Annotated in this window: 108 protein-coding genes and 4 pseudogenes (1 of these 112 running past the window's edge); 44 read left to right on the forward strand and 68 right to left on the reverse strand. The window is 68.1% G+C overall.

The genetic code is table 11. From position 1 onward, the window contains the following. A pseudogene (locus tag ACIQPR_RS45555) lies at positions 1-87 on the forward strand (IS5/IS1182 family transposase); the annotation flags it as partial. 510 nt (positions 88-597) lie between these two features. Here the strand turns inward: ACIQPR_RS45555 and ACIQPR_RS45560 are convergent. From ACIQPR_RS45560 to ACIQPR_RS45570, 3 genes are all read right to left on the reverse strand, one after another. Continuing rightward, positions 598-1,707, reverse strand: a complete 1,110-nt coding sequence (locus tag ACIQPR_RS45560) for a sensor histidine kinase (protein WP_403662445.1) — start codon at positions 1,705-1,707, stop codon at positions 598-600. Between the two features lie 162 nt (positions 1,708-1,869). Then, positions 1,870-2,538 (reverse strand): two-component system response regulator CseB, encoded by a 669-nt coding sequence (gene cseB, locus ACIQPR_RS45565; RefSeq protein WP_403662448.1) that lies wholly within the window; start codon positions 2,536-2,538, stop codon positions 1,870-1,872. A gap of 96 nt (positions 2,539-2,634) precedes the next feature. Beyond that, positions 2,635-3,162 (reverse strand): hypothetical protein, encoded by a 528-nt coding sequence (locus ACIQPR_RS45570; protein WP_403662451.1) that lies wholly within the window; start codon positions 3,160-3,162, stop codon positions 2,635-2,637. A gap of 278 nt (positions 3,163-3,440) precedes the next feature. Here ACIQPR_RS45570 and ACIQPR_RS45575 point away from each other — a divergent pair, with 278 nt between their 5' ends. From ACIQPR_RS45575 to ACIQPR_RS45595, 5 genes are all read left to right on the forward strand, one after another. Beyond that, positions 3,441-3,992, forward strand: a complete 552-nt coding sequence (locus tag ACIQPR_RS45575; RefSeq protein WP_403662454.1) for a ribonuclease domain-containing protein — start codon at positions 3,441-3,443, stop codon at positions 3,990-3,992. A 93-nt stretch (positions 3,993-4,085) separates the two neighbouring features. Further along, complete coding sequence (locus ACIQPR_RS45580; RefSeq protein ID WP_403662457.1) at positions 4,086-4,478, forward strand: barstar family protein; 393 nt, start codon at positions 4,086-4,088, stop codon at positions 4,476-4,478. 638 nt (positions 4,479-5,116) lie between these two features. Beyond that, on the forward strand, positions 5,117-6,115 hold the full coding sequence (locus ACIQPR_RS45585; protein WP_403662461.1) for an ABC transporter substrate-binding protein: 999 nt from the start codon (positions 5,117-5,119) through the stop codon (positions 6,113-6,115). A 431-nt stretch (positions 6,116-6,546) separates the two neighbouring features. Beyond that, positions 6,547-6,771 (forward strand): hypothetical protein, encoded by a 225-nt coding sequence (locus ACIQPR_RS45590; RefSeq protein ID WP_403662464.1) that lies wholly within the window; start codon positions 6,547-6,549, stop codon positions 6,769-6,771. A gap of 204 nt (positions 6,772-6,975) precedes the next feature. Beyond that, positions 6,976-7,815 carry an SDR family NAD(P)-dependent oxidoreductase gene (locus tag ACIQPR_RS45595; protein WP_403662467.1) on the forward strand — a complete coding sequence of 280 codons (840 nt, stop codon included), beginning with the start codon at positions 6,976-6,978 and terminating at the stop codon, positions 7,813-7,815. Positions 7,816-7,859: 44 nt separating this feature from the next. Here ACIQPR_RS45595 and ACIQPR_RS45600 read toward each other — a convergent pair. From ACIQPR_RS45600 to ACIQPR_RS45620, 5 genes and pseudogenes are all read right to left on the reverse strand, one after another. Beyond that, a pseudogene (locus ACIQPR_RS45600) lies at positions 7,860-8,804 on the reverse strand (RNA-guided endonuclease InsQ/TnpB family protein); the annotation flags it as partial. Between the two features lie 409 nt (positions 8,805-9,213). Beyond that, positions 9,214-10,314 carry an NAD(P)-dependent alcohol dehydrogenase gene (locus ACIQPR_RS45605; RefSeq protein ID WP_403662470.1) on the reverse strand — a complete coding sequence of 367 codons (1,101 nt, stop codon included), beginning with the start codon at positions 10,312-10,314 and terminating at the stop codon, positions 9,214-9,216. Between the two features lie 30 nt (positions 10,315-10,344). Then, complete coding sequence (locus ACIQPR_RS45610) at positions 10,345-10,785, reverse strand: PPOX class F420-dependent oxidoreductase (RefSeq protein ID WP_403662473.1); 441 nt, start codon at positions 10,783-10,785, stop codon at positions 10,345-10,347. A gap of 9 nt (positions 10,786-10,794) precedes the next feature. Next, positions 10,795-11,616, reverse strand: a complete 822-nt coding sequence (locus ACIQPR_RS45615; RefSeq protein ID WP_403662476.1) for a hypothetical protein — start codon at positions 11,614-11,616, stop codon at positions 10,795-10,797. A 260-nt stretch (positions 11,617-11,876) separates the two neighbouring features. Then, on the reverse strand, positions 11,877-12,038 hold the full coding sequence (locus ACIQPR_RS45620; protein WP_403662479.1) for a hypothetical protein: 162 nt from the start codon (positions 12,036-12,038) through the stop codon (positions 11,877-11,879). 602 nt (positions 12,039-12,640) lie between these two features. On the opposite strand from ACIQPR_RS45620, the gene ACIQPR_RS45625 reads away from it, so the two are divergent. The 3 genes from ACIQPR_RS45625 to ACIQPR_RS45635 are packed head-to-tail and all read left to right on the forward strand — an operon-like array spanning position 12,641 to position 15,410. Further along, complete coding sequence (locus ACIQPR_RS45625; protein ID WP_403662482.1) at positions 12,641-13,474, forward strand: isopentenyl transferase family protein; 834 nt, start codon at positions 12,641-12,643, stop codon at positions 13,472-13,474. Next, the gene (locus tag ACIQPR_RS45630; RefSeq protein WP_403662485.1) at positions 13,471-14,826 is read left to right on the forward strand and encodes an FAD-binding protein; all 1,356 of its coding nucleotides are present in this window, start codon (positions 13,471-13,473) and stop codon (positions 14,824-14,826) included. Before ACIQPR_RS45625 ends, ACIQPR_RS45630 begins: the two co-directional genes overlap by 4 nt. Further along, a complete protein-coding gene (locus ACIQPR_RS45635) occupies positions 14,823-15,410 on the forward strand; it encodes a TIGR00730 family Rossman fold protein (protein ID WP_403662488.1) in 588 nt (195 codons plus the stop codon). The genes ACIQPR_RS45630 and ACIQPR_RS45635 overlap by 4 nt, the downstream gene beginning before the upstream one ends. A gap of 4 nt (positions 15,411-15,414) precedes the next feature. Here ACIQPR_RS45635 and ACIQPR_RS45640 read toward each other — a convergent pair whose 3' ends face one another. The 12 genes from ACIQPR_RS45640 to ACIQPR_RS45695 form a co-directional block, all read right to left on the reverse strand. Next, positions 15,415-16,575: a response regulator transcription factor gene (locus tag ACIQPR_RS45640; protein WP_403662491.1), complete on the reverse strand. Its 1,161-nt coding sequence runs from the start codon at positions 16,573-16,575 to the stop codon at positions 15,415-15,417. Positions 16,576-16,989: 414 nt separating this feature from the next. After that, positions 16,990-18,024: an ABC transporter permease gene (locus ACIQPR_RS45645; protein ID WP_403662494.1), complete on the reverse strand. Its 1,035-nt coding sequence runs from the start codon at positions 18,022-18,024 to the stop codon at positions 16,990-16,992. Then, positions 18,021-19,604 carry a sugar ABC transporter ATP-binding protein gene (locus ACIQPR_RS45650; protein WP_403662497.1) on the reverse strand — a complete coding sequence of 528 codons (1,584 nt, stop codon included), beginning with the start codon at positions 19,602-19,604 and terminating at the stop codon, positions 18,021-18,023. Before ACIQPR_RS45650 ends, ACIQPR_RS45645 begins: the two co-directional genes overlap by 4 nt. After that, positions 19,601-20,740, reverse strand: a complete 1,140-nt coding sequence (locus ACIQPR_RS45655; RefSeq protein WP_403662499.1) for a sugar ABC transporter substrate-binding protein — start codon at positions 20,738-20,740, stop codon at positions 19,601-19,603. Before ACIQPR_RS45655 ends, ACIQPR_RS45650 begins: the two co-directional genes overlap by 4 nt. Before the next feature lie 3 nt (positions 20,741-20,743). Further along, a complete protein-coding gene (locus ACIQPR_RS45660; RefSeq protein WP_403662502.1) occupies positions 20,744-21,895 on the reverse strand; it encodes an LLM class flavin-dependent oxidoreductase in 1,152 nt (383 codons plus the stop codon). A 60-nt stretch (positions 21,896-21,955) separates the two neighbouring features. Continuing rightward, positions 21,956-23,032 carry an LLM class flavin-dependent oxidoreductase gene (locus ACIQPR_RS45665; RefSeq protein WP_403662505.1) on the reverse strand — a complete coding sequence of 359 codons (1,077 nt, stop codon included), beginning with the start codon at positions 23,030-23,032 and terminating at the stop codon, positions 21,956-21,958. Positions 23,033-23,046: 14 nt separating this feature from the next. Further along, entirely contained in the window at positions 23,047-23,910 is an 864-nt protein-coding gene (locus ACIQPR_RS45670) for an ABC transporter substrate-binding protein (protein ID WP_403662508.1), read from the reverse strand. Continuing rightward, positions 23,911-24,687, reverse strand: a complete 777-nt coding sequence (locus ACIQPR_RS45675) for an ABC transporter ATP-binding protein (protein ID WP_403662511.1) — start codon at positions 24,685-24,687, stop codon at positions 23,911-23,913. Next, positions 24,684-25,526, reverse strand: a complete 843-nt coding sequence (locus ACIQPR_RS45680) for an ABC transporter permease (RefSeq protein WP_403662513.1) — start codon at positions 25,524-25,526, stop codon at positions 24,684-24,686. Before ACIQPR_RS45680 ends, ACIQPR_RS45675 begins: the two co-directional genes overlap by 4 nt. After that, positions 25,523-26,524 (reverse strand): NrtA/SsuA/CpmA family ABC transporter substrate-binding protein, encoded by a 1,002-nt coding sequence (locus ACIQPR_RS45685; RefSeq protein ID WP_403662516.1) that lies wholly within the window; start codon positions 26,522-26,524, stop codon positions 25,523-25,525. Before ACIQPR_RS45685 ends, ACIQPR_RS45680 begins: the two co-directional genes overlap by 4 nt. Before the next feature lie 7 nt (positions 26,525-26,531). Further along, entirely contained in the window at positions 26,532-27,563 is a 1,032-nt protein-coding gene (locus ACIQPR_RS45690) for an ABC transporter substrate-binding protein (RefSeq protein ID WP_403662519.1), read from the reverse strand. A gap of 301 nt (positions 27,564-27,864) precedes the next feature. Beyond that, on the reverse strand, positions 27,865-27,945 hold the full coding sequence (locus ACIQPR_RS45695) for a putative leader peptide (protein WP_403662827.1): 81 nt from the start codon (positions 27,943-27,945) through the stop codon (positions 27,865-27,867). 259 nt (positions 27,946-28,204) lie between these two features. Between ACIQPR_RS45695 and ACIQPR_RS45700 the strand changes: the two genes are divergently transcribed. Next, positions 28,205-28,984, forward strand: a complete 780-nt coding sequence (locus tag ACIQPR_RS45700; RefSeq protein ID WP_403662522.1) for an IclR family transcriptional regulator — start codon at positions 28,205-28,207, stop codon at positions 28,982-28,984. Positions 28,985-29,199: 215 nt separating this feature from the next. Here ACIQPR_RS45700 and ACIQPR_RS45705 read toward each other — a convergent pair. From ACIQPR_RS45705 to ACIQPR_RS45715, 3 genes and pseudogenes are all read right to left on the reverse strand, one after another. Then, positions 29,200-29,526, reverse strand: a pseudogene (locus ACIQPR_RS45705) (transposase); the annotation flags it as partial. 820 nt (positions 29,527-30,346) lie between these two features. Then, the gene (locus ACIQPR_RS45710) at positions 30,347-31,291 is read right to left on the reverse strand and encodes a nuclear transport factor 2 family protein (RefSeq protein WP_403662525.1); all 945 of its coding nucleotides are present in this window, start codon (positions 31,289-31,291) and stop codon (positions 30,347-30,349) included. A gap of 668 nt (positions 31,292-31,959) precedes the next feature. Continuing rightward, a complete protein-coding gene (locus ACIQPR_RS45715) occupies positions 31,960-32,397 on the reverse strand; it encodes a MarR family winged helix-turn-helix transcriptional regulator (protein WP_403662528.1) in 438 nt (145 codons plus the stop codon). 123 nt (positions 32,398-32,520) lie between these two features. On the opposite strand from ACIQPR_RS45715, the gene ACIQPR_RS45720 reads away from it, so the two are divergent. From ACIQPR_RS45720 to ACIQPR_RS45730, 3 genes are read left to right on the forward strand one after another with little or no spacing between them, the layout of a single operon-like run. Next, a complete protein-coding gene (locus ACIQPR_RS45720; protein WP_403662531.1) occupies positions 32,521-33,015 on the forward strand; it encodes a hypothetical protein in 495 nt (164 codons plus the stop codon). 58 nt (positions 33,016-33,073) lie between these two features. Then, positions 33,074-33,724: an NAD(P)-dependent oxidoreductase gene (locus ACIQPR_RS45725; RefSeq protein ID WP_403662534.1), complete on the forward strand. Its 651-nt coding sequence runs from the start codon at positions 33,074-33,076 to the stop codon at positions 33,722-33,724. 59 nt (positions 33,725-33,783) lie between these two features. Beyond that, the gene (locus tag ACIQPR_RS45730; protein WP_403662537.1) at positions 33,784-34,290 is read left to right on the forward strand and encodes an ester cyclase; all 507 of its coding nucleotides are present in this window, start codon (positions 33,784-33,786) and stop codon (positions 34,288-34,290) included. A gap of 356 nt (positions 34,291-34,646) precedes the next feature. Here ACIQPR_RS45730 and ACIQPR_RS45735 read toward each other — a convergent pair whose 3' ends face one another. The 7 genes from ACIQPR_RS45735 to ACIQPR_RS45765 are packed head-to-tail and all read right to left on the reverse strand — an operon-like array spanning position 34,647 to position 41,968. Then, positions 34,647-35,363: an SDR family NAD(P)-dependent oxidoreductase gene (locus tag ACIQPR_RS45735; protein ID WP_403662540.1), complete on the reverse strand. Its 717-nt coding sequence runs from the start codon at positions 35,361-35,363 to the stop codon at positions 34,647-34,649. A 4-nt stretch (positions 35,364-35,367) separates the two neighbouring features. Continuing rightward, positions 35,368-36,165 (reverse strand): MoaF C-terminal domain-containing protein, encoded by a 798-nt coding sequence (locus ACIQPR_RS45740; protein WP_403662543.1) that lies wholly within the window; start codon positions 36,163-36,165, stop codon positions 35,368-35,370. A gap of 45 nt (positions 36,166-36,210) precedes the next feature. After that, a complete protein-coding gene (hpaD, locus tag ACIQPR_RS45745; protein WP_403662546.1) occupies positions 36,211-37,218 on the reverse strand; it encodes a 3,4-dihydroxyphenylacetate 2,3-dioxygenase in 1,008 nt (335 codons plus the stop codon). 6 nt (positions 37,219-37,224) lie between these two features. Continuing rightward, a complete protein-coding gene (gene hpaE / locus ACIQPR_RS45750) occupies positions 37,225-38,730 on the reverse strand; it encodes a 5-carboxymethyl-2-hydroxymuconate semialdehyde dehydrogenase (RefSeq protein ID WP_403662548.1) in 1,506 nt (501 codons plus the stop codon). Positions 38,731-38,748: 18 nt separating this feature from the next. Then, positions 38,749-39,672, reverse strand: a complete 924-nt coding sequence (dapA, locus tag ACIQPR_RS45755) for a 4-hydroxy-tetrahydrodipicolinate synthase (RefSeq protein WP_403662551.1) — start codon at positions 39,670-39,672, stop codon at positions 38,749-38,751. Next, positions 39,669-41,141, reverse strand: coding sequence for a fumarylacetoacetate hydrolase family protein (locus ACIQPR_RS45760; RefSeq protein WP_403662553.1), 1,473 nt, complete (start codon positions 41,139-41,141; stop codon positions 39,669-39,671). Before ACIQPR_RS45760 ends, dapA begins: the two co-directional genes overlap by 4 nt. Positions 41,142-41,173: 32 nt before the next feature. Then, positions 41,174-41,968, reverse strand: coding sequence for an SDR family NAD(P)-dependent oxidoreductase (locus ACIQPR_RS45765; RefSeq protein ID WP_403662556.1), 795 nt, complete (start codon positions 41,966-41,968; stop codon positions 41,174-41,176). A 183-nt stretch (positions 41,969-42,151) separates the two neighbouring features. Between ACIQPR_RS45765 and ACIQPR_RS45770 the strand changes: the two genes are divergently transcribed. The 11 genes from ACIQPR_RS45770 (at position 42,152) to ACIQPR_RS45820 (ending at position 55,084) form a co-directional block, all read left to right on the forward strand. Next, positions 42,152-43,666, forward strand: coding sequence for an APC family permease (locus tag ACIQPR_RS45770; RefSeq protein ID WP_403662559.1), 1,515 nt, complete (start codon positions 42,152-42,154; stop codon positions 43,664-43,666). A 131-nt stretch (positions 43,667-43,797) separates the two neighbouring features. After that, positions 43,798-44,796: a helix-turn-helix domain-containing protein gene (locus ACIQPR_RS45775; protein ID WP_403662562.1), complete on the forward strand. Its 999-nt coding sequence runs from the start codon at positions 43,798-43,800 to the stop codon at positions 44,794-44,796. Between the two features lie 141 nt (positions 44,797-44,937). Continuing rightward, positions 44,938-46,389 (forward strand): aldehyde dehydrogenase family protein, encoded by a 1,452-nt coding sequence (locus tag ACIQPR_RS45780; protein WP_403662565.1) that lies wholly within the window; start codon positions 44,938-44,940, stop codon positions 46,387-46,389. Between the two features lie 46 nt (positions 46,390-46,435). Next, complete coding sequence (locus ACIQPR_RS45785; RefSeq protein ID WP_403662568.1) at positions 46,436-46,939, forward strand: DoxX family protein; 504 nt, start codon at positions 46,436-46,438, stop codon at positions 46,937-46,939. A 34-nt stretch (positions 46,940-46,973) separates the two neighbouring features. Beyond that, entirely contained in the window at positions 46,974-48,902 is a 1,929-nt protein-coding gene (locus ACIQPR_RS45790; RefSeq protein ID WP_403662571.1) for a primary-amine oxidase, read from the forward strand. Between the two features lie 105 nt (positions 48,903-49,007). Next, positions 49,008-49,841 carry a MoaF C-terminal domain-containing protein gene (locus tag ACIQPR_RS45795; protein ID WP_403662574.1) on the forward strand — a complete coding sequence of 278 codons (834 nt, stop codon included), beginning with the start codon at positions 49,008-49,010 and terminating at the stop codon, positions 49,839-49,841. A 40-nt stretch (positions 49,842-49,881) separates the two neighbouring features. After that, positions 49,882-50,670 (forward strand): SDR family NAD(P)-dependent oxidoreductase, encoded by a 789-nt coding sequence (locus tag ACIQPR_RS45800; protein WP_403662578.1) that lies wholly within the window; start codon positions 49,882-49,884, stop codon positions 50,668-50,670. Positions 50,671-50,707: 37 nt separating this feature from the next. Continuing rightward, positions 50,708-51,313: a cysteine hydrolase family protein gene (locus ACIQPR_RS45805; RefSeq protein ID WP_403662581.1), complete on the forward strand. Its 606-nt coding sequence runs from the start codon at positions 50,708-50,710 to the stop codon at positions 51,311-51,313. 59 nt (positions 51,314-51,372) lie between these two features. Next, positions 51,373-52,401 carry an ABC transporter permease gene (locus ACIQPR_RS45810; protein ID WP_403662584.1) on the forward strand — a complete coding sequence of 343 codons (1,029 nt, stop codon included), beginning with the start codon at positions 51,373-51,375 and terminating at the stop codon, positions 52,399-52,401. Then, positions 52,398-53,270, forward strand: a complete 873-nt coding sequence (locus tag ACIQPR_RS45815) for an ABC transporter permease (RefSeq protein WP_403662587.1) — start codon at positions 52,398-52,400, stop codon at positions 53,268-53,270. The genes ACIQPR_RS45810 and ACIQPR_RS45815 overlap by 4 nt, the downstream gene beginning before the upstream one ends. Next, complete coding sequence (locus ACIQPR_RS45820; RefSeq protein ID WP_403662590.1) at positions 53,267-55,084, forward strand: ABC transporter ATP-binding protein; 1,818 nt, start codon at positions 53,267-53,269, stop codon at positions 55,082-55,084. The genes ACIQPR_RS45815 and ACIQPR_RS45820 overlap by 4 nt, the downstream gene beginning before the upstream one ends. Before the next feature lie 44 nt (positions 55,085-55,128). Here ACIQPR_RS45820 and ACIQPR_RS45825 read toward each other — a convergent pair whose 3' ends face one another. Further along, on the reverse strand, positions 55,129-55,542 hold the full coding sequence (locus tag ACIQPR_RS45825) for a nuclear transport factor 2 family protein (RefSeq protein ID WP_403662593.1): 414 nt from the start codon (positions 55,540-55,542) through the stop codon (positions 55,129-55,131). Between the two features lie 181 nt (positions 55,543-55,723). On the opposite strand from ACIQPR_RS45825, the gene ACIQPR_RS45830 reads away from it, so the two are divergent. The 11 genes from ACIQPR_RS45830 (at position 55,724) to ACIQPR_RS45880 (ending at position 69,564) form a co-directional block, all read left to right on the forward strand. Then, positions 55,724-57,286: an ABC transporter substrate-binding protein gene (locus ACIQPR_RS45830; RefSeq protein ID WP_403662596.1), complete on the forward strand. Its 1,563-nt coding sequence runs from the start codon at positions 55,724-55,726 to the stop codon at positions 57,284-57,286. Then, entirely contained in the window at positions 57,286-58,134 is an 849-nt protein-coding gene (locus ACIQPR_RS45835) for an SMP-30/gluconolactonase/LRE family protein (RefSeq protein ID WP_403662599.1), read from the forward strand. Before ACIQPR_RS45830 ends, ACIQPR_RS45835 begins: the two co-directional genes overlap by 1 nt. Beyond that, on the forward strand, positions 58,131-59,048 hold the full coding sequence (locus tag ACIQPR_RS45840; protein WP_403662602.1) for an SMP-30/gluconolactonase/LRE family protein: 918 nt from the start codon (positions 58,131-58,133) through the stop codon (positions 59,046-59,048). Before ACIQPR_RS45835 ends, ACIQPR_RS45840 begins: the two co-directional genes overlap by 4 nt. A gap of 30 nt (positions 59,049-59,078) precedes the next feature. After that, positions 59,079-60,035 (forward strand): SMP-30/gluconolactonase/LRE family protein, encoded by a 957-nt coding sequence (locus ACIQPR_RS45845; RefSeq protein WP_403662605.1) that lies wholly within the window; start codon positions 59,079-59,081, stop codon positions 60,033-60,035. Between the two features lie 885 nt (positions 60,036-60,920). Beyond that, positions 60,921-62,216: an aspartate aminotransferase family protein gene (locus tag ACIQPR_RS45850; RefSeq protein ID WP_403662608.1), complete on the forward strand. Its 1,296-nt coding sequence runs from the start codon at positions 60,921-60,923 to the stop codon at positions 62,214-62,216. Continuing rightward, positions 62,213-63,559: an aspartate aminotransferase family protein gene (locus tag ACIQPR_RS45855; protein ID WP_403662611.1), complete on the forward strand. Its 1,347-nt coding sequence runs from the start codon at positions 62,213-62,215 to the stop codon at positions 63,557-63,559. The genes ACIQPR_RS45850 and ACIQPR_RS45855 overlap by 4 nt, the downstream gene beginning before the upstream one ends. Next, positions 63,559-64,584 (forward strand): ABC transporter permease, encoded by a 1,026-nt coding sequence (locus ACIQPR_RS45860; RefSeq protein ID WP_403662614.1) that lies wholly within the window; start codon positions 63,559-63,561, stop codon positions 64,582-64,584. Before ACIQPR_RS45855 ends, ACIQPR_RS45860 begins: the two co-directional genes overlap by 1 nt. Then, positions 64,581-65,465 (forward strand): ABC transporter permease, encoded by an 885-nt coding sequence (locus tag ACIQPR_RS45865; RefSeq protein ID WP_403662617.1) that lies wholly within the window; start codon positions 64,581-64,583, stop codon positions 65,463-65,465. The genes ACIQPR_RS45860 and ACIQPR_RS45865 overlap by 4 nt, the downstream gene beginning before the upstream one ends. Next, positions 65,462-67,312, forward strand: coding sequence for an ABC transporter ATP-binding protein (locus ACIQPR_RS45870; RefSeq protein ID WP_403662620.1), 1,851 nt, complete (start codon positions 65,462-65,464; stop codon positions 67,310-67,312). The genes ACIQPR_RS45865 and ACIQPR_RS45870 overlap by 4 nt, the downstream gene beginning before the upstream one ends. Next, positions 67,309-68,907, forward strand: coding sequence for an ABC transporter substrate-binding protein (locus tag ACIQPR_RS45875; protein ID WP_403662623.1), 1,599 nt, complete (start codon positions 67,309-67,311; stop codon positions 68,905-68,907). The genes ACIQPR_RS45870 and ACIQPR_RS45875 overlap by 4 nt, the downstream gene beginning before the upstream one ends. 378 nt (positions 68,908-69,285) lie before the next feature. Then, positions 69,286-69,564: a hypothetical protein gene (locus tag ACIQPR_RS45880; RefSeq protein ID WP_403662626.1), complete on the forward strand. Its 279-nt coding sequence runs from the start codon at positions 69,286-69,288 to the stop codon at positions 69,562-69,564. A gap of 316 nt (positions 69,565-69,880) precedes the next feature. Here the strand turns inward: ACIQPR_RS45880 and ACIQPR_RS45885 are convergent, their stop codons facing one another. Next, positions 69,881-70,588 (reverse strand): FadR/GntR family transcriptional regulator, encoded by a 708-nt coding sequence (locus ACIQPR_RS45885; RefSeq protein WP_403662629.1) that lies wholly within the window; start codon positions 70,586-70,588, stop codon positions 69,881-69,883. Between the two features lie 158 nt (positions 70,589-70,746). On the opposite strand from ACIQPR_RS45885, the gene ACIQPR_RS45890 reads away from it, so the two are divergent. From ACIQPR_RS45890 to ACIQPR_RS45915, 6 genes and pseudogenes are all read left to right on the forward strand, one after another. Beyond that, positions 70,747-71,973, forward strand: a complete 1,227-nt coding sequence (locus ACIQPR_RS45890; RefSeq protein ID WP_403662632.1) for a CaiB/BaiF CoA transferase family protein — start codon at positions 70,747-70,749, stop codon at positions 71,971-71,973. Beyond that, positions 71,970-72,740 carry an enoyl-CoA hydratase/isomerase family protein gene (locus tag ACIQPR_RS45895; RefSeq protein ID WP_403662635.1) on the forward strand — a complete coding sequence of 257 codons (771 nt, stop codon included), beginning with the start codon at positions 71,970-71,972 and terminating at the stop codon, positions 72,738-72,740. Before ACIQPR_RS45890 ends, ACIQPR_RS45895 begins: the two co-directional genes overlap by 4 nt. Positions 72,741-72,825: 85 nt before the next feature. Continuing rightward, the gene (locus ACIQPR_RS45900; RefSeq protein ID WP_403662638.1) at positions 72,826-74,133 is read left to right on the forward strand and encodes an MFS transporter; all 1,308 of its coding nucleotides are present in this window, start codon (positions 72,826-72,828) and stop codon (positions 74,131-74,133) included. 466 nt (positions 74,134-74,599) lie between these two features. Then, a pseudogene (locus tag ACIQPR_RS45905) lies at positions 74,600-74,923 on the forward strand (acyl-CoA dehydrogenase family protein); the annotation flags it as partial. 386 nt (positions 74,924-75,309) lie between these two features. After that, on the forward strand, positions 75,310-76,194 hold the full coding sequence (locus ACIQPR_RS45910) for a DUF5655 domain-containing protein (RefSeq protein WP_403662640.1): 885 nt from the start codon (positions 75,310-75,312) through the stop codon (positions 76,192-76,194). 328 nt (positions 76,195-76,522) lie between these two features. Continuing rightward, positions 76,523-77,065, forward strand: a complete 543-nt coding sequence (locus tag ACIQPR_RS45915) for a hypothetical protein (RefSeq protein ID WP_403662643.1) — start codon at positions 76,523-76,525, stop codon at positions 77,063-77,065. A 376-nt stretch (positions 77,066-77,441) separates the two neighbouring features. Here the strand turns inward: ACIQPR_RS45915 and ACIQPR_RS45920 are convergent, their stop codons facing one another. Then, positions 77,442-78,542, reverse strand: a complete 1,101-nt coding sequence (locus tag ACIQPR_RS45920) for a hypothetical protein (protein ID WP_403662646.1) — start codon at positions 78,540-78,542, stop codon at positions 77,442-77,444. Next, complete coding sequence (locus tag ACIQPR_RS45925) at positions 78,539-78,835, reverse strand: hypothetical protein (protein ID WP_403662649.1); 297 nt, start codon at positions 78,833-78,835, stop codon at positions 78,539-78,541. The genes ACIQPR_RS45920 and ACIQPR_RS45925 overlap by 4 nt, the downstream gene beginning before the upstream one ends. A gap of 204 nt (positions 78,836-79,039) precedes the next feature. Here ACIQPR_RS45925 and ACIQPR_RS45930 point away from each other — a divergent pair, with 204 nt between their 5' ends. The 3 genes from ACIQPR_RS45930 (at position 79,040) to ACIQPR_RS45940 (ending at position 80,986) form a co-directional block, all read left to right on the forward strand. Further along, positions 79,040-79,318 carry a multiubiquitin domain-containing protein gene (locus ACIQPR_RS45930; protein WP_403662652.1) on the forward strand — a complete coding sequence of 93 codons (279 nt, stop codon included), beginning with the start codon at positions 79,040-79,042 and terminating at the stop codon, positions 79,316-79,318. After that, positions 79,293-80,564: a ThiF family adenylyltransferase gene (locus tag ACIQPR_RS45935; protein WP_403662656.1), complete on the forward strand. Its 1,272-nt coding sequence runs from the start codon at positions 79,293-79,295 to the stop codon at positions 80,562-80,564. The genes ACIQPR_RS45930 and ACIQPR_RS45935 overlap by 26 nt, the downstream gene beginning before the upstream one ends. A gap of 74 nt (positions 80,565-80,638) precedes the next feature. Further along, on the forward strand, positions 80,639-80,986 hold the full coding sequence (locus tag ACIQPR_RS45940; protein ID WP_403662830.1) for a DUF6527 family protein: 348 nt from the start codon (positions 80,639-80,641) through the stop codon (positions 80,984-80,986). Between the two features lie 693 nt (positions 80,987-81,679). Here the strand turns inward: ACIQPR_RS45940 and ACIQPR_RS45945 are convergent. From ACIQPR_RS45945 to ACIQPR_RS46110, 34 genes are all read right to left on the reverse strand, one after another. Beyond that, complete coding sequence (locus ACIQPR_RS45945) at positions 81,680-83,068, reverse strand: DUF317 domain-containing protein (RefSeq protein ID WP_403662659.1); 1,389 nt, start codon at positions 83,066-83,068, stop codon at positions 81,680-81,682. Positions 83,069-83,131: 63 nt separating this feature from the next. Then, complete coding sequence (locus tag ACIQPR_RS45950; protein WP_403662662.1) at positions 83,132-84,265, reverse strand: DnaB-like helicase N-terminal domain-containing protein; 1,134 nt, start codon at positions 84,263-84,265, stop codon at positions 83,132-83,134. Continuing rightward, positions 84,265-85,530 carry a DNA cytosine methyltransferase gene (locus ACIQPR_RS45955; protein ID WP_403662833.1) on the reverse strand — a complete coding sequence of 422 codons (1,266 nt, stop codon included), beginning with the start codon at positions 85,528-85,530 and terminating at the stop codon, positions 84,265-84,267. The genes ACIQPR_RS45950 and ACIQPR_RS45955 overlap by 1 nt, the downstream gene beginning before the upstream one ends. A gap of 5 nt (positions 85,531-85,535) precedes the next feature. Beyond that, positions 85,536-86,411: a hypothetical protein gene (locus tag ACIQPR_RS45960; RefSeq protein WP_403662836.1), complete on the reverse strand. Its 876-nt coding sequence runs from the start codon at positions 86,409-86,411 to the stop codon at positions 85,536-85,538. 590 nt (positions 86,412-87,001) lie between these two features. Then, a complete protein-coding gene (locus ACIQPR_RS45965) occupies positions 87,002-87,715 on the reverse strand; it encodes a DUF317 domain-containing protein (protein WP_403662665.1) in 714 nt (237 codons plus the stop codon). Beyond that, complete coding sequence (locus ACIQPR_RS45970) at positions 87,712-87,951, reverse strand: hypothetical protein (protein WP_403662668.1); 240 nt, start codon at positions 87,949-87,951, stop codon at positions 87,712-87,714. The genes ACIQPR_RS45965 and ACIQPR_RS45970 overlap by 4 nt, the downstream gene beginning before the upstream one ends. Positions 87,952-88,594: 643 nt before the next feature. After that, the gene (locus ACIQPR_RS45975) at positions 88,595-89,359 is read right to left on the reverse strand and encodes a hypothetical protein (RefSeq protein ID WP_403662671.1); all 765 of its coding nucleotides are present in this window, start codon (positions 89,357-89,359) and stop codon (positions 88,595-88,597) included. Further along, positions 89,356-89,859 carry a hypothetical protein gene (locus ACIQPR_RS45980; RefSeq protein ID WP_403662674.1) on the reverse strand — a complete coding sequence of 168 codons (504 nt, stop codon included), beginning with the start codon at positions 89,857-89,859 and terminating at the stop codon, positions 89,356-89,358. The genes ACIQPR_RS45975 and ACIQPR_RS45980 overlap by 4 nt, the downstream gene beginning before the upstream one ends. A gap of 291 nt (positions 89,860-90,150) precedes the next feature. Further along, a complete protein-coding gene (locus tag ACIQPR_RS45985; RefSeq protein ID WP_403662677.1) occupies positions 90,151-90,666 on the reverse strand; it encodes a hypothetical protein in 516 nt (171 codons plus the stop codon). After that, positions 90,663-92,447 carry a type IV secretory system conjugative DNA transfer family protein gene (locus ACIQPR_RS45990; protein ID WP_403662680.1) on the reverse strand — a complete coding sequence of 595 codons (1,785 nt, stop codon included), beginning with the start codon at positions 92,445-92,447 and terminating at the stop codon, positions 90,663-90,665. Before ACIQPR_RS45990 ends, ACIQPR_RS45985 begins: the two co-directional genes overlap by 4 nt. Positions 92,448-92,481: 34 nt before the next feature. Next, positions 92,482-93,255, reverse strand: coding sequence for a DUF317 domain-containing protein (locus ACIQPR_RS45995; protein WP_403662683.1), 774 nt, complete (start codon positions 93,253-93,255; stop codon positions 92,482-92,484). Continuing rightward, positions 93,252-93,563: a hypothetical protein gene (locus ACIQPR_RS46000; protein ID WP_403662686.1), complete on the reverse strand. Its 312-nt coding sequence runs from the start codon at positions 93,561-93,563 to the stop codon at positions 93,252-93,254. The genes ACIQPR_RS45995 and ACIQPR_RS46000 overlap by 4 nt, the downstream gene beginning before the upstream one ends. 286 nt (positions 93,564-93,849) lie before the next feature. Beyond that, complete coding sequence (locus ACIQPR_RS46005; protein WP_403662689.1) at positions 93,850-94,674, reverse strand: DUF317 domain-containing protein; 825 nt, start codon at positions 94,672-94,674, stop codon at positions 93,850-93,852. Between the two features lie 157 nt (positions 94,675-94,831). Then, positions 94,832-95,632 carry a DUF317 domain-containing protein gene (locus tag ACIQPR_RS46010; protein WP_403662692.1) on the reverse strand — a complete coding sequence of 267 codons (801 nt, stop codon included), beginning with the start codon at positions 95,630-95,632 and terminating at the stop codon, positions 94,832-94,834. Beyond that, positions 95,629-96,009 carry a hypothetical protein gene (locus ACIQPR_RS46015; protein ID WP_403662695.1) on the reverse strand — a complete coding sequence of 127 codons (381 nt, stop codon included), beginning with the start codon at positions 96,007-96,009 and terminating at the stop codon, positions 95,629-95,631. The genes ACIQPR_RS46010 and ACIQPR_RS46015 overlap by 4 nt, the downstream gene beginning before the upstream one ends. A 731-nt stretch (positions 96,010-96,740) precedes the next feature. Beyond that, positions 96,741-97,499 carry a hypothetical protein gene (locus tag ACIQPR_RS46020; RefSeq protein WP_403662698.1) on the reverse strand — a complete coding sequence of 253 codons (759 nt, stop codon included), beginning with the start codon at positions 97,497-97,499 and terminating at the stop codon, positions 96,741-96,743. A 24-nt stretch (positions 97,500-97,523) separates the two neighbouring features. Next, complete coding sequence (locus ACIQPR_RS46025; RefSeq protein WP_403662704.1) at positions 97,524-97,715, reverse strand: hypothetical protein; 192 nt, start codon at positions 97,713-97,715, stop codon at positions 97,524-97,526. A 99-nt stretch (positions 97,716-97,814) separates the two neighbouring features. Beyond that, positions 97,815-98,219: a hypothetical protein gene (locus ACIQPR_RS46030; RefSeq protein ID WP_403662707.1), complete on the reverse strand. Its 405-nt coding sequence runs from the start codon at positions 98,217-98,219 to the stop codon at positions 97,815-97,817. Between the two features lie 12 nt (positions 98,220-98,231). Then, positions 98,232-99,020 (reverse strand): relaxase/mobilization nuclease, encoded by a 789-nt coding sequence (locus ACIQPR_RS46035; protein WP_403662710.1) that lies wholly within the window; start codon positions 99,018-99,020, stop codon positions 98,232-98,234. 302 nt (positions 99,021-99,322) lie between these two features. Beyond that, positions 99,323-99,760, reverse strand: a complete 438-nt coding sequence (locus ACIQPR_RS46040; RefSeq protein ID WP_403662713.1) for a hypothetical protein — start codon at positions 99,758-99,760, stop codon at positions 99,323-99,325. Positions 99,761-100,143: 383 nt separating this feature from the next. Then, entirely contained in the window at positions 100,144-101,172 is a 1,029-nt protein-coding gene (locus ACIQPR_RS46045; RefSeq protein WP_403662716.1) for a GntR family transcriptional regulator, read from the reverse strand. Positions 101,173-102,953: 1,781 nt separating this feature from the next. Then, positions 102,954-103,451, reverse strand: coding sequence for a hypothetical protein (locus ACIQPR_RS46050; protein WP_403662719.1), 498 nt, complete (start codon positions 103,449-103,451; stop codon positions 102,954-102,956). A 41-nt stretch (positions 103,452-103,492) separates the two neighbouring features. Continuing rightward, positions 103,493-105,292: a hypothetical protein gene (locus ACIQPR_RS46055; RefSeq protein WP_403662722.1), complete on the reverse strand. Its 1,800-nt coding sequence runs from the start codon at positions 105,290-105,292 to the stop codon at positions 103,493-103,495. Continuing rightward, a complete protein-coding gene (locus tag ACIQPR_RS46060; RefSeq protein WP_403662838.1) occupies positions 105,289-106,431 on the reverse strand; it encodes an AAA family ATPase in 1,143 nt (380 codons plus the stop codon). Before ACIQPR_RS46060 ends, ACIQPR_RS46055 begins: the two co-directional genes overlap by 4 nt. A gap of 193 nt (positions 106,432-106,624) precedes the next feature. Continuing rightward, positions 106,625-106,846 (reverse strand): hypothetical protein, encoded by a 222-nt coding sequence (locus ACIQPR_RS46065; RefSeq protein WP_403662841.1) that lies wholly within the window; start codon positions 106,844-106,846, stop codon positions 106,625-106,627. A gap of 525 nt (positions 106,847-107,371) precedes the next feature. After that, positions 107,372-107,911 (reverse strand): hypothetical protein, encoded by a 540-nt coding sequence (locus ACIQPR_RS46070; protein ID WP_403662724.1) that lies wholly within the window; start codon positions 107,909-107,911, stop codon positions 107,372-107,374. Beyond that, positions 107,908-108,603: a hypothetical protein gene (locus ACIQPR_RS46075; RefSeq protein WP_403662726.1), complete on the reverse strand. Its 696-nt coding sequence runs from the start codon at positions 108,601-108,603 to the stop codon at positions 107,908-107,910. The genes ACIQPR_RS46070 and ACIQPR_RS46075 overlap by 4 nt, the downstream gene beginning before the upstream one ends. 123 nt (positions 108,604-108,726) lie before the next feature. Then, positions 108,727-109,272 (reverse strand): hypothetical protein, encoded by a 546-nt coding sequence (locus ACIQPR_RS46080; protein WP_403662728.1) that lies wholly within the window; start codon positions 109,270-109,272, stop codon positions 108,727-108,729. A 7-nt stretch (positions 109,273-109,279) separates the two neighbouring features. Further along, complete coding sequence (locus tag ACIQPR_RS46085; RefSeq protein ID WP_403662731.1) at positions 109,280-110,062, reverse strand: hypothetical protein; 783 nt, start codon at positions 110,060-110,062, stop codon at positions 109,280-109,282. 41 nt (positions 110,063-110,103) lie between these two features. Next, a complete protein-coding gene (locus ACIQPR_RS46090) occupies positions 110,104-110,253 on the reverse strand; it encodes a hypothetical protein (protein ID WP_403662734.1) in 150 nt (49 codons plus the stop codon). A gap of 449 nt (positions 110,254-110,702) precedes the next feature. Continuing rightward, positions 110,703-111,416, reverse strand: a complete 714-nt coding sequence (locus ACIQPR_RS46095) for a hypothetical protein (protein ID WP_403662737.1) — start codon at positions 111,414-111,416, stop codon at positions 110,703-110,705. Positions 111,417-111,696: 280 nt separating this feature from the next. Then, positions 111,697-112,353, reverse strand: a complete 657-nt coding sequence (locus tag ACIQPR_RS46100; RefSeq protein ID WP_403662740.1) for a hypothetical protein — start codon at positions 112,351-112,353, stop codon at positions 111,697-111,699. A gap of 366 nt (positions 112,354-112,719) precedes the next feature. Next, complete coding sequence (locus ACIQPR_RS46105) at positions 112,720-113,217, reverse strand: hypothetical protein (protein WP_403662743.1); 498 nt, start codon at positions 113,215-113,217, stop codon at positions 112,720-112,722. Beyond that, positions 113,217-113,471, reverse strand: the 3' portion of a protein-coding gene (locus ACIQPR_RS46110; protein ID WP_403662844.1) for a hypothetical protein. Its footprint extends 186 nt past the window's final position; the window shows 255 of its 441 coding nt (coding positions 187-441); its start codon lies off the right edge, out of view; the stop codon is at positions 113,217-113,219. Before ACIQPR_RS46110 ends, ACIQPR_RS46105 begins: the two co-directional genes overlap by 1 nt.

Below are 113,471 nucleotides of genomic sequence, written 5' to 3' on the forward strand. Positions count from 1 at the left end.
TGACGAATCTTCCGCAGGTCCCGGTGCAGCCCGAATCGAATGACATCAATCGCCAAGGCCATCCTCACACTGGAGCAGCAACGCTGAAGAAGCTCCCTACGTTGTTCTGCGGGAGGTGGTGAGCCCTTCGTATGGTTCACCCACCCAGGGGTGCCGGGTGTGGTTGAAAAAGCTCTGCCGCTTGTGGCTCTCAGTGATTGGCCGCCCGGCGCCCCACGACGACTCGGCTGCCAATTAGGAATTGCGAATGATCGCCCCGTAGGGAATCGACAGCGAGGTCGTCCTCGCCCTCGCCCGCCGCCGCGTCAACGTCCTCTGGGCACTCCTGCGCGACGGACGGACCTACGAGCTCATCCCGCCCAGTGCCCTCACGGCTTGACAGACCGCATTAGGAATCACTGACCAGCTGCATCCCGGTCATCGAACCCGAGTCAGCACCGTAGTCGCTGTGACCTGTGCGGTCAGGCTCTGCCCCCAGCGCACGCTCTAGCCGCACAGTACGGCATTTCGCCCACAGCGACCTGCGCAAGTGCCTGAACCGGCGAGCCTGCGGAGCCAGTTGATCCTGGACATCGAAGGTGAAGCCGATAGTTCGCCTCACTCTGTGTCGCTGTTGGTGGGTTCGCGTCCGGGCAGGTGTAAGGCGGCCTCGGCGCCCCCGTCGGGATGGTTACGGAAGGTGAGACGGGCGCCGAGCAGCCGGGCTTGTCCGGCGGCGATAGGCAGACCCAGGCCCGTTCCGGTGGATGCGGTACCGTGACGAAATCGCTGAGGACCAGAGGCGGTGGCGACGGCCAGCAGGTCGGAGGCGAAGCCTGGACCATGGTCGCGCACCCATACAACCGAACCGTCGGCGTTGCTGCCTTCATTGGTCTCCACGTCCACGATGACTGTCACTGGCGGGGCACCGTGCCGCAGGGCATTGGTGACCAAATTGGTGAGGATCCGTTCCACGCGTCGCGGATCGGTCTCCGCGAGGGTGTCGGTGACGATCTTGACCTGCACCCCGTCGAGCCCGGCGACCGAGCGGTAGACCATCGCGCTGACCTGACGGAGCTCGTTCTCCACCGATACCGCGTGGGCGTCGAGGCGGGCGACCTCCAGGACGTCCTCGACCAGTCCGCACAGCTTGCGCACCCCGCCTGTTACCAGGTCGGTGGCTGGCCCGGCAGGCAGCAGGCCAGTTGCGGTCACCATGGCCGCGACGGGTGTGCGCAGTTCATGCGCGATGTCGGCTGTCACCCGTCGTTCTGCCTCCAAGCGAGCGCCGAGCGCGTCGGCCATGGCATTTACCGAGGCCGCGAGCCGTGCGATCTCGTCCCGCCCCTGCGGGCCGGCACGGGCGTTCAGGTCGCCGCGAGCGATGCGTTCCGCAGTATCAGCGGCGGCCGTAGCCCGGCGGCCCATCCGTACTCCGAGAGCCAGCCCAACAAGGGACACCACGGCAGTGGCCGTCGCGCCCGTTGTGACCAGTGTCTGGTCCAACGTGGCCAGTTCGTGGGTCTCATGGGCGTAGGAACGTGACACCGTAAGCACGGTGCGGTCGGAGACGCGGGTCGCCGCCCACAGCACCGGATGTGGTCCGTCCTGTAGGTAGGTTACGCGGACGCTGCGGCGCACCGCCTTCGACACAGCCGGAGGCAGGTCCGGCGGGTCGAGCCGGGCCGCGGATTTGCGGCCGGCCGCGTGGTCGTAGACGGAGCTCATCAGCTGCCGGTCGAGGTCGGAGCGGGCGGTGGCCAGCTGGTCAGTGGCGGTGATGCGGTGGACGAGCAGTCCGACCGAACTCGCGACACACGTAGCCGCTGCGGCTACGGCCAGGGCCAACTTTGTGCCGATGTTCACGGGAACCGTACCGATGTCCAGGCCCTACGGGCGCAGTTTGTAGCCGAAGCCCCGCACCGTCTGGATGCGTTCATGGCCGATCTTGGCGCGCAGTCGGCGGATATGAACGTCCACCACCCGAGTGTCCCCGGACCAGGCGTAGTCCCACACCTTCTCCAGCAGTACGTCCCGAGTCAGCACCATGCCGGGCACGGCGGCGAACTCTTGCAGCAACTTCAGCTCCGTGGTGGTGAGGGAGAGCGGCTTTCCCCCGAGGCGCACGTCCAGGGTTTCCGGGTCGAGGGCGAGGTCGCCGAAGGTGAGCGGGGTGCTGCCTGGCCGATGTTCGGCGGGCGCGGCGCGGCGCAGTAGGGCGCGGATCCGGGCTGTAAGTACCATCCCGTCGAATGGCTTTGTGACGTAGTCGTCGGCGCCGGCCTCCAAGCCCATCACCACATCCACGGGATCGTTGCGCGCCGAGATCAGCAGGACCGGAACCCGCGACTCCTCGCGGATACGGCTGGCGAGGCTCACCCCGTTCAGGCCGGGCAGCATGATGTCCAGCACAGCCACATCTGGTGCCTGTTCTCGAAACAGGGCGAGACCGCTCGTCCCGTCTGAGGCGGTGCGGACCGTGTAACCGCTTCCCTGCAAGGTGAGCCGGGTCGCCTCCCGGATCATCTCGTCGTCCTCGACTAGCAGGACCTCGTGCATATGCGTCTCCTGAGGCTTGGTTTTCCGGCTCCAAGGGGATCAACGGTATGTGTCGGTGACCCGACAGCCTCATCACGACCGCGCGGCAGAAAGCCATCATGCCGCGGGAACCTGCAGGCTCAAATCCCCGGTTTCCAAAACCCAGTTGGGCGTGGGCGGATGGGCGGGGGTGAGTACCGCGTGGTCGTAGTACGCAGCGTACTCGCGCTTGACCAGGCCGCTGAGGACGAGGCGGACCGGGTGGGTAGGGGGGTCGGCGTCGCCTTGGGGACAGCCCGACGCACAAGCGACATCCACCACCACCCCGGTCGCCACGGCTCGTGACGTACCCCAACCGCGCCACTTGAGGCCGTAGAGGGTGGTGTGCTCGGTGAGATCTACGATGTCGGGCCGTCGTCGAGGGATCGAGCGTGCGTCGTCGACATAGACCGGACCGGTCCAGGGGACCGCGGTGGGCGCCGGGCCTTCGACCCGTGTGCCGCCGTCCACCATGCCGCACCCTGCCAGGCTCATGGTGAACAGGAGCCACAGCGCTGGGCAGCGGTATCGCATGCTGCTCCTTTCTTCCGGCACTTCCGGTACCCGAAGGAGGACCACTTTGGCCGCTTCCGATGAACGAGACATGTCCTGACATTAAGGAGCCGGCAAACCGGGACCGTACCGCATAACTCTGTAACAACCGCACGTCATTTCCGACCGGCGCTTGTGATCAGGCCGCCGTGTCACTGTCATGTGCGGCTGGTTCCTTGTGCGGCATCGAGGCGGATTGCCTCGGAGAAGCATAGAAACGAGTCGAGGAGTACCAGTTGTCCCCCTCCCTTGCTGAGACGTCCGCGCCGGACGCGGAGCCCCGTAAGAAGCCCCGACTGCGGGGCCGCCGTCGGGTCCTGGCCGTTGCGGGCATGCTGCTCGCCCTTGTGGGCGGCGCGGTGGCCGAGCCCAGCGGTGCATTCGCCCAGGCGCCGCCTGGACAGACCAACCATGGTTTCCAGAACCCTCCGGCGGGATCTGGTATCTCGCAGGCGGATTGGAACGAGATTCTTCGCGCGGCGGGATTCTGGTCCAACGTGAACATCGACGCCTACCCCAACTGGGGTGTCGGTCACCTCGAAGTCGAGCCTGGCCGGGGGTGGCCCGGCCAGGCGGGTGGCAACCGCTGGTTCGACTTCTGGGACTCCAATGCGCACGCCAACCGGTACATCTACTACGGCGGCAGGTTCAACGACTACCAGGGCCTCGTGAGCAACATCGAGCGCGCCAACGGAGCCTCGTCGTCCCAGGCCCACTCGACGCAGGGCAGCAATGTCTCCCCCTACGTGGAGTACGACATCGATGAGTACACCTCTACGGGCGTCCGGCGAAATGCGCGGCGGATCGTGCGTAACCCCAATACCGGCAACGTTTACGCCACGACCGATCACTACAACTCGTTCAACCTCGTCGGCAAGTTCTAGGCGCCGGGGCGACTGAAAGGGCCGGGGTGGTGCGGTGGGCAGAGGGTTTCCGTTCCGCCGTACCACCCCGCATCCGTGAAGGAGACAATCACCTTGATTGGTACGACCGCCTGGATCCGCCCCCTGACCGAGGCGCCGGCCGATGTCCCTGCGCCTAGGGAGCTACGCGGCTCGCGCTGCCGCACCCTGGAGGACTTCTTCACCGAATGGGCCACCGGGCTTGGCTTCCCCGACTACTTCAGCCGCAACTGGGACGCCTTCGTCGACTGTCTCCGCGACGTCGGGCCGGTGTCGGTCGTCGTCCGGGAGGCTGCGGACCTCCTCGTCGACGGGCCCCCGCACGAGTTGGCTGTCCTCCTGTCCGTCCTGAGCGAGGCTGCCGGTGACGAACGCGCTACGCTGCGCCTGCTCCTCCTCGATGACGCCCCCGCCCGCCTGTCCGACCTAGATCGGCGCATGACGGAGGCCGGGTGCGTGAGCCATTGAGGCTGTTGTGACCGAAGCATCGAACATTCCCCCGCAGGCCCGATGATCGCCAGCGGCCCGTCGGTTCCGATCTACGGGGATCCGGTGCCGCACCGCAGAACTGGTGCCGCCCATCCGAGAGTGCGCCCAGTAGACGTCGCATACGCGTCGGATCGTTCCAGATGTCGTCAAGGCGCTTGGGGGCACGGCGTTGTTCGAGCGAGATACGTGTCGGGTCATGCTCGCAATCGGCTTCTCTTGGTCCATCGAGTGCTTGGTGGTGAAACCCGAGTCCCTTCAGGCCCGGTAGAGCGGCTGGCGGTGGGATCACACGCTTGGTGTCACGGTGGACCAGGTCGCCGTGTTGGTCGCGACCCGCATCTCCTCACCGTGCGGCCCGCGGGTATACCGACCTTCTAGTTGTTCAAATTTGGATGAGTGGTTACAGTGGTCCCGGATGACTTGAAACTTCAAGTTGTTTCCCTGTGAAACCCATGTACCACCGAGAGGTGTCGACGATGGAGCTCAGCAGAAGGACCCTAGGGAGGGCCGCAGCGGCCGGAGCCGTGGCGGTCGGTCTTCAGCCCCTTGCATCCAAAGCAGCGGTAGCCGAACCGTCCAGCAGGCGAACGACGGACGAGCAGCAACAACTCCGGGTCTTGTACAAGAAGGCCCGGGCCGAAGGCGGACGAGCCACCGTCTATATGGGTGGTGACACCTCCGGATTCTGGGACTTCATTCCCCATGCCTTCCTCGCGCAGTTCCCAGGTATCCAGCTGCACATGGTCACCGACCTGAGCAAGTACCACTACGCGAGGATCTACAATCAGCTCGCCACCGGCGACGTCGTCGCTGACGTCGCGATAGTGCAGACCACGCAGGACTTCGAGCAGTGGAAGGCCGACGGCGAGCTGCTGAAGTACCGGCCCATCGGTTGGGAACGGGTCTTCGACAACGCCAAGGACCTCGACGGTTACTGGACGGGCGCCTTCTATGCGGCGTTTTCCCCCGTGGTCAACACCAAGTTTCTCCCTGCCGACCCCAGCGACTTCCGAGCCACTGACCTGCTGAATCCCGCCTTCGCGAACAAGATCGCCAGCGTCTGGCCCAACGACGACGACGCCATACTTTTCCAGTACAAGCTCTTCATCGATCAGTACGGCTGGAGCTGGCTGGACAAGCTCGTCGCGCAGAATCCCAAATTCCTTCGCGGTGGGCCGAATGTGACGGCCGGTCTCGCTGACGGCACCTACCTGGCCACCCCGGCCATGGCCGGAGTCCCCAGCATCACCACTGTGCAGGTGCTGCCGCGTCGCGACCAGTTCGTGTCCTGGGCGCAGCGCGCCGCCATACTCCGGCGGTCCAGGCATCCGGCCACCGCCAAACTGTTCGTGAGCTGGCTGCTTTCCGCACAGACCCAGAAGAGCGTGATCGGAAGCTTTACTTGGCCGGTGCGCGGCGATGTCCCCCAACCGGCATGGCTGAAGCCTCTTGCCGACTACCGCACCACCGACCCTCTTGCCTTCCCGAGATTCATGCGCGACCGTGGCGCCGTCGAGCGGTTCAGGTCCCAGGTCGAGCTGTACGTCGGTTTGGTGCAAGGCCCCGATCCCGCCGATCCGGCCGGAACGCTGGGCCGTACCCCGGGGCGTTTCTGACCGACGCTCGACCACCAGGGAGGAGTAGATGCCGGTGGTCGTGGCGCAAGTGGCTGGCGAGGCTGGCTGGCCCTCTCTTGCCGCGGATAGTGTGACGTGACTGCGGGCGGCTGAGCGATGACAATCCGTACTGCCGTGACGGAGCTGCGGTCTCCAGCTCCCTCGCGCGGGACGACGCGTGCCAGGGCTTGGCCGTCAGCGGTCTAGAGTGTCCGCTGCTCCGCAGCGGACACTGATTCAGTGCGTTTGTAAGGGACTGAGGAGTCCGGGGTCCATGGAAGAGCTCTGAGCTGAAGGCGATCGGCGACGGGCCCGCGCGCTCGTTGCGATCAACCGGTGGCATCCCGGAGCCCGCGGAGGATGCGCTCCAATGTCTTGCATCCTGGGCTGTCAGCTGCTCGCTGACGTGACTGTGGAGATGTGCGACGTGGGTGATCATGGCGCAGTCCAGTGCCTTGCCTTCCATGCTCGACGTGGTGGCAGCCGACGGCGCTTACGTGCGGTCGCTGCCTCCTGGCCAGGGCGACCGGCCGATGAACCTGGCCGTCGACGGGATGGCCCTCTCGGTAGTCGAGTTCCTGGAGGGTGAGGCAGGCGACTCGACCGGCTGCCCGCTCCGGGGCACGACCGATGTCGAGGGCGCGCCCGCGCTCTGAGGGGAGATCTCAGCCAGCTGGCGCCCTGGCGCCGATGCAGGCTGCACGTCGTCGGCCTCATTGTCTGCCGCCGACCTTCAGGGGCTCCACGTCGATCAGAATCGCGTTGGTAGGGGGCACCGCCACTACCCAGCCGAGGGATACGCACCTGACGGAGGCATGCCTAGCGTTAAACGGGATGCGAGCGGACGACAAGGAGCTGCCATGTCCACATGGTTCGTCACTGGAGCCGGCCGAGGCCTGGGCCTGGAGATCGCGCGTGCCGTGCTGGCCGGAGGTGACACCGTCGTGGCCGCAGTCCGGAACCCACACCAGCTGCCGGACGACGTGAAGCAGTCCGAACGTGCGCTCGCGGTCCCCCTTGATGTCACCCGCGCCGACCAGATCGCGCAGGCGGTCGGGGCGGCCGTACGTCGGTTCGGCGGTATGGACGTCCTCGTCAACAACGCGGGCCGCGGGCTGCTCGGCGCACTGGAGGAGACCACAGACGCCGAGGCGCGTTCGCTGTTCGATCTCAATGTCTTCGGGCTGATCGGTGTCACCCGCGCGGTGCTGCCGGGAATGCGGGCCGCCGGGAAAGGTAAAATCGTCAATATCGGTTCCCGGTCCGGCTTCGAGGGCGCGCCGGGCCTCAGCGTGTACTGCGCGTCCAAATTCGCCGTCGCAGGCATCAGCGAGGCACTGGCGGCAGAACTGGAGCCGTTCGGAATCCAGAGCATGGTGGTGGAACCCGGGGTCCTCCGCACCGACTTCCTCGCCCCCAGCTCCCTGTCCACAGCAGTCCGACGCATCCCCTCCTATGACGGAACCCCGGCTCACGCGTTGCTGGACATGATCGGCGTCGTGAACCACACCCAGGCTGGGGACCCCGTCAAGGGAGCCGCTCTGATCTACGAAGTGGCCTGCCAGGACAAGCTGCCCCGACATCTGGCCCTGGGCCGGGACGCGGTCGAGCACCGGTGGGCCACGCTGGCTCGGCTTCTGGACGACCTTGCCGTGTGGCAGGAGCGGTCCGTCGCCACCGTCTGCGACGACATCCTTTGACATTTTCCCCTGCTGAAGCCGGGGGATTCCTGGCTTAGGCCGCCTGTGGGAGCGGCGCTCCCGGAACAGTCCATCGTGGTGTGGGCCGGATGCACGAGGTGCACGATCCGTCCGTGCTTGCGGGCCATCTCGGTCAGTGCGCTCTTCGTCACGCCGATCGCCGCGTCGGCGGCCGTGCGGGTCATCGTCGACTTCGGGGGGGGAACTTCGGCCTGAAGTCCTCGGCGGCGAGCTGGCCGAAGTCCGGCACGACTGCCTTGGCCCACTTGAATGCGGTGTCCGGGCGCTGCCGAGCGACCTTCTTGTGGACCTTGGCCGCCGCGCGGGAAGCCGTCCGGTAGTCCTTCGGCGCGGCCTTGCCACGCGCGGGTTTCCGCCTCACCATCTGCTTCTGGTATCGGGCAAGTTTCTGCGCGGCCGTCTTCCCGCGCTGGCCGTGTGGCAGGTTGCGGGCGTTGGAGGTGGTGGCGGCGGTCTCCTTGACGTTCCAATCGATTCCGATCGCCCGGCCCCTCGACGGAAGCGGCTCGACAGCCCTCGCCACGACGAATGAGTCGTACCAGTGGCCAAGGCTGTCGCTGTACACCCGCACCGATGCGTGGGGTCGGCGGGCAGGTCACGGGACCACACCACGGTCAGGGGGATGCCGCCCGCGAGGTGAAGGCGGCCCTCCTTGAGTCGGAATCCGCACCGCGTGTAGTTCAACGACCCCAGGGCGTCGCGCTTGCGTTTGATCCTGGGCATCCCGGTGCGCTGGGTCATCGGCAGCTTCGCCTCGATGTCTTTCAGTACTTTGGTGCGGGACTTCCCGAAGCCGCGGATGATCTGCTTCCGCGGTGCCGAAGCGACTTCGCGCAGCCACCCCATGGCGGTGTACGGGCATCGGTCAGCATCCTGTCGAGCTGCGCCGGACCGCACGTCGCTTTCTCGGTAGCGGCCTTGTTGATGCCGTGGATCTTGCGTGACATGGCCACGCATTCGTTCCGCACCCCCCGGCACCGTGCTCACTCGGCATCGAGGCCTGCGCGTGCGGTCGACGAGGCGCGGAGCCGGTAGGTGTACCGGACATGCCCGGCCCTTTCGGCTATCGCCAGTGTCGTCATGACGCCGTAGTAGCGCCGTGGACAATGAAGTGCGGATCACGCGCCGCCTCCCCGAAGAACTCCGTGACTGGCCACGCTCAGCGCGAGTGTCGGTTTCTCAACTCCGAGATCGTCCACCTGCTTGAGGTCACCCCACAGCCGTGAGCGCAGACGACCCATCACCCTGACGGAGATCGCTCCTTCCTTGCCTTGCTCCGCAGGAGTCCGATTCCGCCCTGGCCTGAAGGCCGGGGCATCCTCGGAAGTGACCGGTGATCGGGCTGCGCTGCGCGGTGGGCAGGAGCGGGCATGCCGATCAGGCGAACGTGAGAACGGACTTGAGGGTCGTGCCCTTCTCGAAGTCCTCGACAGCCTGGTTGATGTTCGCGAAGTCGTAGGTTCTGATCAGCCGGTCGAAGGGGAGACGCCCCCGCTGGTAGAGCGTGATCAGTTCGGGGATGAACACACGGGGCACGCTGTCGCCCTCGGAGATTCCGCGGACGGTACGGCCGAACAGTATGCGGGACATGTCGATCGACGCGTCGACGCCGTCACCGGGGGCGCCGATCACACCACATGTCCCCCCGTGGTTGAGCGCGTCGACGGCCTGCCGCAGCACGGTCGGCACGGCTGTCGTCTCCAGGCAGTAGTCGGTCCCGAGTCCGCCTGCCAGGTCTCTCAGACACGAGACCGTTCTGCCTTCCCCGGCACGCACCACGTGAGTCGCACCCAACTCCATTGCCAGAGCCAGGCGTTGTTCGTTGAGGTCCACTGCGACGATCGGATCGCAGCCTGTGATCGCGGCTGCCATGACCGCGCTCATGCCCACGGGACCCACGCCGAGGACCGCGATACTGCTGCCTGCTTCGGGCCTGAGAGAGTTGAGCACGGCGCCGACTCCCGTCTGGACGCTGCATCCCAGCGGCCCCAGAAGTTCCAGGGGCACTGACCGGTCCACTTTGACCACGTTGCGTTCGGTGGCGAGAGCGTGAGTGGCGAAGGCGGATTGGCCGAAGAACAGCCCGTGCACGGTGCCCGAGTCCCGTCGCAGCGGAGCTCCGTCCGAGTCGCGGGCTCCGCCGAAGTTGCATGCGGCGAAGCGGTCGCAGCACGACGGCCGGCCTCGCAGGCACATACGGCAGCCACCGCAGGAGTTGAAGGTGAGCACGACGTGGTCGCCGGGTGCGACGTATGAGACGCCCCTTCCCACGGCGTCCACTACGCCGGAACCCTCGTGGCCGAGCACGGCGGGCAGGGGCACCGGGTATCGCTGGTCCCGGACGACGAGGTCGGTGTGGCACAGCCCTGAGCCGACCATCCGCACGATCACCTCGCCCGGCCCTGGATCGTCCAGCTCCAGGGGTGTGAGGACGAAGGGTGCGTTCTTGTTCTCGGTCACTGCGGCGGTGATGCGCATGGTGCGGTTCCTCCAGGTCCGAGATGGCTGTCAGGATCGGGTATCGAGTGCGGGGGTGGCGTGCTGGCTGTCGCGGAAGGCACCCCAGCCGTGCCAGCGCTCGACCTCGATCCAGGCACTGACGCGGTTGCGGTCTCGGGTCGGGTAAGGGCGCCCGAGGTAGTGCTGGGAGAGTCGGTCGAGGTCGAGCAGTCCCGTGTCGTCGCGCAGTTCGACGACGTGTCCTACGAGCGTGACATGGGTGCCCCAGTCATCCCTGTCGAGGACGGTCAGCGTGACCCGTGGGTCGTTGCGTAGGTGGTCGAGGCGTTTGCGGTCCTCGTCCATGTTGACCAGGACCCGTCCCTCCTCCCAGAGGTACCAGGTGGCCGTGGACACCGGCTGACCGTCCGCCCGTAGGGTGGCGATGACGGCGTGGTTGGGTTTTCTGAGCAGAGTTGTCGCGCCCTCGGGTAGCGGGGGTCTGGACATAGGCCCTCCCTAGACTGACGTCATGCCGTGCCGCGCGAGCTGCGTGAGCATGCGGGAACGGTGGTCGGCGGCCTCGTTCGGAAGTTCGGCGCTCGCCATGCCGAGACGGTCCACGAGCTTCTCGATCGTGGCGTTCTCGGTGGTGGAACGCCTGGGCAGCAGCGGCAGTTCGTAGTCGTGCTGCCAGGTCCGCTGCATGGCATGGTCGTTCTTCCAGCGGACCTTGCGGAGGGCCTCCAGTTGGAGGCGCCGGCTGGTGGTGCTGTCCATGCCGTTGTGCGACCAGTGTTCAGCTTCGCCGCCCGCGTCGAACACTCGGAGACCTAAGCGCTCGGCGTCCTGCCACACTGACATTGTCTCGTCGTTGAGCATGAAGACGTACAGCGCGAGGTTGCCCTGGTACTCGTTCACCAGGAAGCTCTTTGTATCCTCCAACAGCTCGGGACTCTCCCCGGGGTTGCTGACGATGAACGAGATCCAGTAGTGCACGGAACTGTCCGCGAGCAGTTCGAACGCCGTGCAGTTGATCTGGGCCTTCACCTGATTGTTCGCGAACTTCAATGTGGTGTCGTTCATCGACTCGAAGCCGATCGCCAGCGCCCGGCAGTGCGCTTCGGCCAGGGCGTCGACGATGCCCTGGCCCTGTATCAAGTAGGCGCGCGTGTACGCCTTACAGGCGACCTCGGTCTTGGTGAGCAGTGGCAGCAGGGCCCGAAGACGGGTGGGTGGCACGGTGAAGGTGGAGTCCAGAGCCTTGATGTACTGCGCCCCATGTACGTCGGGGTAGCGGACGAAGTCGCCGGCGATCTCTCTGCGGACTTGTAGTGCCATTTCGGAAGGGCTGGGGAGAAGGAGATGTACTTGCACCTGAACGGGCAGCCGCGCATCGACTCGTAGGAGATAACAGGGAATCGTCCCGAGGGCGCGGGCGAGGGGAGCGCCTCCAGATCGGCGTTCTGGACGCTGGATACGCGGATGCGGCCGGTGTCCTGGTCCCGCCGCACCCGGTTGGCTATGGCACTCACTGGCTCGCTCTTGCGCAGGGCGTTCAGGAGCGGCGCCAAGGCAGGTTCCGGGTCGCCGCGGACCACCTACCGGACGAACGGGTGCGCGTCGAGGATCTGCTGGAACTTCAGATTGCTGTAGTGGCGGCCGAGGACGAGGGCCGCCGCCAGGAACCGTTCCTGTACCCAGGTGATGGCCTGCGCCATCGTGCCGCGGTCCCAGATGAACGTGGTCGACAGCAGAACCACGTCGAAGGGCCCAGCCTGATCTGGAAGGCAGCCGTCCCAGATGCCTTCGATGGGGAAGCGGTCGTGGTCGATCCCGGCGGCTTCCAGGACGGCCCGGAGGGTGAAAGTGGTGAGGTGCGATTGCTGACTCGTCGTCGCGTTCGGTGCGCTGGAGCCGCACCGAGGAGACCGCCCGTATTCGGTTCGCCGCCTCGCGTTGCCTGAGCAGGAGGAGGGACGTGCCACCGGTCTCCGCACGGAGGGAGGACAAGGCGGCTGTCTCATGAGCCCGGCTGGGGAACCGACCAGGGTCTTCCAGTGCCTCGAAGGCCGAGCCGACCAGGAGCGCGTTGGCCGGGAACTCGGGGCCGTGGCCTGAGACAAGCAGAACGTTCATGAAATCCACCTTGCTGCACCAGGAAGTGAAGAGGCGTCGGCAGGGAATGAGGGATCAGCGCTTTGCGTATTCCTCCGACAGGCAGGGAGAATTATTCCCTCGGCTGTCATTCTGTGCCTCGCGTACGATCGGGCGACATCACACAGGTTGACAGCCCGTGCCGGTCCCATCGTCCGGAAGAAGCCGATTATCCCGGAGAACTTGAGTACCCAACCGAGTGATATACATGGGGCAGCCTGTGCGGCTTTCCTTTTGGTACCACTGCTCGGCGCAATTGCTCGGCTGGTTCCGAAAGGCGACACACATGAGCCAGGAAAAGACGGAGAACGATACGGGCGTTTATCTAGTCGTGGGCGCCACGGGAGTTGGGAAGAGCGACGTGGCAACCGCTCTGGCGAGGGCCGGCGGAGCCCCGGTCGTCGTCGCCGATCGCATCCAGTGCTTCACAGATCTGGCGACGACCAGTGCCCGAGCCGGAGCCGAGGAGCCCGGCGTGAACCGGTTCTGGCTGGGCGACAGGACCGTCCTCGACGGTGACTACCCCGCGGCGGAGGCCGCTCAGGACCTGATCGACACGGTCGCCGGGCTGAGTCGCGAGCACCCTCGCGTGATCATCGAAGGGGGTTCGGTATCCCTGCTGCAACACCTTGCTGGACAACTACCCTCCCTGCCCTGGCGGTTGACCGTACGCCTGCTCCCGATACCCGACCGGGCCGCCTATCTGGCAGCGCTGACCGCCCGGGCCCACGCGATGCTGATGCCCGTCTCACCCCACAAGAGTCTGCTGGCCGAGCTGGCAGCCGTGTGGCGTTTTCCCTCGGCGCGGGCATTCGTCGCCTCCGTGAACGGTCTTGAGGCCGCCCTGGAGTGGTGCACCCGGAACTCCATCGACCCGGCGAGGGCCGACGCCTTGGATCTTCCGGCGGAACTCAGGGAAAGCCTGGCACGCTTGATCGCCGTACGGCACCTGGAGCACGGCGAAATCCAGCACCGTGTGTTCACCGAACTGTTCCAGAGCTCGCCGGCCGGCATCGGGCGCCACCGGGAGTCTGCCGCATGACCGCGGAAGGTTTCCTCCTGCCGGGGCATGACGCGAGTGCGGACATGAGTGAAGAGACCCTCAGCCAGGCCGCGGACGACTTCGGCCACATCGTCACCGCCCTGCCGCTGGGAGTCCTCCGGCCGCGTTCGGCGCGGCAGATCCAGGAGCTGATCGCGTTCGCGGGTTCGCGCGGTCTGCCGGTAGCAGTGCGCGGCGGCGGTCACTCGGTGTACGGGCAGGGCCAGGCCGCGGGCGGATGCGTGCTCGACATGAGCAGGATGGATTCGGTGCTGAGCGTGTCCGACGACCGGGTTGTCGTCGAAGCCGGGGCACGTTGGACAGATGTCGTACGGGCGACACTCCACCGGGGTCTCACACCACTCGTGCTCACGGGCCACCTGGGCAGCAGTGTCGGCGGCGTCCTCACCACCGGAGGTCTGGGCGCGGCGAGCCACCGGCACGGCGCGGTCGCCGACTGTGTGCTCGCCCTGGACGTGGTGACCGGCAACGGAGAACTGGTCACCTGCACGCCGGATCACGAGTCCGGGCTCTACCACGCCGTTCTCGCGGGACTCGGCCAGTGTGCGGTGATCGTACGCGCCACCCTCCGGCTGGCGCCCGCGCCGGAACGGGTACGTGCATACCGCCTATACCATGCGAATCTGGAAAGCTATCTCGCCGATCAGCGCATGCTCGCGCGCGACGGCCGGTTCGACCAGCTGCAGGGCCGTGCCCGACCTACTGTGGGACACGGCTGGGAGTTCGTGGTGGAAGCAGCTGCTCACCACACGGGAAGTCGGCCTCCCGACGACAGCGGCCTGCTGGACGATCTGCGGCACGAACGCGACACGGAGGAGATCGGGAACGTCTCCTACACCGAGTTCCTGCACCGTGCCGTTGCTGAGGAACGGATCCTGCGCGTCACTGGGGAATGGCTGCGCCCCCACCCGTGGCTGACCCTCCTGCTGCCGGACGACTGCGTGTCGGCCTTCGTCCCCGCCGTGCTGCGCGACGAGGCCCAGCGAGACCTGTGGACGAGGGGGCTCGTACTGCTCTGTCCGCTGCGCGCCGAGGCTCTGCGTAGCCCGCTGCTGCGCAAGCCGGCCACTGGCGTCATCCATCTGTTCGCCCTGTGGCGCACGGCGCCGCCGAACGATCTCGCGGCTGTCCAGCAGATGGTGAGGGCGAACCGGGAAGTCTATGAGCGGGCCCGTACGTTCGGCGCGACGGTATACCCCGTCAGCGCGCTGCCGATGTCGGCCGATGACTGGCGCAGCCACTACGGATCGGCCTGGGGGGAGCTGGCGAGTGCAAAAGAACTCCACGACCCGCGTCGTGTCCTGGCGCCCGGACCTGGGGTGTGGCGGTGAGCCGTACCAGGGCGGTCAACAGCGTCACCGTCTTCTGCGGGGCCTCGGCGGGCCTGCACTCCGTCCACACCAAGGTCGCGGCTCGGCTCGGCAGCCGCCTGGCGCGTGCTGGCTTCGGTGTGGTCTACGGCGGCGCTTCGATCGGGCTGATGGGTGTTCTCGCGGACGCCGCTCTTGCCGAAGGGGGCCAGGTCACCGGTGTCATTCCACGAGACCTGGTGAAACACGAGATAGCCCACACCGGGCTAACCCGACTCCACATTGCGGCCAGCATGCACGAACGCAAGTTCCTCATGGCGGGCCTGGGTGACGCGTTCGTGGCGTTGCCCGGCGGCCTTGGCACCACTGAGGAGTTCCTGGAGGCGCTCACCTGGGCCCAGCTGGGTCTCCACCAGAAGCCCTGTTTCCTCTTGGACGCATGCGGCTACTATCGTCATCTGCTCGCTTTCTTCTCTCACGCGGCTGCCGAGGGGTTTCTCTCCGGCGCAGACGTCGAGCGGGTGCAGATCTGTGACGAGCCGGACGATGTCGTGGAACGCCTCCTGTCCTTCGAGAGGTCGATGTGCGATGGGGCGGAGATGTGAGGGTTCACAGAGGTCGCTGCGTCTCATTCTCGCGGAGTTCCGTCCAGATGCGGGCGAGTTCGACCCGGGACGTCAATCGAAGTTTCTTGAAGACACTGCGCAAGTGATACGCGACGGTATGCCTGGAAATGAACAAGCGGCTCGCGGCCTGGGTGTTGGACATGCCTTCGGCGACGAGTTCAGCCACCGCGATCTCGGTCTTGGTCAGGTCGAGGATGCCTACGTCCGGTTCCTCGGACCACCGTGCGTGGTGGTAGACCCGGCCGAGCCGATGAAGTCGGCGCTTCAGTCGGGCTGTGTCCCTCGCCGACTGCACAGCGACATACGCGGCCAAAGCGTGCTCCAGTGCAGAGATGGCCTGGTCCATGGAGCCATTCCTGGCAAGCGTCACCCCGATGTCCTCCTGCGCTGAGGCGGCTGCCCAAGGGTCGGCGTAGTGATCGGCGGCGACTTGTAGCTCGGTGACATTGCTCCGCAGAAGCCCCTCAGTGTGTCGGGTAGCCGCTTCGAGTAGAGGCTGGTCCCCGCCCAAGATCCACACCTTCCTGGTGGCTGCCACGAGAGTTTCTGCCGTCCTTCCGTCGCGCGGCAGCATGAAGCGCACCAGCCAGGCCGCGGCTCCCGGTTCCGTTGCCAGGAGGTCCTGGAGAATCCAACTCCCGTCCGAGATGAGCCGGTCCACCATGTAGACGACCGCGTCAGGGCCGTGCGTGGCCTCCTCGATCTGTATCAGTGCCCAGGCGGTCATGCCATGTGGAAAGCAACCGTTGCCGAGGACGCTCTCCGCTGACATTCGCCGCGCGTACCCGTCCGCCGCACGGAGATCTCCCCTGCGTAACGCCTCCAGGGCGAGCATGACCCAGGCGAACGACCTGCAGCCTTCCACGGCGTCGCCGGGGGCGTGCGCTATGGCCTGCGCCTGCTCCGCGATCCCGGGGAATCCGGCGCGTACTCCTTGAGAGAACGCCTGGAGCAGTTGCAGCTTGACTACTTGGTCGGGATTCTCACCGTAGACGACCGCGCGCTTGATGGTTGCGAGCTTCTCATCGAATTCGTCGTGACGGCGGAGCTTGATGAGCATTAACGCGAGCCATAATTCGGCCTCTAGCGTGTTGAAAGATCCGGGATTTCCGTCGTAGCCGCAGGATGCGGCAAACGCGGCCATGCGTAAAGCGGTCCCAAGTTCACCTTCTATCCATCTTTCGTATGATGACTTCAGGCGCCAGTCCAGTTGGGAGTAGGTACTCCGGTCGCAGAAGACGAGACGTTCTGGACGCATTCCGCAACTCCTGATGCGCAGGGGGTCCGGTTGTGTGCACGCCACGCTATCATGTTGAAGTTTAAAGCAATAAGAAAGGTGCTTAAAGGATTCACAAGATTGTCCGTGAGCCAAGACGGGTCGTGGTCGTCATCCCGGACGGTAGGGCAAAATGAACCCTCAACGGAGATCCTCACGTACAAACTGCCTTGGCCGGCTGTACGTACCGACGGGCTCCGTTGAGTTTTCGTCTCGAACACCCAACGCGCTTGCAGAGCGTGCAAGAACGCTGACTTCCCGGCCTTGGGGCAGATCCCTCACTCAATCACGACCGCTCCGGCCTGCCCGCGAGATCAGCAGGGCCGCGATCAGAGCCAGGCCGTTGAAGATGTCCGGCACCCAGGCTGGCGCTCCCATCATGGTCAGCCCCGAGATGCCGATGCCCAGGGTCAGTACCGCCAATACCGTGCCCAGGACATTGAGATGACCGCGTCGGGTGACCACCGCACCCAGGAACACCGCGGCGATGGAACCCAGCATGACGACATCCCCGCCGTCCGGGCTCGCGGACTGAAGCCTGGCTGTGTTGAGCACACCGCCCAGGGCGGCGATCAGTGAACCCAGCAGCAGACCGGCACCGACATAGCGCGAGGTGCGCACACCGACCAGCTCCGCCGCCGCCCGGCCCGATCCGCTGGCCCGCATCCGCCTGCCCAACGGTGTGCGGGAGGTGACATAGCCGACGGCGGCGGCCACCGCAGCCGCGTAGAGCACCAGCAGCGGCACCCCGGCTACGGTCGAGGCCGCCAGGTCGTTGAAACTGTTCGGAATCCCCTGATAGAGCGTCAGCCCGCCGCTGACGAGCTGGGCGAACCCGGTGAGCAGCGTCGTGACGGCGAGAGTGGCGATGAAGGACTGGACGCGGGCGCGCACGATCAGCAGCGTGTTGAGCACACCCACGGCCAGGCCGAAACCGAGCCCCAGAGCGATGGCTGCAGGCGTTGCCCAGCCGTGACCGAAGGCCCAGGCGGTGAGCACACCGGTGCTGGTCATCACGGCGCCGATCGAGATGTCGATCTCTCCCACCGTCGCGGAGACCAGCGCCGATATCCCGATGATGACGGTGACGGACTGCGCGTACAGGATGGTCCTGGCATTGGTCGCGGTGTCGAACTGACCCTCACGGGCGATCGAGAAGAAGACCACGAATGCCAGCAGCAGCCCGACCAGCGACCACTGGGCGGCGAACCGCAGGACCGGTGTCCGGCCGCGGGTGCCGGCGCTCCCGTCCGCGCCCCGCTCGGCGGTCTCGTCGAGGGTGTCCACGGCGGGCGAGGGAGAACTGGTGGTGCTCATTGGATGGCCGCCTCGCGGTCGTGGTGGATGGCGGTCGCGGCGGCCGTTGCCGCCCCGGAGCTGCTGATCGCGCGAAACAGAGTGTCCCGGCTCGTGCGGGACAGGTCGTGGACACCCGCGGCAAGGCCCCGGTCCAGGACCAGCACCCGGTCCGCCAGGTCCATGAGTTCGTCGAGGTCGGAGGTGGCCAGCAGTACTCCGACGCCGTCCTGGCGCAGTCGCCGGACGGTGGCGGCGATGCTCTCCCGGGCGCCGACGTCGATGCCCTGGCTGGGCTCGTCGAGCAGCAGCACCCTGGGGCGCAGCCGGACCGCGCGGGCCAGCGCCACCTTCTGCTGGTTGCCGCCGCTGAGTGAGCCGACGACGGCCTCGGGATCGGGCGGCCGGATGTCGAATTCGCCGATGAGGCGTGCGGCTTCGGCACGTTCGTGCCGGCGGTCGATGGCTCCCCGGCGGGAGACCGCCCGCAGGTCTCCCAGCGTCAGGTTCTCGCGTACCGTCATCCGCAGCAGCACACCGTGCTCGTGCCGGTTCTGCGGGACGCCGACCACCCCGGCGGCGACGGCGTCGGCTACGGCCCGGAAGCGCTGCACCTGTCCCGCGACCTCGATGCTCCCGGCGGTGGGGCGCTGCACTCCGCCGACGATGCGGCACAGTTCACTGCGCCCGCAGCCGACCAGTCCGGTGACGCCCAGCACCTCACCGGGCATGATGTCAAGATCGACACCGCGCAGCCGTGCCCCGGTGAGCCCGCGTACCCGAAGGGCCGGCTCGGCGAGGTCCGTCCCGGCCGGGACGGGAGCGGCGCCGCCGCGGTCCACGGGACGGCCGGTCATCTGCTCGACGAGTCCATCGACGGTGAGGCCCTCGTTGGGCTGGTCGGCCACCAGACTGCCGTCGCGCAGCACGAGGATCTGGTCGGCGACCGCCAGCACCTCCTCAAGCCGGTGGGAGATCAGCACCACCGATACGCCCCGCGCGGTGACCGTGCGGACAGCCGTGTACAGCCGCTCGACGTCGGCGGCGGACAGCGCGGCGGTCGGCTCGTCCAGCACCACCACCGGCTGCCGGCCCGCCGGGACGTCGCCGAAGACCCGCGCGATGGCGAGCATGCCGCGCTCAGAGGCCGCGAGGTCGGCGACGAAGGCGTCGGCCGCGATGTCGAGACCGAAGGCGCCGAGCAGTGCCGCCGCCCTGGCGGTCTCGGCCCGCCGGTCCACCGGCGCGAGCGCACGACGCCCGTCGCTCAGGGCGAGTGCCAGGTTGTCGGCCACTGTCAACTCGCCCACCAGGCCCAGGTCCTGGTGCAGGAAACGCAGTCCGGCGGCACGCGCGCGGGCCGGGTCGAGCGGCAGCCGCACCGGCTCGCCGCCGATCCACAGCCCGGCCCCGGTGCCGGGATCAGGGGCATGCACCCCGGCCAGGATCTTGACCAGCGTGGACTTGCCCGAGCCGTTCTCGCCGAGCAGCGCGGTGACCGCCCCCGGGCGCAGGGCGAAGCCCACATCGCTGAGCACCCGGTGACCGCCGAAGGACTTGCTCAGCCCGCGCACCTCCAACGCGGGTGCCCTAGTCGTCATTTGACGTCCCACAATGCGCGGTACTTCGCCGCGTAGTCGAAGCCGCCCTCGTAACGCTGCCCAGCGGGAGGCAGGTTGTCCTTGGTCAGCAGACGCAGCGGCACACCGTCGTCCTTTGGGAGCGCGGTCTTGTTGAAGATCCGGTTGAGGTCGTCGAAGGCCGCCCAGGTGGCCCAGCCGTAGGAGGGAGCGATGTCGGCGATCTGGCCGGTGCCGTTGCGGATGAAGTTCAGGTTCGGCGCGTCGCCCTCGTGGGAGATCTGCGGGACCTTCGCGGCCAGCCCGGCGGCCCGGACGGCGGGCACGGCACCGACTGCGATGCCGTCGAACTCGTCCCAGACGATGTTGACCTCGGGATGGCCCTGGATGAACGCCACTGCCGCCTGGCCGAGTTGAGGGGTGCCGAGTATCCCGTCGGAGACCTGCTGATCGGCCGCGACACTGCCGCCGCCGTACTTGGCGAAGTAGTCCTTGATCCCCTGGATCTCCTGCCGGTTGGAGGAGTTGGGTGCGGCGTGGAGCAGCCCGAGCCGGGCCTTGCCGCCGGTGGCGAGCACGGCTTCGGCGGCCACCAACTGGCCCTGAAGATAGTAGTGGTAGTCGACGATATGGGTGATTCCAGGGTTTTTGAGGTTGTAGTTGGTGGTGCCGATGGTGAAGTCGATGTGCGGCACCTTGGCGGCGGCGATCTGGGCGAGTGCCTTGCTGTCGGAGTCGCCCTCGGTCACGATCGAGATGACCGCGTCGGGTTTGAGTTCGAGCGCCTGGGCGACCCCGGCGTCGAAGTCCTTGCTCACATCGACCGCGATGAACTTCCAGCCGAGCGCCGCGGCGGCTTTCCTGGCGGTGGCCAGCACATAGCTGTTGGTCTCGGAGAAAGCCCAGCGGTTGAGGTACACGACCGTCTTGCCGGTGGCCGCCTTCGGCGAGCTGGTCGGACCCTGCCAGGTCGCGGACGTGCTCAGGTACGGTGCGGTGAACTTCCGGGCGGCGGCCACCGCGCCGCCGCCTGCGGTGGAGCCGCTCGCGGCAGCGGCCGCAGCCACGGAGTGGTCGGGTCTGGCGCAGCCCGCGGACAGCAGTGCGGTGGCACTGAGCAGCGCGGCGGCGGTGAACAGACGGGTGCTGACGGGCATGCGTTATTCCTTGGTCAGGTTGAGCAGCGGGAAGAGCAGTTCGGCGGTGCGGTGGGCCTCCTCGATCAACGGGAAGCCGGACAGGATGAACGAGCTGACGCCGTGCGCCCGGTACTCGCCGATCCGCGCCGCGACGTTCTCCGCGCTGCCGACCAGGTAGGTGCCGGACGAAGGGGAGACCACGTCGAAGCCGAAGAGGCTGGGGCCGGTCCAGACGTTGGGGTGGATCTCCAAGTCCCGGACCTGCGGCAGCCGTCCGGCGCGCAGTGCGGCCAGGCTGCGCTCGACCGCCTCGTCCTGGATGCCGAAATCGCCTGGCTTGAAGTCCGCAAGACTGTGGCCGCGCAGATTCCATCCGGCCAGTTCGACCGCGGTGCCGTGGCTGGTGCGCCCGAGCAGCTCCTCGGCGGCGGCCCATGCCTCGTCCTCTGTCTTGCGGACGATCAACTGCAGGCGGGTGCCGTAGTCGAGGCGGCGGCCCAGGCGAGCCGCCTCGGCGCCCACCCTGGCGAACTTCGCCCCGAGCCGGGCGGGTGTGTCGGCGAAGCTCAGGTAGGTGTCGAGCAGCCGGACGCTGTGTGCGACTCCGGCCGGTGACGTGCCCGCGCCCCACAGCCGTACCGGCGCCGGATCGCTGGGCCAGGGGGACAGCGGGGAGAGGTCCAGCGGCCGTTCGGCCAGCCGGACGTGACGCCCCCGGTACTCTTCGCGTTCACCGCGGTGGACTTGCCGGTAGGCGTCCCAGTACTCGGCGCTGAACTCGTAGCGCTCGTCGTGCCCGAAGTGCACCCCGTACCCGGCCAGGGTGTCGTCCTGCCCGTTGACGACGTTGAACAGCAGCCGCCCGCCGGAGAAGCGCTGGATGGTGTCGGCGATCTGGGCGAGCTTGGCCGGGGAGTGCAGACCGGGGTAGACGGCAGGCAGGAAGCGCATCCGCTCGGTGTCGGCCAGCATCGCGGCGGTCACCGTGAGGCCGTCGTCGCGGCCCGTGCCCAGCAGCGCGCCGTAGTAGCCGAGCCGGTCGATGGTGCGGGCCAGTTCCCGCAGATGGCCGAAGTCGGTGGGCCACCGGCCATCGGATTCCCAGGGCACGGGGCCGTCCGGGCTAGTCAGGTACCACAGCAGCCGGACGGGCTGCGAGGAAGTCTCGGTCATGGCCGTGCTCCAGAGAGAGGAAGTGACAGGGTGCGGCGGGGACTTGTGGACGGTGGCGGGTCAGGAAGGGTGTTCTCGCAGCGCGGGCAGGATCGTCTCGCCGATCCGGTACGCCTCCTCCAGCAGGGGATTGGCGGACAGGATGAAGGTGTCGACGCCGAGTTCCTCGTATTCCTTGAGGCGCTCGATGACCTGGGCGGCCGAGCCGACCACGGCCGTGCCCGGGCCGGGCCGGAACAGGCTCATGCCGGGCCACAGATTGGGGTGGGTCTCCAGTTCGCGGGCGCGCGCGGGGACCCGGCCTCCGTGCTGGCGGAACTGGCGCTGCCAGCCGACGCCGTCCTCGGCGGCGTTGCCGCCCAGCTGACGGGCGTACGTCTCCTGGCTCGTGACGTCGAGAAGCCGGTCGGCGGCGGCCCATGCTTCGTCCTCGGTATCCCGCACGATCAGATGCAGGCGCAGTCCGATGCGCAGGGTGCGGCCGTGGGCGGCTGCCCGTTGGCGTACCCGTTCCAGCTTCTCCTTCAGAAGGTGGGCCGGTTCGCCCCAGGTGAGGTAGACGTCCACATGCTGCGCGGCCATCTCGATGCCGGGCTCCGAGGAGCCGCCGAACCAGAGCGGCACGTGCGGGGTCTGTACCGGCCGGAGATCGCCGAAGGAGGCGCCGGCGCTCTTCAGGTCGTAGAAGCGGCCCCGGTGGTCGAAGACCTCACCGGCGGTGAGCCGTTTCACGATGGACCAGTACTCGGCGCTGAGCGCGTACCGCTCGTCGTGTTCGACGTCCAGTCCGTACTCGCGCAGGGCTGTGGTGGATCCGTTGACGACGTTGAAGCGCAGCCGGCCGCCGAAGAGGTTGTCGAAGGTGAGCGCCATCTTGGCCAGCAGAGTGGGGGCGATCAGCCCCGGGTGTACGGCCAACAGCGGTTTGAAGCCGGGTCCGGTGGCGGCGGCCAGGGCGCTGCCCAGCGGCCACACGTCATACAGGTCGGTGGCGAGCAGCGCCCCGCTGAAACCGAGGCGTTCGACGGTAGCGGCCAGCTGGGTCAGGTAGCCGAGGTCCACCTGACGGCGGCCGGAGGGCTCCCAGGGATAGGCGCCCTCGCGGGGAATGATGTACCACAGGACTTCGGAAGCCATGGGTAAGCCGCCCCTCAGTGCTGCCGTGCGACGGCGTCGGCCACCGTCACCGGCCGGTCGACGAAGCCGGTCCGCACGAAGACGTCGGCCGCCCGCTGCTGTTCGGCGAGGAACTCCTCGCTCACCTCCTCGATGCGCCAGGGCAGGGCGCGCAGCGCCGTCTCCCAGTCGTCCACCGTCCCGCCCTGGTCGCCGGCGGCGATCGCGGCGGCTTCGCCAAGGTGCGCCTCGGCCCACGCGTCCGCCCGCCGCAGCGCGCGTACCAGGGCTTCGACCACCTCCGGCCGGTCCTCGGCCAGGTCCCGGCGGGTGAAGAACACCGACCGGTCGGTGATGACGTCACCGGTGGGGATCAGCACCCGCACGCCTCCGGTGCGCAAGGCAGCCGCCAGCTCGGGGCCCTGCGCGACCCAGGCCGCGATGGCGCCCGAGCGCAGCAGCTGCTCGCTGCCTGGCCCGCCGCGTACGGCGGTGACATCGGTGGCGTACGACAGACCGGCGTCATCAAGGGCCTTGGCGACCAGGTGCGTCTGCCAGGAGCCGATCGCCAGGTGGACGGTGGTTCCCTTGAGGTCGGCCACGGTCCGCACGGAGCTGTCGTCCGAGACCAGGAGGGCGCCGTGGCCGGGCCGGGGCGCCGACACGGCCGTGTAGACGATGTCGTGACCCGCGGCCTGGGCCGTCACGGGCGGAGTCGATCCGGTACCGCCGAAGTCGATGACCCCTTCGGCCAGCAACTGCCCGGTGCGCACCCCGTCGGTGTAGGAGTGGAAGGCCGCTGTCTCGCCCACCGCGGTCAGTTCCTCGGCGGCGAAGCCGAGGCGGGAGAGGTAGTAGAGGGTGGGGTTGCTGTGGTGTACCCCGATGGTGATGGTCATTCAACTGGCTCCTATTTCAAGCCCGGTTTCAAGGGCATCGACGGTGGAGGCCGAGGCGGGCCCGGTGGCGGGCGTGTTCGGTTCGGGTGCGGGCACGCCGAGGTCGCTCAGCAGACGCCGGCGCAGAGCGGCGAAGGCTGGATCGCCCGGATCGCGGGGGTGGGGAAGGCCTACGGACTCGTCGGTGACGATCCGTCCCTCGCGCAGCACGCAGACGCGGTCCGCGAGGCGTACGGCCTCCTCGACGTCGTGGGTGACGAGCAGCACGGCCGGCCGGTGGATCCGGCACAGCCGGCTGACGAGATCGTGCATCCGCAGCCGGGTCAGTGCGTCCAGGGCCGCGAACGGTTCGTCGAGCAGCAGGAGTTCGGGCTCCCGGACCAAGGCACGGGCGAGGGCGACGCGCTGTGCCTCACCGCCGGAGAGGGTGCCCGGCCATGCCCGGGCGTGGTCCGCCAGGCCGACCTCGGCGAGGGCGCGCTGGCCGCGGTCCGCCGCGCCGCGCGGAAGCGCGACGGTGACATTGGCCAGGACCCGTTTGGAGGGGATCAGCCGGGGTTCCTGGAAGACAGCCGTGCGGGCCCGGGGGACCACGACCTCGCCCGTGTCGGGACCGTCCAGCGAGCCGAGAATACGCAGCAGGGTGGTCTTGCCGCTGCCGCTGGCGCCCAGGAGGGCGACGAACTCGCCCTCCCTGATGGCCAGATCGAGACCGTCGAGGACGGTGCGGCCACCGAACGCCTTGCGCAGCGCGCGGACTTCGACGGCGTCGGTCATCGGCCCGCCCTCCGCCAGGGCATGAGGATGCGTTCCAGCAGCCGAACGAAGGCGTCGGCGAGCAGTCCGAACAGCCCGTAGACCAGGATGCACACCGCGAGGACGTCGGTGCGGGCGTAGCTCTGTGCCTGCGCCATCAGGTACCCGATGCCCGCCGTGGCGTTGATCTCCTCCGCGGCGATCAGCGCGATCACGCTGAGCGTCATGGACAGCCGCAGACCGGACAGGAGCGAGGGCAGTGCCCCCGGCAGGACCACCTCGCGCACGATCGCGAGCCGGCCCATGCCGAAGCTGCGCATCGCCTCGACCAGCTTCGGGTCGGCGTTGCGGACCCCGCCGACAGTGGAGACGTACATGGGGAAGGTCGTCGCGACGGCGATCAGCAGGACCTTGGCGATCTCGTTGATGCCGAACCACACCATGAACAGCGGTACCAAGGACAGGAACGGAACGGTGCGCAGGGCCTGGATCGGGGAGTCGAGGAGCTCGTCGCCCAGCCGGGTGAAACCGGTGACGACACCCAGGGTGAGTCCGGTGACCAGCCCGAGGAGCAGTCCGGTCACGGCGCGGGTCAGCGAGGTGACGAGCGCGTCGGGCAACTGGCCGTTTCCCCACAACTCACCGGTGGCGCGGATCACGCCCGCAGGCGAGGCGAGGACATCCGGGGTGAGCGCTCCGGTCGCGGACGCGGCCCACCACAGGGCCAGCAGGAGCAGCGGTCCCAGGGCTCGTACGGTCACTGTGTATCCGCGGGGCCGGGGGCGCGGTGCGGCCGCCCGCGCCGTGACCGTTTCCCGGGGCCGGGGAGCGGCCGCAAGGACGGGTTCGGCGGCGGTCATGACAGGGTTGTGACGTCGAGGAGGTGGGCGGCGATGTCGACCTCGGTACGCGTGACCTTCTGGTCTGCGTAGAACCGTGCGACCTTCTTGAACCGTTCGGTGTCGGCGTTGGTGACGGGCTCGACGGTGCCGCCCTCGCCGGTGAACTCGATCTGTACCCGCCGGGCCGCACCGGTGACGGCCTGCGGTCCGGTGCCGGTGTTGACGTTCAGATAGGCGGCCGGGTCCCGCTTCTGCCTGACACTGCCGTCGTGGAGGTACTGGTAGAGCGCCTTGACCACCGCAGGGTGCCGCTGAGCGAAGGCGGTCCGGACAGTGGTGAGGGTGTAGTTGTCGGAGCCGATCGCCTGTCCGTCGGCGAGGAAGCGTGCCTTGCCCGAGCCGATCTCGGCCACCGCGTACGTCGACCACACTGCCCAGGCGTCGACCTGGCCCGAGTTGAACACCGCAGCGGTCTGGTCGGGGCGCAGGTACACGCGCTTGACCTTGCCAGCTGGCACTCCCGCCTGGGCCAGTGCCTTGAGTAGCAGGTACTCGCCGGTGCCACCCTGGTTGACCGCGACCTTCTTGCCGACCAGGTCCTTGACGGAGGTGATACCTGAATCCTTCTTGACGAGGACGCCCTCGCCTACGGGATCGGGGGTGGTCGCGGTGAAGAACTCGAACCCCGGCTTCTGGGAGAGGGCGGTGATGCCGGACGTAATGGAGGCGGTGGCGATGTCGAGCTGGTTGGCGTTGAGGGCTTGCGCGGCCGGTGCGAAGGGGCCGTCGCTGCCGGTCCAGGCGACCTGGGCGTGCACCTTGGCCAGCGCCTTGGCGAGTGAGCCGTCCTTCTTACCGAGGGCCAGTACACCGGAGTTGCCGGGGTCGGGGATGCGTATGGTCACGGTGCCAGCACTGCTGGTGCGGCTGTCCGCCTGCGAGGTACCGCAACCCGTCAAGGCGACGAGCAGGGTGGTGGCGGCCAGTGCGGCGGGGACGAGTCTGCGGATGCTCATGGCGGTCCTACGGGGTTCTGGAAGGGGTGAGTACGGGGGTCGTGCCGATGCGCAGGCGGGCACGGTGCAGGGGGCCTCGGTCGGCCCAGCCGCCCACGTCAACGGGTTCGGGCAGGAAACCGTGGCGGTGCAGGGCCGTGGACTGCAGGTGGAGCAGGTCAAGCCGGTCCTCGGACAGGTCAGGGTGCAGCGCGCGGTGGGTGCCCGGCCGATACGCGCCGCTGACGCCCTCAGCGCTGGCGCCGGTTTCGGAACCGAGGATGCGGGCCACTTCGGCCGGCTGATCCGCAGCCCAGTCGGCGGCGCGCAGGAGTACGGCGAGGAACCGGTCGACGAGGTCGGGATGGTCGTCGAGCAAACGCTGGTGCACAGTGATGGGCCGCGGCGTGCCGTTGTTCACGCGGTGTACGCGGTCGGGCAGTTCATCGAGTTCGACGGCAACCTCTGCACCGGCACGCCGGGCCGCTTCGACGGCGAGCGCGCCCTTGACATAGACGGCATCGACGTCACCTCGGGCGAGAGCGGCCAGCACAGCGGACCACTGACCGGTGTGACCGTCAGCGGGCACGTCGACCGATACAGCGTCGGACAGTGCGTATCCCGCCGAGGCGAGGGCACCCTCAAAGCCACGTACGGCCATGGCCCGCCAGAAGTCGATGGCGATGGGGTGATGGGGCAGGGCGAGACGCAGTCCCCGCAGTGCGGAGGCTCCCCGGATGCCGGAACCCGGCGCCACCAGGATGCACTGCCGTTCCTCGATCCAGGTAAGGCCGATCAACCGGGTCGACTCGCCGCGTGAACGGGCCCACAGCGCGGGCACGTTGCCGCCCTCCCGTATCAGGGCACGCAGTGCGTGCGTGTAGTGGGTGCCGCGTATCTCGGCGTCCACGTCCTCGGCGGCGTCCTGGAGTGACCGTACGGTTATGCCGTCCGGGGCGAATTCCTCGGAGAGCCAGTGTCGGTCGGCGGCGATGCCGGTCGCGGTGGGCACCGGACAGCGGGTGAACCACAGAGTTTCGGGCGTGGGCGTGGGTGGCATGGGTCCTTCTCCGAAGGCTGCCCGGCCGATGGCGGCTGCAGGGCGGCGGGCGGGGGCGGGGAGGGCTGCGGGGGAAACCGCCTGCTCCTGACGAGATCAGTGAAGGCGAGACCCAGGGCGAAGTCCGTACCGACAGTCCGACTCGATCTTGAGCGGGTGCGGTAGCCAGTGCGGCTTCGGCAGGCAGCACAGAGATGACCAGGGTGGGTGCTCGTCAGCTGGTGCCGACACTGACGGACGGTTCCGTACAAGAGACGGAGTGAGCCGACGGATTACGTAAGTTCGCGACGGGCCGGACGGATCAGCGACACGCAGCGCTCGAAACACGGGCCAGATCAATGTGCCGACGCACGGTCAGGAGGACGGCGGTGATGTCGCGCACGGAATCCCCCTAGGACGGCGGTGGCCATCGGACCTGTTTCGGCAGCGTGCCTGCAGCCTGACACGGACGCGAAGCACGCGGCAAGCAACGTCCCATCATGTGGGAGTGAGTGTGAACAGCTGGTTTCAACACGTCAGGACCAACGCATCCGTGTCCCGCAATATGGGAGGGTCAGCCAGGTCGGGGGCCTCCAGCGGGCGTGGTTGGAGTCTGGCAACCAAGGGGCCGACTGAGACGGCAGCGTGGGGGTAATAGCGGAATGGCGGAACAGAGTTCTGTCGTCGGCGCGCAGGCGGTGCGGCGCGCACTGGACATCCTGCATTCCTTCCACGACAACACCCCGGATCTCAGCGCAGCGGAGATCGCCCGCAGGCTGACACTGTCCACGTCGACGGCGCACAGGTTGGCTCGTGCCTTGCTGGGGGAGGGGTTCCTGGAACAGGATCCCCGAACGGCCCGGTATCGGCTCGGTCCTGCCGTGACCGAACTGGGGCGCCTCTCCTATCACCAACGCGGGCTGCACCTCGCCTCGCCCGAACTGGCTGATCTCTCCCAACGGACCGGTGCCACCGCCGACCTGGCCCTGCGCAGCGGGCCTCATGCAGTGATAGTGGCGGGCGGTTCAGTCACTCCAAAGGTCGGGCTGCGCAGGCCATTGCACTCCACAGCGCTGGGCAAGGTCCTGCTGGCGTGGCCCCGTCCGGGTGACGGCACGGCGGAGTCGCTGCCTCCTTTGTATGCCTTCACCGACCGCACCATCGTGCGCCGCGACCTCTTGGCGGCGGAGTTGGAGCGGGTACGCGACCAGTGCTACGCGCTCAATGTTGGAGAGTCTGCGCAGGGCATCCTCACCATCGCCGTTCCCGTGCTGGATCACATGGAGTCGGCGCGGTTCGCGCTCGCGGTCCGAGGAACGCCAGACTTGATCACGGCGGAACGCTTGGAATGGTTCCTCACGCAGGCACGGGCATGTACCCGCGCCTTGGAGGTGTTGCTACTGCCGCCCTCTGAGCGGTACAGGGCACAGCAGACGGACTGATGGCGGCTTCCGAGGTGCTGAGTTGTCGGTGGGTGACCAGTAAGAACCCGCCTTTCAACCTGGCGAACGCGGAGGGAGGAGTGGGCCTTTTCCATCTTCGGTCTGATCTGGCCGGATGGAGGGTGCGGGGACAGCTTGGCCGAGGCTCGTGATCCCGGTCGTCGAGCAACGGAGCTGCGAAGGTGCCGCTGGTAGCGGATGAGGCTGAAAATGCCGGCCGTGCGCCACCGGCTGACGAAGCCGAAGACCGTTTGGAAGAACAGGAAGTCCGCGGGCGGGGCCCGCCACTTGCAGTCCGTGTCCACCACATACCGGAAGGCATCCAGGATCTCGTGGTGAGGCCACTGCTCCGGGTGACCGCCAGTGGACAACTGGCATGCAGGCGTGGGCAGTAGAGGTTCCAGCAGACCCCACTCCGCGATGCTGGTGTCGTAGGGATAACGGCGTTGTCGCGTCCCGTGATCCCTTGATGCCCGTCCCTGTGGAGACGGGGTGCAGGCAATCAGGTCGAGGGTGGACTCGACAGAGTTGAGCTGAGCGATCGTGTGGCGGACCTACTTGTCCTCGGGGCGAGTGCGGCATGCGGGGTGACCGTGCCCGTGATCGGCCTGCGGCCTTCAGTCAGCTTCTCGCAGATCACTCCCACCTCGTAGGCCCGCAGGACGTCAGCGTCGACGGTGAACTGGTAGTCGTCAGTGCGTGTGCAGATGAGGAGCGGCCAGTCAGTCTTGGCGCGTCACAGCCGGTCAGGCGATGCGCTCGGCTTCATCCAGGTCATCAACCGCCTGCGAATGCCTCGGCCGATCGGCCGCGCCACTACCGCGCCGGAAGCTGTACTGGCCGACAAGGCATATTCGTCACGCGCTATCCGAACTCTGTTGAGGAACGTGAGGGAGGGTTCCACTGGGCAGTCCAGCAGAAGGGGCTCGCCAGCACTGATCGCAGACACCCGTAGTGATGCGACATCGTGCTGGTCCCGGGCTGTTGCGCTCCGGCGCCGAAGGGCATCGTGGTCCGGGGGATGCGAGGGCGCCGAGGTCATGGCCCCGCCGCGTCCGCCACGCCCGACGCGCGCTCGGAACGGCCCGGCTCCACACGACGCCTCATCTGGCTTTAACGGTGCAGTTGGCGCCACAAAATCCGGCTTGACCTGGACCCATCCGAGCGTTCGATTCCGGCCTCTGGCGGCCCCGCTCAGAGAGTTCGTAGCAGGTGACAGACGGAGCCAGCTGACGCCGGAACTTCCCGTGACCGTTTTGGGCTGGTCCAACTCGGGCCGGGAAATAGGGCCGCGCGAGAGCGTTAAAGCCACTCATCCGCCGTTCGGCGGCCGTTCCCTGGTATGTCCGGCTCCGGTACCCCTCAGAACATGGTGTTGCTGTTCGATGAGGTCGCAGGTACGTCTTGGAGCGAGTCCCAGTGCTCGACGATCTTCCCGTTCTGTACGCGGAAGAGGTCGACGACCGCCTGACCGCGCTCGCCGGGTGCGTTGGTGTAGTGGCTGTGGATGGCCACCAGGTCTCCTTGGGCGATGATTCGCTTGGGCTCGACTGTCAGCTGCGGGTACAGCTTGAAGTACCCCCCGATGGCGTCCTTCGTGGCGGCGGCGCCGTCTGCGACGGTCGGGTTGTGTTGGTGGTAGTCGGAAGAGACGTAGCGGTCGATCGCGGACACGTCCTTGCGGACGAGAAGCTGATCGAAGTAGGCGGTCACCAGCTTCTTGTTGGCCGCTGTGAGCCATCGCGGTCCCAGTTGCTGGGTCGGCGGCTGACTGATGGTGGAAAACATGTCGTTGCCGTTGACCGAGGTTGCTGGCACGGCCTGGTTCACGTCCCAGTGCTCGACGATCTTCCCGCCCTGGAAACGGTAGATGTCGAAGAAGGCGTTGCCGCGGTCCTCCGGCGACAGCGTGATGTGGGAGCGCAGGAGCACCAGATCGCCCTCAGATATGACCTGCCGGACATCGACCTTCAGGTTGAGGTACTGGTGGTGGAGGCTGACGCCGAGCTTCTTGAACGCCTCGGCGCCGTTGGGGAGCGTCGGGCTGTGCTGGATGAGGTCCGCGCTCACGTAGCGGTCGACGACCTCGGCGTCTCCTCGCTCGAACAAGCCCTTGATGACATCGACGGCGACGGACCGCTGGTACCTGAGGCGAGCGCTCTCGTAGTCGCCGGAAGCGGTGGGGTGACCGGCGGACCACACAGTCGCGGCTGACGGGGTCGCCGCGGTGGCGGGCATGGCTACGGCAGTGGTGAGGGCGGTGGCAACGAGCGTCGTGGTGAAGGTCCTGCGGGTGACAAGGGGCATGGTGCTCGCATCTCCGATCTTGCTGGGCAAGCGGCGAAAAGCCAACCGGACCAGCCGGGAAGTCCAAATTTGAAGTTCCTGCTGCGCCTTACGTAAGCACATAGTTATTGAACTTTCAAGCTAACCATCGCATGTGCGAGGCTGACTGGTGGCGGCATAACTCGGCAGCCGTGCGTGACGCCAGGGAGTGGATTCGGCAACTGTGGAGCGCGCCGGACCTGCGTCGGCGGGTGCGACCCGGGCCTGCCGTGCTTGGTGATCCGTTGGCGCCCATGCCCGCCGCTAAGTTGCGCGGAGGGCCCCCGCCGTGAACGGGGTCACGTGCGCTGCGGGTGTTAGGGGGGAAGGGGGGGTGTGGCAGGGTGTGTTGCACGGCCTGCTTGCTGAACATGTCCGGCCTGTGGGTGCTGCGCGGCGTGGGTGTCTGCGGACCGGCTCTTGGCCGGCCCGACTGTGACGCGGCTGGACGCGACGAGGTCAATCCCGACCGCGCGTGACGCTCCGAGCGGTGAGGCGGGGCCTTCGCTGAATACGGGACTGCACATACCCACAACCTGGTCCGCAAGCCGGCGTGGCTGTCCTCGGTGAGCCTGCCTGCTTGGCCGTCGTCTGGACCGTGGTGGACCTGGTCCTTTGGCCGGCCGTGAATGGTTCGGGTGTGCGCTGGATCATTCGTTGGCGTCCCGGAGCGTGCGCAGGATACGTTCCAGGCTGATCCGGTCCTGTATCGCCAGAGGCCCGGTGACATGGCTGCGAAGATGCGCCACGTGGGTGATCATGGCGCGGTCCAGGGCCTCGCTGCCCTTGTCGGTGAGTGCGGCGAGAGCGGCTCGCCGGTCGTCAGGGTCGGGGTCTCGGCGGATCAGACCTTCCGTTTCCATCCGGTCGGCGAGGCGGGTGAACCCGCCCGAGCTGAAGGACACGGCCTCCGCCAGGTCCGTCATGCGCAGTCGGTGCCCGGGTGTACGCCCCAGTCGCAGGAGTACCTCGAACCAGGTGTCGGGGACTCCGAGATCGCGATGCACCAGAGGCTTGAGGCGAGTGAACGCTTCAACAAATAGACCGTAGAGCGTCACGTCATCGTCGTTGAGTAGCTGTTCGTTCATGTCACCAGGGTGACAGATGCATACAGGCGGAAGAATCTGCCGTTGCAATATCTGCGGGTGCAGATATATTGTCTGCGTTGGCAGATGCTTTTGGGTCTATCTCTGCAGATGTGGAGCCTCCTCATGCACAAGCGCCTCGCCGCGCTCGGTGTTGCCACCTCCGTCGCCTTCGCCGTCGGCTTGGCCCTGGGTCCCGCCACGGCGGACGCCGCGTCCCCGGTGTATGGCGAGCATGTGATCACCATTGAAGTCGTCGAGAAGGGCACGGCGATCAACATGGTTGACGTCGCTCCTGCCGGCTCCGCTCTCGGTGACCAATTGATCGGAACCGGCGACTTGCTCGGTCGTGACGGCCGCAAGCTCGGGAGGAGCAGCTTCGTCGGTACGTCTACCGATGCCAAGCCGCGTACCGCCGAGTTGCTGACGTTCGTCTACGAGCTGCCGGGCGGCAAGATCACGACAGAGGGCACGGCCAAGCTTTCGGCCACTGACCCTGTCTTCGACGAGCAGTTCGCCATTACGGGCGGCACCGGTGCCTACAAGAGCGCCTCGGGTCAGGTCCGTGTCCTGCAGGAGACGGTGGAACGGGCCAAGGTCACCTTCAAGATCCTGCGCTGACAACGCGACAACGCAGCAGGACCAAGCAACCTCGAAGTACGTAGGAATGGAGCCACCCGTGAACATTCTCCTGATCGGTGCCACCGGCATGATCGGCTCGCGTATCGCCACGGAAGCGCTTGACCGTGGACACCAGGTCACCGCTGCTAGCCGCTCAGGCCGAGTTGACGCCCTGTCAGACCACCTCTCCCTGACCGTACTTGCCCTGGACGCCGCCGACTCAGACGAGGTTGGCCAGGCCGCCAACGGGCACGCAGTCGTGGTGTCTGCCATCTCTCCGCCGCGCGACGGCTCCGACCCAACCGCGCCGCTGCTCGCGACGTACAAGTCTTTGATCACGGGGCTGCGTACCGCCGGCATACGCCGCCTGGTGGTCGTCGGAGGAGCTGGCAGCCTCAAGACGGCCTCGGGCCGTGACCGGGTCGACACCTCAGACTTCCCCCTGCTCTACAAGGCCGAGGCCCTTGCCCAGCGTGAAGTGCTGCGTCTGCTTCGCGCTGACGCAGAGGACCTTGACTGGACCTACGTCTCCCCGGCCGACGAGATCGCCCCCGGCGAACGAACCGGCACTTTCCGCCTGGGCGGCGACGATCTGCTGACCGCCGCGGACGGCAGCAGCTTCATCACGGCCGAGGACTACGCGGTCGCGCTAGTCGACGAGGCTGAGAAGAGCACGGCGATTCGCCGCCGCATCACCGTCGCGTACTGAGCCACGCGGACCCTCTACCCAAGCGATCCGAGCACCCCCCACCACCAGGAGATCCATTAATGAAGCGCAAGAAGCTCACCCTCGTTGCCGGTGTATCTGTCGCCGTGATCGCCGTGGGCGGCACGGCGTACGCCACCCAGAACACCGCGTCACGGCACGGCGGGTCGCAGACCCGCTCCGCAGAGTGGACGGAGGCGCACAACAAGAAGGTGGCGCTGGACTTCATCAACCTGGCGTTCAACCGAAAGAAGCCCCAGGAGGCCGCTGACCGCTACATCGGGGCCTCATACACCCAGCACAGCCCGGGCTTCGCCGACGGCAAGGAGGCGTTCGTCGCCGCCGTCAAGGACTACACCACGCAGTTCCCGCAGTTGAACGAGGATGTCAAGCGGGTGGCCGCCGATGGAGACCTCGTATACATCCACACCCACGAGACCACCTCACCGACGGACCGCGGTTCTGCGATTGTCGACATCTTCCGGCTGGAGCGAGGCAAGATCGTCGAGCACTGGGACGTGACCCAGGCCGTGCCGGAGAAGTCGGCCAACGACAACACCATGTTCTGACCCTGCCAGCCCGCCTTCGCCCGCAGACCGGATTGTGACCGGTCGGCGGGCGAAGGCGTTTGCACTTTGGTGGTCGAGTTCCTGGAGGTGAGCCGGGCGAGACGACTGGCCTGCTCCGGGTCACCACCAGTGTCGAGGGTGTGCCCGCGCCAATCGGAGTGGTGCGTGTGACGGTGTTGGCGGCGATGCACAGCACGAGGATGTGTCTGCGGCACGCATGTGAGTACTGCGGTGCCGCCGTGTTCCTGGTGAAGCAGTCGCAACTGGGTTTCCCCGTAAGTGCTGAGCATCGAACATGGAGTACATGCCCCCACCGTGTGTGGCGAGATCGATGAGGAGGTCCGCTGCCAGGATGCTCAGTCCATGGGGAAGGCCGACTTGGCCGACATCGCGAAGTCGGACAACAGGTGGGTTCCGTTGACCGGGCGGGAGGCGGGGGATGCCAGAAAGAGCACCAGGCGGGCAACCTCCGAGGAGGTCTGCACCGGGTAGCCCACGCCCGAGAAGCCGTCGGCGCGACCCATGTCGGTCCGGGACATCGGCGTGTCCACGACGCTCGGGCACACGCAGTTGACGCGGATCCCGTGTGGAGTGAGATCGGTGGCCAGTGCCTTACCCAGCATGAGCAGGGCGCCCTTGGACGCGCAGTAGGGGGCCATGCCCTCTGACGCCAGCATCGACGAGTCGGAGGCGAGCAGAACCACGGCTGCATCCGCAGCCCCTCTCAGATGTGGCACGGCGTGCTTGACAGTCAAGAACGCGCCTTTGACGTTGACCGCCATCACCGCGTCCCAGTCCGCCACGCTCACGTCGGGAGCGAGGGTGCCCACCGGGCCGGAGATCCCGGCGCAGCATACGACGACGTCGATGCCGCCGAGATCGGCCGCGATGCCGTCGAGGGCCGCACGCACCTGGTCCTCGTCGGTAATGTCAGCGTGCCGATCGGAGCCGGGTGCGCGGTCGACGATGGCGACGCGCGCGCCTTCCTTGCGGAACGCGTCGGCGCAAGCGGCACCGATCCCGGAGGCGCCGCCGGTGACGACGACGGCGCGGTCCTTGAGCCGAAGGTCCATCAGGTCACTCGGCCCAGGTGGACGGGTCGTGGTCGGTCTGGTTGAGGAAGATGGCGCGGGCACCCATGGCGATCGCGTTGGTCGTCTTGGCCTCGGTGTCGTAGCCCCAAATCCGGCCAGTCGACTGGTTCGCGCGGAAGTTGAGGATGACGATGCCGTCGCAGGGAACGACTTTCTCCTGCCAGGTGAGCAGGTAGATATCCGGGCGGATCCGCCAGACGCGGGCGCGGTCGACGTCGGCGAGACCCTTCTCAGCTCCGGCGAGGCATTGCCAGGCGTAGGCGTTCTCGCTGAGGTAGATGTGCTCATAGGCGTTGTCAGGGCCGTAGACGTACTGCACGCGCCGGCCGACGAGTTCGTCGGTGCGCAGGTGTCGCCCGGTGGTGTCGCGGTCGATGCCACCGCCGTCGACTTCCTCCTCCGCGAACAGACCGCCCTTGGCCTGGCCGGGGACGAGAGAGCTGCGCACGACCGTCACGACGCCCCTTGCGAGATCCAGCACGAGGACCACGGAGGCAAGTTCGTTGTCACCGCGTACGAAGTGGGCGAGGAACAGGTCGGTGTCCACCTCCTTGACGGAGCCGGTATGCCGAGAAACGGCCCCCGACTCCACCAGTTCCACGTGTCCGCCGCCAGCGAATCGCACCTGCATCTCGCCGGCGGAGTCCAGGTGCAGGGTGAGGGTGCGGCCGTCCAAGGCGTTGCTCTCGGGGATGTTGTAGGCGGCGAATCCGCTGCTGTCGAGGACATTGAGCGTCGGCCACTGTTCGGAGGGCACGTAGTCCCGGTCGTATGCGCTCATCTGGGTGCTCGTTTCTTGAGGGAGGAGGTAGGGACAGGGAGGATGTCAGCCGAGGCCGTCGGCGCCGACCTGTACGGCGGACTCGTCGAGAATCGTGTCGGTGACCGGTTGCGAGTTGCCGTCGAGGCCGAGGACGGGCGTGGCTTCCTTGTACCAGGACTCGATGACTGCGTTGCCCCAGAAGTCGCGACGGCGGTCGTCGTGGACGTTCCAGCGGTACGTCTCGTGGTCGGGGTCGCCGGTGTAGTAGTCGGAGGTGTAGATTTCCACGCGGTGGCCGTCGGGGTCCCGCAGGTAGAGGTAGAAGGCGTTGGAGACGCCGTGCCGACCGGGACCGCGCTCGATGTGGTGTTCCTTACGGACCGAGCCGAACAGGTCAGCGGTGCGCAGCACTTGGTGGGACTCGTGAGTGGCGACACCGAGATGGTGCAGGCGGGGGCCGGCGCCGCCGGTGAAGGCAACGTCGTGGACGGTCTGCTTGCGGTACATCCAGGCCGCGTACAGCTCGTGCTCGTCGCCCTCGATGGTCTCCGAGCAGCCGAAGCCGAGCGCCTTGTAGTGGGCGTAGGCGGCAGGGATGTCGGGGGTGCAGATATTGAAGTGGTCCAGGCGGGCGATCTCCGCGCCGCGGCGCAGGTCGTAGCGCTGGATGAGCCGTTCCGCGCGGTCGATCTCATGGAAGAACTCGACAGGGAAGCCGAGCGGATCCACCACGCGTACCGCGTCTCCGACACCGTGGGTGCCCTCGCCGCGCGGTACGCGGAGCACCGGGCAGCCCAGTGCACGGAAGTAGTCCTCAGCCCGGTCCACGTCCTCGGGGGCGCGCAGCCGGTAGGAGATGTGGTCCAGGGCGGCGATGCCGCCCTGGCGCAAGACGAGGGAGTGGTGGGTCAACTCGTCGGTGCCGCGCAGGTAGAGCGAGTCGGCGGCCTCGTACTGGACGTGGAAGCCGAGCATGTCCACCCAGAACCACCGGGCTTTGGGCAGGTCGGTCACGACCAGCTGGGCGTACGCCGAGCGAACTACGTCGGGGGGACGGGGGAGTGGGGTCATTGCGGCTCAGGCCTCCTGGTCCAGCCGGGCGCCGAAGCGGGGGACGTGGGTGTCGCCGAGGGCGACGGACACGATCTGCGCGTCGGTGTAGAAGTCGATGCTGTGGGCGCCGCCCTCCTGCCCGAGGCCGGAGGCCTTGACACCGCCGAACGGGGTGCGCAGGTCGCGGACGTTGTGCGAGTTGAGCCAGACCATGCCGGCCTGCATCGCCTGGGCGACGCGGTGTCCACGCTTCAGGTTGCTGGTCCACACGTAGCCGGCCAGGCCGTAGCGGGTGTCGTTGGCCAGTCGCACGGCGTCGGCCTCGTCCTCGAAGGATGTGATCGCCACGACGGGGCCGAAGATCTCCTCGCGCCAGATCCGCATCCGTGGTGTGACGTCGGCGAAGACGGTGGCGGCCAGGTAGTTGCCCTCCGGCAGCCCGGCCGGACGCCCCCCTCCGGCGACCAGCCGGGCGCCCTCCTCACTGCCGGAGGCGACATAGCCGAGCACCCGCTCGTAGTGTTCTGGATGGACCAGCGCACCGATCTCCGTGGCCGGATCCCGGGGCAGTCCTACCCGCACGCGCGCGGCCCGCTCGGCGTACCGGGCCACGAACTCGTCGTAGACTGAGGCTTCGACGATGACCCGCGAACCGGCCGTGCAGCGCTCCCCGTTGAGCGAGAAGACGCCGAACAGTGCGCCGTCCACGGCGGCGTCGAGATCTGCGTCGGCGAAGATGACGCAGGGCGACTTCCCGCCGAGCTCCATCGACAAACCCTTCAGCCCGGTGGCTGCGGAACGCATGATGGTCTGCCCGGTGGTGGTCTCGCCGGTGAAGGAAATCAGAGGTACGTCAGGGTGCTCGACCAGCGCCGCGCCAGCCTCTTCACCGATGCCGTGGACCAGGTTGAAGACGCCTTGCGGCAGACCTGCCTCCTCCATGATCTGCGGCCACAGCGACGCGGTGAGCGGCGTGAACTCGGCGGGCTTGAGGACGACTGTGCAGCCCGAGGCGATGGCGGGGGCGAGCTTCCAACTCTCCAGCATGAATGGTGTGTTCCACGGCGTGATCAGGCCTGCGACGCCGATGGGCTTGCGGACCACGTATCCGATCTGCGCTGATGTACGGAACGCGTCCTCGTGTAGGGCGTTGATCAGGTCGGCGAAGTAGCGGAAGTTCTCGGCGGCGCGGCGGGCCTGGCCACGGGCTTGGGTGATGGGCAGCCCGGTGTCGAAAGACTCCCATTCGGCCAGCAGGTCCTCACGGGACTCGATGGCATCGGCGACCTGGTTCAGTATCCGTCCGCGCTCGCGCGGGCTCATCCGGGGCCACGGGCCGTGCTCGAATGCCCGCTGCGCGGAGGCGACAGCGGCCGCGATGTCGGCGGGCCCGCCGGAGGCGACCTCGCAGTAGGAGTCATTGCTCGCCGGGTCGGCGTTGGAGAAGGTACGGCCGTCGGCCGAGTCGCTGAGGGTGCCGTCGATGTAGTGGCGGATAGCCTTCGGCAGGTCGGCGGGTGTGAGTGTCATCGCGAGTCCTCGGAGCTGTCAGAAATCGAAGTCGAGCAGGTCGGCACCAGCCGTGCGGAGCGCCCTGATCCTGTCCAGGCCGCCTGCGGTCGGCTCGTTGAGCGGGGGCCTGACATGGCCGGATGCCAACAGGCCGGCTTCCTTGAGCACCCACTTGGCCGGGGCAGGGTTGGTCTCGACGAACAGCAGGTCCACCAGCGGGTGCAGCCGGTAGTGCAGATCCCGTGCACCTTCGTGATCGCCCTCGTCCCAGAGTTCGTACATGCGGGAGACGGCCCGGGGCGCGATGTTGGTCAGCGCCGAGATGAAGCCGGCGCCACCAAGGGCGAGCAGCGGCAGGCACAGCAGCTCGATCCCGGACCACATCAGCAGGGATTTGCCGCAGGCGTGGAAGGTGCGGGAGAAGTGCTCGAAGTCCTTGGTGGTCTCTTTGATTCCGACGATGTTGTCGAAGTCGCGGAAGAGCCGACCCACGGTCTCTGGGGCGATGTCGACTGCGGTGCGCGAGGGTACGTTGTAGACGACCAGGGGGAGGTCCGGGAATTCCTTCGCGACGGTGGCGTACCAGCGGTAGAGCCCGTCCTGCGTCGGACGTGCGTAGTACGGGGTGATGACCAGCGCCGCGTCCGCGCCCAGGTCCTGCGCCGCCGCTGTGAGCTCCAGAGTCTCCTCCAGTTTGGCGGACCCGGTGCCTGGCAGGAACGGCAGTTGGTCGTCGATCACCTCGGCCGCCGCGCGCATGGCAGCGATCCGCTCGGCGACGCTCTGGGCGCTCGGCTCGCCGGTGGATCCGCCCAGGGAGATACCGTGCGAGCCGGAATCGATCTGCCAGCGCACCAGCGTGCGCAGGCCGTCGAGATCCACCCCGCCGTGGTTCGTGAACGGAGTGACGACGGGTGCCAGTGACCCGCGGATGAGAGAGGGGTCGCTGCGGAACTTCATGCGTGCTTCTCCTTACGTGTGCTGTCGTCCAGGTGGCCGGCGCGCCAGGCGCGGTATTCGTCCTGCCAGTCCGGTCCGATGGGATACAGACCGTTGACCGAGGCGCCGCGGGTGACCTGCTCGGTGATGAAGGCCTCCTGCAGTTCCTGCTCCTCGCTGTCCGCGATCAGCTCGTCCAGTAGGTGTGGCGGCAGCACGATCACGCCGTCGGCGTCGCCGACAATGACGTCGCCGGGCTGGACGAGCGTGTTGCCGCAGGAGACCGCCACGTCGGTGTCCCACGGCACGTGCTTGCGACCTAGGACGGCAGGGTGCACGGAGGACGAGTAGACGGGCAGGTTCAGAGCGGCGACTGCGGCGCTGTCGCGCAGCCCACCGTCGGTGACGACCCCCGCCGCACCCCGTAGCAGAGTTCGCAGGGCCAGGATGTCGCCGATGGTTCCGGCGTCAGCCTCCTGCCGGGCGTCCATGACCAGCACTTCGCCGGGCAATACAGATTCCACCGCCCGTTTCTGAGCGTTCATTCCGCCGCCGTACTGGGCGTACAGATCCTCGCGCAGGGGCAAATAGCGCAGAGTCCGGGCAGTGCCGACGAGTTTCAGGTCGGGCCGGGTGGGCCGGACGCCGTCGATGAAAAAGCCGTTGAGCCCGCGTTTACGCAGCTGGGAGGCGAGGGTTGCCACCGACAGACGGGTCAGGGCCACACGCTGATCGGTCGACAGCCCCGGAAGGGACGGCCGACCGTGGGCGGCGGCCAAGTCCTCCTCGGATCGGCGGGGCATCGCGCCGTACTCTGCTAGTGGCGCCGGATCTTCGATGACCATGTTGGCCAGCCGACCAGTGCTCAGACGTTTGCCTGAATCCGGGGCGACCCCATCGACCTCGATCTCGACCACGTCGCCTGGTTTGACCACGCCCGCGCCGGTCGGTGTCCCGGTGAGGATCACGTCACCGGGTTCCAGAGTGATCGTCCGTGAGAGATCTGCGACCAGGTGGGCGAAGTCGAACAGCAGAGTGTCGGTGGTGTCGTCTTGCACCAGTTTGTCGTTGACCCAGGTGCGCAGCCGCAGTGTGTCCGGCGCGACCATGAGCGCGTCCAAGAGCGCGGGGCCGATCGGGGTATAGCCGTCGGATCCCTTGGACCGCAGGTTGGATCCGCGGTCCGCGTATCGCAGATCGTAGACGCCGGCGTCGTTGGCGGCCGTGACCCAGCGGACGTGGGACCAGGCACGCGCGGGCGGCACCCGGTGCGCACGTTCGCCGATGACGAGTGCGATCTCGCCTTCGAAGGACATCAGCTCGCATCCATGCGGCCGTACTAGGGGGTCGCCGCTCCCGGAGAGGGAGGTGGACGGCTTGAGGAAGTAGGACGGCTGGTCAGGGATCCGGCCGCGCTCGGCAGCCCGGCTTCGGTAATTGAGATGGACGGCGATGACCTTGCCAGGGGTCACGTCGAGGGGATGGGGCATCAAGGTCTCCGAGCGTTGCGGGCGGCTGCAGGTCAGGTGCGAGGTTCGATACGGAAGCCGTATGCGCTGGTACCGACGTCGACGGCGATCGCCCCGCCGTCCACGGCCAGCACTGAACCGTTGACGTAGGAAGCGGAGGAAGACAGCAGCCAGGCCACGGCCTGGGCGATCTCGACTGGATAGGCGGCTCGCCCCTGGGGGACGAGCCGGGTGACCTCCGCGTACGCCTCCTTGCGGTCCCGCCCTCCGGAGAACTCGTCCATCTCCTGATCTGCCATCTCGGTCTGTGCCCAGCCGGGGCAGACGACGTTGGCGCGCAGCCCCTGTCTACCGTGATCGACGGCGAGGCTCTGCGTGAGCATGGCCAGACCCGCTTTGGACGCCGCGTAGGCTGCCGATGCAGTGGGCGCCCGCAGCGCGGCAACAGAGGACACAGCGACAACCGAGCCTCGGGCGGAGAGCAAGTGCGGCAGCGCCGCCCGCGCCAGAAGGTAGGGCCCGGTGAGGTTCGTTCGAAGCACCGTGTCCCAGTCGTCGGGCGATGTCTCAAGCGCCGTGCCAGCGATCATGACGCCAGCGTTCAACACCAGCCCGTCGAGTCGTCCATGGGCGGCAAGGGTTGCGTTTACCAGGGCCGTCACGCCCTCCTCGGTTGCCGCATCCGCCGCGAACGGCAGCGCGCCGGTCTCCTCGGCCAGCCGTTTCAGGGGCTCGGCGCGCCGGCCGGAGGCGACGACATGGTGGCCGGAGTCGGTCAGCAGCCGAGTGGTCGCGGCACCGATGCCGGTACCGGCTCCGGTGATGATGAAAACGTGGCGGTCGGACATACTCAAAGTCTGCGGAGGCCGAACCCCGGCGGACTTGGATGGGGCCGCACACCCGTTGACCGTGTGCGACCGACGCCTTCGGCTGTGACGCGCACCGACAAGTCCTGAGCGCTCCAGGACAAGACCTCAACGCCAGGCGCAGGCACAGTGGCCGCACCCATCAAACCGGCCCGAGGAGCGGCAGTGGAACAGCGAACCGGGGACTCCCCGAACGGATACGAGCAACTGGGAACTGGTCACAAGCTCGGTCTGCTCGACGTGGTTGCCCAGTCTGTGGGATTCATGGGACCGGTCTTCTCGGTCGCCGCGATTGTTCCTCTGGTCGCGGGCATCATCACGGCAAGCGGCAACGGCGCTGGCGGTGCCGCGCCCCTGGCGGTGGTTGTCGCCGCGATCGGAATGCTGGGTCTGGGCTGGACCGTCGTGCAGTTCACCAAGCGGATCCGGTCCGCCGGATCCCTGTACGACTACATCGCCGAGGGACTGGGCGAACGTATCGGTGTCGCCGCCGGGTGGGTCTACTACGCCGGTATCATTATCCTAGGCGCGGGTATCGCGGTACTGATCGGCGGGACCATCCACGACCTGCTACATGCAGAGTTCGGTCACTCCCTGCTGCCCGACTGGGGCTGGAACCTGCTCCTGCTGGTGCTCCTCGGGCTGGTCCTCCACATCGGTGTACAGCTGTCCACTCGGGCGCAGTTCGTGCTCGCCATGATCTCGATCGGCGTACTGACGCTGTTCTTCGTCTATGTGATCATCAAGTCGGGCTCAGCTAACAGCGTCAAGGCGTTCGAACCGTCCAGCTCGCCGACCCACTGGAGCGGCATCTTCTTCGGGGTGCTCTACGGTGTCCTGCTGTTCACGGGCTTCGAGGCTGCGGCCAACGTCGCCGAGGAGACCGAACATCCCAAGCGCGACGTGCCGAAGGCCGTCCTGTTCGCGATCCTCGCCGCCTTCGGCTTCTACCTGCTGGGCAGTTACGCGCAGGTCGTAGGCTTCCACTTTGACCTGGACGCGATCGGCAAGGCGAACGGCTCCGCTCCCGCGCCCGCGGCCGGCCTGGTCACCATGCTCGCCGGGCCTAAGGCGGGCGGAGGCATCGGCGGGGAGGCGCTGCGCCGCCTCGTCGAGCTGATCATCCTTCTCGATATGGCGGCCGTGTACATCGGCGTCTCTGTGTCCGGTGCCCGAGGCCTCTTCGCGATGGGCCGCGACCATCGCCTGCCCAAGAAGCTCGCTTCCATCGCCAAGACCCGCAAGACGCCCCTTGGCGGGAACGCCGTGGTCATCGGTGTCTACGCGACCTGGATCGTACTGACTGCAGCCTGGGGCGGCCTGTTCGCGGTGCCGGGCTTGCCGCACTACTTCGCGATGTACTCCTGGCTGTCCGCCTTCGGCGCATTCGGCTTGGCCATCACCTACGCGGTGCTCTCGATCGCCGTGCTGTCGCCCGTCATCGACACTCCGCTGTGGCAGAAAGCCGTGGCCTGTCTCCTCGGCCTCGCCGTTACCGGCGGCGCGATCTTCGGCTCACTCTACAAAGTTCCTGCTCCGACCATCTACGCCCCCTACGCGGCCTTGGCCGTCCTGGGGATCGGGTTCCTCGCCTCGTTCGTCTTCACCGGCCGCACCCGCGCGAGCCGAGTGCTGGCCCAGGCTGATGGGGCGCAGGCTGTGACGGAGCGAGTCGGCTGACCACGAACGGATGGCCGGACGGCGATCGGGCTCGGGTGCACGTTCGCCAACCGTGACCGGTCCGGCCTTGGCAGATTCCGCCTGCTGGTGCAGCCTGGCTGCATCAGCAGGCCATCTCCATCGGAGGCACCATGACTCTGGCCCTGCGTACAGCAGACCTGCCGACCGCCGAACGGTTCGATTTCTGGCGGAGCGTCGTCTGCGACACCTTCGTTCCTCTGCGCGCCGAGCCCGGCGAAGCTCCTTTCCATGGTGAACTACGTACGCTACGTCTCGGTGAACTGCAGGTGACCGAGATCGCAGCATCCGCCCACCGCGTGCACCGCACCCCGCGGACCATTGCCGCAGCCGACGAGGACTACTTCAAGCTCGGTCTGCAACTGCGCGGATACTGCGTGCTCACCCAGGACGGCCGCGAGGCCCCGCTCACCCCGGGCGACTTCGCGATCTACGACACCACCCGGCCCTACACACTCGCCTTCGACGACAGCTACCGTCAGCTGGTGCTGATGCTTCCTCGCAAGCAACTGCGACTTCCTGCCGAAGACGTTGCCCGGCTTACCGCTGTCCGAGTCTCCGGGCGCCAGGGCACTGGCGCCCTTGTGTCACCGCTGTTGCTCCAGTTGGCAGACCACCTGGACGAGTACGAGAACCCGGGCAGCCTACGGCTGGCCGACAACATCGTGGACCTGCTGGTGACACTGCTCGCCGAACACCTGGGCACCGAGTTGCCGTGCCCGGCAACGGGGCGCAGGGCCCTCATGATGCGTATAGCAACGTTCATCGAGGCCCACCTGAGCGATCACGACCTATGTGCAGACACCGTCGCGGCTGCACACTTCATCTCGACCCGCTATCTGCACAAACTCTTCCGGGACGAGGGCACCACGGTCTCCTCGTGGATTCGTGAACGGCGTCTGGAGCACTGTCGCCGGGATCTGCGGGACCCTTTGCAGCTAGCTCGCCCTGTTGGCGTCATCGCCGCGCGCTGGGGCTTCGCCGACGCCGCGCACTTCAGCCGGATCTTCAGGTCCGCCTACGGCACCAGCCCCCGTGAGTACCGCGTCACCAGCCAGCCCGGCGTTGGCGTCACCCTCTCTGCGGCCATGGAGACCTGGCTTAAGGAGTGAGCGGACGCGGACAACCGCTGTTCCCTCAGGGACAAGATGCCCCAGTCCCAAATCGCCACCCTGGTCATGAAGGCGCGGCTCCCGCGCCTTACGCCCGCCAACGAAGGCAGGCGTCATCGGCCAAGGAAATGGGGCACCACCATGGACCAGGTTAAAGGTCGGCTGTTCATCGGCGGACAGTGGACCGGGGCGGCCAGCGGGAAGGAGTTCACCAGCTTCGACCCGGCGACCGGACAGCCCATCGGCACATTCGCGGAGGCCGGCCCGAGTGAGGTGGACTCAGCCGTCGATGCTGCCCGCAAGGCACTGTCCGCCCGCTCCTGGTCGGGGATCACGGCCGCCGAACGGGCCCGCCTTCTGTGGCGGGTGGCCGAGTTGGTCGAGGAACACGCCGACGAACTCGCCGAGTTGGAGACCCGCGACCAGGGCCAGCCTCTCGGGGTCGCCCAGGGCGTCAGTGTCGCGACCACCGCCGAACACTTCCGCTACTACGCCGGCTGGTGCACCAAGATCGAGGGCGTCGTAACCCCTGTGTCCTTCCCCGACACCCTGCACTACACCCGGCGGGAGCCGGTCGGTGTGTGCGCGCTGATCACTCCGTGGAACTTCCCGCTGATGATCGCCTCCTGGAAGATCGCCCCCGCGTTGGCCTGCGGTAACACGGTCATCGTCAAGCCGGCCGAGCAGACGCCGTTGACCACGGTGCGGCTGGTCGAACTCATCGAAGAAGCCGGGATCCCCGCTGGCGTCGTCAACCTGGTCACGGGCGGTCCTGGCGTCGGTAAGGCGCTGGTTGCCCACTCGGGCGTCGACAAGGTCTCCTTCACCGGGTCCACCGCCGTTGGCCGGGAGATCGTCCGGGCCTCCGCCGGGAACCTCAAGCGGGTCACCTTGGAACTCGGCGGCAAGGCACCAAGCATCGTCGCCGCCGACGCCGACATCGATGCCGCAGTGGCGGGCAACCTCCAGGGTGCCCTGCTCAACAGCGGACAGGTCTGCGCCGCCTACACGCGCGTGTACGTCGACCGGCACAGGATCGACGAGTTCACGGAGAAGCTCGCCACGGCCATGGCTGGCCTGCGCTTGGGCCCCGGCATCGACCCGCAGACCCAACTCGGTCCCCTGGTCAGCCCCGAGCACCTGGCTGGCGTCGACGCACATGTTCGTGCTGCGGTGGGGGCCGGTGCCCAGCTGGTGACCGGGGGCTCGAAGGCTGACGGAGAACTGGCGTCCGGTAACTTCTACCGGCCCACCGTGTTCGCGGGTGTCGACGACGACATGGCGATCGTCCGCGACGAAGTCTTCGGCCCCGTGCTGCCTGTCCTCGCCTACGACGACCCGGAAGAACTAGCAGACCGCGCCAACGCCACCGACTACGGCCTCGCAGCCGCCGTATGGACCAAAGACCTCGCAACCGCCCACCGCATGGCCGCCGACATCCGGGCCGGCGCGGTGTTCGTCAATATGCTGCCCATCCCGGACAGCGCCGCGCCCTGGGGCGGCTTCGGGGCCAGTGGGTGGGGGCGCGAGATGGGCAAGTACGCCCTCGATGTCTTCACGGAGGTCAAGGGCGTCTGGATGCACCTGGGCTGAGCGTGGGTCACCGCGCTGCCCACCACTCGCCGAAGGGATACGCCGCATGGCGCCTCAGCTCTCGCCCCAGTCCGTATCTTTCCCTGCCACGACCGATCCCCGGACACTCATCGCCGCTCCCGCCGTCCTGCGTGCCGGACTGGCGATCGTTTTCATCGCCCACGGCGCCCAGAAGCTCTTCGGCTGGCTGGGCGGGGGCGGAATCACCGGAACCGGCGACTACTTCGCCTCGCTCGGGGCGCACCCGGGAGCGCTGTGGGCGGTGACAGCAGGTCTGGTCGAGTTCGGCGGCGGAGCAGCCGTAGCGGTCGGTCTGCTCACCAGGCCGACCGCCGCCCTCCTCGCAGTCGACATGTTCCTCGCGATCATCCTGACCAACTGGGAGAACGGCTTCTTCGCCGAGAAAGCGTCGGGCGGCTGGGAGATCAATCTGGTCCTGATCTGTATGGCGGCGAGCCTCGTGTGCACTGGCGCCGGCCGCTTCTCGGTCGACAGGTGTATCGGAGCGCGCCTTGCACCCGGCGCCAGAGCGGCCGCCGCTTTCCGTTGAGCACGGAGCCAAGTACTTCTCAAGGAGAACCCGCGTGCCCGCTGTCATAGATCCCGCTCCGCCACACCCGCTCGACCGGCTGACCGAGACGGACATACGCGCCGCCCGCCGAGTGCTGGAACGAGAAGGACTGCTGAGAAAGAGTGTCCGGTTCGTGTACGTGGGTCTTGAAGAGCCGCCGAAGCAGGCAGTGCTCGACCACGTTCCGGGTGAGCGCCTCGAGCGCCGTGTGCGCGTCTTCCTGCTCGACACGGCGGACGGCCGCTCGCACGACGTCGTCGTCGCGCTCACAGACGATGTGGTCGAATCGATACGCGAACCCGATCCCGAAACGGAGGGGCGCCTGCCAATCCTGGACGAGGAGTTCAGCCTCGTCGAGCAGATCCTCGCCGCGCACCCCGACTGGTCCGCAGCATTGGCCGCACGAAGCCTGACGCCCCATAGGGTGCGGGTGGCGCCGCTGTCCGCCGGCTTCTACGACCGTCCCGACGAAAAGGGCCGACGGATCCTCCACACCCTGGCGTTCCGTCAGGACCACGTCCGGGACAATCCGTGGGCCCATCCCGTCGACGGCCTAGTCGCGTATGTCGACACGATCGCTCGGGAGGTCGTTCGGATCATTGACACGGGGGTGGTGCCGGTCCCCGAGGAGTGCGCGAACATCGACGACCTCGCTTTCACTGGGCCAACTCGCCGCACTCTGAAACCCATCGAGATCACCCAGCCCGAGGGACCGAGCTTTCACCTGGAAGGCGACGTCCTGCGCTGGGAGAACTGGAGCGTCCGGCTGGGGTTCGATGCCAGGGAAGGCCTCGTGCTGCACCAGCTGTCGTTCCGTGACGGAGACATCGAGCGGCCGATCCTGTACCGTGCCTCGGTCGCCGAGATGGTCGTTCCCTACGCGGACCCGTCACCGGTCCGCTCCTGGCAGAACTACTTCGACGCCGGAGAATACCTCTTCGCCCGTTACACCAACTCCCTCGAACTGGGCTGCGACTGCCTGGGCGACATCACGTACCTCGACGCCGTCCTGGCCGACGAGCACGGCCAACCGCAACGCATCCGGAATGCCATCTGCCTCCACGAAGAGGACCACGGTGTCCTGTGGAAGCACAACGAGATGTGGACCGGAACGGCCGAGACTCGTCGCCAGCGCCGTATGGTGATCTCGTTCTTCACCACGATCGGCAACTACGACTACGGCTTCTATTGGTACCTGTATCTGGATGGCGCCATCCAGTTGGAGGCCAAAGCCACCGGCATCCCATTCACGTCCGCCCTGCCTGGTCCCAGCGGCGAAAACCACACCTACGCCTCCGAGTTGGCCCCCGGCCTTGGCGCCCCTTACCACCAGCACCTGTTCTGCGCCCGTTTGGACATGACAGTCGACGGCATGAAAAACGCCGTCGACGAAGTGGAGGCGCGAGCCCTGCCCCTCGGCCCAGAGAACCCGTACGGCAACGCCTTCACCCTCGCCCGCACCCGACTCGCGCGGGAGTCCGAAGCCCAGCGTCTCGCCCACCCAGGGCGCGCCCGCACCTGGCACATCGTCAACCCGGAGCACAAGAACCGTCTGGGCCGGCCGGTGGGTTACGCGCTTCACCCGGAGGGGCAGCCGGTTCTGCTCGCTGATCCGAGTTCCTCCGTGTACAAGCGTGCGACCTTCGCCGCCAAGCACTTGTGGGTCACCCGCTTCGATCCTGCTGAGCGGTATCCAGCCGGTGACCTAGTCAACCAGCATCCAGGCCGAGCGGGACTCCCCACGTATGCCGCCGCCGACCGCGATATCGACGGCCAGGACATCGTGTTGTGGCACACCTTCGGCCTGACCCACTTCCCCCGCACCGAGGACTGGCCGGTCATGCCTGTCGACCACGCGGGATTCATTCTCAAACCGGTGGACTTCTTCGCCCGCAACCCGACCCTCGACGTCCCGGCCGGTACACCCCGCCACTGCTGCTGACGGGCGAGACGGTTTAGTCCCGACGTTGCTGGTGAGCAAGCCGGAACAGCACGTGACCTCGTGCCGAGTTGCGCAAGTGATGGACGCTGGCGGACAAGACCCCTGGTGGCCGCGCCGACTAGACATGAGGCCATGAGCACTTCACCCGAAAACGACGACACCGGCGGTCCCGCGCTGGGGCTCGGCGACACCTTCCTCACCAACAAGCCGGGCGAGAGCGAGGCACTGCGTGGACGCCGACTCGTCATCGGTCTTGACGACGGTGGCGAGATCGTTGTTGATCTGCGCGAGCGAATGCACGGCGTCGACTCGTCCGGCAGCACCTCGGGCAGACCCGAGCACGTGTACGAGGTCTTCGAGGTCGCCGAAAACCTGTACTTCCTGCGGGCGCAGGCCGTCCTCGATGGCTGCCGCTCCCGATCCGTCATCCTCGATTTGGAGGACGGCAGGGCGCTGGCCATAGACAGCAAGATCGGAGAGACGAAGGTTCCCGGCGAGCCGAAGGTCGGACAGCGTTTTCGGCACGGCGCACTGGTGGACTCGCCCAGCGACACGAGGTTCACGCCGTCACGGGAACTGGTGGGCCGCCGCATCATGTGGGCATACAGTCCGACCGACGTCTACGAGCACATCTACCTCAACGAAAACTGGTACGTGTGGCACTGCCTGGCGGGTGAGGAATTCCAGCAGGCCGAGGTGGATCCCTGCGTGATGTACGGGATCCGCGACGACGTCCACCTGCTGGCGTTTGGCGAACGGGCCCTGCCCATCGGCGCAGTGATGGTTCTGAATCTTTCCACCATGCGGTCCTACGCCTCGATGCTCGGCGAGGAGGGTGGTTCGCTGAGCGCGTTCGCCTTCGGAGCCATCGGCACGGAGATCAGCGACAGCAGGTTCCCGGAGCCGTATGAGCCGCGGCTCGCTCCCCCTCGTCCCTGACATGCGTCACGCATACCAACTTACAGTGCAGGAGACGTGCATGACCGGCAGCAGCCATACGACAGCCCGATCCGACACCCCCGTGACCGTCGTGACCGGTGGTGCGACGGGCATAGGTTTCGCCGTCGCCGAGGCACTGGCCGGGCGCGGCCATCACATCGTGATCGCCGGCCGCCGCAGCGAAGTCCTGGCCGAAGCGGTGGAAAACTTGCGGAAGAGCGCTCCGGACGTCACGGTCACCGGCGTCACGGCCAACGTGGGTGTGCCGGCCGACGTGGACGCACTGTTCGCTGAGGTGGCCGAGCGGCACGGGCGGATCGACGCCCTGGTGACCGCTGCCGCGGCTTTGCACGTCGCACCGTTCGACGAGCTCGATCCGGCCGACTGGCACTCGATGATCGACGTCGTCGTCAACGGAGCGGCCCTCAGTTGCATGCACGCCACCCGGTTGATGAAGGCCCAAGGTGGTGGCCGGATCGTCCTGGTCGGGTCCGTCAGCGGCATGGTCAGCGATGCCGGACTCGCGCACTACAACGCGGCGAAGGCCGCCGTCCACTCGCTGGCCCGCAGTTTGTCGGTGGACCTTGCGCCGTACGGCATCACCGCGAACGCGATCGCGCCGGGCTGGATCCGCACACCGATGATCTCCGACTTCGTCGACACGGTGGACGCCGAATGGCTACGGCACATGAACCCCATGTCCCGCGCCGCGGACCCCGCCGAGGTGGCCGACGTCGTGCGCTACCTCGTCACCGAGGCACCCACGTTCCTGACCGGCGCCACGATCGCCGTCGACGGCGGCCAGACCGCCATGAACCACTACCACTGAGCCGCGGTCCGGACAGGCCGGACGAGGAGAACTAGACATGAGCGACCTCAAGCCCATCGATCCCGCCTGCACCGCCCTGCTCGTGCTCGACATGCACGAAAGCGTGGCTGGCCCAAGCGCCACGGACGGCGCTGGAGTCCACGCGCTGGAACAGAACGTCGTCGAGCACATCGTCTCCCTGCTGGAGATGGCCCGTTCGGCCGGACTCCAGGTGATTCACGTGCACCACCGCAGCGCGAAGGGAGCCCGGCCTCAGGGCCTGCTGCCCGACCTGTTCCGCGAGCTCGTCGACGACCCAAGCCTCCAGGCGGGCGACCCGGGCATGGACATCCTGCCAGGACTCGAACCGGTAGGGGATGACATCGTGATCTTCAAGGAGAGAGTCAGCGCCTTCACCGGAACCGAGCTGGACATCGTGCTGCGGGCCGCCGCCGTCGACACGCTGATCCTCACAGGCACTTGGACCAACCTGTCGGTGGAGAGCACAGCCCGCTTCGGCGCCGACCTGGGCTACCGGATCGTCCTGGCCAGCGACGGACTCTGCTCCATCAGCCGCGAGTGGCACGACAGCGCGCTGTCCCTCGGCCTTTCGGTGCTGTGCGAGATCGGCACCACCAATCAGGTACTTGCCGCTGTCAAGTAACGCCGGGCGCGGACGCCGCGCCCGTCCTGGGAAAACCGTGGCTCTCTAGGAGGTCCACCATGCTCGAAACCGTGGCCGCCGAGACGGCCGGTGGTACGGCCGGCCCGTCAAGGCGTCGGCTCCGACAGTCCCGGCACTGGTGGATCGCCCAGCGCGCCGGATCCGGACTGCTCGTGCTGCTGGCCGTGTCGGCCGTGATCTTCCTCGCGACCCAGATGCTGCCTTCAGACGCCGCCCGGACCATTCTCGGCAAGCAGGCGACACCGGAGCTCGTGGCCCAGCTGAGGGCGAAGCTGCATCTGGACCAGTCGGTGCCCAGCCAGTACTGGCAGTGGCTCAGCCATGCGGTCCGGGGTGACTTCGGTCAGTCCATCGCCTCGCAGCGGCCGGTGACGTCACTGTTGACGGACCGTCTGGAGAACTCCCTGTGCCTGCTCCTGGTGGTCGCCGTGCTCATGGTCCCGCTGTCGGTCGCGATCGGCATCGCGCTGGCCGTACGGCGTGACCGGTTCGCCGACCGCACCGTGAGTACCGTCCTGGTCGGCCTGATGGCCCTCCCGGACTTCGTCATCGGCGCCTTCGTGCTGATCCTGCTGTCCACCACCGTGGTCGCCTGGTTCCCGTCCGCCTCGCTGATCCCGCCCGGCTCCAACCCCTTCGCGCATCCCGACGCCCTGGTCCTGCCCTGTCTCACGCTGCTGCTGACCACCACGCCGTTCCTCGCCCGGATGGTCCGGGCCTCGGTGATCGAGACCCTCGAATCGGAGTACGTCGCCATGGCGCGACTGCGTGGCGTCCCGGAACGACGGATCGTCTGGCGCCACGCACTGCCCAACGCGCTGGTGCCCACGGTGCAGGGCACCGCGCTGATGCTCAGCTATCTCCTCGGCGGTGTGGTCGTCGTCGAGTACGTCTTCACCTATCCAGGTCTCGGCGGCGCGCTCAACGATGCGGTGTCCTTCCGGGACATGCCCATGATCCAGGCGATCACCCTGGTCTTCTCCGCAGGAGTCGTGGTGTTCAACCTACTCGCCGACATCCTCACGGTGTATCTGACACCCAAGCTGCGCACCAGGGGCCCGCGATGACGACCGCCAACATCACCATAGCCCCGACAGTGCCCGACGTTGGTTCCCACCGCATCGGCCGCAACACTCAGTTGCTGGTGGGAGCGGTGGGCAGCTGCGTGCTGGTCCTGCTCGCCCTCCTCGGGCCGTTTCTGACACCGCATGCACCCGCTGACATCGTGGGGGCGCCGTTCCGGCCGCCCGGCAACGGACTTCCGCTTGGTACCGACTACCTGGGCCAAGACGTCCTCTCCCGCGTCCTCGCCGGCGGCCGGTCCGTGGTGTGGATGTCGGTCGCCACCACGGCACTTGGGGTTGCTCTGGGCACTGTGCTCGGGCTGGTGGCCGGTTACGCGCGCGGTTATGTCGGCGGGATCATCGTCTGGCTGATGGACGTTCTGCTGGCCTTCCCACAGATCGTGTTCGTCCTGCTCTTCGTTTCCCTGCTCGGACACAGTCCGCTGCTGATCGTGGCGCTGGTCGCGCTCGGCTGGAGTCCCACCGTCGGACGTCTCGTACGTGGCGTCACGCTGCAGACAGTGGAGCAGGAGTTCGTCGAGGCGGCCGAGATGATGGGCGTCCCCCGCTCGCGCATTCTGCTGCGCGAGATCCTCCCGAACATCGTCGGCCCGCTCGTGGTGCAGACCGGAGCCATTCTGACCTGGTCGATCGGCGTGATCGCCGGTCTGAGTTTCCTCGGTTTCGGGATCCAGGCACCACAGGCGGACTGGGGCCTGATGGTCAACGAGAACCGTGCGGGACTGGGCTTCCAGCCGTGGGCGACGGTCGTGCCGGTGCTGCTGATCGCCCTGTTCACTCTCGCCACCAACACGCTCGGTGAGGGCATCAGCCGCCGTATGACCGGCCTCACGGACAGGAACGACGCATGACCAGCACAAGCACGGAAGGACAGGCGACCGCACAGGCACGGCACGCGGTCGAGGTCTCAGGGCTGCGGATCGAACTGGTGTCGAGTGGCGTCGATGTCGTCAGCGACATCGACTTCGCCCTTGACACCGGCGAGATCGTCGGCCTGGTGGGCGAGTCCGGCAGCGGCAAGACAACCGTCGGATCGGCACTGTTGGGCTACGCACGCAAGGGCGCGCGGATCACCGCAGGCCGTGTCGTAGTCGGCGACGTGGACGTCCTCGGCCTCGATCCGGCGGCCCTAACCCGCGCCCGCGGCCGTCTGGTCGCCTATGTCCCGCAGGACCCCGGCGCGGCACTGAACCCCGCTCACCGTATCGGGATCCAGCTCCGCGAGGTCGTGACCGTGCACGAACCCGGCGTGAGCGAGAACGAATTGACAGAGCGAATCACACGGGTGCTGGACGAGGTGAAGCTGCCGAGCGACGACCACTTCCTCGCCCGTTTCCCGCATCAGCTCTCCGGCGGGCAGCAGCAGCGGTTGGCGTTGGCGCTGGCGTTCGTGCTGCGCCCGAAGGCGATCGTTTTGGACGAGCCGACCACAGGCCTCGACGTCATCACTCAGGCACATGTACTGGAGACCGTCCGGGAACTGTGTCGCAGTCACGGCACCGCAGCCCTGTATGTCACCCACGACCTTGCCGTGGTTCAGGAACTGGCCGACCGGGTCATCGTGCTCTACGCCGGGCGGATCGTAGAGTCCTCCTCGGCCCAGGCCATGTTCGCCACGCCCCGTCACCCCTACAGCCGGACGCTCCTCGCGGCCATTCCGGATGTCGCCGAGCGGCGCAAGCTGGCGTTGGCACCCGGACATGCGCCGTCCCCCGGCGAGCGGCCGACGGGCTGTTCTTTTGCGCCGCGCTGCGCCTTCCACCAGCCGACCTGTGGCGAACAGGCCCCCGAACTAACGGAGTTGGAAGCAGGACACGCTGTCCGCTGCTCGCGCGTGACCGAACTCGACGCACCACCCCGGATCGTGGGCGAGCCGGACTCCCGGGCCGAACCGACGGCCAACCGTCAGCCGCTACTGGAAGTCAGGGGCCTGAACGTCGGCTACGGCGGGGCAGCCGTCGTACGGGACGCCGGGTTCTCCGTGGCGGCTGGCGAGTGCCTGGCCGTGGTGGGGGAGTCAGGGTCCGGCAAGACCACACTGTCACGGTCGCTGGTGGGCCTGGTCATCCCTGACGCCGGCACGATCAGCCTACTCGGCGAATCCCTCGCGCCCAGGGCTCGTGAACGCAGCGCGCAGCAGCGGCGCACACTCCAGTACGTCTTCCAGAACCCGTACCGCTCCCTCAACCCGCGGCACACCATCGGACAGAGCCTGCAAGTCCCTGTCCAACACTTCTTTGGCGCGACCAGGGCCGAGGCGCGCGAACGTGTCGAGGCCGCGCTCGACCAAGTGTCACTGCCCCGACGACTGGCTCACGCGAGCCCCCGGGATCTGTCCGGTGGCGAACGCCAGCGGGCAGCGATCGCGCGTGCCCTGCTGTGCGAACCGAAAGTGCTGGTTTGCGACGAGATCACCTCGGCACTCGACGTCTCTGTGCAGGCCGCGATCATCAGGCTGCTGGACGAATTGCGCGCCGAGAAGGACCTGGCCCTGGTGTTCGTGACCCACAACCTGGGAGTCGTAAGGGCCGTGGCAGACCGCGTCGTCGTCCTCAACGGCGGACGCACCACGGAGTCGGGAACCACGGCGGAAGTCCTGGATCGTCCCCAGGACGAGTACACCCGCTCGCTGATAGCGAACTCGCCGCGGCTGGTCCTCTCCTGAGGCCCCGGCGGCCGGACGCCATCGTCCGGCCGCCGTCGGTTCCGTCAGGGAGCCGGCGGTACGTCGCCACCGCTGAGGAAGAATGTCTTGCTGGCGATCGCCCACGTGCCGTTCTCACGCACGAGCGTGAAGTAGTTGGTGAAGTCGGCCCCGATGTAGCCGGTCTCCTCCAGGACTCCCGCCGCCGCGTTCCCGGTGACGTCGATCGAACGGATGCGGTGGGAATACGAATCCTTCCAGCTCCCCGGATCCGGGGTCTCGCGTACGACGTTCAGGAACTCTGTGATGGGGGCCACGACCAACTGGTCGCCCAGATATCCCCACATGCGGGCGTCGGGACGGAATGCAGAGGCAACCACCTCGGCATCGGACGCCGAAACGCCCGTCACGTACAGCTCGATCACCGCACGGACGGCCTCGATGTCCACGTTGGTTTCCGTATGCGTCTCCGTGCCCATGGGAATTCCCTTCTCTCGCAGGTGGGTCTATTCGATTCCACCACGTTGATCAGGTGCCGGGCGGGCGTCACCGGACACGGTGACCTGAGAGACAAGAACTGTGCACCGGCGGACAACAGCACTGGCAGTCCCGCTGGGATGCTTCGTCACGAATCGGTATTTCCCCATGGTGGAGGCCTCAATGGAACTGAGCAGACGACGGCTCCTGAAAACCGGAATGCTGGGCGGGGCCACACTGCTCGGCGGCGGAATGCTCGCTGCGTGCGCAGGATCGAGCGGATCCCCCTCAATGGGATCGAGCGGCCCGACCGGAGCCCCCAAGCGCGGCGGTACCTTTGTCCACGGAATATCCGGTGGCAGCTCCAAGGACAGTCTAAGCGCCTTTGTGATTAACTCCGCCTCAGATTTCGGGCGCTTCAGCGCGATGTACGAAACCCTGTGGTATCCGACCGCGGACTACAGGATCGAGAAGAAACTCGTCGACGAGTATTCCGTGAACAAGACCGCGGACGAATGGACGATCAAGATCAAGGCTGGAGTGGAATTCCACAACGGAAAGCCGCTGACCGCCGAAGATGTCCTGTACTCGTTGAAGACCTTGCTGGATCCGAAGACGGCCGCCGCCTACGCCGGTTCCCTGGCGGACCTGGACCTCGTGAACAGCAAGAAGATCGACAACCTGACCGTCCTGCTCAAGCTGAAGTCGGGTCTGACCAATCTGCCCGAGATCCTGTCGACATTCATTCCGATCATCCCGGTCGGTTACAACCCGGCGAAGCCGGTTGGCACCGGCCCTTTCGTCCTCAAGGAATTCGAGCCCGGACGGCAGACCACGTTCACCCGCCACCAGAACTACTGGCAGCACGGCAAGCCCTACCTCGACGGCCTGACGCTCATCGACTTCGCCGACGAGAACAGTCGCGTCAACGCGCTCGTCTCCGGCCAGGTGATGGGGGCGGACACCATCGAGTTCTCGCTTCTGCCGCAACTACAGGGAAAGGCTGGTGTCAGTCTCCTGCACCAGGAGACCAACAGTTTCGTGCCTCTGCAGATGCGCACGGACCAGGCACCGTTCAACGATCCCAGGGTCCGCCAGGCATTCCGCCTCCTCGTGGACCGCAAGGCGCTCAACGAAGCGGCCTACCTCGGGCACGCCAGAATCGCCAACGACCTCTACTCTCCGTCCGACCCGCTCTACAACTCCGCGCTTCCGCAACGCACACAGGACATCGACAAGGCAAAGTCACTGCTCAGGCAGGCCGGCGCGCAGGATCTGCACGTCACCCTGACCACCGCGGACCTGGGCGCCGGGATCGTCAGTCTCTGTCAGGCGTTCGCCGCCCAGGCTAAGAAGGCGGGCGTGACTATCACTGTCAACAAGGTCGATCAGGCTACCTTCTACGGCCCGAACTACGGCAACTGGCTGTTCTCCCCGAACCTGACCTCGCCGGCAGACTACTTCTACACCTGTCAGTCCAGCGACGCACCGACTTCGACGACGAACTTCGTCCACTTCAAGGACGCCGAGTTCGACACGCTGTACCGCCAGGCTGTCGCCGAGACTGACCCGACCAAGCAGAAGGACCTGGCGCACCGTATGCAGCAGATCCAGTTTGACCGGGGCGGTTACATCATCACCGGCTTCTACGACGCCTTCGACGGCCACAGCGACAAAGTGGGCGGGCTGAAGCCGGATCTGTCCGGGCTGGCCCTGTACCGCTACGCCGACCTGTGGCTGGCCTGATGACGAGTTCCCCAGTCGTGCTCGCCGAGGGACTCGGTCACCCACAGGGCCCAGACGTCCTGGCAGACGGTTCGGTCGTCTTCGCCGAGACCTACACCGGCCGCATCGCAGCGCATCGTCCGGGTGAAGGGATCACCATCCTCGCAGCAGTCGGCGGCGGTCCGAACGCCGTCCTTGCGGCACCGGACGGCTCCCTGTACTTCACCCAGAACGGTGGCCAGGCCGGCGCCTGGCGCTCGCCCGAACAACGCCCGCCCGCCGTCGTACGCTTGCTCCCTGGATCGTACGAACCCGAAGTGATCGCCACCGCAGCGGACGGAGCGGAGTTCCTCGCGCCGCACGACCTCGCCCTCGGCTCCGACGGGACGCTGTACGTCACCGACTCCGGCACCTGGGACGCCGATGCGCGCCCCGACTCAGGACGGCTGATTGCCGTGGGCCCCGACGGGGCCGTCCGTACACTCCTGGACACCGGCCACACGTTTCCCAGCGGAATCGCAGTGGCCGACGACGGAGCCGTCCTCTGGGCCGAGTGCTACACCAACCGGGTGATGCGACTGCCGCCGGGCGGTCGGCCGGAAGTCCTGTGCACGCTGCCCGAGGAGCAGTTGCCCGAGTGCCTGAAAATCGGACCGGACGGCACCCTGTGGATCGCAGGCCTCTTCGCCGAAGGCGTCGTCGTGCTCGACCGGCACGGCAGACAAACCGACTTCGTCCCCACCGGCGGTCTGCCACTGAACTGTGTCCTCGCCGACGGGGCCCTCTATGTGACGGACCTCGGTTCCTTCGACGAATCGGAACCCGAAGCCGCTCAGATGACCGGCAGGCTACTGAAGGTGCTCCTGTGACACTGCCCCGACTGACGCTGCCCCGGCCTGAGATCCTCGCCGACCTCCTCGGACACCCTGAGACCCCCGAACTCCTCCTGGACGGTGGGGTGCTGTTCGCCGAGACCGACAGCGGCCGTATCTGCGTCCGCTACCCCGACGGACTGCTCGCCACCTTCGCGGTACCGGGTGGCCGCCCCTACGGCTGCCTCTTCGGCAGCGACGACCACGTCTACGTCACCCAGAGCGGTCACGACGGGCAGGGACGGATCGCGCCCCGGACCGTACCACCCTCCCTGCAGCGGATCAGCCCGGACGGCACCGCCGTTGAGGTGCTGGTCACTGAGGCCGACGGCCTCGCCTTCACCGCGCCCAACTCCCTCGCATGGGACCCTGACGGCCGGCTCTGGATCACCGACTCCGGCCGCTGGGACCCCGACGGACCTGGTGACCCCGGATACCTCTACGTGATCGGCCCTGGTCTGCGCGCCGAAGTCGCCCTCGAACTCGGTCCCACCTTCCCCAACGGCGTCCTGGCCGAATCCGACGGCGCCGTGGTCTGGGTCGAGTCCTACACCCGCCGGGTCTGCCGCCTGCTGCCCGGAGGCCTGACGGAGCACATCACCACACTGCCGGAAGGGCACACCCCGGAAGCGGTCAAGGCCGACGTCGACGGCAACCTGTGGATTGCCAACTTCGAGGCGGGTGGCATCGACGTCATTGCCCGCGACGGAACACCCCTGCACGAGGTCGTCCTTGGCGGCGTGCCGATCAACTTCGCCTTCGGCGAAGGGGAGTTGTACGTCATCGACTTCGGACTCACCGAGCACGAAAACCCGTACGGCTACCGCCCGGGACAGCTCAAGCGTGTTCCGTGCCGAACGGCCGGAGCCCCTGTCCTGCGCGGAGCGCTGGACCGTGCCGCCGTCACCTGACGGACTATTGACGCAAGGAGAATATCCCCGATGCCTCTTCCCTTCCCCTATGAGTCGACCGTCGAAGTGCTGGAATCCGCCTTCGGAGGTATGCCACAGGGCGGCGACCTGCTGCCCGACGGACGGTTCGTCAGCGTGGACACGAACAACGGCCGACTCGTCGGCTGGTCCCCCGATGCGAGAGCCCACACACTGGCCAAGACCACCTCCGGGCCGATCGCGGTCGCGATAGGAACCGACCAGGCTGCCTATCTCGCACACACCGGTGGGCGCATCGGTGACTTCTGGGTAGCCGACGACGCCACCGAACCCAGCATCCAGCGGCTGCGGATCGGAGCGGAGGAGGCCGAGACCGTTCTCACAGAGGTGGACGGCGCCCCGCTTATCGCCCCACACGATCTCGTCTGGGGCGCGGACGGACGGCTCTGGATCGCCGACTCACACATCTGGGAGTGGGAAGCGGACCTGCGCGACAAACGCAGCGGGAACGGCCGGATCATCGCGCTGGCTCCCGACGGCACCGCGGAGACTGTGGTGGACACCGGCGTCACCTTCCCCGCCGGCATCGCGGCCCACGCGGACGGCTCGATCGTCTGGACCGAGGCGTACCTCGACCGAGTACGCCGGTGGCGTCCCGATGGCACGGTGGAGACTGTCGCCCAGCTTCCCACTGGGCATGTTCCGCACGGAATCCGGTGGGCTGCGGACGACAGCCTGTGGATCACGTCTTTCGGCTCTTCCACGCTCGATGTGGTGGCAGCCGGCGGCAGTTCGGTCCGGTCACTGCCGCTCGGCCGGGGGGACCGGCCGATGAACCTGGCCTTCGACGGCGAATCCCTTTTGGTAGTCGAGTTCCTAGAGGACGATGAGGGCGAGATGTCCGGTCGTCTACTCCGGGTTACCAGCGGTGTCGGAGGTGCGCCCGTGTTCCGGGGAGAGATTTCGGGCCAGGAGCGCCCTGGAGCAGGCGTCAAGCCTGGGCGGTAGTGGCCGCATCAGCGCCTGACCGATTGGTGTGACAACTGGCAGTACTCCAGGACTGGTTAAACCGCCCTAATTCGGCCTTGGCCGCACGCCGCGCCTATCAACGAGGCGGAGCAGACAACGCCGCCCGCTCACGTTACGTGTTGCGGGCGGCTGGAATCCAGTGGGGGTTGGCGCGGGACACCACCTCTGGTTGTCCGGGTGAATCAGTTGTCGCTCGACGGAGGTGGAGCGGTGTCGGTTCGACTACCTCGACGTCGATCTTCACGGGTTCTGCGTCGACCCGGATCCACGCCATGACGTCGGGCGCTTCAGTGTCGTTGAGCCAGATGTGGTTCGTGCCTCGCTGTACGAAGACATCGCCGACTCGGAGCCGGACCTGGCAGCCGCCGTCCAGTTCGAGGCCGAGCGCGCCTCGGAGACTACGCCGCAATCGACGGAATGAGTGCGGTACATCGGGGAACGGAGGCCGAGGAAGACTCCCCGGTCCGGAACACCAAGCTATTCGGGTTGCCGTCGCCCCTCCCGGTTGAGATAGACCACCGTCCATGGCCCACCAGGCGGGCGTCCTGCCGAGCGCCACGGCGCGGGACGCGGCCCGCAGCAGCTGGGCATCGGAGACCCGGACGCCGCGTGGGTCCACGAACTTGACTTCCGGTGTCCTGCAGTTGTCGCTGAGCGCACACCGTGGCGCCGACCGCTACTGCCGAAGCGGGGAACGGGCCAGGCTGTCCGGAAGACACCGCCGACTGGTCAGGCCCCGGCCCCTTGCCGGTGGCACGCCGAGCGGATATCTCCGGAGGGCGCTCGATCCTTAAACCACCACATGACACAACTGGGAAGACCTCCCTCGACAGCGGCGCGGCCTGGTCCGCGCGCGACCGTGCCGTGATCCAGCACCCCTCGCTCAGCGACGAGGTGGACGAACGCCTGGTGATCGTGGAGGGACGCGGCAGCAGCGTCCGCGACATGGACGGCCGGGAGTACCTGGACGCCTACGCCGGGGGCCGGTTCACCCAGATCGGTCACGGCCGGCCCGAGATCGCCGAGATCATGGCCGAGCAGATGCTGACGCTGGAACACTTCGGCACCGGCGGCAATCTCACCAACCCACCGGCCATCATGCTGGCCGAGCGCATCCTGGCGCACGCGCCGCAGGGGATCCGCAAGGTGAGTTACGCCAGCAGCGGTTCCGAGGCGTGCGACGAGGCGGTCCGGCTGATCCGCGAGTTCCAGCACCGACGCGGACACCCCGAGCGGTACTGGATCATCTCGGTGTCCGGTTCCTACCACGGCCGGACGCTGGCCGGGGCCGCGCTCCGCGGCTGGGGCGAGGGTGCCGGGTACGGGCCCGTACTGCCCGGCTTCGTCCAGGTGCCCGCGCCGCGCGACCTTCCGTCGGATCCGGCCGGGACCTCTGTCGAGCACTGTCTGCGCGAGCTGCGCTCCACCATCGAGACGGTCGGCCCGAACCATGTCGCCGCCTTCTTCGCCGAACCCCTGCTGGGCGCACGGGACCTGGTGGTCCCGCTGTCACAGCGCTGGTGGGCCGGGGTGACGGCACTGCTCGCCGAGTTCGACATTCCGGTGGTGCTCGACGAGATCACCACCGGGTTCGGACGCACCGGCACATGGTTCGGTGCGGAGCACTACGGCCTGTCGCCCGATCTGATGATCACCGCGAACGGGATCGCCGGCGGCTACCTGCCGCTCGCGGCCCTCCTCTACAGCGAGCGCGCCGCCGAGGCACTGGCCGGCGCCGACAGCGGGGGCTCCTACGGCGGTCATGCCGCCGCCTGTGCGGTGGCGGCCGCGGTCCTGGACGTGATCGAGAAGGAGGGGCTCGTCGCCAACGCCGCAGTGGTGGGGGACCGTCTGGCGAAGGCGCTCGCACCGCTTCGGCGGCTCGACGCCGTCGGTGACGTCCGCGGCCTCGGCCTGCTGGCCGCCGTCGAGCTCGTCGCGGTCCAGGAGACCCGCGAACCCTGCCCGGTGGACCCGGTGGCCCTCGAACGGATGATCCGGCAGGACTACGGCGTGCTCGTCGGCGTCCACACCAACACCGTCACCGTCGCACCGCCGCTGGTCCTCACCGAAGCGCAGGCCGAGCTCCTGGGCACGGCCCTGCAGGGCGCCCTGGCCAGGGTCCGGCCCGATGGATCGATCCTGAGGAGGGAATCGTGAGCACAACCGGGACCTGGGCCGAACGCGACCGCGCGGTCGTGCAGCACCCGTGGCTCGACGCCGACGCCACCGAGCGCGCGGTGATCGTGCGCGGCGCGGGCGCCACCGTATGGGACAGCGACGGCCGCGCCTTCCTGGACGCGGAGTCCGCCGCCTGGCTGACGCATGTGGGGCACGGCCGGGCGGAGCTCGCGCAGGCCGCGCGCAGGCAGGCCGAACAGCTCGGCCACATCTCGACGGACGGTGTCCTGACCAGCCGACCCGCCATCGAACTCGCCGAACGGCTGCTGGCGAAAGCCCCGCCGAACATGGCACGCGTCCGCTTCGCCAACTGTGGCTCGGAGGCCGACGACGACGCGTTCCGGTTCGTCCGGCTCCACCACGCCCGGCGCGGCGAACCGGATCGCACCTGGATCCTGTCCCTGGAGGGATGTTTCCACGGGCGCTGCTACTCCGGGGCCGCCCTGCAGGGATTCACCTCCGACATGGGTCTGGGCCCGATGCTGCCCCAGGTCCGCCAGGTGATCGCACCCCTCCCGCAGAACACGGCCCGTTTCGGGGGTGCCGACCCGACCGAGTACTGCGTCGAGGCGCTGCGGCGCACCATCGACGAACTGGGTGCCCAGAACATCGCCGCGCTCTTCGCCGAGCCGGTGATGGCCGGTCCCGGCATGGTCGAACTGCCCGCGGACTACTGGCCGCGGGTCAGCGAGGTCCTGCGGGCCAACGGCATTCTGCTGGTCTTCGACGAGGTCGTGACGGCCTTCGGCCGCTGCGGCGACTGGTTCGCGGCCAACCTTTACGGAGTCGAGCCGGACATCATCGTCGTCGCGAAGGGCATCGCGAGCGGTTACGCGCCGCTCGGGGCCCTGCTGCTCTCCGCGGAGGTGGCCACGGCGCTCACCGGAGCCGAGGGCGGCGGCTCCTACGGGGGACACGCGGTCGCCTGCGCGGTCGCCAACGCCAACCTCGACGTGATCGAGGCCGAGGGGCTGGTGCGGCGGTCGGCGGAACTCGGGCGCCGGATGAAGGAGCGACTGGCCGCCGAACTCGCGTCGGTACCGGTCGTGGACCACGTCAGCGGCTGCGGCATGATGCTCGGAGTGCACCTGACGGCGGACCTGGTGAGCGGGGCGGAGCCGGCGATCGCCGAGGAGGCCATCGACTCGGTGCTCAGGGACGACTACGGCGTCCTGGCGATGTGCTACCACGGCTCGGTCAACCTGGTGCCGCCGCTGGTCCTGACCGACGACGAGGCCGATCGCCTCGTTGCCGCCGTCGTCGCCACTGTCCGCCGGATCGGCCCCGACGGCTCGCTGGCACCCCTGGACGGCGCACGCTGATGGCGGGGACCGGGACGGCGGGGACGGGGAAGGATGCCCGGGAGGGCCGTGAGCGCGGCTCGGGGCTGGGCCGGTGGCTGCTGCGGCGGGTCCTGAGCGGTGTGGTGGTGCTGCTCGTGGTGTCGCTGCTGGTCTTCCTGGCCACCCAGGTGCTGCCCTCGGACCCGGCACAGGCGATCCTGGGACGCCGGGCGACACCAGCGCAACTCGTGAACCTTCGGCGGCAGTTGGGGCTGGACCGGCCGTTGTGGGAGCAGTACTGGCGCTGGCTGCGGGGCGTTCTCACCGGCGACCTCGGGCGCTCGCTGGCCGCCGCCAGGCCGGTGAGCAGTGTGGTTGGGGACCGGCTGCGGGACTCGCTGGCCCTGATGACGTACGCGGCGGCGGTGGCCATCCCGCTCCCCATCGTGATCGGAACCTGGCTGGCCGTGCATCACGACCGGTTCACCGACCGGGTGACCAATCCGGTCGTACTCACCCTGCTGGCGCTGCCCGATTTCGTGATCGCCACCGGAGTGCTGCTGTTCTTCGCGACCTCGGTGTTCACGGTTCTGCCCGCCAGCACCATCCTCCCGCCCGGCGCGTCGGCGTTCACCGAGGTGCGGCAGCTCGTGCTGCCCACACTGGCGCTGACCCTGATCTCTGCTCCCTACACCATCCGGCTCTCGCGGGCGGCGATGATCGAGGAGCTGGACTCCGAATACGTGGCCATGGCGCGGCTGCGCGGGATCTCCGAGCGGAACGTCGTGTGGCGGCACGCTCTGCCCAACGCGCTGGTCCCAGCCATCCAGTCCTCGGCCCTGACCCTGAGCTATCTGCTCGGCGGCATCGTGATCGTTGAGGTGATCTTCAACTACCCGGGCCTCGGGACGCTCTTCCAGAGCGCCGAGTCCACCCGGGACCTGCCCGTCATCCAGGCCGTCTGCATGATCTTCGCGGCCGGGCTGGTGATCGCCAACATCGCGGCCGACGTGCTCACCGTGCTCCTCACCCCGCGACTGCGCACCGCTGGAGGCACCCGATGACGTCCGTCGCGAGCGACACCGGGGCCGCGGTGACGCGCCGCGGAAGGCACCGCTGGGTGGCCAGGTACTTCTCCGACCGCGGCGCGAAGTCCGGTGCTATCGGTACGGCACTCATGGTGCTCCTCGGTGTCTGCGGCCCCTGGCTGGCACCGCACCCGCCCAGCGCGATCGTCGGAGTGCCCTTCCAGGCTCCGGGCCCGGACATGCTGCTCGGCGGCGACTTCCTCGGCGAGGACGTGCTGTCCCGGATTCTCTGCGGCGGCCGGTCGGTGATCTGGATGTCCTTCGCCGCCACCGCGATCACGCTCGTGGTCGGCGTCACCATCGGGATGATCGCGGGCTATACGGGGCGCAGGACCGACGCGGCCACCGTCTGGTCGATGGACGTGCTGCTCGCGCTGCCCGACATCGTGATGGTGCTGATGTTCATCGTGCTCCTCGGACGCGACCCGTGGATCATCGTGATGATCACCGCGTTGAGCTTCCTGCCCGTCGTGGTCCGGCTGGTACGGGGCCTGACGCTCGAGGTGGTGGGCCGGGAGCACGTCGAGAGCGCGCGTGCCATGGGGTTCTCGCGGCGGGAGATCGTCCTTCAGGAAGTGCTGCCCAACGTCCTCACCCCCGTACTGGTCCAGGCGGGAGCCCTGCTGACCTGGTCGATCGGCCTGGTCGCGGGCATCAGCTTCCTCGGGTTCGGTGTCCAACCACCGGCCGCGGACTGGGGGTTGATGATCTCGGAGAGCTTCTCCGGGGTGACGGTGCAGCCGCTCGCGGTGATGGCCCCGATCGTCATGATCACCCTCTTCACGGTCGCGACCAACACCCTCGCGGAAGGCGTCGGTCGGAGCTTCACCGGTATCGAACGGAGTACCGCTTCATGAGCCACGGACTGGAAGTACGCGACCTGCTCGTGGAACTCGCCGACGGGACGCCGGTGGTCCAGGGGGTCTCCTTCGACGTCAGGCCCGGCGAGATCGTGGCGCTGGTCGGCGAGTCGGGCTGCGGGAAGACCACCATCGGCACGGCGCTGCTGGGCCACGCCCGACGCGGGGCGCGGATCGCGGGCGGCAGCGTCCGGCTCGACGGCGTCGATCTGCTAGCGCTTAAACCGGATGAGATCAGCAGGTTGCGCGGGGCGCGCATCGCCTACGTGCCCCAGGACCCCGCCTCGGCGCTGAGCCCGGGCAGACGGATCGGGTGGCAGTTGCGCGACGTGCTGCGTGAGCACGCCGCCGGCCTCTCCGCGCAGCAGCGGTCGGAGGCCGTCGCATCGGCACTCACCGATGTGCGGCTCCCGTCCGACGCAGGGTTCCTGGCCCGGTTCCCCCACCAGCTCTCCGGCGGACAGCTGCAACGGGTCCTGCTGGCGATGGCCTTCCTGCTGCGGCCCGCCGCCATCGTGCTCGACGAGCCGACCACCAGCCTCGACGTCACCACCCAGGCACGCATCCTGGAGATCGTGCGCGAACAGTGCCGCTCCCGGAAGGTCGCGGCCGTCCATGTGACGCACGACCTCGCCGTCGTACGACACCTGGCGGACAGGGTGCTGGTCCTCTACGGCGGCCGGATCGCGGAGGTCGGCACCCGGCAGGCAGTCTTCGAGGCGCCCGCGCATCCCTACACCGGCGCTCTGCTCTCCGCCGTCCCCGACGTCGCGGGCCGTCGGACCCTGGGCAGACTCCCCGGTACCGCGCCCAGCCCGGCGGACCGGCCCGCGGGGTGCCCCTTCTCGCCCCGTTGCCGACGTGCCACCGAACGCTGCGCGGGCGAGCAGCCTCCGGTGATCCCCATCGGCCCCGCCCACCAGGTCGCCTGCTGGGAACCGGTGGAACCGGTACGTGGAGCCCATGCCGCCCAGCTGGCCCACTCGTCCCCGGTGGAGGATGCCAAGGCGGCCAACGCGTCCCCGGCACTGCTGGAGGTACGTGGCCTGAGTGCGCACTACGGGTCGGTGCAGGCACTCTTCGACGTCGACCTCGAAGTCCGGCAGGGCGAGTGCTTGGCGCTGGTCGGTGAGTCCGGTTCGGGCAAGAGCACCTTGTCCCGTTCCCTGGTCGGGCTCAACGGACAGTGGACGGGCATGGTCTGTTACGCGGGCAAGGAGCTGGCCAGGCAGGCGCACGAGCGCGACCCGGAGATCCAGCGCACCATCCAGTACGTCTTCCAGAGCCCGGACCGGGCGTTGAACCCCCGGCGTACCGTCATCGCCAGCATCATGGCCCCGGTCCGGCACTTCTTCGGCGTCTCCGACGAAGAGGCTCGTGAGCAGGCGCGGGAGGCACTCTCGCTGGTCTCGCTCTCTCCCGGTCTGGCCGAGCGGTTGCCGCGTGACCTCTCCGGCGGCGAGCGGCAACGAGCAGCGATCGCACGCGCCGTCGCGTGCCGTCCGACACTGATGATCTGCGACGAGATCACGTCGGCGTTGGACGTGTCCGTGCAGGCCTCGATCCTGGAATTGCTCGGACGGCTGCAGTCCGAACAGCAGTTGACCATGCTCTTCGTCACGCACAACCTCGCCGTCGTCCGGCAGCTCGCCGACCGGGTCGCGGTCCTGCACAACGGCAGGGTGGCAGAGGTCGGTCCGGTGCACGGGGTGCTCGACCATGCCACGGACCCGTACACCCTGACGCTGATCCGCGACTCTCTCTCGCTCGCTGACATCCAGGACATAGCCCGTGGTGGTCCGGACGTCCCGGTCGAAAGTTCTTCGTTGAAGGAGCCCAGATGACCGACGTGCTTACCGGCGGGTCGTTTCCGAGCCGCCGTGACCTGCTCAAGTACGGCACCCTTGGCGGAGCCACGCTGCTCGGCGGCGCGGCGCTGACCGCCTGTGGGGGAGCACAGCCCGGCCAACCCGAGCAGGGGGCCGGGAAGGAACAGTTGCACTATGGCGCCCCGAAACGCGGTGGCGTGCTCCGGCACGGCATGACCGGAGGCAGCTTCAGCGACACCCTCGACCCCGCGAAGGGCATGAACGCCCTGGACACCGCACGGGCGGGTGCGCTCTTCGACAACGTCTGGAGCCCCGACGCGGACTACCGGATCCAGAAGTGGCTGGCCGAGGAGTACAGCTCCAACGCGACGGCCGACGTGTGGACGGTCCGGCTCAGAAATGGCGTGGAGTTCCATAACGGCAAGACCCTGACGGCCGACGACCTGATCCACACGATCAGACGGACACTCGACCCGTCCCTCGCGTCGCCCTATGCGGGGAGCCTCGCGATGATCGACCCCAAACAGCTGAGGAAGCTCGATGACCGCACCGTCCGTATCGGACTGACCTCCGGGTTCGTACCGCTGCCCGAGGCGATGTCGACGTTCGTCTACGTGGTCCCGGTCGACTTCGACCCGCACCGACCGGTGGGAACCGGGCCGTTCAAGTACAAGAGCTTCCAGCCCGGCCGGCAGTCGGTGTTCACCCGGTTCGAGAACTACTGGCGCCCCGGGCATCCGTACGTCGACGAGTTGCACATCATCGACTACGCCGATGACACTTCGCGGCTGAACGCGCTCAAGACCGGCCAGATCGACATCGTCGACGGTGTGCCCTATCCACTGGCGGCGACCCTGTCCGGGCAGACGGGGATACGGATCGTCAAATCGTCCAAGGCGGCCATCGAGGCGTTCGGCATGCGGGCCGACATCGCACCCTTCAACGACAACCGGGTCCGCGAGGCGTTCCGACTGATCGTCGACCGGCCCGCGCTGATCAAGTCGTCGGTGCTCGGCTACGCGACCGTCGCCAACGACCTGTTCGCCTGGCAGGACCCCGCCTTCGATCACGCTCTGCCGCAGCGCCACCAGGATCTGGACAAGGCGAAGTCACTGCTCAGGCAGGCTGGACACGGCAACGGCCTGGTAGTCCAGCTGACCACGAGCGACCTGCTGTCCGGCATGATCAGCGGCGCCGAGGTCTTCGCCGAACAGGCCAAGGGAGCCGGGGTGACAGTCCAGGTGGACAAGGTCGACCCTGGCACCTTCTTCGGCAGCCAGGGGCTCAACTTCCCGTTCGCGGCCAACATTCCGTCGACCGGGAACATTCTGATCTCCGCGACCTACACCGACGGCCCTGGCTCGACCGCCAACTCGACCCATTTCCACGACGCCGAGTACGACAGTCTCTTCAAGCAGGCGATCCGCCAGACCGACGACGCCAAACGCACCGAACTCATCCACCGTATGCAGCGGATCCAGTATGAGCGCGGAACTTTCATCATCCCCGCGTACATCGACATCCTCGACGCCTCCCGAGGCGTCTCCGGTGCTGAGCCGGAGGTCGGCGGCATGCCGTACTACCGCTATGGGAACCTCTGGCTCGCCTGAAATCTGTTCCGGAAGTCTGGAGGAGGGCTAAATGAGATAGGAACTCCTCATCATGCAGCAGGTGGGCATCGTTTTCGATAAGGAAGTTCAGCAGCGCTTCGAAGTAACCGATGTTGGTCTCGCTGAGGTTCCCGGGGTCGGCGGCGAGTTCACGCAGTTCCTCCAAGGCGCACTCCACCATGTCGTCCAGCAGCGTTCCCTCAGCGAACGATCCGATCGGCTTGTCAGTTGGGCCATATCTGGACCGCGGTCGGGGCACCAGGGAGTAGTGGACCTCGCCGTGGTCACGCGTGCTGACATGCCTTGGTACCACTTCCTGTCCGACCTCTCGTTCACGATGGATGAGCCCGAGTTGCCTCGCCGCGGTCGTGGACTCCCGTGTTCGACATCTTGTGGTCGATGAAGGGCGTACTCGAACACCTGGATTGGGGCGAGCCCTCGACGATCGGCTTCACCGAGAACGCGGACCTGATCGAGTTCCTCCCGGAGGACGGGAAGGTGTGCGTCTCCTGCACCTATGCGACGGCCGAGACGGTCTGCGAGCTCGCTGACCTTAAAGACGCCTGGCCGGTCTTCTGGCAGACCGTACTGCGTGAACTCAGTGGCGATCACCCGCGTCTCGCGACCAACTCAGTGCTCGCGGAACTCCGGCTCTGACTGCCAGGGCCGGTGTTTCGGACCCAAAGTTAGACACGATCACCTGCCTTGATCCCTTTGACAGGTTCCGCTGGCTGGCCGATGTCCACGATGTGCCTGCGCTCTTTACTCGGCAGGTGTTCGTGGATGCGGAGGATGGAGGAGAACTCCAGCCTGTCGGAACGTGACCCGGTCCGGGCCGGTGCCAGCGCGCTCCGGCGCTCGTCCGTCGGAAACCCATGTACCAGTCTGAACACGATCTGCATTGCCGCAGTCGCAAGGGGCCGCGTGGAGAGTGTGCTGCCGGGCCGGTTGCGCGATCCTGCTTCTCGGCGGTTCAGCCCAGCGCTTCGGCCTGCCAGTCCAACAGTTTGACGTGCCCGACGGTCGCCACGTGGTGGTGCATGGCTTGGGCAGCGGCCTCGGAGTCGCCCGCGCGAACGGCCTCGGCGATGGCACGGTGCTGCTCCAGGGACTTGGCCGGCCTGCCAGGCTGGCGCAGTGACTCCGCCCTGCTCTCGGCGATGGGTAGGGAGATCTCAGCCATGAACGCGGCGAGCAGCGGGCTGTGGCCGGCCGCAGTGACCGCGGCGTGGAAGCGTTTGTCCTCGGAGACGCCCAGTTCGCCGCGGTCGATGGCCTCGGCCATGACGGTCAGTGCGGCGTCGATCTCCTGAAGATCCTGTTCGGTCCTGCGGGCCGCGGCGAGGAAAGCGAGTTTGGTCTCCAGGGCGTCCCGGGCGTCCAAGACGTCGGGGAGTCGGCGGCGCCGGTCGATCATCGTCTCCAGCGGTTCGGCGTCCAGCCGGTCGCGCAGCAGGTAGGTGCCGCCGCCGTGCCTTACCTCGACGAGGCCCTGGACCTCCAAGGCGACGATCGCCTGGCGTACCGAGGTGCGGCTGACGCCGAGCCGGTCCGCGAGGTCGCGTTCCGGAGGCAGCCGGTCGCCCGCGTGGAGGTGCTCCTTCTGGACGTACTCCCGCAGTCGGTCGACCACCTGTTCGTACAGGCGGGGTCGTGTCAGCGGGCGCAGCGACTCCGTCACGGCGCGGTCCTTTCCCCGGTTGGTCCCCCGGACCTTGACGCTGCCCCTTGACAGCGGCTGGGACTCGCCGAACACTCTAGCTCACGGTCCAGTGGTCCAGTGGTCCATCCAATTTGACACACGGGGCCGCGTCAGCGTCAGAAAGGCACCGATCAGGCATGACTTCCACCGCAGTACCGGGTTCGGGGTACGCCGTTCCAGGCGCCCTCGCCGGAATCCGAGTCCTCGATCTCTCCCGCATCCTCTCCGGACCGCTGGCGACCATGGTCCTGGCGGACCTGGGCGCCGACGTCGTCAAAGTGGAGGACACCAAGGACGGCGACGACACCCGCCAGTGGGGCCCGCCGTTCCAGGGCGGCGAAGCCTCCTACTTCCTGTCCGCCAACCGCAACAAGCGCGGGGTGAGCGTCGACCTCAAAAGCGAGCGCGGACGTGAGTTCATGCTGCGGCTCGCCGAACGCTCCGACATCTTGGTGGAGAACTTCCGCCCCGGTACCGCCGCCCGCCTGGGCCTCGGCTACCCGGAGCTGTCGGCGCGCAACCCGGGTCTCGTGTACGCCTCCATATCCGGCTACGGCCACACCGGCCCCTGGGCCGAACGGCCCGGCTACGATGCCATCGCACAGGCGCAGAGCGGCATGATGAGCATCACCGGCGAAGCCGGCGGACCTCCGATGCGCCCCGGCGTCGCCACCGCCGACATCGGCGCCGGCATGTGGGCCGCCATCGGCATCCTCGCCGCCCTGCACGCGCGCCGCTCTACCGGCCGCGGCCAGCACGTCGACATCTCCCTGCTCGACGGGCAGCTCGCCTGGCTCACCTACGTGGCAGGCGGCTACTTCACCACCGGCGACACCCCCGGCCCGCACGGCTCGGCCCATCCGACGATCGTCCCCTACCAGGCCCTGGCTACCGCCGACGGCCATCTGATGATTGCCGCCGGGAACGACAAGCTGTGGCGGACCTTCGCCGAGGTGCTCGGCGAACCCACCCTCGCCGCCGACCCCCGGTTCGCCACCAACCCCGACCGGGTGCGCCACCGTCGGGAACTCATCCCGCTCCTGGAGGCGGCGCTAGCCCGCCGCACCAGCACCGAGTGGGCCGAGGCACTGGACACTGCCGGAGTGCCCTGCGCTCCGATCAGCACGGTCGAACAGGCACTGACCAGCCCGCAGGCCGTCGCCCGCGAGATGGTGTCTGTCCTCGACCATCCCACGGCAGGGGAGTTGCGCACCATCGGATCGCCCCTCAAGTTCAGCGCCAGTCCTGTCCACATCCGCACCGCCCCGCCCCTGCTCGGCCAGCACACGGACGACGTACTAGCCGAAACCGGTTATAGCGCCCGGGAGATCGAGGAACTGCGGGCCACGGGAGCCGTACGGTGACCGACGGATCCGGCGCGGTCAGGCTCCAGCGCGACGGCGGCCTCGCCACCGTACGGGTCGGCACGGGACACCGGGCCAATGCGCTCGCCACCCGCGACTGGCACGCCCTCGCCACCCTGTTCGAGGACCTGGCCGACGACCCTACGCTCCGCGCAGTCATACTCGCCGGCGCGGGCCGCAGCTTTTTCAGCGCGGGTTCCGACATGCGCGAATGGCTCTCCGCCGACCCCGCTGACATCGACGCCAGTTTCGCCACGATGGAGAGCGCGCTCACCGCCATCGAACGCCTCCCAGTCCCCGTCGTCGCGCGCATCCGCGGCGCCGCGGCCGGTGCCGGCTGCCAACTCGCCTGCGCCTGCGACCTGCGCGTCGTCGCCGACGACGCCACACTGGGCATGCCCATAGCCCGCTGGGGCATCCTCGTACCGCCGACGTTCGCCGCCCGCATCGCCTTGCTCACCGGCCCCGCATCGGCCCGCGACCTGCTGTTCACCGGACGGCTGGTCAACGGCATCGAGGCGGTACGGCTTGGCCTGGCCACCACCCACGTGCCCGAGACGGCGCTCGACGACACCGTCACCGCGCTCGTCACCTCGATCATCGCCCACTCTCCGGCGGCGGTCCGCGCGGCGAAACGCTCGGTCGACCTCCTCCTGGAACCGGCCCGCGACCACCTGCGCAAGACCCCCACCGGACCGGCCGCCGACTACGCCAGCATGCAAGCCGGACTCGCCACCTTCCTCGCCCGCGTCGCCGACGCCGGCTGATCCGCGCCGGTCCGCCACCCCGCTCAGTCTCCCCCTTCGCCTCCCAACATCGTCACCTTTCGAACAGAGCCGAATCGAGGTCCCCGTGACGATCAACGAGCACACCACGACGACATCCGCCGCCATCGTCCCCGAACGACTCACCAAGGCCCAACGCCATGCCTTCTGGGGCTCGTTCGGCGGCTGGGCCATGGACGGCTTCAACTGGACCATCTTCGGACTGGTCCTGGCCCCCACCATGACCGAACTGCTGCCCCGCGCCGGCGTCGCGGTCACCCCCGACAACATCGGCTGGTACGGGCAGATCAGCGCCGCTCTCTTCCTGCTCGGCTGGGGCTGCTCCTTCATCTGGGGTCCCATCGCCGACCGCTTCGGCCGCAAGCCGGCCATGATGGCCTCGATCCTGATGTACGGCGTCTTCACCGCCCTGGCAGGCGTCTCGACCAACCTGTGGCAGTGGAACGCCTTCCGCTTCCTCGCCGCCATCGGCGTGGGCGGCGAATGGGCCATGGCCGGCACCCTGCTCTCCGAGGTCATGCCCGAGCGGGTGCGTGAGCGCTTTGGCGGACTGATGCACTCGGCCGCCTACTTCGGAGTCCTCGCCGTCTCTGCCGTCTATCTTCTGTTCGGAACCGAACTCGGCTGGCGCGGCATGTTCTTCATCGGCGGCTTCCCCGCCCTCGCCGTCTTCCTCATCCGCCGCAGCACCCCCGAGCCCGATCGTTGGAAGGACAACTCCGACGCTGCCAGGCGGTCGTTCTGGCAGCCAGTCGTCGAGATCCTCACGCCCCCGTACCGCGGCCGTACCGTCGGCAATCTACTGCTCCTGGTCGTGTGCGTCATCGGCCTGTGGGCGGGCTCGACATACGTCCCGACGGCCATGAACAACCTTTCGGCACAGGCCGGTTACAGCCACGACACTGCCGTCCACCTGGCCAGCCTTTCCTCAATGACGGTCGCCGCCTTCACCATCCTGGGCTGTTTCGCGGTGCCCCGCCTGGCCGGACGCCTCGGCCGGCGCGGTGCGCTGGCCACCCTGTTCGGGCTGATGATCGTCGGAACGGTGGGCGCGTACGGGGTGGCGTACCCGATGTCATCCATCGGCCTGACCTTCGTGTTCCTGCCCGTACTCGGACTCGGCGGCGCGAGTTTCGCGGTCTTCACTATCTGGCTGCCCGAGCAGTACCCCACCCGGATGCGGGCCACCGCCTTCGCATTCACCACCACCTTCTCCCGGTGGTTCGCCGCCGCAGGCACCTTCCTCATCGGATACGGTATCCACGCTGCGGGCTCGCTCACGCTCCCGCTCAGCCTCACGGCGGTCGTCTTCGTGCTCGGTATGGGCCTTGTACGCCTTGCTCCGGAAACCCGCGGACAGGCCCTGCCGGACTGATTCCCGGGTCCTGCGACCGTTGCGACGGTCCAGGCGCAGCGAGGAGGGGCGGTGGCGCCGCGATGCCACCGCCCCTCCTGTGCCATGAGCACGGCCGGGTTGGGCCGAGTCCGGTGATCTTTGTCGCAGGATGGTCCCGACCCGTCGGCCTCACTTTCTGATGAGGTGCGTCGCGGTGAAGGTGCCCGGCCCCGAGGTCTCGACAGTGCCGTTGGGGAAGACGACGTGCGCGGTGGTGGCTTGGGGACGTCCACGGTCACGATGAGTTCGTCACCGTTCGTCCGTCAGTTTCGCGAAGCTCATGTGGTGCTAAGCCCAGGTTCCGTCATAGTTCACAAGGGGCCTCGGAGTATCGGGGGCAGCGATCAGGAAGATGGTCTCGTCTCGGTCGGTGCTCGCGATCGGTCACACCCGATCGTGCGGCAGAGCGGATTGTCTTCTCGACATAGGGACGCAGCCGATCTGACAGCACCAGTCCATCGGTCACTACCTCGCGGACATGGCGACGTCACTGAGCGCCGCCCGCCAGCTCACCCTGTATGCAGCCCGCGAGGCCGACGTCGGGCGCCGGGTCGACATGGAGACTGGCATGGCCAAACTTTTTGCCTCCGGGACCGCCGTGCAGATCACCCTTAACGCCGTACGCATCCAAGGCGGTTACAGCTACTCCACCGATTTCGATGTCGAACGTTACTTCCGCGACGCCCCGTTGACGATCGTCGGGGAGGGTGCGAACGAGATCCAGCGGAACGTCGTCGCGAGGCAGCTGGTCAGATGGGGAGGTCTCGATGAGTGGACACGTATTGGTCGCTGGAACGGCCCTGAGATGACGGCGGTCACGAATCCAGCGACGCACCATAGGGCGAATCGTGGGAGGTGCTCAGGGCATTGAGCCTTCTCAGCTTTGACCGGCTGGGAGACGAGGTGCTTAGAAGGCGCGTGCTCTATCCACTGAGTTAGGGGGGCTGACCTGTGAGGACGCAGTCTTCTGGGCGCTCGCCCCAGGTACCTGTGGGACGTATGTGAGATCAAGTGATCCCTGGGACCTGTGGGACGCTGGTGTACTCCGGTTGCCCGGACGTGGCTTCTCATACCATCTTCACTCGCTCGAAGCCCCTCGCGGAAACAATCCGGTCCCTCCTCGACGTTCTCGATCTTTGAGTTGAGGAGGGGAAGGTGTCGGGCCTGAAGCTGTTCCACAGGACGGATAGCGGTGTGACCGAGGTTGCGCCGCGTCTTGCTGAGGTCGAGGCGGAGGTGCAGGGTCTCGTCGAGGCGCACATGGAGGCGGTGCTCGGGGTCCGTTTTCTGGCGACCGAGTACTGCACCGGGCCGGTCCACGGAGGCCGGATCGACTCGCTCGGGCTGGACGAGAACGGATCGCCGGTCATCGTCGAGTACAAGCGAGGCGTCGATGCCGGCGTCATCAACCAGGGCCTGTTCTACCTCTCGTGGCTGATGGATCACCGCGCCGAGTTCGAGCACCTGGTCCGTGACCGGCTCGGGGCGCCGGCCGCGTCCCAGGTCCTGTGGAACAGCCCGCGCCTGATCTGCGTTGCTGGCGACTTCACGCGCTACGACGTGCACGCTGTGCGCGAGCACCGGAGGTCGATTGACCTGGTCCGCTACCGACTCTTCGGCAGGAACCTGTTCGGGATCGAGACCGTAGCACCAGTGAGCGGCGGGGCGCAGGCGACACGCCGGGCGCGTAGGTCGACGGTCGCCAGGGCCGCGGCCCGTGGCGAGTCGATGGTGGAGCTGGCGACTGCGGTCGACGAGGCGCTGCTTGGGCTCGGAGACGGCGTGAACCGTGTCGACCGTAAGCAGTACTGGGCGTATCAGCGGCTGCGGAACTTCGCTTGCCTGTGTCCGCCGCAGCGGAGCAAGCTCCTGGTCTACTTGAAGGTCGATCCGCGAGTCGTGGACCTCATTCCGGGTTTCACCCGGGACGTGTCTGGTCTTGGGCATCACGGGACGGGTGACCTGGAGGTGCAGCTCCGTACGGCGAGGGATGTGGAGCGAGCGCAGGACCTGTTCCGCGCGAGCTACGCGGCAGCGTGATTGCTCGCCCGCGCTCCGGCTGTGAGTGTGTCAGGGAACGAACCTGTGGTCGTCGGGTGTCTCTTTCGATGTACGGGCAAGTCGTGGCGGTGGACTACTAATGATGCGGTGGAGTCCCGGTTTCGGTAACCGGGACTCCACCCTTATAGTGCCGCGGCTTCTCAGAACTCGCCGTAATTTCGCAGGTCTGCGAGTCCGGCCTCGGGGAACATCGGTACAGCCATTAGCGGTGAGATCGATCATGGTCGTTTAGCGCACCGCGCCGGGCGTTCGCCGGGGTTTCGTGGAAGGCCGTCGGTTCGGCCTGGGTATTGGCTACGGTCCGGCCGTGCCCGTGGAGTTTCTGACTGATGAACAGGCCGAGGCGTACGGGAAGTTCGTCGACGAGCCGACCCGCCCGGAGCTGGAGCGATTCTTCTTCCTGGAACGGAACAGAGCCATCACCGTCGACATGGGATACCCGGCTCCACCTCGCGACGACACTGGAATAGCCGTGACCGCCGGAGGTCGGAGATGGCCCGCTCTCGGCGTCGACATGGGAAACCCCCACGCCGTGGCCTTCGTCGACGACCTCGCCCACCCGGGCGACCTGAGGTTTCCGCCCGTCGTGACACCCGTCCACGCCTACCCGGACGGCGTCACCGTCGAGTTTGCGCTGCCTACGACCCCGCAACATCTGACGATACGGATACACGAACGAGGCGTCGGGGAACCCGTGCCTGCGGGACCGGAGCATGCGCAGCTGTCGCCACATTTCGCCAACTCCAGCAGCACACCGGCGCGACAACCTACAGCATCACCTCGCCAGGCAGACGCCTGCAAGTTGTCGTCCATAGCGACGGCGCAATGGCCCTCAGCGGCCCAGCAGTGATGGTTGTTGAAGGAACCATACGGCTGGCATCGGGCTCGACGGAGTAGCGCATTCGCAGTGTCGAACCCCTTATCCAGACTCGGGCTCCGGCTGTGCACACGGCGTCCTCTCCCAGGCGTTCATGCCATCTCGCCCGACACGCCGTCGGGTGAGATGGGAACTTTGCCGGGTGCCCGGACGCTGCGCGCCAACCGTGAAACACGTAGCGAATCAGTATGCGGATGAAAGTAAGTGCTGACACTACGCTCGGCCGACTTCAAGACCGTGAGGTGTAGATGCACGACTCTCGTGGTCGCTCGGGGAGGGTAGTCTGAACTACCGGCCGGAGCCTTGGTGAGCAGGGGGTCTTCGAATGGAGAAGAACTCCACTAGATGGCTACTCCCACGACTCCAGGGCGTCGCTTACCGAAGGAGCGTTCTTCGCCAGTGTCGTCCGCCAGTCGAGGTGACCGCCATGCTGAAGATGGCCGACGATGACGATGCGTGCCACGTCAAGCTCCATGGCCATTTGATTGACCCAACGCGCGCCGATACGAGCTGGGACGTCAGGAATCCCGTGCGGGAACACCCACTTCGCGGCCTCTGCGTCTGCGTCCCTCTCCCGTTTCGTTTCATTTCCTTGAACCTCATCGAGCCCCTCGACGATGAGGTGTTCAGCGTCGACATGGTCAAGCAAGATGTGTGCAATTTCATGCAGAAGAGTAAATAGAACCTTATCGAGTCTTTTTCCGCGGCCGGACAAACCAATTACCGGATATCCGTCGACCAGCATCGAGCACCCGTCGATCTTGGCACCCGGAAGCGATTCTACATATACCAGGCGCACGCCAACTGCCCGAAACAGGTTAGGCAGATCCTCGAATTGGGCGGCCGACTTGAGTGTGCGCGAAAGGGTACCTGCAAGCGTCCTCAGGTGTTTTGCGGAGTATCGCTCCTGAGGCGGAAACCTACGTGCTTCCCTTCTGATGCACGCGACCCACGCTCGCTGCAGCAAGCTGATATCCTCGCTGCGATTGGCTCGCCTAGCGGCTGCTGCGAATCCGGGCTCGTCATCAAGAGAATCCAGCTCGAACAGTTCCTTCACCTCGGCCTCAAGGGAATCCAAGGTGGAGCCGGCGAGGAATCCTCGCCTCTGCAAGAGCTGGATTGGACCCTTTTCGTTTAGGCGAGCACGTCGACGTACCTCATCCAGCTTGACCTGGGTATCCTCGTTCTTGGAGTGCTCGGCGAGTAGGTACTGGTCCTGAAGGTTCAGCCAGTACTCGGCTGTATGACCAAGCGCGGCGCCGATCTGCGCCGCTGACTCCCTGGTGATCTCCTTTTTGCCAGTGACAATCTCGGAGACGAACTGGGTCGGGCGATCCAGGACCGCAGCGAAGTCAGCTTGAGACCAGTCCCTGGCCTCAAGCTCCCTCCCGAGGAGTTCGCCGACCGGCACCTGGGCGATCGGTAGCGGGTCGTGTGGAGGGGTGCTCATCGCGAGGCTTCCATCTCTGGAGTCAATAGCTCGAAGATCACGGCACTGTTGCTCTCTGTGCTCTTGAACGTCAAGTTGATGACGCGGCCGGAACTCAACTTCGCCCGCGCCTTGTTCAGGTCATGGGTGTCACAGGCGTGGATGCGCAGCATGCGCGAGTTCCGCAGGTCGGTGTCGAGCCGAGCTGCACGTGCGCACTGAACGAGGACGCGAAAGTCCGAGACCTCCCGCACGCTCCAGCCTTGCGGTCGGAACCCGGGGTCTGTAGCGAGGCGATAGAGCTCCTCATCCATGTACTCCCGATCCACGCGCCTGTTCTCCATCACCCATCGGCTGATGACGCCCTTGCGTACTTCGCGCGGATTCTACAGCCAGCACCTCAATCCGGTGGACATGTTGCATCGTACCAACCTGTTCACCCATGGGGTGATGGCGCTAGTGCTACACTCGCATCCGAGCCCACCGATCGGCGGAGGGCGGCTTGGAAGGGGACTGTCATGACTGCACCGGGTTACGAGCAGGGGCACGACAAGAAGGGTGAAGGGTTCGAAGTCGTCATCAATGGCACACCCGTCACCCTCGACCACGACACCGTGACCTATGGCGAACTTGGGCAACTCGCGTTCCCGGGCCACGACCCCCAGGCGATGTTCACCGTCACCTACAAGAACGCCATCGCACCCCACGGCGGGGATGGCATTCTGGTGGCCGGCGAGACCGTGAAGGTCAAGAAGAAGGGCACGGAGTTCCATGTCCGACTCACGACTCGTTCGTAGCAGCGCCGACCTGGCCCGTCTGGTGGAAGATGGCTATGCCGTCCGCGTCGTCAACAGTTTCCTCGTGATTGACGACATCCCGTTCGTGGACGACGCCGCTCAGGTTCAGTGGGGATCCTTCCTCTGCCCGCTGGATCTGAGCGGCGACACTGCTGTGGCCCCGAGTAGCCACGTGATGTGTTTCGTTGGCGGCGTGCCCCGTGACAAGGATGGTAATCCCATTGACGGGCTCGTAAACGAGAGCGTTGAGAAGTGGTCCGCCAGCCCGGAGCTCACCGCGAGCTGCGGCTTCTCTCAGAAACCCGAGGGCGGCTACCCGGATTACTACGAAAAGGTCACCCATTATGTCGCGATGGTTATTGGACCGGCCCAGGCGGTTGCCCCCGAGGTAACCCCACTGACGTTCAAGCCCGTCGAGACCGACGAGGGTGATGGCGTGTTTCGCTACCTCGACACGTTCTCCAGCAGGGCTGGCATCACTGAGATGAATGCGCGCCTCGCGCTGAAGAAGGTTGTGATCGTGGGTCTCGGAGGCACTGGCGCATACCTGCTCGATCTGCTCGCTAAGACTCCGGTGCAAGCACTTCATCTTTACGATAAGGACGTCTTTCGCACGCACAACGCCTTCCGGTCCCCCAGTGCCGCAAGCCTTGCGGACCTGAAGGAGGGCCTGAAGAAGGTTGACTACTACAAGCGAATGTATTCACGGATGCGTCGTCACATCGCGGCGCACCCTGTGAACGTCACCTCCGAAAACGTTGGTGAAATTCTCGACGCCGACTTCGTGTTCCTTGCGATGGATACAAGCCTGGATAAAAAGGTCATCATCGAGACGCTGACCGTCAACGGAATCGCATTCATCGATACCGGTGTCGGAGTTGGCAAGAATGCAGACCGTGTTGACGGACAGATCCGCGTCACCACGTCTCTTCCAGGGCGCTCGGAGCATATTGAGCGAGATGGGATCATCTCATACTTCGCTGGGGAGGACGCCGAGTACGATACCAACTTGCAGGTCGCCGAGCTGAACTCCTTCGCTGCAACCTTGGCGGTCTACCGGTATAAGAAGTACCTCGGGTTCTATGCTGACGCCGAGAATGAATTGCACACTGTGTATGCGGTCGGCTCAAACGGCCTCTACAACCGCTACAACAACTCGATGAACCAAGACCAGGGAATCGGGTCTGAGGCTGAGCCGGTTTCGGGTAGCGCTGACGCTGGGGACGGGGCGGAGGCCGCCGCGTGAAAGTTCGATCATTGATGCCGGTGTTCATTGAGTACATCCCGGCTGAACCCGAGCCGGGTCACCTGTATATCTCGATGCAGTTCGAGACCGCAGTTCACCTGTGCGCGTGCGGATGTGGTTCGAAGGTCGTCACACCCCTGGGGCCGCACGACTGGACCCTGACCTTCGACGGCACCGTGTCTCTGCGGCCGTCTGTCGGAAACGGGCAACAGCAATGTAGGTCGCACTACTACGTCCGCAACGACCGTATCGACTGGCTACCGCGAATCTCGGCAGCAGCCACTCGAGTCGCCGGTTCTCGCGACCGTGCTGCGCACGTCGAGGCTACTGCCCAAACAGCGGCAGGAGAGAAATCTTGGTGGCGTGGGATTCGGAATCGAATGCGACGCTCTTCCGGTGCCAATCCGAATAAGAGAAATTGAGTGAGATTCTTCGAGTTGGCCACCCGTTGGGTGATGCGCTGTGAAGTGGAACGAGCGAGGTCCCGGGTTGTTGATTGAGATGTCTGACGTCTCAATCACGTTGCTCGGGGCCTCGTTGGTCATCAACCCCGCGGCAGCATGCGCTCGTGGACTGAGTCACCATGCTGATCGCCGAACGAGCACCGGGCTCGCGGCGGTGACGGCGCTCGCGTGGTGGGGGTGGATGTCGAAGGGGACGCGGGCGTCGAGGGACGGGTCGGGCATGAAGAGCGGGCTCGATTCGGGGCCGCGGCCCGACGGCAGGGGCGGGTCGCGCCGGGCCAGGAGGTTGCGGTAGGCGCCGCGAGAGTGCGTGCGCTCGGGACGTCATTGCGTGGGGTGATGGGGCGATGGCATGTGAGGCGCACCGCGAAGGTGGTGAAGGCGAGAACGTGCTCGGACCCGCGTCCGCAGCCGTAGTGAAGACCTCACTCTGCTGGAGGCCGGGTTCTGCCTGCTCTCGTCGGCATGGCCGCCGCGTACGGGAGCTGGTCCGTCGCGGAGGTAGCGAACGCGGCCCGAGGCAGGGCTACTTGCCCGCTGAACGATGGACGCTCCGCCTCCCGGTCTGGCAGGTCGGACTGCCAAGGGACATCACGGGGCGGTCTGCCCGCCCACTCCCAGGCGGAGGGGAATGGCGGTCCAGCCGACGTGTCAGCGCCGCTGGGAGGCTGGCGGCTGGAGTGGTGGGTTGGGCGGCTGGTGGGTGGCGCAGTGGCCGACTCGTACGGTCGGTTGTGGGTGATGCCGGCGCGCTCCCACGCCGTGGGCGAGGGCCTCGGAGAGGCTTGCCAGTAGCGAACTCGGAGTGGACGAGGAGGCGGTGAGCGCCCAGGTGGGCTGGTCCGCACGGGGTCCGGCCCAGATTGTCCAGGTGGCCAGGTTCTGGACGGGGTGCTGCGCGGCGAAGGCGTCGAAGGAGACGCCGGCGTCCCCGGCCGGCGACGTCCAGCGGATCCAGCGTCCTTCCACCGTGTGGTTCCAACCGGCATCGTTGAGGGGCTGGGTGGCAGCGGTGACCGTCCTCTCGTCCACCGGCGCGCCCGGCGCTGTGTCCCAACCACCACCGTACGCAAGGTGGTCCAGCAGCTCCTCCAGGACCGGGGCCGGGGTGGCGCCGGTCGCGGTGAGAACCCACATCCGGTCGGAGACCGGCGTCTCGTACGCGGCGACGATCCACGCGGTCTCGTGGGCGGGGGCCTCGTGGACGCGCTCGATGCGCAGGGTCTGGGACTCGTGGATGGCGTGCGTGGTGCCGTCCGACCAGGTACGCCACCGTTCCCAGTCGCGGTGGGTGTCGAGGAACGTGTCAAGGAGAGCGTCGTGGTCGCCGGGGTCGGCCGCGTACGCGGGTACCTCTTCGGTGACCGGCTCAGGTACGGGTGGTGGGGTGTGAGGGGTTTGGAGGCTGGTCCGGGCCTGGGCGGTGCCGCGTTCGGTGTCGGTCATGGGTGCGGGGCCGGGGCATACGTCCTTGCCATTGGCCTGCTCGAAGGCGGTGAGGGCCCGGGCCGGTGAGGGGTAGGTGTGGGTGATGCGGCGCAGGTGGTCCTCGCCCTGCAGGTGGACGCTTTTGCCGCTGTCGCGGTAGGTGCCGACGGCCAGGGTGTCCCAGGCGGTGCCGGCGTGGGCGTGGGCATGGATGACGAGGCGGCCGTCGCGGATGGCGTCGTGGATCTTCTGCGCCTGGTCGGTACGTTCGCGGATCTCGTCGCGGCTGGGGCGGGGGTCGGGGTAGGTGATCCACGTCCATTCCTCGGCGATGGCTTCCTGCAGGCCGGGGGTGATCTCGGCGGTGATGCCTTCGGCGTGCAGGGCGTGGGTGGCCTTCTGGGCCCAGTGCGGTTCCTCGCGGTCGATCCGGGCCAGGACCATGGTGTGTTCGTCGAGGGGGTCGAAGCCGTGCGCGGTCAGGAGGGCCTGGGCAGTGCGGTGGTGGCTGCCGGTCAGGCGTGCGACGACGGCGGTGGGGTGGGCAGGGTGGACGTCGAGGAACACCTTGGCGTCGAGGTGCACGGTGGCGTCGGGAGGACTGGCGGACATGGAAGGGCGGGCTCGTTTCGGGTCCGGGCCCGGGCGGCGGATGGCCGGGCCTGGTAGCAGGGGTCATCGGTGGGCGCGTGGGCTGGGTGGTGCGGGCTGGGGCGGCGGCCCGGTCGCGCGGGGCGGTTGCCCGCGGTGTGGCGGCGGGCTTTCGCCGGGAGCGGGCGGGGCTGCGGTGGCGCGCATCCAGCGGGTTCGCAGGGAGTTGAGGTCCGCGAGGGCGCGGCGGCTGCCGGTGACCAGTTGGTGGGGGGTGTTGGCGAGGTCGTCGGTGTAGGCGGCGATCCGCGCGGCGACCGTCTGGGCGCGGGCGAGGAGAGAGCGCTGGAGGATCTTCTCGCCCCAGTGCTCGGGGGAGCCTGCGGGCGTGGAGACCAGGGCCATCAGGTCCTTGGGAGCGAGGGTGCCGGTGATCAGCCCGCGGTGCTGGGCCTCGCCGAGGACGGTGACGGGGTCGACCATGTCGCCGCGGTGGACCAGGGCGGTGATGGACTGCCAGAGCGCGGCGTGCAGTGGCAGCAGGAAGTCCGCCTCGGTCAGCCACCGCATGTCCGGGACCTGCGCCGGGTAGGCGGTGGCGGTCGCCAGGAGGAGGCGTTCGTAGTCGAGGTCCTCCTCGCCGGCGTTGCGTGGCGCATCGGGCGGGAGTGCGGTGCGGGGGAAGGAGCCGGGGTGCGGGGTGAACTGTGCGGCGAGGGAGTCCAGGACGCGGCCGATGTCGTCGGCCATGCCGAGCGTCGCGGCGACCGGGTTGGGCAGGCCGGGGTCGCTCGCGGTGGAGGCGAGGCGCTCGGCGTGGGCGCGCAGGACCCGGCGGGCGTTGTCGGCGCGGATCATCTGGGCGTACGCCGCCGCGTGCTGGGCGCGGGGGCAGAACTGGATGAGGCCGTGCAGGTAGGAGGCGTTCAGGCCGGGAGCGTGGGGACGCGCGTGCTGGAGCACGGCGTTGAGCCATGCGGTGTCCTTGGCGTGGTCGGCCGGGTCGGGCGGAGGGAGTGTGCGGATCGCGGTGAACAGCATCGCGTGGGTGTGGCTGTCGAAGTGCTGGGCGATCAGCGGCTCGGTGTCGGCCAGACGCGCGGGCTGGAGGAGGAGGGCGCCGAGCAGGGCCTGCTCGGCGTAGTGGACCGGCTTCGGCGCGGGCGGGAGGCCGAGGCCGTCGTCCTCATCGGGTTCGGGGGTGGGGGTGTGTGGCATCAGGCGGCGAGGGTGAAGTCGTCGGGGTTGAAGGGCTTGTTGAGGTGCGGGGCGAGCAGGTGGGCGGCCAGGCGTGGAGGGACGGCGTTGCCGATCTGTGAGAAGGTCTGGCCCTTGTTGCCCTGCCAGGGGTAGTCGGCGGGGAAGCTCTGCAGCACTCCCGCTTCCCGCGCGGTGATCTTGACCGGGGCCGGCGCCACACGCTGCTCGCCATCCGGAAGACCGGAGGCGGTGTCGGCGATCCAGCTGCACTCGTTGGCACGGTGGCCGAAGAACAGGGTGCCGGCGGGTTCGTCGGCACGGCGCACGGTGGCGTTGGTCTGGTTGTTGCTGCGCAGCGACCACACCCAGCGGTGCGCCTGGGCGGTGAACGTGGGTGCGGGAGCATCTGCGGGACGGTTCTCACCGGGCCTGGCAGTCCAGTCGGGGCCCTCCCCCCGGGAGGCCAGGGCGAGTTCGGTGTCGGGGTGGGGTGTCCAGGTGCCGCGGTCGCGGGCGTCGGTCAAGGTCTTGCGGGAGCCGGAGGGGAAGGGTTCGGGACCGCCTCCCGGCCCGCCGCCCGCACACACGGTGGGCACCGGACCGTCGGTGCGGCCCCAGCCCAGGGCCTGGGCCATGGACACCCACCGTGCGCGTCCCGGCCCGAACAGGCTGTCCGGTTCGGCCAGTTGGGCGTGGGTGGGCGGCGGGGGCCCGGCCGTCCGTACGCGGGAGGCGAGCAGGATCGCCCGCCGCCTGGTCTGGGGGACGCCGTAGTCGGCGGCGTTGAGGATGCCGCTCCACACGGAGAACCCCCAGGTCCGCAGGATCGCGGCGTACTGCCGCCACAACGGCAGGACGTCGGGGACCTCCTCCATGAGCACCCACTCCGGCTCGCCGACCAGGTGCAGGGCGTGCAGGTAGCGCATGGGCTCGGCGGCCAGCAGCGAGCGAGCGTCCGCGCACGCGCCGAGCAACTGCTCACGGGTGTCGCGTCCGGCGGCCAGATCGGCGACAGCCTGGTGGACGAGGGGCTGGTCGAGCAGCCCGAGCCGCTTGCCCGCCATGCTCCATGCCTGACAGGGAGGGGAGGCGATCACCCCGGTCACCCGGCCGGAGAAGATCCATGCCGGATAGACGGCGACATCGGTCCGGATCGTCAACTGCCCTGCCCGGGCTCGGGTCTTGCAGGCCCACTCGTCCCACTCCAGGCCGACATCCCGAGCGCCGAGCACGGTGAGCGCGTGGCTCCAGCCGCCGGGTCCGGCGAACAGGTCGAGGATGATCCGCCTCACGAGGCCAGTCCGAAGTCGTCCTGGACCGGCTCGGGTTCGGCACCGCGGCACGCCCAGGGGGAGCAGCCGTCGACCACCCCCGTCTCCAGTTCTTCTACGGCGGCGGCTTGGTCGTCGAGGTTCTGCTGGCGGGCCGCCCACTCGGCGGCTGTGACGTGGTCGATCGGTGCCTCGTCGAGGGGGACGCGGGAGCGGTGAAGGTATGCCTGCCCCAGCAGGGGGTTCCAGGAGGCGTTCGCGCGGGCGTTGCCCTGCCGGATGGCCGCATCGAAGGCGACCACGTCCAGCCATTCCTCAGGACTGGTATCCCGGATATTTCTCCACTGCTGGTTTCCATGAAATGGACATCCCAAACAGCTCGATTTCGGTGTATCTGCCAGACCGATTGAGGTGAGATAGCGGATGCAGTCCGCGCGGGACCAGTTCAGGTCGATGAGTGGGTGCCGGTTGCGCATGTACCGGACGTCAGCATCTTTGGCGCGGTGAAATTCATCCGTCGAGATGCCGACCCACTGCTCGACGAAAAAATCCTTCGGGATACGCTGCGGGTAGGGATATCCGAGAAGGTCCCGGACCTTCTTCTTGATGGGTTTAATTTTATACTCCCCGGTGCACTGGCGCCTGGTCATCCCCTGTTTCCCATCCTGGTTGAGGACGTAGAGGGGCATGGAGGCAAACCGGTGATCGGGATCGAGGGCATCGTGGCGAATGTTTCCCGAAGCAACCCTGAGAATGGGTATTCCGGCCGGTCGGGCGATTTCCTTTTCCAGGCGGTCGAGGTGGGCGTATACCGCTTTAGGTTCCCAGCCGGTATCGGCGAAAATAGCGTAGTCGACTTTAGGGAGGACGCCTCGTGCGGACAGGGTGAGCAGAGCGCTGGACTGCACACCAGCACCCAGAGAAAGGCATGTGAGGGCAGGCGTTTCGGAAATGACGGGGGACTTTCGGTCAAGGACGGCGAGGGGAGGGAGAGGATTGCTGGAAGGGGGCGGCATCGGATGCGGACATGCCGGACGTGGTGTGCACGGGACCTGCTGTGCCCGTTGCTGGGGCGGGCGGCGGCTGCCAGGCGCGGGCGGGCGCGGCGCGGGTGGCTGCTGCCCGTCGCGCCGCCGGCGGTGTGGCAGCGCAGGGCGAGGGGCGGTGCTGGGCCAGGAGTGCGGCCATGGCCTGGCACCCGCCGGGGGCGAGGTGGACGCGTTCGGTGTGCGTCGGGAGCGGGCAGGGCTCGCGGGAGACCGGGGACCGGCTCTCCAGGGCCTTGATGGTGACGGTGGAAATCCGGGCGTTGCTGCCCGCTATGGCGGGAGCAGCGAACCAAGGGTCGAAAGTGACGTGGCCTGCGGGCATCGTGGGAACAGGTGAATTCGGCTGCCAGCACCAGGAGCTGCCCGGCGGGTTGAGCGGGTTTGAGGGAGAGAACCTTTTCGCTCAGGGGTGCCTGTGGTGATGAGGGGCAGGGTCAGCGTGATCGGCCGTGGCGGTCGAGCTGAGCGAGCGTGTGGTGGGCTTGGGGGTGTATCGCGGCTCCGCGAACCGGTGTGATGAGGATGGTGTGCCCGTGCCGGGTGCCGAGGGGGACATCGGAGTAGGTCCGCTCGACGGGCATGGGCGTGGCCAGGTGGGAGAAGAAGTTCCGGACGAGGCCCTCGGGGATGGCGTGGGTGAAGGTGGCCAAGGGGGCGTCCGGGTGGTAGAGGTGCTCGACCTGCCAGGCGGTCGCCTCGCCGGGTACGTGTTCCAGGCGGCAGTACATGTCGGGTGAGATGAGGGCGTCTGCCTCGGCGTGCCAGTGGTTGTGCTCGGCGATCTGGTCCAGGGGCATGTCCGTGATCGGGATGCGCTCGGCATGGCGGGTGTCGCCGAGCAGCTGGGGAAGCGCCTGGGTAACGGCCGCGACGGCTTCCAGCGGTGCGTCCCTGCTGAACGCCGCTTCCCAGTAAGGCTCATGGTGGGCGACGGTGATCCACCGGCCGCTCGGGTGCAGGGGGTTGAAGTCGACGAACAGGCTGCCCTCGGGGCTGTCGGCCGTGATTCGCCCGGTCGATGCGTCGTGCTCGTACGTCCAGCCGAACAGGTGGATGAGGGGCCCCAGCGCATCCGCGATCCGGTCGCCTGCGCCCGCCATGTATCGCGGGGAGACCATGACCCGGTCGTCGGGTGCGTACGCGGTCATCGACGTGCTCCCTCTGCCACGGCGGTCACGGGCGTCGTCGCAGGTGTGGAGGTCGGCGCGGACCAGGGGCGCGGCTGTGCCAGGGCTCGGTGCCCGTCCTGGGTGACGGTGATCTTCTGGCCCGTGTACAGCGGGGTGGTGGTGTCAGCGGTGACGAGTCCGCGGTTGTCCAGGGCCCGGTAGGTGGCGATGGAGACGCGGGTGCCGTTGCCGGTGGCGACACGGGTGGCGCCCATCCCGCGGGTCGCGCTCTCGTACAGCCGTCCGCCGCCCGCGAGGGCCTTGAGGGCGTCGTACTGCGTGAGCGTGAGCGCGGGTCCGGTTTTGCCCGCCGGGCGGATGCCGCCGTGCGGCTCGGCGGCGGGTTCAGGTCCTCGGTGATGCTGTGGGCGAGGTAGTGGCAGCCGGTCGCGCTCAGGTCGAGCTGGTGGGCGGCGCCACCGAGGTGTTCGGCCATGCGCGGCACCGCTTCGGCGTGCCGCGCGGTGCGCGAGGAGGCGGTGTCGGCCGGGTAGCCGGCGAACGGCGCGCCCGCGTAGGGGTTGGCGGACAGCGCGCCGGCGAGGTCGTGGCCGGCGCGCGAGGAGCTGTAGACGACCGAGGCCATCAGCTCCATGCCGGCGCGGCTTCCGGCGAGGCTGGCGTACGCGCTGTCGTCCAGGGCGTTCAGCTGCTTCAGGGCGGTGGCCGTGAGGTCCTGCGCGGTGAGCAGGAGCGGGCCGATGCCGCGCAGCGCGACCGTGCCCGGAGGCCAGGAAAGGTCACGGACGCGTCCGCGGAGGACTTCGAAGTCCCCTGCCAGTTCGCGGAGTTGGGGGACCTGGTCGCGCAGGTTGGGCGGGGGTATGGGGATGGGGTGGCTCCTGGAGGGACGGTGGTTCAGCGGGCTCGGCTGGGTGCCTGCGGGGCGATGGGCACGGGGCGGGGCGTCGTACTGGGTGTGGCGCCGGGGCTTGCTCCGAGTGGTGCGATGACGCGGGCGAGGGCCGTGATGCCGGCGGGGATGAGGTGCACGCGCTCCTGGGGCGGGCCGCCGGTGTAGGCGCCGGGAGCCGAGTTCGGGATCCGTTCGGCGAGACTGTCGGATTCCAGGACCCGCAGCGTGCTCATCCAGACCTTGGGCTCCCTGCACCGCGTGAACTGGCGCCCCAGCGAGCTGCTGGCCACGACGTGGCCGCGGGCGATCTGCACCAGGGCGGTGCGCTCGGCGGCGGTGAGCCGTTCACCCGGTGCGGCGGCGGCCGGCGGGCGCCTTCGCCGACTCTCCGCGGCGAGGTGCGCGGCGCAGCCGACCACGGCTTCGCCAGCCAGCGCGGTCAGCTCCCGGGCCGCCTCGATGCCCAGATCGGCGGACGCGGTACCGAGGAAGGCGAGCTGCTTCAGCCGCACCACGCACTCGGTCAACTCCGCGCTCTCGTAGAGCCGTTCCTCCTGGATGGCCTTGACGGCGGCGCGGGTGTCGGAGGCCAGGCGCTGGGCGGAGGCGACGTGCGCCTGCGGATCGGGCCTGGTCGCCGAGCCAAGGAGAAGGTCGAGTGCGTCGTTGTGCCGGGTGTATTGGCTGGCGAGGTGGAGCAGCCGCTCGACGGGCGTCAGCGGTGGCGGCACGTCGAACAGCAGGGATTCGGCGGGCACCATGGTCATGCGCGGCGCCGTACGGCCGCGACCGCCGACGCGGCCACGGCGGTGGTCGTCGTGTTCGGGGGTCCGGGGTGGTGGGGCACCTGGAGGCAGGCGCGGGCGGCGGCCAGGGCCTGCCCGGCATCGTGGAGGTGGACGCGCAGGTGACGGTGGCGGTCGATCGCGTCGGCCTGCTGCTGAAGGGGGGCCTGTGCGGCGGGCTGGGCGAGGGCGGCGAGCGGGGCCAGGGCCTGGGTGTAGTGGGCGATGGCCTGTCCCAGGTGCCCGGTTGTCTCCCCGAGGGTCTGGGCCGTGAAGAGTCCCGAGGAGTTCGCGACGAGCTGGTACTCGATGTCGCTGGCCATGCGGGCGGCCAGATGGCAGAGCAGGCCGATGTGCCGGGTGGCGGTGAACAGGCCGTCTCCGTCACCGGTGACGCGGTGCTCGCGCAGGTCGGAGAGGACGGCACCCACGGCTTGATGAGGCTGCATGGTGTCCAGGTCGTCGGGCTCGTAGGTGTGCATGGGCGCCTCCGTGGGCGGACCGGGAGAAAGGAAATGGGACATGAAGGGGCCTCAACGTGCCGACGCGGAGGGCGGGTTGAGGGCGGATGCGTGCGCCGACGGACTCGGAGGCGTGTCCAGGGGAGTACCCGTTCGTGGTCACCTCGTCGGAACTCGGCGGAGCGGGAGGACGCCGCCCCACCCCGTCCGCACGTTCAACTCCGCCCTCAACGGCTCTCGGCACCGGACAGCGATCGGCAGGTACTGCTGGCAGGGAAGACGGCCTTGCCGCCCGATGCCGTGGCTCGGAGATCAGCGGTGGATGGCCCGGCTGCCGTGGGCGGGAAGGCGGGGTGCGGCGGTCAGATGGGCGGGAGGCGCCGGCGGCCACAGCCGGGTGGCGGAGAGCGGGAAGACCTTGCCGGGGCGATAGCTGAGGACTGCCAGTCCCCGCGGGGTGAGGGCGAGGCGTTGGCCGAGCGCGGAGGCAGGGTGGGCGGCGTGGTCACGATGGACCAGGCCCTTGCGTTCCAGCGCCTGCCAGGTACGGATCGGCAGGAGTGAGGACGAGTGGGTGTCGACGTACAGGCGCCCGTCGGCCCGTTGGCGTATCCGGCAGGGACAGCGCGCCAGAACGCTGAGCCCGGCACGCTGCTGCCAGCTCAGACGGCCGGCGACACGGGCCAACTCGTCCTTCTCCAGGAGCGCTTCATCCAGCTCGGACGGGAGCGCGAGAGAGTGGTCGGGCGGTGGCGGCGAGGACTCCTGGGATGCCCTGCCAGCTGCGGGTTGGGTCGGGCCGTGCGGGAGAGGCGCTGCGGGACTCATGCGGCCGCGCCGAAGCCGTCTTGCGAGGGGGCGGCCTTGGCGACGGCGCGCGCGGTGATGGCTTTGGACGCACGGGAGGAAGCCGAGGCGAGAGTGTCGGCGCCGGGTTCCTGGTACCAGGGGCGCAGGTCGAGCATCGCGGCACGCAGGCCGGTGGCGAAGAGCAGGGCGGTGCCCTTGGGCAGGGCGCGGATCCCGTCCGCGGGCAGGATCCGTTCCTGACGCATCGACACCGAGGTCGACTTCCCCGACTCGGAGGTGGAGGTCGAGGTCGTCTCGACGTCGTGGTCGCCGATGAGGCGGGAGAGCTTGTCGGCGAAGTCGGGGTCGTCGATGCCGGAACCAATCACCTTGACGGTGGAGGCGGACCACAGGGCGTCCATGCCCGCGTCCGACCAGACCTTCTGGCCCTGCCGGTAGGACTGCAGGATGGTGATCGGGATGATGCCGCGCGAGCCCAAGTGGCTGTAGAGGTCGGGCAGATCGGAGATGCGGCACACGTTGGCGGCCTCGTCGAGGATGGCGAGCATCGGCGGGTCGAGGCGCCCGCCGGCGCGTTCGGCCTGGGTGGTCGCGGCCCGCATCACGGAGTCCGCGCACGCGGCGATCAATGCCGAGGCCCCGCCTCCGCCGTCCTTGGACAGCAGGTACAGCGTGTCGCGGGAGTTGACGAACTCGCTCGGCTTGAACTCCGCCACGTCCTTCTGCGGTGTCACCCAGGCGGCGATCTCGCTGTTGAGGAGGGCGGCGGCGTACTGGCGGGCGGTCTCGTAGATGCCGTCCCTTGTTTCGGGAGGGCCTTCGACGGTGCCCTTGAGCTGGGCGGCGACCGCGGTGAGAGCGTGGTCACGGAGAATGTCCAGCGGGGTGCGGTCGGCGGGGAAGGCGAGCCACTGCATGACGTCCGAGATGGGCCGTTCGTCGAGCGCGGCGGCGAGGAAGAGCTGGGAGAGGATGTTGCTGCCGGCCTTGGACCAGAAGTCGCCCTGCTGGGAGGCGTCCACGGAGGCGGCGAGGAAGTGTCCGGCCAGGCGGCCCGCGCCGTCCAACGTCTTGGCGTCGGCCAGGGGGTTCCACCACATCGTGCGGTCAGCATGGGCGATCTGCTGCGGGTCCATCGACCAGGTCCGGCCGACGGCTGCCCGCGCGTCGAGGGTCGCGGTGTAGGCGTCGGACGCCGCCTTGTTCGAGGTGAGCAGGACCGGGCCGGGCGCGTTGAGAATCGAGGGGATCGCCAGCGAAGTCGTCTTGCCGGAGCGCGGGGCCATGATCGCGACGGCCACGTCTTCGTACCCCATCCTCACCTCACGGCGGGTGCCCTGGAGATTGCCGAGGAGGATGCCGGTGTCGGCGGCGTCGATGTGCTTTGTGTTCTTCAGACTCGGGCGCAGGGACCGGGCCTTGGCGGTGATCGCCTTGGCCATCAGGGGGTCGATGTCCCGGGCCTTGGCCATACCGGTGACCTTCTTGCGGCTGCCGCCGCGGTTCTTGTGCCGGGCCAACAGGAGGCCGGCGCCGGTTGCGAGGGCGAGGAAGACGGCGGTCGGGACGATGCGCGCACCGATCAGGAGCGACGTTTCTCCGACCTCGGGCCAGAGCCGGTCGGGGTGCAGGAGGGCGGTGGTCGGCCGGTAGGGCGCCCAGGCGCCGCCCGTCAGACGGGCGGTGATGTTGCCGGACAGCCAGGCGAGGTGGGACAGGGGGACCACGACGGCCAGGACACCCAGCAGGAGCCGGAAGGCGAGATCGTAGCCGTCGTTGTTGCTGGAGGAAGGAGGCAAGGGCGCGGTGTGCTCCGGTGCGGGGACGGAGGGATCAGCGGCTGCGGCCGGGGCCGGGCGGTTGCCCGGGCGGGGCGCTCGGTGGTGCGGCGGGCGGAGCGTGGCGGGCGCTGAGGGTGCGCAGGCGGTCGTCCAGGGCGAAGGCGACCAGCGCTGCCTGCATGCCGACTCGGGTACGGGTGATGAGGCGGGGGTCGAGCGTCGGCAGGCTCCGCGTGTCGAGGATGCGCGCGACCGGGGTGGGGTCGGTCATCGCGGTGGCGAACGCGGCCATCAGGCGGGTCGGCGTGTGTTCGCCGAAGTGGGCCTGCCACACGACCCGGGAGCCGTTGACCATGACGGTTGCGAACCACGGACTCGCGTCGTCAGAGCGTTGAAGGAACGCCGTACCGTCCGGAGAAACCAGCCCCTTGCACGTACCGGTGGGAGTCCAGTGGGCCTGCACCAGTGCGTCGTAGGGGTCCGGTGTCGCGGCCGTGTCCGCGGCGGGGTCGGTGAGGGCGTCGGTGACGGCCGCGATGAACTCAACGGGCGTGCGGGCTCCGAAACTCGCGTACCAGGCCGGCGTTGCCGGTCCGGGCGCGTGGTGGAGGGTCCACCACCGGTGGTCGGGGTCGGGCTCCAGTCGCAGCAGGGCCTTGTGGTCAGGGCTGGAAAGAACGACGCGGGGCGCCAGCGGGTCGTGGTCCAGGCTCCAGCCGCAGGCTCGGTGGAGGGGAACGGTGATCCATCTGGGATCGCCGCCGCCAGCGAGGTGGCGCGGGGCGATGTAGTCGACCTCGACCCTCTCGTCGGGGGCCGTGCTCACCGGCGCACCTCGACGGTTCGTCCGGCTGCCGCAGTGGGTGTCGCCCGCGGTGGGGGTGCCAGAGGCGAAGGGGCGTGCCGGGCAGCGAAGTTGATGTCGCCGATGATGTGGCCGTGGGTGGCCCAGTCGTCGAGGTGGCTCCAGCACGCGGCGTGGTGCTCGGCGAGGGCGTTGTCGAAGGCCGGGGTGCCTGGCGTGGCACCGGCTGGGAGGGCGTCGCGGGTGCGCAGCCACTCTTGGTTCAGCGTGTCGAGCTGGCCGAGCGCGGTGTGCAGGACGCCAAGGCGGTAGCCCCAGTGGGACTGCACCGAGCCAGGCGGCAGGCGGGACAGCTGCACGCCGGCGGTGGCCAACAGGTGGTGGGCGCCGCCGCGTACGGTCTCGAACGCGGCGGCGGTGTCCGCGTCGCGCCGGCTCTGGCGCAGTCCGTAGGCGTGGTCGTCGTAGGGCCAGCCGTCGAGGTCGGTGTGCTCGTCGGAGTAGATGTCCCAGGCGTCGTGGATCTTTTCGCTGTCGCGGAGGAAACAATCGAGGTGGTGCAGGACGTCGCGGTGAACAGAACGGTCGAAGGGGATCGGCTGGGTCCTTCCGGGATCAGCGGCGAGGGGCCGCGATGGGAGCCGGTGGCGGGAGTGCCGTCGGCCTGGGGCCGGGGTGCTGTCGGCGTGCGGCGCGCGCCTGTGCGCGGATCGCGTCGAGTCGGCCGGTGTGAGCTGCGACGACCTGCTGCGGTGTGAGCTGGCTGGGCTGTCGCACGGCGCTGTGGTTGGCGGTGCGGTCGAACATGCCGCGCTGGAGCGGGGCCGGGTCGGCGAGCGCCGCGACGAACGCGTTGACCAGGTGGAGCGGTGTGCTGCCGGTGAAAGAGGCATGCCACAGACGCCGGCCCCAAGGCGTGTCCTGTCCTGGCGCGTACACATCGACGGTCCAGAACCTGGTGAGGTGGCCGTCGTTGAATCGGTGCTCGACGTGGCACATGCCGTCGGGAGAATGCGCCGTGTTCTCCGGATCGGTCGGCCAATTCGCCGATCGCAGCGTACGGAAGAGATCGCTCTCCCCGGTCGGATGGGGGGCCGCCAGCAAGGCATCGGTCATGGCGGCGAGGACTTCGGCGGGGACGAGTTCAGCGAACGTCGCGTGCCAGCCGAGCTCGTCGCCGGCGGGCCCGGCCCGCAGCGTCCACCAGGTGGAGGTGGCGGACTGTGGATCGAACTGGAGGCTGTAGCGGTGGTCGGGGCTGCTGAGGATGATTTCAGGGCTGAGTACATCGGAGGTGCGCTGCCATCCGGCGGCGGCCAGTCCGTGCGTGACGCGGCGTCCGTCGCCGGGCCCAGCGAGGTGGCGGGGGCTGACGTCGAGGGGGATCCGCCGCAGGTGGGTGTCGGCGAAGGCCGCGATCTGCTGGCCGTTCACCGGCATCGGCGACACCTCCGGCCGTACGGCTGCGGGTCCGCGCACAGGAGGCTGCGCTCGGAGTTCTCGCGCGCGCCGTCGGCACTCGGTGAGACGGCGCGCACGGTGTGCGCGGCGGGAGGGGTGAGTGGGGGCACCAGGCTCCTGGGGGCCGGCGGGAGGTTCAGCGGCGGGCCCGGCTGCCGCCGGCGGGGACGCGGCCGGGCGGTGCGGTCCGCGGCCGACGGGTGTTTCCGTTGCTGGCCCAGGTGGCGGCGCGGGCGGCGGTGATCCGGGCCTGCTGCCAGGTGGCGAGCTGCGAGGGCAGCACGGACACGGACGTGGTCTTGATCGTGGCGGTGTGCGGGATCCGTCCGCGGGGCCGCATCACCTGTTCCGGGCTGGCCAGCGCGGCGGCGAAGGCTGCCACGAGGTGCATCGGAGTGGTGGAGGCGAACTGGGCGCTCCAGCCGATGCGGTGCGGATCGCCGGCGCCGGACCACCACACCGCGTTGCCCGCCGTGTCCTGGCGGAAATGCATCCACGCCGATCCGTCACTGCTGGTTGCGGTGTAGTGCAGGCCCTCGGGCCGCAGCTGCCAGTGCTGTTCCTTGAGCGGCGCCCACACGTCGGGGGCGTGGGCGGAGGGAGGCCGGGTCAGGGCGTCGGTCAGGCCGGCGACCACCTCCACCGGGGTCTGCCGGCCCAACGTGGCCCACCACTCGGCCTGGTGGTCTCGCGCTGCGCCGTGGATGGCCCATCCCCCCGGCTGGATGTACGGGTCGTAGGAGACACGGACCGTACGGTCCGGGCTCTCCAGCGCCAGAGGCCCGTCCTTCTTGGAGCGGTCCCGCCAGCCCGAGGCGCGCAGATACTCCGAGACGTGCCGGATGTCGCCGCCGCCGGCGAGGGCGCGGGGGGTGACGAGGTAGTGCTGTTGCGGCTGCTCGGCGTCGCCCCAGCCGGCCCATTGCTTCTTCTTCACCGGTGCCGCCGTACGATCAGAGGGACCGGGGCCGGGCCTTTCGCCGCGGTGGTGTGGGGCTGCTGGCTGATGTGGTGCAGGGTGGCACGGTGTTCGTCGAGGTCGAGGCCGATGTCGTTCAGCTCGTTCGCCGCGCGTCCCAGAGCGAGCCAGACCTCGGCCGGAAGCCGTCCGTGCTCGGCCTGGTACTTGGCGAACAGGCTGCTGGTGATCATGAGGCTGGTGATGCCGCCGAGGACGCCCTCGTCCGGATCGAGGATGCGGGCGATGACGAACGTGGCCTGGGTGGGCGGTAGTTGGGTGAGGCGGTCGGTGAGCAGGGCGAGCTGATGGGTGATCTCGTCGGTCAGCTGGACCGGATACGAGGCGGTGTTCATGCTTCTCCAGGGCGCGATGTCGTGCTCAGTCGTGGCGGCGGTGGCCGATGCGGCGGGCCTCGGTAAGCGGGCTCTCGGGGTGTGCACCGGCCAGGGGCACGGTGTGATCGCGGCCGACGGGGATACAGGCGCGCAGGTAGCGGCGGAAGAGGAATACGGCCAGACGAGACCGAGCCCCAGCGGCGATCGGCGGCGGCTGGGAATGAGGGGACGTGCGGGGTACGGAAGGCTCCTGAACCTGGAAAGTGACGAAAACGAAGAGGGTGGTGGCGCGCGGAGTCCTGGCGGGTCAGCGGCTACGGGGGGCCGTAGTGGGCAGGGCGGGCTTCGGCGGAAGGCCGGTGGTCCGTGATCCGCTGGTCCGGCTGGCGCGGGCGTCGGTGATCCGGGCTTCGAGGGCGGCGGCCTGTTGGGAGAGCTTGCGCTGGGCGAGTTCGTGTCTGCCGTCCGCAGACGAGGGACTTCATCACCAGGTCCAGGAGAATGTTGTGTCCTGCGGTGAGCAGAGCGTGCCCGGTGGCAGTGGCCCTGCGGCCTTCGTCTTCCACGGGGAGGTTGCGGGGGAGCCGGTGGTAACTGGCCCGGTGGCTCTGGGCGTTGACGAGGCCGTGTCGGTGGAGGATGTCCGCTGCTTCTTGGGCGCCGACAAAGGCGATGACGAGCCTGGTGAGGGAGCGATGGGTGATGGTGAAGCACTCCCCCCGGCACCGCTAAGGCAGGCTCACTCGCCCTCATCGGGCTCTGGCCGCCGACACCCTGGGGGCGGTCGGGGCCGGCGAGGTGCTCGCCGGTGCGGTGGCGGGAGCGATCCGGCCCGAGGGGTGCTGGAGAGCGAGGGCGATGCCGAGGGTGTTCAGCTGCAGGCCGGTGGCGCGGACGGCTCGGGCCTGCACCGTGGTGTCGTCGCCGCTGAGTCGGTGGATACCGCTCTGGGCGTCTGCCACGAAGCCGTGGGTGACCAGCACGTTGCGGGCCACCGGTCCGACGGGGGCGGCGGCGAGGCTGCCGTCGGCCTGCCAGGTCATCACGACCTGCTCGGGGAGCGACGGCTGGATGTCGGCCGCAGCGTTGAGACGGACTTGGGCGAGTGCGCCCTCGTAGCGGGCGATCAGGTCACCGGCGGCCTGCTCGGCCCCCAGGAACGGGTCGTCCGCCAGCGTGATGCCGTTGGGTTCGCGTACGCCGCGGTACGCCTCGCCGGGCAGATCGTGCGGGGCGAGGGCGGCGAGGAGGAAACCTTCGTGTTCGCCCGGCCGCTCAAGGACGGCGAACCGGGCGCCGTCCGGCCGGGACAGGACAGCGGCCTGCCGCAAGGGCTGCTCGGCCAGGGCGGCGGCGACGAGATCCAAGTCCCAGACACGGTCGGCCAGTTCGGCGAGGTCGTCCTTGTCGTCGGACGGATGATAGGTGCTGGTCCAGTCGCCGGGCAGTTCGCCGGCGAGGACATCGGCGTACGAGGCGAGGCGCTCGGGGTCTTCGTGGAGGGGCATGGTGTCCTTGGCGGGGAAAGTTGGTCAGCGGTGCGGCCCGGCGGCCACCGCAGGCTGCGGCGCTGGCGCGGTACGCGGCGGGGGCGGGCAGGCGCACCCGGCGGAGCGTTCGCGTTCGTCGGCGGACACCGCTTGGGTGCAGGTGCTGAGGCCGGGATGCGGGGCGTGCCGGTCGGCGAGGTTGTTGCGGACGTGGATGAGATCGGTGCGCTTCAAGTGCAGCTGCTCGTCGGTGAGTTGGCGCAGCCGGTCGGCGGTGTATGAGTCGGCTCGGCTGCCGAGACCGGCGTGGAAGTCGCCTGCGGCATGCAGGACTTACTCGATCGCGGCGAGGATCCCGTCGTACGGGGCGGCCAGTTCGGTGAGAGCGCCGGCCGCGTCCTGAGTGGTTGTCGCCTGGCCCAGTAGCTCGGCGAGGTGGGCGACCGAGGCCCCCAGCACCAGGTAGCGGGGCGGACGGCGGTCGGTGTCGAAGTGCTCGTCGCAGTCGACGTGGTAGTCGGCGGCCCGCAGGCGGGCGACGGCCTCGGTGGCGAGAGCGTCCTCGGTGTCCGCGGCCAAGCCGGTGGGGGCGCGGTGATAGGTCTCGTGGAGACGGACGACGGGCACGAAGCCCGCGCGCTGAAGCACGCTGTGGACCTCACGGTCGCCGCCGCGGGCGAGGACCTCCGTGGAGCGGGGGTCACGGTGGACGGTCAGAAAGTGGTCGTTCGACGGCAAAAAGCGTCTCTCCTACGGTGTGCGGCGGGCCGATGCCCGGGCTGCGGGCGGCATCGAGGCAATCGTCGTACGCGGGCGGGGCTGAGCGTGGAGGCGATTGGCCGTGGCGTCGAGGTCCAGCTGGATGCCGTGGAGGCGAGCGGCGATCAGTTCCAGGCGGTGCGCGGTGTCCGGGCCGGCACCTCCTGCCTGGCGGGCGAGGCGGTGGGCGGAGTGCTCGATCAACTCCCTTACGGTGGCCAGCGGTCCCGATTGCTCGTCGGCGAACTGGGCCAGGAGAAAAGCGAGTTGGGTTTCGGCGGTCGGCGGGCGCCGGGTGTGGTCGGGGCCGTCGGACGTCGTGGGCGCGATGAGGTGCAGGTCCGTCTCGATGCGCCGGGCTTCGTCGGCCAGCCGTTGCGGGAGACTGGCGGGCAGACGTTGCCATTCCCCGTCGAGGCGGATGAGATTGGCGATCAGGTCGAGGCGGCCGGGCTTGGCCTGGACGGCGATCCAGCGGCAGCCGCTCGCGTCGCCCGGGATCTCGAAACTGGCGGCGCGGGCGAAGCGGTGAGCGATCTCGACCCACTCCGCGCCACTGAGTTCACGGTCGCCGGGGTGGAGGCGGACATCGAGGTGGGCGATCACATGCCGGTCTCCGCGCGGGCGCGCGGCGAATCGGTACTCGAAGTCCGGGTCGTCGAGGTGGTCGGCCCACTCGACGGCGTTCCACGTCGCCTGCTCATCGTCCGACGTGTAGGAGTCCAAGGCCAGCCAGTAGGCGACTACCGTGTACTCGGTCAGGCCCTCCCTCGGTGTCACTGCTCTGCCTAGGGCCTCACTGAGTGGGTCTTTCGCAGAGATGGTGGGTTCGTTGACGCGGGGGATCACGTCGGGTGCCTCCAGTGATGAGGGAGCGTTGGTGAAGGTCGCGGGCGAACCCGCGGGCGCGCGCAGCCCACACGGCATCGCCACCTGCCTCGGCCGACTCCGCCAGCCGACGCCGAGTTCACGTGGGTCCTCGGCCGGCCGCTCCGACCACACCGTGTCTGGGCCGGTCCAGGTCGCACGGGTGCATGCCCGCAACAGGGAAAGCGCTCTGCCGGAATCCCGGACGGGCACACTCACCGGCCGCCCCGTGTGTCAGCGATGTGGACGAGCTGGCCCAGAGCGGTAGTGGTGTACCAGCCGCAGTCGACGAGCGCGTTGTGTCCGGCGTGCTTGGGCAAGAGGTAGTCCTCCATGGCGCGCAGGTGGATCAGGCAGTCCGGGCAGTGGCGCGCGAGGTGCACGAGGTAGCGAGGGTGTGCGGTGATGTAGGTCTGGACGCCGCCGGTGGCGTCGCGCAGCCGCCATCCGTCCTCGTCGGTCGGGGTGTGCCACGAGGGGGCGACGATGCGCAGCGCATCGCCCCACAACTCCTTGCCCACCACGCCTTTGAGAACGATGACCTGGTCGCCGGCCTGGAAGTGGGCGTGGGTGATGTCCCTGGCCCCGGTGAACGGGTCGGGCGTCGGCGCGAACGAAGGCGTCGCCGGAGGAGTCGAGGAAGACGGGAACATGCAGGACCTTCCACGCGGTGCGGAGTTGCGGTGGGAAGATCAATGGTCGGCAGGAACGCCGGTTTGGCCAACCGGCGATCGTCGGCTATGTTCCGGGCCGGTCTCGGCAATGAGCCTTTCGTCTCGTGGTCCTGCGCGGGTACGACCTTGCGGAGTTGAAGCAGGTCGGCGCTTTCTGTATCACCGTGATCCGATCGCCATTTCGTGCGGGTCGTAGTACGGGACGTCTCCAACTCCCAGCAGTACCAGGTGCCTTCAACGACGAGTGCATCGCGCTTGGTAGTCATTAGGTGGTCGCCAGGGATTTCTTGGCTCCGGAGACGTAAGCGGCCTGTGCTCTGTATCCGGTACGAGGGTCAGAGCCGGAGTGGGGCGTCTTGGCGTTACTCTTCCAGGCCCGCCAGCTCGTTCAAGAGTGCGTCCGCGCGGTCCCGGCTGTCCCTAAGCTGTTCGGCGAACGTCCGACGCTGGGCGGGGGTCATGACCCGGAGGGACGTCAGGGAGAACACAGACAGGCCGTCCTCAATGCGCTTGGCGAGCGTCACCAGCTGGTGGCCGGTGGCCTTGCCTTTGCGGGCCTCCCCGGCTGTGGCTGTGGCAGTCTCGTCTACGGCCGTCAGGGCCTTGGCGGCCTTCTTCTCCAGGCCTGCGCGCTCGCCTCGCGTCAGGGGTTCCACCCCGAACTTGTTCCACTGAGCCGAAGGAATCAGGGCCCGCTTGCGGTCTTCTACGTGGTGGAGAATGGCCCGCTGGGCCGACGGGTTGGCCCCGATGTCCTTGTACAGCAGGGCTGCCAGCGCTTGGTATTCAGGAGACTGGCCGTTCCAGTCGGGATCGCCCTTGAACTTGAACATCTGGCGGAGGTCCACCAGCTTGGCCGCAACCGCCTTCTTGGCGTCCGTGGCTCGGCCCTCCGTCTCCAGCCACATGTGGCCCAGGGCTTTGGCCTCCTGGTATGCCTCCGCTACGTCCTTTCGTTTGAGGGCCCGCTCGGCGTTGGGGTCCACGTGCTCCGTGACCACGCGGCCCTCCAGGACCTGGGGGGTGTGGACGGCCGTCTCGGCGCCGTTCGCTCCCTTGGCTGGCGCGAGGGCCTCCAGTTTCTCCGCTGCATCCGTGACAACAGCAACGTCCGAGGTCTCGGACTCCGCAGTTTCACGGTCAGTTGAACTGTCCATGGCGGAATCCTCCACCGGGACCGGGCCCTCGGTTACGGTCCAGCCACTTTCGGTCGGGGCCACCAGACCGTCATCCCCCAGTAGAGCCAGAGCGCGGGACACGGTCACCTTGGTGGTGCCGTACTTTCCCGCCAGCTCATCCACCTTCAGGCCCGCGCCCTCGGCATACGTTCCGGCCAGGATTTCCTGACGGATGCCCCCCGCCACGACTTCGTACCTAGCCACTTTGGCCATCGCGGTCTCCCCTTGCTCTCGACGGACTGGGGCAACCGTATCGCTAGCCGCGCCGCCCGTACTCACTTCTTCGTCAACCCGGTGACGTGCGCCCGCGCGGAATCCGACCGACGGCCGCGAAGTGTGAACCTGGTGGTGAGTCTGACGGGAACGTGGCATCCACGGTCAGAACATGTTCCGAGGCGGAGACGGATCGTTGCGCGTCAACGACGCTCGGAAAGTGGTCAGTGACGTACGGACGACCCAATCGTACGACGCGGGTAGCCGGCCCCTCAGGGGCAAACGTTGGAGGAGACGCCGATTCGTGCAACCCTCGTGCTCTTTTCGTGCGCCTCCTCTCCGCCTCCTTGCAGACCAGGGCAACTCACCTTCTGGGAGTCCCGTCGCTGGGCGATCATTCGCCAGGGTGCGCGCGCAGGTGCGATCGCAGGTGCGAGCGCACCCGGTTGCGTACGCAGCTACGTACGCAACCTGACATCCCAGCTTGGGCCTGTTAGGGGTCCCGGCACTGGAGCGCAGGGGTTTGCTCCGTGGGTCAGGGTGAGGCACTGACGCAACTGCACCAAGTCAGATGCGTCAGTCGTTTGACGCTCCTCCGTTGCTTCGGAGCCGAGCATCCGCCAACTCTCGCCGCCCTGCTGAACCTTCGCACGAGCACGGACTGGACAGTTCAAGGGGTGATCCAACGCAACCTGCGTTCTGCAACTTGCGTAATGAGCACTCCGGTGATGAGTGGCCATAGATGGTCAGTGCTTCTCGCTTCAGCCATCGCGCACGCGCTTTGGCGGGACGATCCGCGGCTGTCGGCGGGCCTGCTCCACGGTGTGTACGCCTTCGTGGGCGCCGCCGGAACCGGCAACAAGGCAATCCATGGTCTGAGCGGGGTCGGGAAGACTCAGCGCACCATGGAATACGGCTACCGGTCTGTGAACTCCTACACATACGCGCTCCCACACCGCAGGTCGCGGAGGAGATGGAATCGTCACAGACGAAGTTGATCGGCATCGCAGCCGGTGTTGCCCAAATCTCCGTGATGGACTTGATGTTGTCGTTAGTTGAGCAGTAGCCAAGTAGGTGTTCGCGAACTGCGCTACGTTGTGCGGAAGTTATCCGCAGCGCAACGCCACCAGGCGTATGCGCCTGCATTGTCATGGCCGTTGAAAGGGCATGCCGTGAGTCAGCAACTGATTCCCCGTGGACCGATGGACGATGACCCGAACGTCCCGTGGCTGTACGTACGCCTGGGCTCGTTCACCATGAGCAGCAGGCGCCCGGTCCGGCTGTTCACCGCCCTGGGACTGTTCACCACAACAGGTGCTGGCGGTTGGATCACCTGGTGGTTGACTCAGCGGCAAAGGTGAATCTCCCATCACCGGATGGGTGCGGCTGGTCAGGGGCCGCGTCTTGGGGGTCGAATGAGCGCTTCCGTCGGGTTCGGTTGGCCATGCCCGACCGGCGGCGTCCGACTGAGATAGGGGCCAGGTCTATCGGGTGGTGGGTCACTGGAGCCTGCCTAGACCGTCCACGCGGCGTGCTGCCTCTCTAGGGCGCGACTCATGCTCAACGGGAGACGGATTCCGGTGCGGAGCATGGTGGGTTGAAGCGGCCCCCGGCTCCGTGCGGCAAGCCGAGGTAGACGTGGCGACGCGGCCGGTGGTTCTGCCTCGCTGCTGATTCCTGGCCCATGCCCCCGCCTATCCGAGACCTGGCAGGCGGACGCGGAGGTGGTCCCGAAACGTCGCTGGTCTGGGACTACATGCCCCCAACCGTCTAGGTGATGGTCACCGAAACGGGTTCTCGGTCCCGAGGTCCTGCTCCGTGGCGGAATCGAGGAGTTCGACCAGATCGGCGCCGTCGCTATTGCGCTGGTCGATCCACCAACCCGCGAGGGTGACGGTGCGGGCTTTCTCCTCCAGCTGAGCCCAGTCGGCCTCGTCCCAGGTGCCTTCGACGACCAGGGCGGTGTGAGCGGTGGTCACCAGTTCGTGACGGGATCGCTCGCCCCAGCCCAGGGCCCGTTCGGGGCCTTCCAGCGGCGGCATGCCGAAACGAGTGGCCCACTCGGCAGCGGCCTGCTGCTCGGCGGCGCGCTTGGCGGCGAGCCATTCCGCCTTGGAGGCCGAGTCGGTGTCACGGCTGGCCTTCCAGCAGTCGGTGCAGTCTCGTCCCGCGAGCCAGCGCGCGAAGGCGGCCCGTCGGTCGGCGGGCCGGTGCGACAGATCATGGACGGTCTCGTGGCCGCAGATGTGTTCGACAGGCCACTTCAAAGGGATTGCCACGTGGTTGTTCCTACTTTCTGTCTTGTGCGTCGTGCGTCGTCTCAGCGTGTCCTGCGGATGGCGTCTGTGGCCGCCGTGGCGATGGCAGAGGGAGCGCTGGAGGGCTTTGGCAGGTGCAGCAAGGTGGTCCCCGGCAAGTGCTGGGACCGTGAGGTGAGGGTGAGCTGGAGTACGGCGCAGCCGGCGGTCGTGAGCTGCTTGACGCGGGTGACTGCTTGAGCGGTTTCGTCGCTCGTGTAGACGGCGTCGGTGACGATCACGAGGAGGCGGCCGGCGCCGGGGCGGCTGAGTTCGAGGCCGTGGTCGAGTGCGTCGATGGCGTCGCCGAGGTTGTGGCGGCCGCCGTTGGCACTGAACGTCGTCACGCGCTCCGGTGCCCGGTGGGTGGGTCGGGTCAATGCGGTCAGGTGCTGGTCGTAGGCGATGGTGGCGGTGCGGGAGTCGGGGCCGGTGAGGGCTGCTGCGCGTGCCACGATCCAGGCGGCGGACGCGACGGGCGCGCAGGCGGCATACATGGAGCCGGAGACGTCGACGGCGATACCCACCCGCAGCGGTGGGGTGGGGGAGTTGCGGCGGCGGGTGTGGGTGAAGGGTTCCGCGGTGGGGACCGATCCGGCCGCGCGCTGGGCGTCGCGGGCGAGGGCCTGGCGCATGTTGAGGCGGCCGGGCGGGGTGGGGCTGGTGGTCTGTTCCTCGGTCCGTTCGCGGTAGGTGGCGGTACGCAGGGCGCGGCTGAGGCGCGCGGCGGCGCTCTGTTCGGCGGCGGTGGGCTTGCGGGTGCCGGTGACCGGGTTGCTGTAGGGCGCCGGTGTGCCGTCGGGGGTGACGGTGGCGCTGCCGGAGTTGAAGACCGACTTGGCGGTGGTGGCGGCCTGGCGTCGCCGACTGGCCTGCTGGGTGCGGTCGTTGGCCTGTGTCCTTGACCGGGTGGCCAGGGCGTTGGCCGCTGCGGCCTGTGCCGCGAGGTCGGCGGCGTCGGTGGCTGCCGTGCTGTCCATGACGACCGTCACGGCGCCGGACAGCAGATCGGTGAGACCCTCTGGCACGGGCAGGGCGGGGGCCGCGGTGTCCAGTGCGTCGCACCATTCTTGAGCGTGCGCGAGCATGGTGGTGGCGTCGTGGTCGGCGCACTGGTGGGCCGCGGTCCAGATGCGGGTGAGGGTGGCCAGCAGGTTGGCGCCCAGCACCTTTTCGCACAGATCGGCGACGGCTCTGCTCTCGCCGGCGTCCAGGATGCCGACGTCACGGCGGCCCAGGACCAGGGCCGCCACGGCGGCGGCGTGCTCGATGCCCTGGAGGGTGGGGTGGGCGATGTCGGGCATGACCAGGGTTCGGGCACTGGTGCGCAGGTAGGTGCGGTCCGTGGGACGCCGGTTCAGGTGTGCGCCTTCGACCCGGCTCTCCTCCAGCAGGAGCGCGGACTCGACGACACGGGGGTCCGCTCCGGCCGGCTGCGTCCAGACGGAGTGGGCCGCGTGCGCGGCCTCGTGGACGAACACGCCCCATGCGGCGGGATAGCGCTCCTCGTCGCCCACGATCCGCGGATGGATCTCGTGGGGCTTGAGCGGGGCGAACAGGCCGGCGTCGAACTCGACCTCGCCCAGAGTGGGGAAGAACGCGGCCGGTGCGCCGCTGCGGGTGCCGGGGCGGCAGGTGACGAGGAGGTCTTGGCGGCCGGAGAGGGCGACCAGCCGGTCGCCGAGTTCGGCTCCCACGCGCAGCCACACGTGCGGGGAGGAACGGGGTTGCGCGGGCGGGGCGCCGTCGTCGTCCCATCGCGCGAGGTCGGCGTCGTCGTCCGGCGTGGTGGCGGGGGACTGGACGTGGTGGTGGGCGCTCACCGCGAGCGACCCCGGTGCACGGAGCCGGTGCTGCCCGGGGGCTGCCGGACGGCCGAGGCAGGAAGCTGTTTGCCGAGGGTGAGGGGGCGGACGTCCTTGACGCCGGCAGTCTTGATGACGGCGGTGGCGACGGCGTCGCGATCCTCCAGCGGGGCGATGCCGACGAGGTTCGCGAGTGCGGCTTTGGTGCCGAGGACGGCCTCGGTCTTCTGGTAGCTGAGCAGCTCTCGCAGTTGGGGGGCCCAGCCCAGTTCGCCGAGTTCGACTTGGCGGGCGAGGTGTCGGGCGACCCGGACCACGCGGGCATCGATTCTCAAGGCCAGGGCGAGGTCGTAGTCCGTGCCGATCTGGATCTGCACGCTGAACCGGGACGCGAGCGCTTCGGTCAACACCGCGCCGTGGACGCCGGGATTGTGGCCCGCGACCACGTAGAAGCCCGGCTCGGCCTTGATGGTCTCGCCCTTGTGGGCCTTGACCTGGATCTGCCTGCGCCCGTCCATCGCGGGATACAGCGCCGCCAGGACCTTCGGCGAGATCAAGGTGGCATCGTCGATCAGCAGGGCGCGGCCCTCGGTCATCGCGGTGACCAGCGGACCGTACTGGAAGACATAGCCTCCGCTGTCGGCCTGCGTGTACTCGCCGATCAGGTCGCCGACCGTGGTGTCGCCGTCACCGGCCACGGTGAGCAGGTCCTCGAACGCCGCCTCCACCAACGACGTCTTGCCGGTGCCCGGAGGGCCGTAGAGCAGCACCGGCACGTCCGCGTCGCGCAGCCGGTTCAACGCCTCTACGTCGGGCAGATCGGCCAGCTCCCGGGGGTGGTAGACCTGGCCCCCCGCACGGCGGATCGGGCCGGTCCGCCGGGGCGTTGTTGCTGCGGGACTGGTCGTGCGGGCCGTGGCTGCCTGGGCGCGGGGAGCGTGGGTGCCCGGTGGGCTGATCACAGCGGTCTGCGCGGCTGCGGCGGTCTTCGCGTTCGCGCGGAACTCCGGTTGCCCCCTTCCGCTTTGGTCGGCCTCGCCGCGTCGCACCAGGGTGAGGGCGGCGTTGCGGACGGCGCCGTGGGAGTGGCCCAGCTGCCTGGCCATGTCCCCGATGGTGAGCGTGTCCGCCGGCCGGTCGGCCAGCAGCCGGGCCACCTTGGCCCGCAGCTCACCGCCCTTCGTGCGCGCCGGACTGGTAGGCGTTGTGGGTGTGGTCAAAACGAGGCCCTTCAACAGGTACGGGTGCGGGCGAGGCTGGCGATGCACGGGAGAGGCCTGCCGCTCTTGGAGCGGATCACGGACTGTGCCGACATCGGCGACCGGGCCAGCTGGGGCGCACCGTCGGCGCTCACCGGCCGCCCGAGGGGTGGGTCCAGGTGCACCCGATGGCCGGCGACGAGCAGCTCGCCGGCTGCCGAGCGGGCCCGTAGGTGCGCTCCGTACCGGGTTCCGTTGCCCGGCAGGCGCAGACTGGCGTCTCTTCGAAGCCTGACTGGAGCAGGATCCGCCGGGCGGCGGCGTTGTAGCTGGTGGTGGTGATCTCACCGGTGACGGTGTGCCGGATCGGCACGAACGGCTCCGCTGGTGCGTCGGGCAAGGCAGGTTTCCTATCGGTGGGGGCGGGAAGGCGTCGCTACCCTGGTGGACGAGGCTGATCACTTCGATTCCCTGCTCGCGCAGTCCGTAGCCCCACTGCATGTCCTGCGCGTGGGCGGTCCCGGCGGTGACCGTCATGCGCACCGGCGGGGAGTCGTCCGGGGCGACCAGGTGGTCGAGCGTACGGCTGGGCCGGTGCTCGCCACCGGTGAGTGCGGCCACGAGCGGGGGAGGGACATCGTCGAAGAGATCGGTGCCCAGCTCGTCCCACCCGACGGCAACGTCGTCGGTGAACTCGTGCTTCATGGCGTGCAGATCGCGGGCGAAGCGCCATTGGAAGGCGACGAGCAGCAGCGGCAGGTGGTGGCTGGGCACACCGTCGCGGTGCACGTGGATACCGGCGTAGCCGGAGCCGGAACCAGTGGGGCGGGCGATGAGAGTACGGGTGGCCAGAGCAACACCAAGGTGCGTACGGGCGGGATCAGTTGGGCGCAGGGCGTCAGGGGCGACGGCGAGCGGGGTGGGCGCCAGAGGCGTCCGCGGCCCGGCCGTGTTGCCCGGCGACGGGCATCGCGGAGGAGCCCGGCGTGTTCTCCGCCGCGGCGGGTGAGTTGGTCACTGCCTCAAGCGCCCGCTTGAGGCCGCGCAGCGCGGCGGCGTGGCCGAGCGTGACGGTCAGCCGGGCTTCGACCGGGGTGGCGGTGGCGGGCTGGGGCGTGAGCCGGTGGGCGTCGGCGAGGCCGGTCACGACCGTGCTCAGGTGGGTGGCCGCACGGTTGCTGTGCGCGAGGGCTGCGGCCAGCCGGGCCAGATACTCGCGTCCCACGCCGGTCTTGGCGAGGGGGCTGTCGGCGGACTGGCGCAGGTCCGCGACGAGCCCGGAGGAGAGGTTGTACACGGCGACCAGCTGGTCCAGCACGGGCACGAAGACCTCCGTGCCGCCGACGGGGGGCGGCACCAGGGTGGCGGCGGTCTCGTGGATGCGGCGCTGCCAGTTGGCCAGGCGGGCACGGACGAAGTCCTCGTTGGTCAGGCTCATCGGGACATCCCCCTGCGTGGTGCGGTGGGCGCATGGGGCGGGTAGGAGCGCGGGCCGTCGGCGGAGGGGATGGTGACGTGGAAGTCCTGTCGGCGCAGACGGTGCACGCTGATGATCAGCTGGCGCCGGACCGCCTTGTCGGTGAGGGAGTCCGGGAGATGGCATTCGCCGGTCGCGGGGTCGAGCAGGAACCCGCCGCGGGCGAGCAGTTCGATGAAGACGCCGACATACCCGGAACGGATGCGCGGACGACGGTGCTCGTCGAGGGCGACGTGGACCTTGAGATGACCGGGGCTGCTGCGCCGGATCGGGGTGGCCGAGGCGAGGCGGTACTCGGTCAGCAGCCGCCGGTGCAGCCGGGCCGCGGCGCGGGCGGGGTCGGAGGGGACGGCGATACCGCGCGGGGCCTTGAGGCCCGTCACGTGCTGGTGGCTTGTGTTGGCGGGCAGCATCGGCAGCACGAGGTACTCGTCCGGGTGGTGGGGCCGGGGCATGACGTACAGCTGCAGGCCCCAGTGATGCGTCAGCACACTGCGCTCGACGCCGTCCGTGGTGAAGGCTGCATAGGGCAGCGGGCCGCGGTCCCAGATCCGGTCGCCGGCCGGGTCGGTGGAGATGGGCACCGAGAGCGAGGAGGGGCGCCAGCCCGGCAGGCGTTCGGCGAGAGCGTGGGTGAAGTCGGTGATGTGCAACGGAAGTTCCTCATGCAGGCGGCGTCCGTGCCGACCACGGCCGTGAGGGCGACCGCCGTGGCGACGGTGGACGCCCGCAGGGCGGGGAGGCGGTGGTGGATGTGCTGCTGCGGATGCCTGCGGTCAGCGGGTACGGGATGTTCTGGTGGTGGCCGTCGGCGGGGGAACGGCGGTCGTGGCCGGTGTCGTGCGGGTGTCGGCGGCGGTCCGCAGGAGCTTCGCCGCGTGGGCGAGGTGCGTACGGGCCGAGGCGACGTCGTCGACGAGCGAGTGGCAGGCGGCCGTCACGGGCGCGGTGCGGCGCGGGCCGGCGGCACGGCGGGTGAGGTCGGCCAGGACACCGAGGTCGTGGACGGCCGCGGCGAGGGCGGCGAGGGCGGCACCGGTGGGCCGGGCGGCGCGCGCGAGGGCCAGGGCGGCGAAGCGGTCGGCGGCCTGCGGCCGGTGCCGGGCCCGGGCGGTGTCCCGGTGGTGGATCGCGCTCTCCCCGGCCAGGTAGGTCAACAGGCCGGCGAGGTTGCGGATTTCATCGTCCAGGACCTCACCGACCGCGGGGTCCGGGCCCAGCTGGTGGGGCAGCGGCAGGTGGTCGGCGACGATGTTGAGCCGGTCGGCCACGGTGTGCAGCAGGGTCCGCTGGTCCAGGTCGCTGGCGACGCCATCAGGCACCGGCGCGCTACCGCCGGACTGCGGACGCGGTGCCCGCCGGCGGACGGGCGCCGGGCGCCGGTACGGGCGAGCAGCCTGGCGGTTGTGGAGCGGGGGGCGCGGCGTGACGGAAGTTGACGCCGATGTCCCGGGCCGTGAGGAGCCGGACCACGGCGTGGAGGAACAGGGCGCGCTCGGCACGGCTGTAGGAGGCCGGCAGGGCGAACGCCGCCTCGTTGGGCCGGTACTGGAAGCTGCAGATATAGAGCACCTCGCGGGCGTCCTCCGGCACCGACTTGTACGGCGCGCCCACCACACCGTCCGGGTACCAGACCAGCGTGAGGGTCTGGGCGGGCTCGGGCGCGGGCTTGCGGTGCGGTGGCTCGGGCTGGACGCGCGCGTTGTGGCGCACCGTCTCCATCGCCGCCTGGTAGCGGGGCAGGACACGGCGGGCGACGTCGACGGCGGCACGCAGCGGATCGCCGGGCACGACGATGCCGTTGGGCTCCTCCACGTGAGCGACCTGGTGGACTCTGAAACCGGTGGGTGTCATCGGGGTGACGAGGAACTCGCCGCCGCGTCCCACGGGCCGTTTGAAGACGCACAGTTGCTGACGGTCGGGCCCGTCGAGAAGGATGTGGAGCATGCTGGTGTACCCGGCGGCCCACAGGATGTGGCCGTTGTCCCACACCCGGCGCATGAGGGAACAGCTGTCGTCGTCGACTTGCGGGGAAGCGCTGCTCCAGGTCCCGGGGAGACGGTCGGCGAGGGCGGTGGCGAAGGCGGACAGTTCGTCGTGAGGGGTGGGCATGGTTCCTGACGGGAGCGGCGGGTGGTCGATGTGCCGGAGATTCAGCGCCGTGGCCCGTCGGGTCGGGGCTGTGGTCCGGGCGGGGCCGGGGGCGTGCCGGGAGCGGTGCGGACCTGCTTCCCGGGCGCGTTGAGGTCCGGAGGCGGGTCGTAGTGCGCGCGCAGTATCGCGAGGTCGGCTTCGGTCGCCATGGCCAGGGCGGAGGCGATGCTGCTCGCGGCGCCGCGCAGCAGCCAGGGCGGTGACTCGGGTTCGGCTCCGCGGTGTTGGCTTTTCCACCTGGCGGTGGCCGCGAGGTACTCGATGACCTCGTTGAGGAACGGGGCGACCGCATCCAGCAGGGTGTTGAGGACGGTGCTGAACTCGGCCGGTGTGTCGGCCGCGTCCAGAGCCTGGCGGTATGGGCCCAGATCGGGAACGGGGAACGGCTCGGCCGGCAGGGCGTGGTCCGCGCGGAAAGCGTCCGCGTCGCGGTCTGCCCACCGGTGCAGGTCGTCTCTGGTGGCGGATCGGGTGTGGTGGGCGCGGATCTGCTCGGCGGTGCGGCCGACGTTGTCGTACAGCTCGAAGTCAGCGTTGTGCAGGAGGAACTCCCGAGTATCTGGTGGGGCGTTCAGGCCGCGTCGGGCGGGGCCTGTGGTCAGGTGCGGCGGCGAGTACAGGGCGGCGGGGCAGCGGTGCCGGCTGCCTTCGCCCCACCGCCTGCGGGTCGGCCGACTCCCGGTGTGGCGGGCCGGGTTGGCGGTGACGGCGTGCCGTGGGGAGGTGGGAGTTGGGGGATGTGGGCTGCGAGAGAGGGACGGGCCTCCAGGTCGCGGAGCCAGGCCAGGAGCTTGGGCAGGTTCTGGTCGGGCCCGTAGGCGAGGTAGGTGCCGTCAGCGGTGTCGCAGCCGAACCACTCGGCGATCCCGAGCCGGACCCGGGAGTTGACGCGGCCCATGTGCACGCTCTTGCCGCGCGTCTTCGCTTCCCTTGCCAGCCGCTCGGCGACCGGGCCGAGCTTCCACTCGGTCGAACCGGCCAGGAACAGGACGTCGAAGGCGTCCCACGGCAGCAGCCCGGGTGCGTCGCACCCGTCCTGCGCGGCGTAGGCGGAGGGGATGCCGAGTTCGCGGATGCGGGCCAGCCATGGCAGGGACTCCGTGAGGGTGCCGGTGGCGTCGAACGGCTGGTCCGGGGCGAGCGCCCACAGGCAGCGATCGGGTCCGTAGCGCTGGACGGTCCGCTCCAGCCAGGCGAACCACGCCTGGGCGCCGGGCCAGTAGCGGCCCTTGCCGTCGCTGCCGAACTTGGAGTTGTCGCAGGCGTACAGGGCGCCGTCGGGGATGCGGCTGCCCTGCGCGGGGGTGGTCATGCAGCCGAGGCGTCCGGCGCCCATCGCGGCCCGTATGTCAGGACCGGAGGGGGTGCCGAGATACAGCAGTGGGCACCTCCAGGGCCGGGCGGAAGACGGGGCGTGGGCATCGGCATCTGAGCGGGGGCGATGGGTAGTTGGACGGTCGGCGGGTGGCGTCCGGAGTCCGCCAAGCCCGGTTGTAGTCCTGGCGCGGCCGACGCTTGTGACGTGATCTGAGCGGGTTCGGCCGGTAGACAATGGCGGGCGCGGTGGGCCTGGCGGTCTGTGGCCTTGTGGGTCATCGACTGACCGGCGTTTGCGGGGACGGCCCGGCGGATGGCGGCGCCACAGCCCGGACCCTGGCGATGAAGCCTTCCCTGCTGCTGTGGCGGTGGTTGGTGTCGTCGGCCGAGGTGGCGTGGGAGGCAGGCGCCGTGCCGTGCGTGGTGAGTTCCGGGCGGCTGCCGTCCTCCGCCTGGGCGGGGGCGTGGTCGGTTACCCGCGCGGGTACGCGGGCGAAATGCCTTGCGCGCATGCCGAGTTGGGTGAGTCTCGCGTCGATGGTCTCGATCATGGGTGGGACGTCCGCGCCGTTGCGGCTCTCGGGCCGGTCGGGAACGCCGGGGTCGGCTGAGGGAGCCGAGTCGTAGATCAGCTCGAACGGCTCATGGGCGTCAGGGTGTTGGCGGGTGACGGTCCATCCTTCCGGGTGTCCCGGCGGACGGCTGGACGGCGGCTCCTGCGGCGGAGAGATGATCAGGTAGCTGCCGTCGGGGAGGGAGACGCGCACCATATACGCGCTCAGGCCGAACTCGATGTCGCACTCCAGCCCGCGCTGCCGCAGCGGCGTGGTGATGTGCGCGTTCCGACGCCACAGCTCCTGCCACCACGCGGTGGCCGCGCGGCGATGGTTGGGAAGCGGTGCGATCGGGGTGCCCTCGTTCTCACCGTCCACGGCTGCTCCTGGGAGAGGAGTGGCCGCGGAGAGGCGGAGGGATTCGGCGTGCCGCAGGGGCTCGTCCGGCCGGGTCGATGGGGGAGGCGAAGCCGAAGTCGTACTCGTCGCAGGCGTGGATCAGCCCCAGTTCCATCTGGGCCTCCACGCCAGCGACCTTGCGCAGGCGATCGTCGTGCTCGGCGTGGCACTTCTGGTATCTGGCCCGGTCCGCGTCGCTGAAGTGGGCGTAGTGGTCCAGGGGATCTCCGAGGTCGGGGGCCCAGAATGCTTCGGGATTTGTGAACTGGCGGGAGTTCGGCCGCAGGGTCGCGAGGTGGCTGCTGGCCGACGGCTGCCGTGGCCTATGGTTCGAACGGGTCACGGTCAGAAAAGGCCGCCCAGTTCGGTGTGGTCTTCGGCCCAGCCGAACACAACGCGCTCCAGGTCTCCGAGATAGACGACGTCGGCGTGGGAGCGGAAGGCGTCGATGCGCTGGTCTACGTAGTCCTGGAGCTCGATGTCTGCCAGATCGACGCGTGCCCGGTTGCGTCTCGACAGCCGGCTCCACTCCAGCAGGTCGGAGTCGGTGGCACGGTCCATCCATACCCAGGTGCCGGTGCCCAGCTTCACGACGTCCTGGGGGTGGAAGAGAGTGCCGGTCCTTCTGCGGCGGGGGTTGCGGTGTTCGCCGAACCCCGTGACGAGACTCTGGGCGAGTTTGTCCAGGGCGGCGGCCTTGATGTGCGGCTCAAGGTCTTCGCGCGACAGCTCTTCGCGTACCGCATCGGTGAGCATGCGTTTCTGGAACCGGCCTTCGACGCTGGTGAGAGCCACGGCGGACTGTTCGACGATGTACCGCAGGCGGACATCAGCGGTGGTCATCACGGCAGGTCACGCTCCTGCCAGACCTGTTCCATCTCGGCCAGCGCCGACATGGCGTGCGTGATCGTCTCGCGGGTGATGGGCGTGCCGCTGGCGTACGCTGGGTCGTACCGGCTGAACGTCCGGGTACCGCGGGCCTGGGCGAGCGGTGGGACCAGCTCGTCCAGCAGCCGCGTGGCCACCCGCCGCTGTCGCTTGTCCTCCTCGGCGCGCTCGGTGCGCTCCGCCCATGCGCCGGCCAGAGTCAGCGCGCC

This window comes from Streptomyces sp. NPDC091280, assembly GCF_044768565.1.
In the GTDB taxonomy this organism is placed as follows: Bacteria; Actinomycetota; Actinomycetes; order Streptomycetales; family Streptomycetaceae; genus Streptomyces.

What these genes read in the sequence shown, in the direction of transcription:
- ACIQPR_RS45675 (WP_403662511.1), bottom strand. Translation starts at nt 24,687, where the DNA reads ATGACCGACGCCGTCGAAGTCCGCGCGCTGCGCAAGGCGTTCGGTGGC.
- ACIQPR_RS45765 (WP_403662556.1), bottom strand. Translation starts at nt 41,968, where the DNA reads ATGTCCGACCGCCACGTTTTCATCATCACCGGAGCCGGTACCGGCATC.
- ACIQPR_RS45835 (WP_403662599.1), top strand. Translation starts at nt 57,286, where the DNA reads ATGACGAGTTCCCCAGTCGTGCTCGCCGAGGGACTCGGTCACCCACAG.
- ACIQPR_RS45925 (WP_403662649.1), bottom strand. Translation starts at nt 78,835, where the DNA reads ATGGATGAGGAGCTCTATCGCCTCGCTACAGACCCCGGGTTCCGACCG.
- ACIQPR_RS45775 (WP_403662562.1), top strand. Translation starts at nt 43,798, where the DNA reads ATGACTCTGGCCCTGCGTACAGCAGACCTGCCGACCGCCGAACGGTTC.
- ACIQPR_RS46095 (WP_403662737.1), bottom strand. Translation starts at nt 111,416, where the DNA reads ATGACCACCCCCGCGCAGGGCAGCCGCATCCCCGACGGCGCCCTGTAC.
- ACIQPR_RS45660 (WP_403662502.1), bottom strand. Translation starts at nt 21,895, where the DNA reads ATGACCGAGACTTCCTCGCAGCCCGTCCGGCTGCTGTGGTACCTGACT.
- ACIQPR_RS45710 (WP_403662525.1), bottom strand. Translation starts at nt 31,291, where the DNA reads ATGCCCCTTGTCACCCGCAGGACCTTCACCACGACGCTCGTTGCCACC.
- ACIQPR_RS45860 (WP_403662614.1), top strand. Translation starts at nt 63,559, where the DNA reads ATGGCGGGGACCGGGACGGCGGGGACGGGGAAGGATGCCCGGGAGGGC.
- ACIQPR_RS45715 (WP_403662528.1), bottom strand. Translation starts at nt 32,397, where the DNA reads ATGAACGAACAGCTACTCAACGACGATGACGTGACGCTCTACGGTCTA.
- ACIQPR_RS45985 (WP_403662677.1), bottom strand. Translation starts at nt 90,666, where the DNA reads ATGAGTCCCGCAGCGCCTCTCCCGCACGGCCCGACCCAACCCGCAGCT.
- ACIQPR_RS45785 (WP_403662568.1), top strand. Translation starts at nt 46,436, where the DNA reads ATGGCGCCTCAGCTCTCGCCCCAGTCCGTATCTTTCCCTGCCACGACC.
- ACIQPR_RS45920 (WP_403662646.1), bottom strand. Translation starts at nt 78,542, where the DNA reads ATGAGCACCCCTCCACACGACCCGCTACCGATCGCCCAGGTGCCGGTC.
- ACIQPR_RS45720 (WP_403662531.1), top strand. Translation starts at nt 32,521, where the DNA reads ATGCACAAGCGCCTCGCCGCGCTCGGTGTTGCCACCTCCGTCGCCTTC.
- ACIQPR_RS45950 (WP_403662662.1), bottom strand. Translation starts at nt 84,265, where the DNA reads ATGCCACACACCCCCACCCCCGAACCCGATGAGGACGACGGCCTCGGC.
- hpaE (WP_403662548.1), bottom strand. Translation starts at nt 38,730, where the DNA reads ATGACACTCACACCCGCCGACCTGCCGAAGGCTATCCGCCACTACATC.
- ACIQPR_RS45825 (WP_403662593.1), bottom strand. Translation starts at nt 55,542, where the DNA reads ATGGGCACGGAGACGCATACGGAAACCAACGTGGACATCGAGGCCGTC.
- ACIQPR_RS45680 (WP_403662513.1), bottom strand. Translation starts at nt 25,526, where the DNA reads ATGACCGCCGCCGAACCCGTCCTTGCGGCCGCTCCCCGGCCCCGGGAA.
- ACIQPR_RS46040 (WP_403662713.1), bottom strand. Translation starts at nt 99,760, where the DNA reads ATGTTCCCGTCTTCCTCGACTCCTCCGGCGACGCCTTCGTTCGCGCCG.
- ACIQPR_RS45605 (WP_403662470.1), bottom strand. Translation starts at nt 10,314, where the DNA reads ATGCGCATCACCGCCGCAGTGACCGAGAACAAGAACGCACCCTTCGTC.
- dapA (WP_403662551.1), bottom strand. Translation starts at nt 39,672, where the DNA reads ATGAAGTTCCGCAGCGACCCCTCTCTCATCCGCGGGTCACTGGCACCC.
- ACIQPR_RS45865 (WP_403662617.1), top strand. Translation starts at nt 64,581, where the DNA reads ATGACGTCCGTCGCGAGCGACACCGGGGCCGCGGTGACGCGCCGCGGA.
- ACIQPR_RS45870 (WP_403662620.1), top strand. Translation starts at nt 65,462, where the DNA reads ATGAGCCACGGACTGGAAGTACGCGACCTGCTCGTGGAACTCGCCGAC.
- ACIQPR_RS45630 (WP_403662485.1), top strand. Translation starts at nt 13,471, where the DNA reads ATGACCGCGGAAGGTTTCCTCCTGCCGGGGCATGACGCGAGTGCGGAC.
- ACIQPR_RS45625 (WP_403662482.1), top strand. Translation starts at nt 12,641, where the DNA reads ATGGGGCAGCCTGTGCGGCTTTCCTTTTGGTACCACTGCTCGGCGCAA.
- ACIQPR_RS45610 (WP_403662473.1), bottom strand. Translation starts at nt 10,785, where the DNA reads ATGTCCAGACCCCCGCTACCCGAGGGCGCGACAACTCTGCTCAGAAAA.
- ACIQPR_RS45980 (WP_403662674.1), bottom strand. Translation starts at nt 89,859, where the DNA reads ATGCACACCTACGAGCCCGACGACCTGGACACCATGCAGCCTCATCAA.
- ACIQPR_RS45830 (WP_403662596.1), top strand. Translation starts at nt 55,724, where the DNA reads ATGGAACTGAGCAGACGACGGCTCCTGAAAACCGGAATGCTGGGCGGG.
- ACIQPR_RS45685 (WP_403662516.1), bottom strand. Translation starts at nt 26,524, where the DNA reads ATGAGCATCCGCAGACTCGTCCCCGCCGCACTGGCCGCCACCACCCTG.
- hpaD (WP_403662546.1), bottom strand. Translation starts at nt 37,218, where the DNA reads ATGACCCCACTCCCCCGTCCCCCCGACGTAGTTCGCTCGGCGTACGCC.
- ACIQPR_RS46090 (WP_403662734.1), bottom strand. Translation starts at nt 110,253, where the DNA reads ATGGCGACCGAAGCCGACCTCGCGATACTGCGCGCGCACTACGACCCG.
- ACIQPR_RS45760 (WP_403662553.1), bottom strand. Translation starts at nt 41,141, where the DNA reads ATGCCCCATCCCCTCGACGTGACCCCTGGCAAGGTCATCGCCGTCCAT.
- ACIQPR_RS45890 (WP_403662632.1), top strand. Translation starts at nt 70,747, where the DNA reads ATGACTTCCACCGCAGTACCGGGTTCGGGGTACGCCGTTCCAGGCGCC.
- ACIQPR_RS45570 (WP_403662451.1), bottom strand. Translation starts at nt 3,162, where the DNA reads ATGTCTCGTTCATCGGAAGCGGCCAAAGTGGTCCTCCTTCGGGTACCG.
- ACIQPR_RS46020 (WP_403662698.1), bottom strand. Translation starts at nt 97,499, where the DNA reads ATGCCCCTCCACGAAGACCCCGAGCGCCTCGCCTCGTACGCCGATGTC.
- ACIQPR_RS45805 (WP_403662581.1), top strand. Translation starts at nt 50,708, where the DNA reads ATGAGCGACCTCAAGCCCATCGATCCCGCCTGCACCGCCCTGCTCGTG.
- ACIQPR_RS45665 (WP_403662505.1), bottom strand. Translation starts at nt 23,032, where the DNA reads ATGGCTTCCGAAGTCCTGTGGTACATCATTCCCCGCGAGGGCGCCTAT.
- ACIQPR_RS45780 (WP_403662565.1), top strand. Translation starts at nt 44,938, where the DNA reads ATGGACCAGGTTAAAGGTCGGCTGTTCATCGGCGGACAGTGGACCGGG.
- ACIQPR_RS45730 (WP_403662537.1), top strand. Translation starts at nt 33,784, where the DNA reads ATGAAGCGCAAGAAGCTCACCCTCGTTGCCGGTGTATCTGTCGCCGTG.
- ACIQPR_RS46070 (WP_403662724.1), bottom strand. Translation starts at nt 107,911, where the DNA reads ATGAGCCTGACCAACGAGGACTTCGTCCGTGCCCGCCTGGCCAACTGG.
- ACIQPR_RS45975 (WP_403662671.1), bottom strand. Translation starts at nt 89,359, where the DNA reads ATGACCATGGTGCCCGCCGAATCCCTGCTGTTCGACGTGCCGCCACCG.
- ACIQPR_RS46045 (WP_403662716.1), bottom strand. Translation starts at nt 101,172, where the DNA reads ATGGCCAAAGTGGCTAGGTACGAAGTCGTGGCGGGGGGCATCCGTCAG.
- ACIQPR_RS45930 (WP_403662652.1), top strand. Translation starts at nt 79,040, where the DNA reads ATGACTGCACCGGGTTACGAGCAGGGGCACGACAAGAAGGGTGAAGGG.
- ACIQPR_RS45935 (WP_403662656.1), top strand. Translation starts at nt 79,293, where the DNA reads ATGTCCGACTCACGACTCGTTCGTAGCAGCGCCGACCTGGCCCGTCTG.
- ACIQPR_RS45595 (WP_403662467.1), top strand. Translation starts at nt 6,976, where the DNA reads ATGTCCACATGGTTCGTCACTGGAGCCGGCCGAGGCCTGGGCCTGGAG.
- ACIQPR_RS45740 (WP_403662543.1), bottom strand. Translation starts at nt 36,165, where the DNA reads ATGAGCGCATACGACCGGGACTACGTGCCCTCCGAACAGTGGCCGACG.
- ACIQPR_RS45670 (WP_403662508.1), bottom strand. Translation starts at nt 23,910, where the DNA reads ATGACCATCACCATCGGGGTACACCACAGCAACCCCACCCTCTACTAC.
- ACIQPR_RS45650 (WP_403662497.1), bottom strand. Translation starts at nt 19,604, where the DNA reads ATGACGACTAGGGCACCCGCGTTGGAGGTGCGCGGGCTGAGCAAGTCC.
- ACIQPR_RS46015 (WP_403662695.1), bottom strand. Translation starts at nt 96,009, where the DNA reads ATGAACACCGCCTCGTATCCGGTCCAGCTGACCGACGAGATCACCCAT.
- ACIQPR_RS45700 (WP_403662522.1), top strand. Translation starts at nt 28,205, where the DNA reads ATGGCGGAACAGAGTTCTGTCGTCGGCGCGCAGGCGGTGCGGCGCGCA.
- ACIQPR_RS45640 (WP_403662491.1), bottom strand. Translation starts at nt 16,575, where the DNA reads ATGGCCGCGTTTGCCGCATCCTGCGGCTACGACGGAAATCCCGGATCT.
- ACIQPR_RS45575 (WP_403662454.1), top strand. Translation starts at nt 3,441, where the DNA reads ATGCTGCTCGCCCTTGTGGGCGGCGCGGTGGCCGAGCCCAGCGGTGCA.
- ACIQPR_RS45645 (WP_403662494.1), bottom strand. Translation starts at nt 18,024, where the DNA reads ATGAGCACCACCAGTTCTCCCTCGCCCGCCGTGGACACCCTCGACGAG.
- ACIQPR_RS45800 (WP_403662578.1), top strand. Translation starts at nt 49,882, where the DNA reads ATGACCGGCAGCAGCCATACGACAGCCCGATCCGACACCCCCGTGACC.
- ACIQPR_RS45560 (WP_403662445.1), bottom strand. Translation starts at nt 1,707, where the DNA reads ATGAGCTCCGTCTACGACCACGCGGCCGGCCGCAAATCCGCGGCCCGG.
- ACIQPR_RS45615 (WP_403662476.1), bottom strand. Translation starts at nt 11,616, where the DNA reads ATGGCACTACAAGTCCGCAGAGAGATCGCCGGCGACTTCGTCCGCTAC.
- ACIQPR_RS45945 (WP_403662659.1), bottom strand. Translation starts at nt 83,068, where the DNA reads ATGTCCGCCAGTCCTCCCGACGCCACCGTGCACCTCGACGCCAAGGTG.
- ACIQPR_RS45655 (WP_403662499.1), bottom strand. Translation starts at nt 20,740, where the DNA reads ATGCCCGTCAGCACCCGTCTGTTCACCGCCGCCGCGCTGCTCAGTGCC.
- ACIQPR_RS45735 (WP_403662540.1), bottom strand. Translation starts at nt 35,363, where the DNA reads ATGGACCTTCGGCTCAAGGACCGCGCCGTCGTCGTCACCGGCGGCGCC.
- ACIQPR_RS45845 (WP_403662605.1), top strand. Translation starts at nt 59,079, where the DNA reads ATGCCTCTTCCCTTCCCCTATGAGTCGACCGTCGAAGTGCTGGAATCC.
- ACIQPR_RS45815 (WP_403662587.1), top strand. Translation starts at nt 52,398, where the DNA reads ATGACGACCGCCAACATCACCATAGCCCCGACAGTGCCCGACGTTGGT.
- ACIQPR_RS45875 (WP_403662623.1), top strand. Translation starts at nt 67,309, where the DNA reads ATGACCGACGTGCTTACCGGCGGGTCGTTTCCGAGCCGCCGTGACCTG.
- ACIQPR_RS45965 (WP_403662665.1), bottom strand. Translation starts at nt 87,715, where the DNA reads ATGACCGCGTACGCACCCGACGACCGGGTCATGGTCTCCCCGCGATAC.
- ACIQPR_RS46085 (WP_403662731.1), bottom strand. Translation starts at nt 110,062, where the DNA reads ATGCCCACCCCTCACGACGAACTGTCCGCCTTCGCCACCGCCCTCGCC.
- ACIQPR_RS45690 (WP_403662519.1), bottom strand. Translation starts at nt 27,563, where the DNA reads ATGCCACCCACGCCCACGCCCGAAACTCTGTGGTTCACCCGCTGTCCG.
- ACIQPR_RS45970 (WP_403662668.1), bottom strand. Translation starts at nt 87,951, where the DNA reads ATGGGCGCCACCCGTGTCGCCACCGGCAACGGCACCCGCGTCTCCATC.
- ACIQPR_RS46005 (WP_403662689.1), bottom strand. Translation starts at nt 94,674, where the DNA reads ATGCCGGTGAACGGCCAGCAGATCGCGGCCTTCGCCGACACCCACCTG.
- ACIQPR_RS45810 (WP_403662584.1), top strand. Translation starts at nt 51,373, where the DNA reads ATGCTCGAAACCGTGGCCGCCGAGACGGCCGGTGGTACGGCCGGCCCG.
- ACIQPR_RS46105 (WP_403662743.1), bottom strand. Translation starts at nt 113,217, where the DNA reads ATGACCACCGCTGATGTCCGCCTGCGGTACATCGTCGAACAGTCCGCC.
- cseB (WP_403662448.1), bottom strand. Translation starts at nt 2,538, where the DNA reads ATGCACGAGGTCCTGCTAGTCGAGGACGACGAGATGATCCGGGAGGCG.
- ACIQPR_RS45820 (WP_403662590.1), top strand. Translation starts at nt 53,267, where the DNA reads ATGACCAGCACAAGCACGGAAGGACAGGCGACCGCACAGGCACGGCAC.
- ACIQPR_RS45940 (WP_403662830.1), top strand. Translation starts at nt 80,639, where the DNA reads ATGCAGTTCGAGACCGCAGTTCACCTGTGCGCGTGCGGATGTGGTTCG.